This is a genomic window from Streptomyces musisoli (genome assembly GCF_016741855.1).
GTDB lineage: Bacteria > Actinomycetota > Actinomycetes > Streptomycetales > Streptomycetaceae > Streptomyces > Streptomyces musisoli.
Genome location: NZ_JAERRH010000005.1, coordinates 1 through 115343 on the forward strand (window position 1 = coordinate 1; position 115343 = coordinate 115343).

Consider the following 115343-nt stretch of genomic DNA (forward strand, 5'->3'; position numbering starts at 1 on the left):
TCCCGAGGGCGATGAGCCGGCCGGCCAGGTCCGCGAAGGGGCCGTCGGCCGGCTCGTTCTCGGCCATGGTGCGCAGCAGCTCGGCCATCTCCGCGTCGTGGCCGGCGCTGACGGCGGCCAGCGCGGCGAAGTCGTGCACGAGCTGGACCTCCAGCTCGGCGCGCGGGATGCGGCGGCCGTCCAGCCAGATCAGCGCCGTGGACTCGACGAGCGAGATCCACGAGCGGATCACCAGTTCGAGGCGCGGCGATGCCTCGGTCACGCCCAGGTGCGCCAGCATCTGTTCGTAGGCGGCCTGCCGCACGGAGTCGATCAGCGCACGAGTGGCCGATACGTGGTCCTGCGAGCCCGCCCCCTCCGCGGAGACGGCCGGGCCGCCGCGCATCAGCGCCGAGAAACCGGGGCCGTGATCGTCCACGAAGTCGAAGAAGCGGCGCATCACCCGCAGCAGCCGGGCGCCGAGCGGACCCTCGCGCGGCTCGGCGAAACGGCTCGCGAGGTCCTCCGACGCACGCTTCAACGCGGCCTCGTACAGGCTGAGTTTGCCCGGAAAGTAGTGGTAGACGAGCGGGCGTGAGATGCCCGCCGCCGTCGCTATCTCATCGATGGAGACCTCGTCGGGCGAGCGTCGGCTGAACAGGTCGAGGGCGACACCGATCAGCTGCTGCCGACGCTCCTCGACGCCCATCCTGCGGCGAACCCCGATACTCATGCGAACACCTTACCGATCGAATTCGGCCGATCGTGATCACATGTCGAGCACCAGACGGTCGCCCCGGGCCCGGGAGACGCAGATCAGCATCGAGTCGCGCCGCTCCGCGTCCGTCAGCAGCTCGTCCCGGTGTTCGATCTCCCCCTCCAGCACCCGCTGCCGGCAGGTCCCGCAGAATCCCTGCTCGCAGGAGTAGGCGGTGTCCGGCAGTTCGCGGCGTACGGCGGCCAGGACCGTGGAGCCGGCCGGCACCGTCAAGGTCCGCCCGGTGCGGCGCAGTTCCAGCGCGAACTCCGTGTCGCCGTCCGTCCCGGCGCGCGGGGCGAACCGTTCCAGGTGCAGGGTGGCCCCCTCGGGCAGCGCCTCCTGGACCGCCGCCATCAGGCCCTCCGGCCCGCAGCAGTACACGGCCGTGCCCTCGGCCGTGTCCGCGAACAGGGCGGCCAGATCCGGCCGTCCGTCCTCGTCCTCGGCCACCACGGCCAGCCGGTCCCCGGCGAGTTTGCGCACCTCTTCCAGGAACGGCATCGAGGCCCGCGTCCGCCCGCCGTACAGCAGCCGCCACTCGGCGCCGTCCGGCAGGGCCCGCAGCATCGGCAGGATCGGGGTGATGCCGATGCCGCCGGCGACGAAGACGTACGCGGGCGCGTCGGCGAGGGGGAAGCGGTTGCGGGGGCCGCGCACCTCCAGCTCCATGCCCTCGGCGAGTTGCTCGTGCACCTCGCGCGAGCCGCCCCGGCCGTCCGCCGCGAGACGCGTGGCGATGGTGTAGGCGGAGGTGTCCTCGGGGTCCCCGCACAGCGAGTACTGCCGTACGAGCCCGGACGGCAGCACGAGGTCGAGATGGGCGCCCGGCTCCCAGCGCGGCAGGCCGGGGCCTTCCAGGCGGAGCTGCACGACCCCGTCGGCGATCATCTCGTGGGCGGTGACCAGCAGCTTCAGGGCCCGCGAGCGCGGCCGGCCGGAGATCGGCGGGTCCAGGGCGGGCAGCGGCCACAGCGGGGAGCGCCGGACGCGGCGGCGCAGGGCCCGCCGGGTGAGCAGGGCGGCGCCCGTGACGAGGGCGACGGTCCGCAGCTTCGGGGTCACCCCGCCTCCCGCTTCTCGGCGGCGAGCGCGGCGGGGGAGGTGGCCAGGTAGGCCACGGCCTGGGCGGTGGAGCACTCCTGGGAGGGGTGGTAGGAGCGGCCGAGGTAGCGCGGGATGGACCTCAGCATGTCCCCGGTGGCGGGCAGGATGCCCTGCCGGCCGCGCAGATGGAAGTCCTTGAAGGACGCCTTGGGGTCGGTGAGGGTCGGGTCGTTCTCCAGGAAGAAGCGGATCCCGCGCTGCCACAGGAACACCAGTGCAGAGAAGGCCGTCGCCCAGGTGCGCACCCGGCGCCGGTAGCTGCCGTCGACGTGCTGGAACAGGTCGAAGGCCACGGACCGGTGCTCGACCTCCTCGGCGCCGTGCCAGCGCAGCAGGTCCAGCATGGTCGGGTCGGCGCCGCGCCGGTCCAGCTCGGCCGCGCCCAGCACCCAGTCGCCGAGGAACGCGGTGTAGTGCTCGATGGCCGCGATGAGGGCCACGCGCTCCAGCAGCCACCAGCGGCGCGCCCGGCCCGGCGGCAGGGTGCGGTCGCCGAGCAGCTTCTCGAAGAACCAGTCGACCTGGGCGGTGTAGGGAGTCGGGTCGAGACCCTGCTCGCGCAGGTGCGGCAGCACCTCGTCGTGGGCCTGGGAGTGCATGGCCTCCTGGCCGATGAAACCGACGACGTCCGCACGGAGCCGGTCGTCCCGGATCAGCGGCAGCACCTGCTTGTACACGTGCACGAACCACCGCTCGCCGGCGGGCAGCAGCAGGTGCAGCACGTTGATGGTGTGCGTGGTGAACGGGTCGCCGGGCACCCAGTGCAGCGGCGTGTCCTCCCACGAGAAGGACACGTTGCGGGCCTTGAGCGCGATGCGCTCGGACTCCACCGGCCGAGGCTGCGTGTTAGACATGGCGTCAATGTACTGGCGGGTAAGACGCCTGAGAAGCCCTGTGGGGAGCCTTGTTTACGTGGATGTCAACAAGGGCTACCGCAGCCCGCTGATCTTCCGTCCGTCCGCCAGGGTGCCCTCCAGGTCGGCCCGCGCCCCCTGTGCCGCCCTGGCCGCCAGCAAGGGCCCCTGCCCGGACGCGGTGACCCCGCCGGTCGCCCGGATCGAGGCCGTGCCCGCACTGCCCGCCGCCAGCAGATACCAGTTCCCGGCCGCCGACTTCCACAGCACCCCGGCCAGCACCTGGGGATCACGCGCCCCGCAGGCCGGCACGTCCGTGGCCTTGGCGACGGCCGCCCCGGCCGCCCCGCCCGGAGTGCGGAACTGGGCCAGCGTGACCGTGCCGGCACCGCGCCAGGTCTCCGCCCGGGTGCACACCCACGACCCGGAGCCGCTGCCGTCGGGCAGCGGCTGCACGGCGTAGGTCCAGGCGTTGACGCCGCGGACGCCCGCCGAGCGGTCGGCCGCCAGGGAGCAGGCGAACGGCGCCCAGGTGCGCAGCCCCTCCGCGTCGGACGCCTCCCGGGGCGAGCCGGGCCGGCCGGCCGTGAGATGGGCCGGGACCAGCTCGCCGAGGTCGGTGGCGAGCCGGGTGCCGGAGGCGTCGGTCAGCTGGAGCACGGTCCACGAGGTGCAGGTGCCCGGCCGCATGGCGGAGCTGGCCAGCGGCGCGGTGACACCGCCGGCGAGGGTGAGGGGCGTCGCCGCCGAGTCCGGCCTCGCCAGGTCCCGCTGGGCCGCCTTGGTCACCCAGGGGGCGAGCAGGTACCGGACGTTGCCGTCGGAGCGGCCCAGCACCAGCGCGCCCGCCCCGGCGTCCGAGCCGCCGTCGGTCCGGGCGAAGTCCAGGGCCGCCCCCTGCGTGCCGCTCTCCGGCTCGGCGTACCGGGCGATGCGCAGGCCGTCGTAGAGGATCACCACCCGGGCGGCGTCCACCTGCCCCGCGTACAGCAGCTGGGGCGGCCCCGCCGGGCCGCCGGTCTGGGTGCCGGGGGTCGCAGAGACGCGGACCTGTTCCCCGGGGCGGGCCCAGACGGCGAGGGCGCGGCGCAGCAGCGCCTGGTCGCCGGTGAGCGGGCCGCGCGCGGGCCACACGGAGAAGTCGGTGCGGGCCGAGGTCCGCCACGCGGTGGGGGAGACCCGGATCAGCCTGCCGGGGTCGAGGGCGGCCTCGGCGGCCGGGTTCTCGGCGTAGGCGGGCGCGGCGGCGCCGTCGGGGCCCCAGCCGCCGTCCGGCAGGGCGACCAGCGCGCCGCACACCGCGAGCGCGGCGGCCGCCGCGAGGGCGGCCTTGGTGTGCTGGCGGCGGCGCATCAGATCGGTGGGGCGGGCCTGCAACGAGCAGGGGTCGAACTCGGCGGAGGCGAGCAGCCCCGGCTGCGCGGGGACGCTGTTCGCCGAGGCCAGCGCGCCACCGGGGTCGGCCACGCCCGCGGCCCGCAGGAGTTCGCGGATGCCCGTGTCGTGCAGCTTCTCCAGGTCACGCAGGACGTAGGCGGCGCGGGCCGGGCCGGACAGGGCGGACAGCCGCTGGTCCAGGGCGAGTTCGTCGGCGCCGCCCGAGCGCGGGAACAGCCGCAGCCCCCACACCTGGGGCAGTGGCGGCGGCAGCTGGGAGAGCCGGGACAGGCCCTTGCGGGGGCGGGCCGCCTCCAGGGCGGTGCTCAGGACCCGCCCGCGCACGTAGGCGTAGCCGGGGTCGGCGTCCCGGCCCGAGGACTGGGCCGGGACGGCGGGTGCCTGCTTGCGGCCCCGCGGCAGGGCCCGCTGGACGAGGGCGTGTGCGGTCAGCACGCGGCGGCTGCGGCCCAGACCCGGAGGCAGTACCAGGTAGGCGAGCCGGACCAGCCGTGGGTAGTGCTCGACGAGCGCGGCCTCGGCCTGCTCGACGTCCACCGGGCCGGAGGCGGGTGCGTGACGCTGGGCTACATCCTGTGACTGCACGTCCGGGAAAACGAGCCGGCCGGGGGTTGGTCACCGCCGGACGAGTGATTCACGCCTCCGGCACGACCAGGGCGCGCGCGTAGTTGGCCATCGACCGCTGGTAGCGCGGCAGATGCGGGGCCAGCGCGCCGAGCACGAGGGAGAGGCCCTCGCGGTCGCGGCCGAGGCTGGACAGGCACAGCGCGAGGCAGGCCCGGACCGCGTCGTCCAGCTCGTCGGAGGGCGCGTCCAGTTCGGGCGTGAGGAGCGCCACGCCCTCCTCCGCCCGGCCGGTGTTCCGCAGTGAACTCGACAGCTGGATCTTGGTCCGGCGCGCCTTGTACCGGCTCACGTCGCCGAGTCCCCGCTCCAGCGCCGCCTGGTACAGCGGCACGGCCTTGTCCGAGTGCCCGGTCGAGTCCCAGGCGCAGGCCTGCTCGAAGGGGCCCAGCGGGCTGTCGGCAGGCAGCTCGGCGACGAGGGCGTCGATCAGCGCGCGGAACTCGTGCGCGCGCTCTTCCGGATAGTCGTCGAAGGCGGCCCAGGCGGCGGCCACGCGATCTTCCCAACTCTGGTTCACCGGGGCACTCTCGCACACCTGTGCACGTTCGGGCACCGGATTTGAGCGGACCGTGCCCGGCAGCCGTATCCGAAGGAGCTGAGGCATGCTTGGCACACCAGGACCGGAGGAACAGATGAGGTTGACAGGACTGCTGCTCGGCGCCGCGGCCATCCTGACGCTGGCGGGCTGCGGTTCGGGCGGGGACACCGACCCGGTGCCGCCCACCGCGACCGGCAGCCTGGAGCGCCTGGCCGCCGAGGTGAAGTGCAGGCCGAACATGCAGACCGACGCCGACGAGATCCGCCAGGCCATCTGCCGCAACGGCGACGGCAGGTTCATCCTCGCCACCTTCGCCACCGACCGCGGCCAGCGCGAGTGGATCAACGACGCGAAGGAGTACGGCGGCCACTACCTGGTCGGCCGCAAGTGGGTAGCCGTCGGCGAGGACGGGGTGGTCAAGGCGCTGCGCGGCACGCTCGGCGGCGATCTGGAGACCGGCACCGACCATCACGCGCACAGCGGCTGACGCGGCCGTACGCCCGGTTCGGGGGAACGGGGCGTACGTGCGGCTCGTGGGCACGACGAAGGCCGGTGACGGGAGGGGGGATCGTCACCGGCCTTCTGTCCTGCCCCCGTTACCGGGTCATGCGCAGTTCTGACCGCGGTTGATGCAGTTGGCGATCTTGTTGGCCAGACCGTTCTTCGTGACGCTGATGAAGTCGTCGTGGTCCGTGGCCGCCTTGTGCAGCTGCTCCGGGAAGCCGTCGACCGCGTAGGCGTTCTTCACCTGGCCGTTCTGGATGGTCGGCGGGTTGATGTTGTACACCAGCCGCATCGTCAGCTGCGGGATCGCCTTGAACCCGTTCGGGCAGACGCCGCTGCCCGGGTCGGCGAAGGCGACGTGCGTGCGGTGGTTGGCGCTGTCGATGTTCTGCCCGTCCCAGCAGCTCTGGAAGGCGAACGAGCGCACCACCTTGCTGCCCTGCGGGCAGATCGGGTACTGCTGGGTCAGCTGGACCTTGTTCTCGAAGCCGGTGCAGCTCCAGTGCGCGTTGGCGTTGGCGAGACCGTTGGTGGTGGTCTTGGCGTCACCGGTGATGATGCGCAGGAACTGGGGCATCGCGACGACCTTGCTCGCCGGGCTGCCCACGTACTTGATCTCGGCCTGGGCCGGGGTCAGGATCTTGCCGACGTTGCCTTCCTTGCCGCCGCCGTCCTTGTTCTGGTCGAAGTCCTGGGTGCCGTCCTGGATACGGACCACCGGCCAGTAGTACGACGACACGTCGCTCCTGTTCTGGCAGCTGGTGCCGCCCTGCAGGAACGTGTTGTTGCTGGAGAACGCGTTGACCTTCTGGTTGCCGACGTAGTCGTGCAGGTGGTGGGCGCCGTTGGTCACGCCGGGCGCCACGATCACGTTGTCCGTGTTGAAGTTCTTGTTGGCGTTCACCCCGCAGCGCGTGGTGAACGTACCCGTCGACCCGTTGCGCAGCTGGCGCGGCTTGCCCTGGACGTTCGGCGCGACCTTGGTGATGTCCACGAAGTCCGCGGCGACCGGGCCGTTGCCGGCCTGCCCGCCGATGTTGCCCTGCTGGCCGCCGTTCTGCTGCTGGCCGCCGTTCTGCTGCTGACCGCCGTTCTGTTGCTGGCCGCCGTTCTGCTGCTGGCCACCGTTCTGTTGCTGGCCGCCTGCGGTGGTCTGGTTGGCGGTCTGCGTCGTACAGGCGGCGAGCTGCTGGAGCGCGTTGTCGAAGGAGCCGCCGACCCGCTGGATGTCGATCCGGATCCGGTTGATCGTCGCCGCCCGCTTCTCCTTGAGGGGGCCGACGATCGAGTTCTGCACGAAACTCGGGTCCTTGGCCTGCGCGTCCCGCGTGGAGGCGAGCCGGGAGTAGGCCTCGGTGATCTGCTTGTCGAGGTTCGCCAGTTCCGTCGCCACGCCCTGGCGGGCCCGGTAGGGAACGTTCGTCAGCTTCTGGCCGACGTCCGGGCACGAGATGGTCGCGACGCTCGCCGTCGCGGCCTTCGTCTCGTTGCCTCCCCACGTCTGGTTGCTCGACTCGTGCGCCGAGGCATAGAAGTTCGCCCAGATCAGCCCGCCCCCACCGAGCGCTAGGGCCGCCGATGCGGCAATGGCCTTGGTGGCCAGCGGCGTACGGCGTTTTCGTGTGTTGCGTCCCATGGAACTCCTCTGACTTCCTTGCGGGGCAGCATCGAGGCGCCCGACAGGAGTGAAGCGGCGCCCATTCATACGGACGCCGCCCCAGAGGTGTTCACCGGTCTCACAAATTACTCGCAGAATCAAACCAGTTGGCAGGTCAGCGGTCGCGGTCCAGATAGGCGAGCACCGCCAGCACGCGCCGGTTGTCGTCGTCCGACACCTCCAGGCCCAGCTTGGCGAAGATGTTGGAGGTGTGCTTGGCGATCGCCCGTTCCGTCACCACCAGCTGCGCCGCGATGGCCGCGTTGGACCGGCCCTGCGCCATCAGCTCCAGCACCTCCACCTCCCGCGGGGTGAGCCGGCCGAGCGGCCGGTCGCCCGCCGACCGCCGGGACAGCAGCTGCTGGATCACCTGCGGGTCCATCGCCGTACCGCCCGCCGCCACCCGTCGTACGGCGTCGATGAACTGTTCCGCGTCGAACACCCGGTCCTTCAGCAGATAGCCGATCCCGCCCTGGCCGTCCGCGAGCAGCTCGCGCGCGTACAGCTGCTCCACGTGCTGGGAGAGGACCAGCACCGGCAACCCGGGCCGCGCCCGGCGGGCCGCGAGTGCGCACTGGAGGCCCTCGTCGGTGTGCGTGGGCGGCAGACGCACGTCGACCACGGCGACGTCCGGGTTCACCTCCGCCAGCGCACGGGTGAGTTCGGGACCGGACTCGACGGCGGCCGCGATCTCGAAGCCGAACGCCTCCAGCATCCGCACCAGGCCGTCACGCAGCAGGAAGAGGTCTTCGGCTAGGACAACACGCACGGGATCTCCATGGTCACCATGGTGGGGCCGCCGACGGGACTGCCGAGGGCCAGGACGCCGTCGAATGTACCGAGCCGGCGCTCCACCCCGGCGAGTCCCGACCCGGCGCCGATCGCCGCGCCGCCCTGGCCGTTGTCGGTGACCGAGACCCGCAGCCGGCCGTCGGTGTGGTGCACGTCGACCCAGACCCGGTCGGCGCCGGAGTGCTTGACGGCGTTGGTCAGCACCTCGCTGACCGCGAAGTAGGCGGCGGACTCGACGGGCGCGTCCGCGCGGCCGGACAGCTCGACGGTCACCTCCACGGGCAGCGGCAGCCGCAGCGCCAGCGCCCGGACGGCGTCACCGAGTCCGCGTTCGGCGAGGACCGGCGGATGGATGCCCCGCACCAGGTCGCGCAGCTCCTCCAGGGCCTCCGCGGAGTTCCGGCGGGCCTGGGCGATCAGCTTCTTCGCCTGCGCCGGATCCTGTTCGACCAGCATCTCCACGGTGCCGAGGTCCATGCCCATCGCGACCAGCCGGGCCTGGGCGCCGTCGTGCAGGTCCCGCTCGATCCGGCGCAGCTCGGCGGCCGAGGTGTCCACGGCGTCCTGCCGGGTCTCGGTCAGCACCCGGACCCGCTCGGCGAGTTCGGCGTCGCCGCCCAGCACGGCCCGGGTGAGCCGGAAGTGCGCGGTCAGCAGGCGCGGGGCGAAACGCGAGGCGGCGACGAGGACCACGGCGCCGAGCGCTCCGGCGCCGAGGGCGGAGACCTGGCCGGTGACCGGCACGAAGGCGTACCAGTAGACGTCGCCCGGACCGTGCACGTACGCCCGCCACATCCCGGCCGCCAGCATGAATCCCTCGACCGGGAACAGCAGCAGCACGGCCGGGAGCAGCGCGGTGACGAAGCCAGCGGTCATGTCCACCGGCAGCCACAGGGCGTCCCGCCGCACCTGCGGGTCCCGGAGCAGGGCGAAGGTACGTGCCCAGGGGTTGGCGCCGCGGGGGAGCGGCTGGTACACCGCCGGGATCCGGACGCCGCACCACTCGGCCGCGAGCCTCCTGCGGGCATCGGCCAGTGCCCGTACGCCGGTCAGGACGGCCGGGGTCGTGACGAGCCCGATGCCGAGCGGGATGAGCGCGAGCGAGACGAGGGTCAGCGCGAAGAAGGCGATCCCGCAGGGCAGCACCACGAGGGCCAGCACCAGTCCCTGCACGCCGGCCAGCAGCACCGCTTTGGCCCGGTCCCGGAAGTCGTCGCTCTTGGTGTCGGTGTTCATGGGGCCAGTCTCGTCGAGGGCCGTGCGCGCGTCAGTCGTCCGAGGTCGCCTCTTGCGGGGTGGTGCCAGGTACACCGCCGGCCCCGGCCAGCACCTTCGCCTCCTTCTCCGGGGCGAGGCCCTTGGCCGTCCGGTCCGGTCGCATCGGTGCCACGCCGCCGATCCCCGTCAGCCACCGCCAGGTGTCCGCGACGGTCTCGCCCGCCGGCCGGCACACGAGCCCCGCCGCGAGCGCCCGGGACACGTCCGCGCGGTGCAGCGCGTCGTACATCTCGCCGTCCGGCGGCACCCACACCGGCAGTTCGGTCCACGGCTCGACGCCCGCGTCCAGGATCGCCCGCGGGTCCGTCCAGCACAGCTCGGCGTCCCCGCCGGTGGCCCGGACGCACGCCTCCAGCAGTTCCCCCATGGTGGTGTGACCGGGCGGGCCCACCAGGTCGTACGGTCCGCTCAACCCCTGCTCCACCGCGCCGAGGATCCACCCGGCCAGGTCGCGCACGTCGATGAACTGGAGCGCCAGCCCGCGCGGCCCGGGGGCCAGGACCGGGCCGCCCCGGGCGATCCGGGTCAGCCACCAGGGCAGCCGGCCGACGTTCTCGTACGGTCCGAGGACGAGCCCGGCCCGCGCCAGCAGCGAGGCCCCGGTGCCGAAGGACTCGAGGACGGCCAGCTCGCCGCCCCGCTTGTCACGCGGGTAGTCGCTCGCCTCCGCACCGGCGGCCGCGCCCTCGACCAGCGCGCCGTCCTCGGCGGCCCCCGGCGGCGGGGGCCAGGCGTACACGGACCGGCTGGAGACGTACACGTACCGTGCCGCACGGCCTTTCAGCAGCCGGGCCGTGTCCCGCACCGCGCGCGGCGCAGCCGACCAGGTGTCGGCCACGGCGTCCCAGGTGCCCTCGGCGGCCGCCAGGGCGGCGAGGCCGTCGGGGGCGGTGCGGTCGCCGTGCAGCGACCGCACCCCGGGCGGCGGCCGGTGCCGTCCCCGGTGGAAGACGGTCACCTCCCAGCCGCGCCCCAGCGCGGCCTCCACGACGGCCCGCCCCACGAACTCCGTACCGCCCAGCACCAGAAGTCTCATGCCGGTGATCGTGCCCGGTCCGGGGCCCGCGGGGGCGGGGGGTCTGCCGAGGGCAGAACGGTCAGTGGCCGGCCGGTGGGATGTACTTGTAGCCGACCCGGCGCACCGTCTGGATCGCCTGGCGGTGCCGGGCGCCCAGCTTGCGGCGCAGCCGGGCGATGTGCACGTCGACGGTGCGGCCGTCGCCGACATGGCCGTAGCCCCACACCGTGGTGACCAGCTGGTCGCGGGTGTGCACCCGGTGCGGGTGCGCCACCAGGTGGGCGAGCAGCTCGAACTCCAGGTAGGTGAGGTCGAGTTCCTGGCCGTCGACGCTGGCGACGCGGCGCACGTCGTCGATCCGCACGACCGGCTCCGGGCCGGGGCCGGCCTCGGTCTCCGGCCCGTCCGGGACCGCGACCGGCAGGAACGGGGGCCGCTGGTCGGCCGGGACCAGCACCAGGTAGCCGACCATCGGCGGCCGGCCCGGCAGGGTGGGCAGGGTGTGCTGCGGCGCGGGCAGCCAGGTGGCGCCCGGCGGCAGGAGGTCCGCGACGTCCACCACCTCGTCCCGGTCGACGGCGCGCAGCCGGTGCCGGGTGCCGTTGGCGGCGGGGGCGGGGGCGGGCAGGGTGGCGGTTGAGAGGGAACGGGTGGTCGCCATGAGAGGTCAGCTCTTTCGCGCGAGGAGTTCGTCGGGCAGGGCGACGGCCGCGATTCGTGGTCGGGCGCGCCGGAGGACGTACGTCGTTGCGCACTGGCCGAAGGCCGGGGGTACGGCTTTAGAGGGCCTGCGCGTTCATCGCGCGGCAACACACACGGTCGAAGTCGTGGTGCTGGCGGGAAGGCCAGAACGGCTCGAGGTCGTGACGACCCGTCGCGGTGCTCTGCTGGATGCCGGCCATGGGCCCATTGAAGCAGAGGCGTGCGGCGGGCAGGAGTCTTCTCTCACTGCTTGGACGCTTCCCCGGCGTGAAACTGACGTCCCATCCGCCCGGGACCCCGGACTCAAGCCCTGGTCAGGGGCGTGCGGAGGGCAGATCGTGGCCGGAATGCCGTCTCGCCATCCGGACAGGGGTGTTCAGTCGAGCACCGTCGCCGATGCCGGCAGGGCGCGTACGGCGGACCGCAGGACGTCGTCCGGGTGCGGCCCGCCCGTCACGAACAGGTCGTGGGCGGTGCGGCGGGCCGAGCCGGCGACCTCGCGCAGCGGGGCCACGGCGAACCGGGGCAGGAGGCCGATCCCGGTCAGCGCCGCCAGGGCGGGCGGCCGGACCGGGGACCGGAAGCCGTCGGCGAGCGCGCAGGCCAGCCGGGCCAGCCGGTACAACTCCCAGGCCTGCCCACCGCATTCGTCCAGCGCCCACGGCAGCACGTCCGCCTCGCGGTCGCGCCACCGCTCGACGATGTCGTGGGCCAGCGGCACGCCCCGGGTGAGGGCGCGCAGCGCCGCCTCCGGGTCGTCCTCCAGGAGCCGGTCGGTGAACGGGCGGTAGGGGTGCGGCCAGTAGCCGGTCTCGCGCGGGTGCGGGTCGGCCGCGTACGCCGCCGCGCACACGTCCACCGGTCCGGTGGGCAGCGGCAGGCCGGCGGTGCGCAGCAGGTCCTCCGCGGCGGCGAGCCGTATCCGGGGCTCGGGGTCGGTCAGCAGGCCGTGCCGCCAGTCGCCGTCGCCCGCCTCCAGCAGTGCGAGCGCGGTCACCACATGCGCGCGCACCCCCGTGTCGGGCTCCGTGTCGAGCCGGGCGCGCAGCAGCGGGAGCAACGGCAGCGCGTAGCGCCGGCCGAGGCTCGCGACCAGCAGCACCATGGCGTCCCGGATCTCCGCGTCCGGGTCGTGCGCGAAGTGCAGCAGGGCCGGCAGCGCCTCGGCCACGGCACGGCGCGCGGCGGCGCGTTCGGCGGGTTTTCCCGACCCGTCGGCGATGGAGCCGAGCAGCCGGAGCAGCTCCAGCCGGTGGCCCGGCCCGTCGAGCGCGAGCCGGGCGAGGTGGGGTACGGCGGGGGCCGAGGCGTCGTAGACATCGCCCTGGTGGCACAGCGAGGAGACCAGTTCCTCCATGGCCTCCTCGCGTACGCCGGCGTCCTCGGCCGCCATCGCCCGCAGCAGGCCGGGGATGCCGTCGGCCGGCCCGTACGCGTGGCCGAGCCTCCCCCAGTCGGTCTCCATGACAGTGCACGATGCGCAGCGAGGGCGCCCGCCGTCACGGCGGGCGCCCCTCGGGGAAGCTCTGCGGATCAGACCTGGCCGGCCTTCTCCAGCGCGGCGCAGCAGGTGTCCACCAGCAGGCGGGTCACCACGTACGGGTCGACGTTGGCGTTGGGGCGGCGGTCCTCGATGTAGCCCTTGCCGTCCTTCTCGACCTGCCACGGGATGCGGACCGAGGCGCCGCGGTCGGAGACGCCGTAGGAGTACTTGTCCCACGGGGCGGTCTCGTGCAGGCCCGTCAGACGCTCGTCGATGCCGGCGCCGTAGTTCTTGACGTGGTCCAGCGGCTTGGAGCCCTCGCCGAGCGACTCGCACGCGGTGATGATCGCGTCGTAGCCCTCGCGCATGGCCTTGGTGGAGAAGTTGGTGTGCGCGCCCGCGCCGTTCCAGTCGCCCTTGACCGGCTTGGGGTCGAGGGTCGCGGAGACGCCGAAGTCCTCGGCGGTGCGGTACAGCAGCCAGCGGGCCACCCACAGCTGGTCGGAGACCTCCAGCGGGGCCAGCGGGCCCACCTGGAACTCCCATTGGCCGGGCATGACCTCGGCGTTGATGCCGGAGATGCCGAGGCCGGCCTTCAGGCAGTTGTCGAGGTGGGCCTCGACGACGTCGCGGCCGAAGATCTCGTCGGCGCCGACACCGCAGTAGTAGCCGCCCTGCGGGGCCGGGAAGCCGTTCTCGGGGAAGCCGAGCGGACGGGTGCCCTCGAAGAAGGTGTACTCCTGCTCGATGCCGAAGATCGGCTCCTGCGCGGCGAACCGCTCGGCGACCTCGGCCAGCGCGGCACGGGTGTTGGAGCGGTGCGGGGTCATGTCGATGTCGAGGACCTCGCACAGCACGAGGATGTCGTCGCCGCCGCGGATCGGGTCCGGGCAGGTGAAGACGGGCTTGAGCACGCGGTCCGAGGAGTGGCCCTCGGCCTGGTTGGTGGAGGAGCCGTCGAAGCCCCAGATGGGCAGCGTGTCGAGGCCGGCGAAGTCGCCCGTGATGATCTTCGTCTTGGAACGGAGCTTGGCCGTCGGCGCGGTGCCGTCGATCCAGATGTACTCAGCCTTGAAGGTCACGGGCCACATCCTTCGGGGGTGGGTCGGGCGTACTCGTCGTCGCGGGTGCTGCGGCGCTGCGGCACCGGTGCGCCGCTCGATCTGCCCGGCAGCCTGTCAACGAGCCGTTTCCCGGTCATTGCTCGAATGTGAACCCCGTGTTACCTGGGCTTTCTGTGCCGCGAGTCACATTGTGGGGCGTCACCCGGGCGCGGTATGGCCGCCCTCCGCCGCGGCCTCCCGCACGCCGTCGAGGAACTCCCGGATCGCGGCCCGCTGATGGGCGTCGTAGCCGCGCAGCAGCTCCACCGACCGCTCGATCAGCGGACCGAAGAAGGCCCACCCGAGCCCGACGGCCCCGTCCGTCACCTCCACGACGACCTTCCGCCGGTCGCTCGCCGCCCGCACCCGCCGCACATGACCCGCCCGCTCCAGCCGGTCGAGCAACGCCGTCGTGCCCGCGGAGTTGAGCCCGAGCGTGGCCCCGAGCCGTCCGGCGGTCGTCTCCTCGCCCGCCCGCCGCGCGTCCATCAGCGCGATCAGGGCGCGCACGTCCGTCGGGTGCATGCCGTTCTGCTGGGCGAACCGCGAGCTGTGCAGGCCGAGTTCCACGGCGGTGGCGCGCAGCAGGTGGACGAGTTCCAGATCGGGCTGCGCGCGGTCGGGCTGCACGAGGGCCTCCGGGGCTACTATCTCACTGGGCGAATATCTTGCTCAACGAGATAATAAGGGGGCGGTCCGGTGACCGGACACGACGGCGACCTCTTCCGGGTTGCATACGACAAGGTGCTGGCGAAGTGGCCGGCCGACCACGAGGCGCTGACGGTCGCCACGCCCTTCGGCCCGACCCGGGTCAACGCCTGCGGCCCGCGGGACGCCCCCGCGCTGCTCCTGCTGCCGGGCGGCGGCGGGGCGACCTCCGCCTCCTGGTACGCCCAGGCCGCGCAACTGGGCCGGATCCGCCGGGTCTACGCGGTCGACCTCGTCGGCGCCCCGGGGCTGAGCGGCCCGGCCGGCGACCGTCACCCCCGTACGGTCGCCGATCTGGCGGACTGGCTGGACGCCGTCCTGGACGGCCTCGGCGTCACCGAGACCGACGTCGGCGGGCACTCCTACGGCGCCTGGATCGCCCTCCGGTACGCGCTGCGCGCGCCCGGACGGGTACGCCGCCTGTTCCTCCTGGACCCGACCCAGTGCTTCGCCGGGTTCAAGGCGGCGTACCTGCTCCGTGCCCTGCCGATGCTGGTGCGGCCCACGCCCCGCGGGGTCCGCGCCTTCCTGGAGTGGGAGACCGGGGGCGACCCCCTGGACCCCGACTGGCTCCGCCTGCAGGAGGCGGCCGCCGGCTTCCCGTCCCGGAAGCCGGTGACGGGCCCGCGCCCGTCGGCGGACGCGCTGCGCGGCCTGCGGGTGCCGGTCCTGCTGCTCGTGGCCGCGAACAGCAGGACCCATGACCCCACCGAGGTGGCGGCGCGGGCCGCCGGCCTGCTGCCGCGCGTGGAGACCGCCGTCCTGCCGGACGTCTCCCACCACGCGCTGCCGCAGGGGGCACCGGCCGCCCTGGTACGCCACCTCACGGACTTCCTGTCGGATTCCTGAGCCTCACCCCACCTTCTCGATCACCGCGCGCCGGATGAGGAACTTGCCCGGTTCCCGGACCTGTTCGAAGGCGGCGTTGTTGAGCAGGACACAACTGCCGGAGACGGAGGTCACCTTCACCGTGGTCGACTTGTTGTTGTCGAGGTTGGTGACCTTCAGGGTCGTCCCCGCGGGGAACTGGCTGCTGGACGCGGCAGGCGCGCCGCCCTCGCCGGAGAGCGTCACGGTGGAGCCCTTGCACACCTGCTCGCCGGCGGCCTGCTGACCGCCGCCCTGCTGGTCGGCGCCCTGCTGATCGGCCCCGGCCTGCTGGCCGCCTTGCTGGTCGCCTCCGGCCTGCTGGCCCGCGCCCTGCTGACCGCCGCCCTGCCCCGCCTGAGAGTCCTGAGCCGACTCCCCGACGGTGCAACCGGCCGCCTTCTGCTGGACCTTGATCTGCGCGATGACCGCCTCGCGGTTGGCGATCCGGGCCGCCGACTGCGCGTCCGGGTTCGCCTTCTGGCCCTCGATGAACTTCTCATTGTTGCCGAGTGCGGTGGCGAGGCCCTGGCAGGTGGTCGAGTCCGCGGACAGCGTCTTGGCGTTCTGCGGGCTCTGTGCGGCGTTCGAGGTGGACGCCAGGGCGAAGGCCCCGCCGCCCGCCACCGCCGCGGCGCTGACGAGCAGCGCGATCTTCTTCTTCGTGCCGAGAGTTCTCCTGCGTGACATGCGCGCCTCCTGAAGAGGTAGGGGAGCGTACGCCGCTATGTACGAGATACCGAACGGGGTTACTCAGTAGTCGCAGGAGTTGCCGAAGTAAGCTCCGTCACAGACGAGCTGACATGCCATCAGCTCCTGTTGTGGGCGAGGGCCTCGCGCACGGCCTCCTCGCTGCGCGCCACCAGTGCCGTCCCGTCGTCCGCGGTGATGATCGGGCGCTGGATGAGCTTGGGGTGCTCGGCGAGCGCGGTGATCCACCTGTCCCGGGTGCTCTCGTCGCGCGCCCACTCCTTGAGCCCCAGTTCCTCGGCGGCCTCCTCCCCGGTGCGGGTGATGTCCCACGGCTCGAGGTTCAGCCGGTCGAGCACGGCCCTGATCTCGTCCGCGCTCGGCACGTCCTCCAGGTAACGCCGGACGGTGTACTCGGCCCCCTCGGCGTCGAGCAGGCTGATCGCGCTGCGGCACTTGGAACAGGCCGGGTTGATCCAGATCTCCATGCGGAACACGGTACTCGGCATCGCCTCTGTTCGAATTCGCGACACCTCGGCAGCCCCATCCTCATCGACTGTGACGGAGTGCCAATTCCGCATCTCACCTGGGCCTTCACGCATGTCCGCAGACCCCCGATTGTCAGTGCCCGCCGGTAGACTGGAAGCAGTGTTCGAGGATGGGCGCCGGGCCTTCCGGTGTCCGTCCTGACCGCGACAGGAGGATGCCCGTGCCCGCTGCCGCTCTGAAGCCGACGTCGTTGCCGACCCAGTCCACCGCCAAGCGTCCCGTGCTGTTCGACTCGCCCTACGAGCCCGTGGTGAAGCGGCCGCTGCCGGCCGGACGGCCGCGCGAGTGGTACGTCTCGCACAACCGGCGGCTGAAGGCCATGCGCCTCGCCATAGCCCTGCTCGACTCCGGGGTCTACCTGCCGAACCAGGCCGGGAACGAGACGATCCGCGGCGCGGCCGAGCGGATCGGGACGCGGCCCCCGTCCGACACCACCTGCCACATGGTGCGGGCGCTGATGCGTTACTCGCGCTGAGCGAGCCGGGGTGCCGGGTGCCCCGCCGCCCGATGCGGGGCACCCGGCACCGTCACGCCGTCAGCTCCCGCTCCAGCGGCGTCCGGAAGCGCGGGGTGATCCGGGTCGCACCGAGCCGGTCGCACAGCCGTCCGGCCTCCGCCGCGACCTCGGACCCGGCCTCCCGGCGGATGCGCTCCTCCGGGATCCGCCAGACGATCTCGCCGTCCGCGCGCTGGGCCCAGCCGCCCACCACCCGGCCGTTCCACCACACCGTGGGGCCCACGTTGCCGCTGCGGTCGAAGAGCGCGGGACGCAGCGCCGGGTCCAGGTACCAGTCGCGCTGCTGCCAGGCCATGGCCGTCGGGTCCAGGGAGGGCAGCAGCGCCGCCCAGGGTTCCCCGGGGGCCGCCACCGGCGCCGTGTCGCCGTCTGCCACGTACCCCGTGCCCTCGTCCAGGACGACCTCCCGGGCGCCGGCCGCGGACAGCGCCCGGCGGACCTCCGTGACCCGCCAGCCCGTCCACCACTTCAGGTCCGCCTCGGTCGCCGGGCCGCACACCCGCAGCCAGCGGCCGAGCAGCGAGGCCTGGGCCTCGGCCACGTCCAGCTCGGGGTGGGCCGGCGCCGGTGCCCAGCGGAACTGGCTGGACGTCCAGGACCCGAGCGGCCGCCCCCGGACCACCTTGCCCTCCACGCCCAGCACGCGCAGCAGGCGGGTCGAGACCGTGTGGACGCCCTCGTAGCTCTTCCCGGCCGCGTAGACGAACTGCTCGCGCAGGCGCGGCTCGTCCGCCGCAAGCTCCGCCGCCGTCGCCTGGCCGCGCCGGGCCAGCGCGGCCAGCGTCGCCTCCTCCACCTCCGCCAGCCAGGCCGCGTCCGGGGCGCCCGCGCTCGCCATGTCCTTGAGCAGGCTCGCCCGTTCGCGGGCGGCCACCGCCAGGCCCGTCGAGGCGTGGACGACGGCGGTCAGCTCCGTGGGGAACACGAACACCGTGTGCCGCATGCCGTGCATCCGCACCAGCGTGCCGTCCTCGTACAGCGCACGCTCGGTCTCCGGCACCGCCTTCGCGGGGTCGGCCAGCCGGGCGGCCACCGCCAGGTGCACCGTCGCCGGGTCCGTGCCGTGGAGGGCCACCAGGGAGGCCGCGACCTCCTCGGGCGTCGCCGCCCGTGCCGTGCCCGCGAGGCGGTGGCGCAGAGCCAGCCGGGCCCGGCGCTCCGCCGTGTCGATGTGCCGCCGTCCGTCCGTCATACCGGCCCTCCCGTGGCTCACGATGCCTTGCCGGTATGGTCCCCGATGCCACTGACAGCCGGCGTCCGCGCCGGGGGCTGTCCGTCCAGCAGCGCCGCCACGAACGCCCGCCGGTCCTCGGCGTGGTCCTGGAACCACAGGCCCAGGATGTGATCCGCCTCGGGGAGTTCGAAGCGCGTGCACCGGCCGCGGGCCGACAGCGCCTCCTGCACGGCCTCGGTCGCCGCCGGCGGGATGACCGTGTCGGCGCCCGGGACCGCCAGCACCGCCCGGCCCGCGTAGGAGCGGAGGGCCTCCAGGGCGGGGGAGTCCCGCCAGCTGTCCGGGGCGCCGATCAGCTCGGAGAAGCGGCTGTCACCGGTGCCGAACGGCACCTCCCAGGCTTCGGCCGGGTAGACGCCGGGCGCGCACAGGCCCACCGCCGCCACCCGCCGCCCGTAGTGCCGTACCAGGTCCGCGACCGTCTGGCCGCTCATGCTGAAGCCGACCAGCACCAGCGGGTCGCCGGCCGGGGCGTGCGCGTCGAGCACCGCCACCGCCTGCTCGTACCGCCGGCGCAGGCTCGACTCCGCGAGCGTGCCCGTGCTCTCGCCGTGGCCGGAGAAGTCGAAGGCCAGGGCCCGGCAGCCCTGGGCGGCGAAGTCGGTGAGGAACGGCAGCAGCCGCTCCTTGCTGCCGATGCCCGAGCCGTGCAGCAGCAGCGCCGTGGCCCGGCCGGCCGGTCCGGCACTCGCTCCGCTGAGCAGTTCGCCGTCGTACGGGTGAGCAAAACCGGTGAGTTCGTCCATACGGGCCATTCACTCACGGCGGGGCCACGGGCCGGAAAACAGGATGCACCGACGGTCACGCCCTCTCTACGCTGAGCGAACGGAGGCGAAACGGACACACGCCCCTCTTCCCACCCCACTCACCCAACGGAGGTCCGTCATGCGTGGCATTCTCGCGACCGGGACCCTCGTCCTGGTGATCCTCGGAATCGGAAACCATCTCTGGTGGCTCGCCGCCGTCGCGCTGCTGTATCTGTACGCGACGCACGGCCGTGGCGCACCCGGCGCGACACCGCCCGCCGGCCCCGCCGGCGCCCTGCCGGACAGCTACCGGGCGTACCGGGAGCGCCGGGACCGGCAGGCCAGGTGGGAGCGCCGCTACCGCCGCGAGCGGCCCTTCGAGACCCGGCGGCGGCAGCGGGACAAGGCCCGCTGAGCAGAGGCGCCCCCGGCCGTCACAGGCCGGGGGCGCCCCACACCGGGAACCAGCGGCCCAGGTCCTGCTCGATGCGCAGGTCGTCGCCGAGCACCGCCTTCAACTGGAGCTCCAGCGCGGTGTCCCGCCGCTCGGCGGCACCGGACAGCGGGGCGAACGGATAGAAGGTGCCGCGCTTGTAGAGGTACACGAGCGCCAGCCTCCGGCCGCTGCCGTCCGCGAAGGCGGCCAGGGAGCACAGCAGTTGCGGCCCGAAACCGTTGACCTCCAGCGAGCTGTTCACCGCGTGCAGGTCGTTGACCAGCTGCGGCAGCTGGTCGGGGGAGCGCCGCGACACCAGCCAGGAGTAGCCGTAGCCGTCCCGGCGCAGCTCCACCGGCGGGCCGGTGCGGTCGGTGTCCGCGTCCAGCAGTGCCTGCACCTCACGGTGCATCTGTTCGAACGCCGCCCCCTCCACCGTGGCGAAGCACACCGCGCCGCTGCCGGTCGGGGTGAAACCGGCCGCCGCCTCCAGCGTCACCGCCGCCGACGGCAGCGCGAACATCCGGTCGAGATCGGGCGCGACCGGCTTGGTGCGGCCCAGCAGGATGTCCAGCAGCCCCACCGGTCACTCCGCCTTCCCGGGGACGGCGGCCTCGCCCAGCTCCGCCGAGATCCGGCCCAGCTGCTCCAGCCGCTGCTCCAGGCTCGGATGGGTGGAGAAGAAGCGCTCGATGCCGGGCTCCCGGCCGGTGGCCGGGGTGAAGTAGAACGCGTTGAACGCCTGGGCCGTGCGCAGATCCTTGGTCGGGATGCGCGCGATCTCCCCGGAGACCTTGGTGAGCGCCGCCGCCAGCGCCGAGGGCCGGCCGGTCAGATGGGCCGCCGCCCGGTCGGCCGCCAGCTCCCGGTACCGGGACAGCGCCCGGATGAGCACGAAGCTGATCGCGTACACGGCCGCCGAGACGCCCAGTACGGCGGCGAAGACGACGGCGGTGTTCTGGTCCCGGCGGCCTCCGCCGAAGACCTGTGAGTAGAAGGCGAACCGCACGACGAGTCCGGCGATCACCCCGAGGAAGGACGCCACCGTGATCACGGCGACGTCCTTGTGCGCCACGTGCGACAGCTCGTGCGCGAGCACGCCCTCCAGTTCCGCCGGATCCAGCCGCCGCAGCAGACCCGTGGTCACGCAGACCACGGCGTGGTCGGGATTGCGCCCGGTCGCGAACGCGTTCGGCATGTCCATCTCGGACACGGCGATCACCGGCTTGGGCATGTCGGCGATCGCGCACAGCCGGTCGACGACCGCGTGCAGCTCGGGATACTCCGCGCGCTCCACCACCCGGCCGCGCATCGCGAACATGGCGATCCGGTCGGAGAACCAGAACTGTGCCACGAACATCGCCCCGATCAGGACGACGACCAGCAGCCAGGACTTCAGCAGCACGATCAGGGCGGCGACGAAGCCCACGTACAGCAGCCCGAGCAGGAACAGCGTGAGACCCATCCGCATGGTCAGCCGCCGATCGCTCCGGAACCGGCTCTGCATCTCGCATCACCCCGCAGTCAGGCACTCGTCCCGCTGTCCAGTGTGCACCTGCCGCTTCCCATGGAACGGTTCCGAACGGCCCCAGAAGCGGCAAAAGGTCCGGGGCGCGTCTCCCGTGGGCCTCGGCGGATCCTCTCGCGTCACCGGCGGGCCTCGGCGGATCCCTCGCGTCACCGGCGGGCCTCGGCGGATCCCTCGCGTCACCGCGGGCCTCGGCGGATCCTGCGTCACCCGCGGGCCGCGGCGGGCTCCCGTCGTCGCCGGCGGCCCGTTGCGGGTCTCCGCACGCCACCGGTGGGCCGCTCGCGCAGCCGCCGCCCGCGGCCCGCATCTGCGCCTGCCCCGCAGGCCCTGACAGCCCTGGCGTCTCTCGTTCGGATCATGCCGGGCTCGCGCCTGATCCGAACGAAAGATCCTAGTCTAGTAGGGGGACCGCATCTGCGCGTACCCCAGCAGCACTATCACCGCGGCCACGCAGCCGAGCACCACGGCCGTCGACACCCACGACGAGCGGCGCGGGGCGGTCCGCTCCGGGTCGGCGCGGAAGGGCGCCGGGTCGGGCGGGTTCTCCCGCCAGCGGGCGGCGAGCATCCGGGCCCGGGCGGAGGGCTCCTTGTGCTCGGCCGAGTTCGCCCAGGTGTGATCGAACTCGCGCTCCCAGTCGTCCTGTTGCGGCATCCCCGTTCAACCTCTCTCGTCCGACACGATCAGGAGAGATGATCCCCCGACAATAGGAAGTCTGGGAAGCGGGAAAGGTTGCACAGGCTCCGGAGCCGGTCAGCCGGTGCGGCGGAACCGGCCACGGTACTCCGTCGGGGTCGTGCCGAGTTTGCGGCGGAACGCCCGGATGAGGGTGTCGGAGGTGCCGAAGCCGCACGCGGTCGCCACCCGGTCCAGAGTGTCGTCCGAGGTCTCCAGCCGGTTGCGGGCCACCTCGACGCGGGCCGCCTCGATGTAGGCGGCCGGGGTCATGCCGAGCTCCGTCTTGAAGATCCGGGTGAGCTGGCGCTCGCTGACATGGGCGTGCCCGGCCAGGTCGGCCACGGTCAGCGGCTCGCCGATGCGTTCGGTGACGAAGTGGCGCAGCTCGGCCATGCGCCGGGTGGTGGAGACGGGCTCGACGGGCACGCTGAACTGGCTCTGCCCGCTCGGCCGCTTCAGGTACATGACCAGCTGGCGGGCGACCCGCAGGGCGACGGCCTCCCCGTAGTCCTCGGCGACGAGCGCGAGGGACAGGTCCAGGCAGGCGGTGATGCCCGCGCCGGTCCACACCCCGCCGTCCCGGATGAAGATCGGGTCGGCGTCGACCTCGACCTCGGGGTGATCGGCGGCGAGCTGCTGCGCGGTCGACCAGTGGGTGGTGGCACGCTTGCCGTCCAGCAGGCCGGCGGCGGCGAGCAGGTGGGCGCCCACGCAGACGGAGGTGACGCGCCGGGTGCGGGCGGCGAGTGTCCTCACCCGGCCGACGACGGCCGGATCGGTCAGGGCGTGCACCCGGCGCTCCTCGTCGACCTCCACGGAGCCGGGCACCAGCAGGGTGTCGATGGCCCTGCGGGACGCCTCGTCGAAGGTGATGTCCGGCAGGACGCGGACCCCGGCGGCGGTGGTGACCGGGTCCATGGTCTCGGCGGCCAGGGCGACCTCGTACCCGGTGTCGTCCCCGGTCTCCCGCCGGAGCAGGGCGAACACCTCCGGCGGCCCGGTGACATCCAGCAGATCGACCCCGTCGAACAACATGACGACGATGAACCGCCGGACCCCACCCATGCGCTCTCCCCTCCACCGGCACCGCGGAGCCGATACCCCCGCACGTGTCCGAATCTGCAAGTTACCCGAACTCGCAGCCATCCGGAGCGGCTCATGGCGTGGTCGCCGTGCGCCGGCGCACCGGCCGCACCGAGGGACGCCACCGGAGAACGGACTGTCGCCGTCCCGTCACCGCCCCGGCCTCAGGCACCCTGCCGGAGCACTGACGGAGAAAGCCGTCGGCCGGCTCTCCTGGAGGCGGAGAGCCGGCCGACGGCCACGAGACGGTCCGGGGGCGCGGTCACCCGCGCCGGCCCGGGGCGATGTCACACGTCGAAGTACAGCTCGAACTCGTGCGGGTGCGGGCGCAGCTGGAGCGGGGCGATCTCGTTGGTGCGCTTGAAGTCGATCCACGTCTCGATCAGGTCGGACGTGAAGACGTCACCCTGGAGGAGGAACTCGTGGTCGGCCTCGAGCGAGTCGAGGACGGCGTTCAGCGAGGTCGGGACCTGGGCGACGTTCGCGTGCTCCTCGGGAGCCAGCTCGTACAGGTCCTTGTCGATCGGCTCGGCCGGCTCGATCTTGTTCTTGATGCCGTCCAGACCCGCGAGCAGCAGGGCCGAGAAGGCCAGGTACGGGTTGCCGGAGGAGTCCGGGGCGCGGAACTCGACGCGCTTGGCCTTCGGGTTCGAGCCGGTGATCGGGATACGCATCGCGGCGGAGCGGTTGCGCTGCGAGTACACCAGGTTGATCGGCGCCTCGAAGCCCGGCACCAGGCGGTGGTACGAGTTCACCGTCGGGTTGGTGAAGGCGAGCAGCGACGGGGCGTGCTTGAGGATGCCGCCGATGTAGTAACGGGCGGTGTCCGACAGGCCCGCGTAACCGGCCTCGTCGTAGAACAGCGGGTCGCCGTTGCTCCACAGCGACTGGTGCACGTGCATGCCCGAGCCGTTGTCACCGAAGATCGGCTTCGGCATGAAGGTCGCGGTCTTGCCGTTGCGCCAGGCCACGTTCTTCACGATGTACTTGAAGAGCTGGAGGTCGTCCGCGGCGGCGAGCAGGGTGTTGAACTTGTAGTTGATCTCGGCCTGGCCGGCGGTGCCCACCTCGTGGTGCTGGCGCTCGACCTTCAGGCCCTGCTTGTTCAGCTCCAGGGAGATCTCGGCGCGCAGGTCGGCGAAGTGGTCGACCGGCGGGACCGGGAAGTAGCCGCCCTTGTAGCGGACCTTGTACCCGCGGTTGTTCTCCAGGGCGCCGGTGTTCCAGGCACCCGCCTCGGAGTCGATGTGGTAGAAGGACTCGTTCGCGCCCGTCGAGAAGCGGACCGAGTCGAAGACGTAGAACTCGGCCTCGGGACCGAAGTACGCGGTGTCGGCGATACCGGTCGACGCCAGGTACGCCTCCGCCTTCTTCGCCACGTTGCGCGGGTCACGGGAGTACTGCTCGCCCGTGATCGGGTCGTGGATGAAGAAGTTGATGTTGAGCGTCTTGTCCCGGCGGAACGGGTCGATGCGCGCGGTGGACAGGTCGGGGCGCAGAGCCATGTCCGACTCGTGGATGGCCTGGAAACCACGGATCGACGACCCGTCGAAGGCCTGCTCGTCGTCGGGGTCGAACGCCTCGGCGGGCAACGTGAAGTGCTGCATGACGCCCGGAAGGTCGCAGAAACGGACGTCTACGAACTTGACGTCCTCGTCCGCGATGAACTTCTTGGCCTCGTCGGCGTTCTGGAACATCCAGCTCCTCCTACTCCCGACCGTCGACGCCGGGGTGGTAGATCGTTCGTGCGGCCAGTGCGGTGGCACACGCTGGTCTCGACCCTAGGGACGGGTGATTTCTCGGGCGTGACCCGTTTGTTTCGCAGAAGTTAACCGGCCACCTGTCCACGGTAGCCCCGACACACCCCTGCGCGTAGTGCCCGAAACCGGGCGCAGTACCGTGGACGGGTGGACAACAGGCAGGCAATCGGATCGTGGCTCTCCGGGCCCCGCGCGGCCATGGAAGAGGCGGGCGCCGACTTCGGATACCGCGGCGAGCAGCTCGGCCTCCCGGAGGAGGGGCCGAACTCGATCGCCCGGCCGGGGCGCCGGCTCGGTGCACTCGCCGTGGACTGGGGGCTGTGCGTGCTGATCGCATACGGCCTGATCACGCGCGGCTACAGCCCGGCTACGAGCAACTGGGCGCTGGGCGTCTTCTTCGTGCTGAGCGCCCTGACCGTCGGCACGGTCGGCTCCACCCCCGGCAAGCGCCTCTTCGGCATCCGGGTGGTTGCCCTGGAGACCGGCACGGTCAGCCCGGGACGCTCCCTGCTGCGCACGGTCCTGCTGTGCCTCGCGATCCCCGCGCTGGTCTGGGACCGCGACGGCCGCGGCCTGCACGACCGGCTCGCGAAGACGGTCGAAGTCCGCATCTGACGCGTCTGAGGCATCCGACGCGTATGACGCATCCGACGCGTCTGACGCATCCGACGCGGCTACGCGTCCGGCACGGCTACGCGTCCGGCACCTCCACACGTCCGGCACACGCGACGCGTCCGAGGCGTCCGGTACACGGCCCGAAGGCCACCCGCACCGCCCGGCGCGGGTGGCGTTCGGCGTGTCATGCCGCGCTCAGCGCCGGCACAGAACCGCCGCCAGGGCCTCCCGCAGCTCGGCCTCCGGATCCCCTTCCGTACCGGCGGAGCGCCAGGCCACGAACCCGTCCGGCCGTACCAGCACCGCCCCGTCGGCCGTCGTGCCGTGCGCCGCGGCCCACTCGCCGCCGCCTCCGGGCCCGTCCGCGTCGTACGACAGGTCGGCGTCCGCCCCCGTACCGATCCGGTACGCCACGAGCCGTACGCCGTCCGTGTCGGCGATCCGCCGGGCGGCGGCGTGCCAGGCCCTGCCCGCGGCCGAGCCGGCGTCGCTGAGCAGCACCAGCGACCGCTCGTAGAGGTCGATCGTGGACAGCCGTTCGCCCGCCCGGCGCAGCCACAGGTGCGGGGCCCGGCTGCCCGGGTCCCCGGTCAGCCGTACCCCGTCGGGAACGACCGGCTGGGCCGGGTCGGCGTCCAGGACGGCGCCCTCCAGATAGCGGTAGCACAGGACGACGGGGAGGATTCCGCTGCGCGGCCCGGCGCCGACGCCCGGGGTCGGGGCGAAGCCGGGGTGGCTGTGCTCCACGGAACGGGCCGAGGCACGGGCGCTGGTGGCCAGGGCGACGGGCCGGCGCTCGGTGTCGTAGGTCTCCAGCAGGTCGGGGCCGGCCCAGCCGTCGAGGACGGCGGCCAGCTTCCAGGCCAGGTTGTGGGCGTCCTGGATGCCGGTGTTGGAGCCGAAGGCGCCGGTCGGTGACATCTCGTGGGCGGAGTCGCCGGCGAGCAGGACCCGGCCGGCCGTGTACCGCTCGGCGACGCGCTCCGCGGCGCGCCAGGACGCCTTGCCGGTGATCTCGACGTCGAGGTCCGGGACGCCGACCGCCAGGCGGATGTGCCGCTGGAGCCGCTCCTCGGTGAATTCCTCCAGCGTCTCGCCGTGTTCCGGGTGCCAGGGGGCGTGGAAGACCCAGTGCTCCTTGTTGTCGACGGGCAGCAGGGCGCCGTCGGCCTCGGGGTTGGTGAGGTAGCAGCAGATGAAGTGCCGGCCGCCGACGGTCTCGGCGAGCAGCTTGGAGCGGAAGGTGATGCTCACGTTGGCGAAGAGGTCGCCGGGGCCGCTCTGCCCGATGCCGAGCCGGCGCCGGACGGGGCTGCGCGGGCCGTCGCAGGCGACCAGGTAGTCCGCCCGGACGGTGTACAGCTCGTCGGCGTCGCGGTCCCGGACGTACGCCGTCACTCCTTCGGGGTCCTGGGAGAAGGACTCCATCTCATGGAAGTAACGGAGATCGCCGCCGAGCGCGCGGGCCCCCTTCAGGAGTACCGGCTCGAGGTCGTTCTGGCTGCACAGACACCATGCCGTGGGGCTGAACCTCGCCAGTCCGCCACCCGGGTCGATGTGCCGGAACAGCCATTCGCCGGCGTCGCCGACCAGGGTGGGGGTCTGCAGGATGCCGTGGTTGTCCGCGAGGAGCGAGGCCGCCGCCTTGATGTCCGGCTCGATGCCGGCCACCCGGAACAGCTCCATCGTCCGCAGGTTGTTGCCGCGGCCACGCGGGTGGATCGAGGTCCCGGAATGCCGCTCGACGAGCATGTGCGGTACGCCGAGACGGCCCAGGAACAGGGAGAGGGACAGGCCCACCAGGGAGCCGCCCACGACGAGGACGGGCACCCGGTGATCGGCTTTCTGCTGCATCAAGGCTCCAGGGGCAGGGTTCGGGATGTGGGGCGCATTGGTGTTTGTGTGCCCTCTGGGAGGGCTTTCGCGTGCGCAATCACCCACGTGGTTCACGCGAGTCGCGCGCAGCGGGAAAAGCGGCACAGGATCAAGAAGCGCTGACGTCGCGTCATTCGGCCGCCGGCGTTCGCCTCTGCCCTCGTGAAGGAGATGTGCGCAGCATGACCACCATCTCGGAAAAGCTCTCGGACCAGTTGACGCGCCAGTCGAAACGGGTCTCCCAGTCCGTGTTCGACGGCTCCCGCCTCCGGGTCGTCCTGCTCGTGGACGTCTACGACGGCGCCCAGCAGCAGTTCCTGGAGGCCTATGAGCAGCTGTGCAACCAGGTGGCGCAGGTACCCGGCCACGTCAGCGACCAGCTGTGCCAGTCGATCGAGAACCCCTCCCAATGGCTCATCACCAGCGAGTGGGAGAGCGCCCCGCCGTTCCTCACCTGGGTGAACAGCGAGGAGCACGTGCGGATGGTGGAACCGCTGCACAGCTGCGTCCGGGACACCCGGTCGCTGCGCTTCCACATCGTGCGTGAGACGGGTGGCGAGGAGGCCGCCGCGCCGGCGTCGCACCGCCGGCTCCAGGCGTCCCCGCGGATCGGTGACGGCGTGATCCGGCACGCGCTGACCTTCACGGTCAAGCCGGGCAGCGAGCGGGAGGTCGCGCGGATCCTCGCCGACTACGCCTCGCCCCAGGCGCGGGTCGACGACGCCACCCGGCTGTGCCGCACCTCCCTGTTCATGCACGGCAACCGGGTCGTGCGGGCCATCGAGGTACGCGGCGACCTGCTCGCGGCGCTGCGCCACGTCGCCCGGCAGCCCGAGGTCCGGGCCGTCGAGGAGGCCATCAACCCGTACCTGGAGCAGGAGCGGGACCTCAACGACCAGGAGTCGGCACGGGTGTTCTTCACCCGGGCGGCGCTGCCTGCCGTGCACCACGTCACCGCGGAGGAACACACCGAGGGCGAGCGGCAGGCCCTGTACTACCCGGCCCGGCCGGGCGCCGGGATGCGGCTGGCGGAGCTGCTCGCCCAGCAGGACGAGGCGGCGGCGGACGACCCGGACAGCCCGGTCCTGCGCAGCACGATCTTCCACCGCGACGACGTCGTCGTACGGCTGGTCGACGTACGCCCCGGCCAGGGCGGGCACACCGTCCTGCCGGAGCCCGGACGGCAGGCCGCGCTGAGCGCCCTGCTGGACGGCGAGCCCGTCGGCATGGACCTCGTCACCGACCGCCGCTCGCCCGACGCCTGACCGGGCGGGCCCAGCACACCAACGGAGGAACGCCGTGATCAAACCCCTTCCGAAGATCGTCGATCTCAGCGAGGTCGAGCCCAACGTCCGGCGCGGCGGTGATCTGCGCGCCATGCTCACCCCGACGACGGTGGGCGCCACCAGCGGTTTCATGGGCGTGGCCATCATCCGGCCGGGCGACCGCATCGGTGAGCACTACCACCCGTACTCCGAGGAGTTCGTCTACGTCGTCTGCGGGCAGCTGGAGGTGGACCTGGACGGCGAGCCGCACCCGCTGCGGCCCGAGCAGGGGCTGATGATCCCCATCAACATGCGGCACCGCTTCCGCAACGTCGGCAACGTGGAGGCGCGCCTCGTCTTCCACCTGGGGCCGCTGGCCCCGCGGCCGGCCCTCGGGCACGTCGACACGGAGGAGACGGAAGCCGTCGCCGCCGGGCCGGCCGAGCGGGAACAGGTCCGCTCATGACCCGGCGCGTGGCGGTCACCGGCATAGGCATCGTGGCTCCTGGCGGGATCGGCGTACCGGCGTTCTGGGATCTGCTCGCCGAAGGCCGCACCGCGACGCGGGGCATCACGTTCTTCGACCCGGCCGGACTCAGGTCCCGGATCGCGGCCGAATGCGACTTCGACCCCGCCGCGCACGGCCTGGACGCCGAGCAGGTCCAGCGGGCGGACCGGTACATACAGTTCGCCCTGGTGGCCGGGGAGGAGGCGGTCAAGGACTCCGGACTCGACCTGGCCCACGAGAACCCCTGGCGGGTCGGTGTCTCCCTGGGCACCGCCGTCGGCGGCACCACCCGCCTGGAGCACGACTACGTCCTGGTCAGCCACCGAGGGCAGCGCTGGGACGTCGACCACACCGAGGCGGAGCCCCAGCTGCACCGGGCGTTCTCGCCGAGCACCGTGGCCTCCGCGGTGGCGGAACGTTTCGGCGCCCAGGGTCCGGTGCAGACCGTGTCCACCGGCTGCACCTCGGGACTGGACGCCGTCGGGTACGCCTTCCACACCGTCCAGGAAGGCCGGGCGGACATCTGCATCGCGGGCGCCTCGGACTCCCCGATATCCCCGATCACCATGGCCTGCTTCGACGCGATCAAGGCCACGTCGCCGAACAACGACGACCCCGCACACGCCTCCCGGCCCTTCGACAACAACCGTGACGGCTTCGTCATGGGCGAGGGCGGTGCGGTGCTCGTCCTGGAGGAACTGGAGCACGCCCGGGCCCGCGGTGCCCACGTGTACTGCGAGTTCGGCGGCTACGCCACCTTCGGCAACGCCTACCACATGACCGGCCTGACCAAGGAGGGCCTGGAGATGGCGCGGGCCGTCGAGACCGCCCTCGACCAGGCGCGGCTCGACCCGACGGCGATCGACTACGTCAACGCGCACGGCTCCGGCACCCGGCAGAACGACCGGCACGAGACGGCGGCCGTGAAGCGGGCGCTCGGCCACCACGCCTACGACACCCCGATGAGCTCCATCAAATCCATGGTGGGGCACTCCCTCGGGGCGATCGGCGCCATCGAACTGGTCGCCTGTGTGCTGGCCCTGGTCAAGCAGGTCGTACCGCCGACCGCGAACTACGAGATTCCCGACCCCGAGTGCGACCTGGACTACGTCCCGCGCGTGGCCCGCGAACGGAAGCTGACCAGCGTGCTGTCCGTGGGCAGCGGCTTCGGCGGCTTCCAGTCCGCGGTGATCCTGACCCGCCCGAGGGAGTGAGGACACGATGAGCGAACCGAAGGACCGGCACGCGGCCGTCACCGGCATCGGGGTGGTCGCGCCCAACGGCACCAGCACCGACACCTTCTGGAAGGCAACCCAGGAGGGCCTCAGCGTCCTCGACCGCGTCACCCGCGAGGGCTGTGAGCACCTTCCCCTCAAGGTGGCCGGTGAGGTCCGCGCCTTCGACCCGGCGGCGACGATCGAGGAGCGCTTCCTCGTCCAGACCGACCGGTTCACGCACTACGCCATGGCCGCGGCCGACTTCGCGCTGGAGGACGCCCGGCTGGGGCAGGCCAGCATCCCCGACGCGCCGTACTCCATCGGCGTGGTCACCGCCGCCGGCTCCGGCGGCGGCGAGTTCGGCCAGCGCGAACTGCAGCAACTGTGGGGCAAGGGCAGCCGGTTCGTCGGGCCGTACCAGTCCATCGCCTGGTTCTACGCCGCGAGCACCGGCCAGGTGTCCATCCGCCGCGGGTTCAAGGGGCCCTGCTCGGTCGTCGCCTCCGACGAAGCCGGCGGCCTGGACGCCCTCGCGCACGCGGCACGGGCGGTACGGCGCGGCACCGACGTGATCGTGGCCGGCTCCACCGAGGCGCCGCTCGCGCCGTACTCGATGGTCTGCCAGCTCGGTTACGCGGAGCTGAGCCGCGAGCCGGATCCGACCCGGGCCTACCGTCCGTTCACCCAAGGGGCGTGCGGGTTCGTGCCGGGCGAGGGCGGCGCGATGCTCGTCGTGGAGTCGGCCGACGCCGCCCGGGAGCGCGGCGCCGACATCCGGGCCCTCGTGGCGGGCCACGGCGCCACCTTCACCGGCGCCTCCCGCTGGACGGAGTCCCGGGAGGGCCTCGCCCATGCCATCGGGCAGGCCCTGTCGGAGGCCGGCTGCGCCCCCGAGGAGATCGACGTCGTCTTCGCCGACGCCCTCGGGGTGCCGGAGGCGGACCGGGCCGAGGCGCTGGCGCTCGCCGACGCCCTCGGCGAGCACGCCACCCGGGTACCGGTCACCGCCCCGAAGACCGGCATCGGCCGCGGATACTGCGCGGCCCCCGTGCTGGACACCGCGGCGGCCGTGCTGGCGATGGAGCACGGCCTGATCCCGCCGACGCCGAACGTCTTCGACGTCTGCCACGACCTCGACCTCGTGACGGGCAGCGCCCGCGCCGCCGAACCGCGGACGGCACTGGTCCTCAGCCGCGGACTCATGGGGTCGAACTCGGCGCTGGTGCTGCGACGCGGCAACGCCGGGTGAGCCCGGGGGCGCGGCGATGCCGAGGGGCCGGGAACGGTCGTCCCCTCGGCACCGGCAGCGGCGCCCGCAGGCGAACGACAGAAAGAGCTGTGAGCACAGCAAAGGAGGAAAGCAACATGCCACAGATCACCGTGGAAGAACTCGCCGCACTGATGAAGAAGGCCGCCGGGGTCACCGTCAGCCCGCAGCAGCTCATGGAGAAGCCGGAGACCGGCTTCGACGTCCTCGGCGTCGACTCGCTGGGCCTGCTCGGCATCGTCGGCGAGCTGGAGAACACGCACGGCACCCCGATGCCGGTCGACGCGGAGCGCTGCAAGACGCCGCAGCAGTTCCTCAACCTCGTCAACACCACCCTGATGGCAGGAGCCTGAGATGGCAGGACACACCCAGAACGAGATCACCATCGCCGCCCCGCTGGACCTGGTCTGGGACATGACCAACGACCTGGAGCGCTGGCCGCAGCTGTTCAGCGAGTACGCGTCGGTGGAGGTCCTCAAGCGCGAGGGCGAGAAGACCACCTTCCGGCTCACCATGCACCCGGACGAGAACGGCACCGTCTGGAGCTGGGTCTCCGAGCGTGAGCCGGACCGCGCGTCCCTCACCGTCAAGGCACGCCGGGTGGAGACCGGGCCCTTCGACCACATGAACATCCACTGGCGGTACGAGGAGGTGCCCGCCGGCACCCGGATGGTCTGGACCCAGGACTTCGCGATGAAGCCGGACGCCCCCGTCGACGACGAGTGGATGACCGACAACATCAACAAGAACTCCAAGGTCCAGATGGCCCTGATCCGCGAGAAGATCGAAAAGGCGGCGGCCGGCCACCGGCCCGCCCCGGCCCTGGCCGACTGAGCCGGACGACAGGAGACGACCGTGCACCAGGCCCTGATCGTCGCCCGCATGGCCCCGGGCTCCGCCCCCGACATCGCCAAGGTGTTCGCGGAGTCCGACCGGGGAGAGCTGCCGCACCTCGTCGGGGTCGTCCGGCGCAGCCTCTTCCAGTTCGGCGATGTGTACATGCACCTCATCGAGTCCGAGCGCGAGCCCGGACCGGCCATCGCCAAGGTCACCTCGCACCCCGAGTTCCGTGAGGTCAGCGAGCGGCTGACGGCGTACGTCAGCGCGTACGACCCGGAGACCTGGCGGTCCCCGAAGGACGCCATGGCACAGCGCTTCTACCTGTGGGAGCGCGACGCCGGCGCCTGAACCCCCGTCCGGACCACCGGTGCCGGGCCCGCGTCGGACGCGGACCCGGCACCGGTGTGCTGGGGGAGGGGTGCGCTCACCCGGGGACCTTGCAGTCGAACGCGTGCAGGTAGGGGTTGACCGGCTGGACGTCACCGACCTCCAGGCCCGCCGCCCGGAGCCGGCCGGTCATGCTGTCGGTGGTGTGCTTGGCCCCGCCGACGTTCAGGAGCAGCAGCAGGTCCATGGCGGTGCTGAACCGCATCGACGGGGTGTCGTCGACGAGGTTCTCGATCACCACGACCCGGGCGCCGGGCCCGCCCGCCCCGACCACGTTGCGCAGCAGCCGGGCGGTGGACTCGTCGTCCCACTCCAGGATGTTCTTGATGATGTAGACGTCGGCCTCGACCGGGACGGCCTCCCGGATGTCGCCCGGCACGATGCACATCCGGTCGGCCAGGTCCCCGTCCTCGCGCAGCCGCGGCAGGGCGTTCTCCACCACCCGCGGCAGGTCCAGCAGGTAGCCCCGCATCGCCGGGTACTTGTCCAGCAGGCTGGCCACCACGTGCCCCTGCCCGCCGCCGAGGTCCGCGACCGACTTGCTGCCGGACAGGTCCAGCAGCGCGGCGACATCGCGTGCCGACTGCTCGCTGGACGTAGTCATCGCCCGGTTGAAGACGTCGGCCGACTCCGGGGCGTCCTCGTTCAGGTAGTCGAAGAACTCCTTTCCGTACAGCTCCTCGACGACGTTCCGGCCGGTGCGCACCGCGTGGTCGAGCTTCGGCCAGGCGTCCCAGGTCCAGGGCTCGGTGCACCACAGCGAGATGTCCCGCAGGCTGTTCGGGTCGTCCACGCGCAGCAGCCGGGACATCTCGGTGTGGGCGAACGTCCCGTCTGGCCGCTCGGCGAAGACGCCGTAGCAGGACAGGGCGCGCAGCAGCCGGCGCAGCGGCTTCGGCTCGGTGCGCACCGCGGCCGCCAGGCTCTCCACGGTCATGGGGGCGTCCCCGAGCGCGTCGGCGACACCGAGCCGGGCGGCGGCGCGGACGGCGGCGGCGCAGGCCGCCCCGAACACGAGCTCGCGCAGCCGCATCGACGGCAGGGGAGAGGGGGGCGCGCCCGGCTCCACCTGAGCCGAGAGGGCGGGGGATGGTGCGGTCATGTGCCGCCTTCCTTCCTTGCGTGGGCCGGGTACGGCCGTCCGGTCAGCACAGGCCCGCGGGCTTGGAGGCCCGGCAGGCGTTGCCTTCGAAGAAGTTGGCGCTCTTGGTGGATTCCTGGTTGACCAGGTCCGCCGGGGAGTTGTCGGCCAGGCGGTTGTCGGTGATCCGGTTCCGCACGCTCGTGGCGCCCACGAAGCTCTTGAACAGGACGATGCCGCCCGACAGCGGCGACTTGCCGGAGTGGCCGGTGACCGCGTTCATCATCACCAGGGCCTTCTCGGTGCCGGTCAGGACGATGCCGGAGCCCTTGAGGTAGGGCAGCCGGGCGGTCTTCGGGCAGTACTTGTTGTTCCGCTCGACGAGGTTGTAGCCGATGGTCACGGCGCTCGTCTTCGGCTTGTTCTCGTCGCCGACGACGAACACGCCCGCGCAGTTGCCGATGACGTGGTTGCGCAAGACGGAGACGTTGCGCAGCCGGCGGACGGTGACGCCGATCCGGTTGCCCTCCACGTGGTTGCCCGCGACCAGCGTGCCCCTGCTGTTCGTGGCGCCTTCCTCGGCCTGCACGTTGTTGGCGAGGAACAGCCCGGCGTCCCCGTTGCCCCGGGCGGTGTTGCCGCGGAACACCGCCCGGGTGGAGTGCTCGTCGGCGATGCCCCACTGGCCGTTGTCGTCGGCGGTCACCCGCTCCACGGCCAGCCGGTCGGTGCCCATGGACCACACGCCGGTCTTGGGGAAGCCGGTCACCCTCAGGTCGGCGATGGTGACGTCCGCTAGGGCCTTGTTCTTGCCGCCGATCACGCAGATGCCGTTGCCGGCCTGACGGCAGGTGAGCGGGGCCTTCTTCTTGTGCGCCGCCGACGTGGTCTTCATGTGCGGCGTGGACGTGGTCTTCTTGTGCGCCGCGGTGGTGGTCTTCTTGGCGGGCGTGGACTTCTTCTTCTTGGGGGGCCGGAGCACGGTGGCCCGGCCCATGCCGCGCAGGGTCAGTCCGGGCGTCTTCACCGTGACGTTCTCGCGGTAGGTGCCGGCCATCACGAGCACGGTGTCGCCGGGCCGGGCGGCGTTCACCGCCTTCTGGATCGACTCACCCGGCCGCACCACGAGGGTCTGGTGGGCGGCCGACGCCGGGGTGGTGCCGAGGACCGCCCCGGCGAGGGTGGTGGCGCACGCGAGGTACGTAATATGGCGTTTTTTCACACTCCGAAGGCTAGGAGTGCATGAGCTGATTACCGGCCGGATGCTCCGTTCGGCGGCGTGTCAACGGGCCCGGAAACGCCGAAGCGCCCCCGAAGGGGCGCTCGGCCGAGTCGGTGCGTGGGCTCAGCGGCCCCGCTGGCCGCCCTTGGGCAGCCTCATACCCTTGGGCATGGGCCCCTTCGGCAGCGGCATGTTGCTCATCAGGTCGCCCATGGCCCGCAGCCGGTCGTTGGTGGCCGTCACCTGGGGGCCGGCGAGGACGCGGGGGAACTTCAGCAGGGTCGTGCGGAGCTTCTTCAGCTCGACCTGGCCCTCGCCGTTGCCGACGATCACGTCGTGCACCGGCACGTCCGCGACGATACGGTTCATCTTCTTCTTCTCGGCGGCCAGCAGGCTCTTCACCCGGTTCGGGTTGCCCTCGGCGACCAGCACGATGCCGGCCTTGCCGACCGCCCGGTGCACCACGTCCTGGCTGCGGTTCATCGCCACCGCCGGAGTCGTCGTCCAGCCCCGGCCGATGTTGTCCAGCACGGCCGCGGCGGCGCCCGGCTGGCCCTCCATCTGGCCGAAGGCGGCCCGCTCGGCCCGGCGGCCGAACACGATCGCCGTTGCCAGCAGGGCGATCAGCAGGCCGAAGATGCCCAGATAGACCGGGTGGCCGATCAGAAAGCCGATCGCGAGGAAGACACCGAGGGTGCCGATGCCGACGGCCGCGAGTACGAGGCCGATCATCTTGTCGGCCTTGCGGGTCATCTTGTACGTGAGGGCGATCTGCTTCAGTCGCCCTGCGTTCGCGGCGTCCGCCGCGGTTTCCTTCCTCGCCATGCCACGAAGTCTACGTGCCCCCGGGAGCGCGGACGACGGCAGTGCCCGGCGGAGGGGACGTCAGGGCCGGGTGGCGGCCTGTTCGAGGACCCGCTGGGCCTCGACCCGGGCCTTGGCCCGGCGGCGGTCCTCCAGCACGGAGGTCCAGGCGTTGCGGCGGGCGGTGCGCTGGCCGCCGCTCATCAGCAGGGACTCGACGGCGCGGAGGGCGTCGGTGAAGGACGGGATGGCGGTGGCGCGGACGGGCGCGGCCTGCATGATCGAGGTCCCCCCTCGGAGCGGTGGAGATACGGGGCGTGATACCAGAGTCACTGATTGGTGTTACCAGGGCATGTCCGACCGGTCAAACACCGATGACACCTTGGCGCGGAAGGCGGAACGCCGACGCGGCCCTGACGGTCGCCCTCATCAGCGAGGACGGTCAGGACCGCGTCGAGTCGGCCATTACTGGCCAGTAATTGCTTGTGCGCGAATTCACACGCTCGGGGGAGCGGGCGGCTCGGTGGAGCGGGCTGTCTCAGACCGCCTGGACCGCGATGTACGTGCCCCGCTTCTCGACGGCCATCCGGTAGAGCCGCCCGGCGCGGTACGAGGAGCGCACCAGCGGGCCGGACATCACTCCGGAGAAGCCGATCTGCTCGGCCTCCTCCTTCAGCTCCACGAACTCCTGCGGCTTCACCCAGCGCTCCACGGGGTGGTGGCGCACGGAGGGGCGCAGGTACTGGGTGATGGTGACCAGCTCGCAGCCGGCCTCGTGCAGCTGCTTGAGCGCCTCGCTGACCTCCTCGCGGGTCTCGCCCATGCCGAGGATCAGGTTCGACTTGGTCACCAGGCCGAAGTCACGGGCCTCGGTGATGACCTTCAGGGAGCGCTCGTAGCGGAAGCCGGGGCGGATCCGCTTGAAGATCCGCGGCACGGTCTCGACGTTGTGCGCGAAGACCTCCGGCCGGGACTCGAAGACCTCCGCCAGCTGCTCCGGGACCGCGTTGAAGTCGGGGGCCAGCAGCTCCACCTTGGTGCGTCCGGCCTCGCGGTCCGCCGTCTGCGCGTGGATCTGGCGCACGGTCTCGGCGTACAGCCAGGCGCCGCCGTCCTCCAGGTCGTCCCGGGCGACGCCGGTGATGGTGGCGTAGTTCAGGTCCATGGTGACCACGGACTCACCCACCCGGCGCGGTTCGTCGCGGTCGAGCGCCTCGGGCTTGCCGGTGTCGATCTGGCAGAAGTCGCAGCGCCGGGTGCACTGGTCGCCGCCGATGAGGAAGGTCGCCTCGCGGTCCTCCCAGCACTCGTAGATGTTCGGGCAGCCGGCTTCCTGGCAGACCGTGTGCAGGCCCTCGCTCTTCACGAGGTTCTGCATCTTCGTGTACTCGGGACCCATTTTCGCCCGGGTCTTGATCCACTCGGGCTTGCGCTCGATGGGGGTCTGGCTGTTGCGGACCTCCAGGCGCAGCATCTTGCGTCCGTCGGGTGCGACTGCGGACACGACCGGCTCCCTAAGCTTTGATTCCTCGGCGCACACCAGGGTACGCCCGTGCTCTTCGCGCCCTGCCGTCGAGACCAACCTCACGGTCGCAGGACGCATTCCCGGACGGCCGGACGGATCAGGCGGACGCCTTCTCGATCTCCCGCGGCTTCGGCTCGGCGTTCTCGAGGATGTCCGCCAGGTGCTTCTCCATCACCGGCAGGACGTCCTCGATCGTGATGTCCCGGCCCAGCTCGCTCGCGAGGGAGGCGACGCCCGCGTCCCGGATGCCGCACGGGATGATCCGGTCGAACCACTTCATGTCGGGGTTCACGTTGAACGAGAAGCCGTGCATGGTCACGCCCTTGGCCACCCGGATGCCGATCTGGGCGATCTTGCGGTCCTCGCGCCGCTGGCCCGCGTTGGAGGGGGCGTACTCGGGGCCGTTGAGGCGCGGGTCGAACTCCTCGTCGGTCAGCCGGGGGTCGAGGTCCAGGGACAGGCCGCCCAGCGCCGGCCGCTGCTCGACCGGGTCGCCGAGCACCCACACGCCGCTGCGGCCCTCGACCCGGGTGGTCTCCAGGCCGAACTCGGCGCAGGCGCGGATGATCGCCTCCTCCAGCCGCCGTACGTGCGCGACCACGTCCACCGGGCGGGGCAGCTTCTGGATCGGGTAGCCGACCAGCTGACCCGGGCCGTGCCAGGTGATCTTGCCGCCGCGGTCCACGTCGATGACCGGGGTGCCGTCCAGCGGACGCTCGCTGTCCTCGGTGCGCCGGCCCGCCGTGTACACGGGCGGGTGCTCCAGGAGGATCACCGTGTCGGGGACCTCGTCGGCGAACCGGGCCGCGTGCACCCGGCGCTGCTCGTCCCAGGCCTCCTGGTAATCGACGGCATCCGCACCGAACCCCATGCGGACGAACCGCAACTCACTCACGGCAAGCGCCTCCCTCAGCGAACCGGTGTGTCAGGCACGTAACGCGCCCACGCCACTGTACGTCCGACCGGAGTACGTCAGCCCTAGGGGCGTTCCTCACACGATCGGATGAATGCGCAGTGAACTGTGCGATCGTCTGCTCACTCTCCGCTACATTCGCGCCGTTCGTGAGGCCATAAGGGCTGCTCAAAGGCAATCCGGGCACTTCAGAGGCCCGGAAGGCAGGAGACCGCACCGCAGATGACGGACCGACCCGCGCAGCGCACCCCCAACCGCCAGCTCGCCGCGCTCATCGCAGAAGCGGGGTTCTCCAACGCGGGTCTGGCTCGTCGCGTCGACCAGCTCGGCCTGGAGCACGGGCTCGACCTCAGATACGACAAGACATCGGTGACCCGCTGGCTGCGCGGACAGCAGCCGCGGGGGACGACGCCCGCTCTCATCGCCGAGGTGTTCACACGCCGGCTCGGACGCCGGCTCACCGCCCAGGACCTCGGCCTGGACGCCTGCGCGCCGGTGTACGCCGGCCTGGAGTTCGCGGCCACGCCGGAGGAGGCCGTCGACATCGTCAGCGGGCTGTGGCGCAAGGACTCCGGCAGCCACGCCGAACTGCGCAAGATCGCCTTCACGCCGGCGGGGCTGGTCGTGCCCAGCCGGGACTGGCTGATCGGCAAGCCCGACGACCGGGTGGCCCGCGAGCCGGCGCCCCGGGTGCCGCCGCAGGGCCGGCCCGGTGCGGCCAGGCCGCAGCAGGGGGTGCCGGCCGTGGCCCGGGCGCGCGGGCAGGCCGAGCGCGGCCCCGGGCACCGGGTCGGCGGCGGTGACATCGCCGCGTTGCGCTCGGTCGGCGAGCTGTTCCGCACGCTCGACGACCGGTTCGGCGGCGGTCACGCCCGCCAGGCGCTGGTGCGGTACCTGGAGCACGAGTGCGAGCCGATGCTCCGCGGCAGCTACGACGAGCAGACCGGCCGCCGCCTGTTCGGTGCCGCCGCCGACCTGACCCGGCTCGCGGGCTGGACGTCGTACGACATCGCCGCGCACGGACTCGCGCAGCGCTACTTCGTGCAGGCGCTGCGTCTCGCCCAGGCGGCCGGCGACCGGTCGTACGGTTCCTATGTGCTGGTCACCATGAGCCGCCAGGCCGTCTACCTCGGCCACGGCAGGGAGGCCGTGCAGCTGGCGCGGGTCGCCCAGCAGGGCGTCGGCACCGGCGCCCCGCCCGTCGTCCAGGCGCTGCTGCACGCGTCCGAGGCGCGGGCGCACGGTGTGCTCGGCGAGGTGCGGGCGTGCACCGCGGCGCTGGTGCGGGCGGAGCGCGCGCTGGAGGCGGCGCGGCCCGGGGACGACGTGCCGTACTGGGCCGCGTTCTTCGACGAGGCCCAGCTCGCGGACGAGTTCGGGCACTGCCACCGGGATCTCCAGCAGTACCGGGCCGCCGCGCAGCACGCCGAGCGCGCACTCCAGCTGAGGGCGGCGGGCTTCGCCCGCAGCCGCCTGTTCTGCCGGGTCGTCCTCGCCACCGCCCGGCTCGGCCTCGGCGAACTCGACCAGGCGTGCGCGCTGGCGGCGGAAGCCGCCGGCCAGGCCGCGGAGATGCGGTCCGCCCGCGCGGTGGAGTACGTCAGGGACTTCGAACGCCGCCTGGAACCGTACAAGGACGCGGCCCCGGTCCGGGGCTACCGGGAGAAGGTGGCGGCACTGGGCTGAGCCGTGACCCCGGCCGCGACCCGGCACCGCCGGCCGAGGCCGGTGACAGCGCCGGGCCGGGAGCGGCGGCCGGGCCCGTCGCGGCGCCGCCGGTCACGTCCGTCGTGGCCGAACGCCGTCGCGGCGGGAGTTCCGGCGGCGGGGCGGCACCACCACGGCGGCCACGGCGGGTTTGCGGTGGTCGCCGCCTACTGCCGACGAATCTCTGACTCGGGTCACTAGGCCGCTCGGGGCAGGGTCGGGGCCGGGTCGGCGGTGTGCATCGAGCCCGCCGCGCCCAGGTCGGCCAGGATCGCCGACGCCGCACGGTGGGCCGAGTGCAGCGCGCCCTGGACCGTGCTGGTGTCCCGGTGGTCGCCGCAGACGTACAGCCCCGCCAGCAGCCGTACCGGCCGGCGCAGGTCGTGCGGCGGGCGCATCGCCGGGACCGCCTCCGGCGTGTGGTGCACGGCCAGCGTCTCCCAGCGGCGCGTCGAGGTGCCGTAGAGGCGGGAGAGATGGATGCGGACGGCCGTGTCCACGCCCTCGGGCGGCGGGCCCAGCACCGTCGAGGAGATCAGCGCCCGGCCGGCCGGCGCCCTGCTCGGATCCACGCTGCTGAGCACCGCCGTGTGCGCCACCGGCCCACCCCGGTCGGCGTCCAGCAGCAGCGAGGTGCCGGTCGCGAAGACCGCCGTCGCATCGTCGGTGGTGTGGTGGACCACGGTCACCGGATGGAAGTCCGGCACTCTCAGCCCCGGCAGCAGCTCCGCCGCCGCCCGCGCGTCGGTGGCCAGCAGCACCGCCCGGCAGCGGATCTCCCCGTGCTCGGCGGTGGTCACCTTGTTCGTGGACACGGAGGTGACCCGCACCCCGGTGCGCACGGTGCCCGCCGGCAGCCCCCGCGCCAGCAGCTCCGGCAGCATCTCCGCGCCGCCCTCCGGCACGCACAGCCGCCCGCCGGCGAAGGCCCGCAGCGCCAGGTCGGCACACCGGCTGGAGGTGGTCAGCTCCGGATCGCACAGCAGCGCGGCGAGCAGCGGGCGCAGGAAGCCGTCGACGGTGCGCGCCGGCACCCCGCGCTGGGCCAGCGCCTGGGCGGCCGGCATCTCGGGGCGGGCCAGGATGCGTTCGACGGGGGTCGCCGCGATCCGGCCGAGCGCGGCACCCAGCCGGGCCTGGTCCACCGCGCCGCCCACCGGCGCGGCGGCCCGGCCGGGCGTGCCCGCCGCACTCCGGGGTGCGCCCGCCAGAGCGCGCACCACATGGAGTGCGCCCCGTGCGCCCCGTGCGCTCCCACCGGCCGCCGGTGGGAGCGCACGGTGGGCGCGCCCGTCGCGGTGCAGCAGGACGCCCGGCGCGAAGGCGCGCAGGGACAGGGTGTCCAGACCCGGCGTCAGCCGGAGTTCGGGGTAGGACGTGGACAGCAGCTGTCCGATGCGGTCGAGCCGGAAGCCGTCGACCTTCTCGGTCGACATGCGGCCGCCGACGTACGGGGCGGCCTCCAGGACCGCGGTGGTGACTCCTGCGGTGGTCAGCCGATGGGCCGCCGAGAGGCCGGCGATTCCGGCTCCCACGATGACGACGTCCACCTGGTACGCGGGCTCAAGCACGAGGCCCCTCCTGTGGTTGCGCGGCCGGTGGAGACGTCATTCCCCAACTGGCCCCAGGGATACCCGAGTTCAGGTCGAGGTTAGGGCCACGATCGGTCAATAACAGTCGCGCATTGGCAGGGCACGGTCGCATGGAGGTCGCATGCGGTCACTTTCGTTCGCGGGCGTTGTCCTCCGGTTCACTCCGCCGCGCGGATCGCCTCGTCGATACCCGGAAACGCGAACCGGAACCCCGACTCCAGCAACCGCTTCGGCACCACCCGCTGGCTGCCCAGCACATCCCCGGCCAGCTCCCCGAGCGCCGCCCGCAGCACCGGCGCGGGCACCGCGAACGCCGTCGGCCGGTGCAGCTCCCGCCCCATCGCCGCGGTGATCTCACGGTTCGTCAGCGGCTGCGGCGCCGTCAGATTGAACGGCCCGGCCAGCTCCTCCCCGTCCATGAGGTGCCGGATCGCGGCGACCTCGTCGTGCAGCGCGATGTACGACCAGTACTGCCGTCCGTCACCCAGCCGCCCCCCGAGCCCCGCCCGGAACAGCGGGAACAGCCGTCCCCAGGCGCCGCCGCCCCGGGCCACCACCAGCCCCGTGCGCAGGAACACCGTCCGCACCCCCGCCTCCTCCACGGGCGCCGCCGCCTCCTCCCACTCCACGCACAGCCCCGGCAGGAACCCGTCGCCCGGCGGCGCGCCCTCGTCCACCACCCGGTCGCCGGTCTCGCCGTAGAAGCCGATCGCGCTGCCGTTCAGGAACACCCGCGGGGGCCGGGGCAGCGAGACCACCGCCTCGGCGAGCGCCGCCGTGCCCAGCACCCGGCTGTCCCGGATCAGCCGCTTGTACTCCGGTGTCCAGCGGCGGTCTCCCACCCCGGCCCCCGCCAGGTTGACCACCACGTCGCACCCGGCCAGCCCGGACGCGTCGACGTGCTGCCGCGCGGGGTCCCAGCGCACCTCGTCCGGGCCCCGGGGCGTACGGCGCACCAGCCGCACCACCTCGTGCCCGTCCGCGGCCAGGGACCGCACCAGAGCGCTGCCGATGAGACCGGACGCGCCGGCCACCGCGATGCGTGAACGTTCCATGGCCCCAGCATGACCGTACGGCCGCTCGAAAACCCGGTGGACGTCCGCACGTGCCGCCGTAGGGTGATCGCCATGCCCGAGTGCCACATACGCAGCGCCCAGACCGACGACGAGGACGGACTGGCCGTCCTCGACCGGGCCACCTGGTCCACCCTGCACGCGGTGACCCCGCCGCCGCAGCCGCCGTACCAGCCGTTCTTCGACGAGCGCCACTCCCCGGAGCAGTTCCTCGTCGCCGAGGCCGAAGGGCGCCTCCTCGGCTACGTCCGCCTCGCCCCGCCGACCCCGCTCGCCTCCAACGCGCACGTCCTGTCGATCCAGGGCTTCGCCGTCGCCGAGGAGGCGCGCGGGCGGGGCGTCGGGCGCGCGCTGATCCGGGCCGCCGTCGCCGCGGCACGCGGGCGCGGCGCCCGGCGCCTCACCCTGCGCGTGCTCGGGCACAACACCCCGGCCCGCCGGCTGTACGAGTCCGAGGGGTTCGCCGTCGAGGGTGTGCTGCCCGGGGAGTTCCTCGTCGGCGGCGCGTACGTCGACGACGTGTGCATGGGCCGCACCCTGTGAATCCCGCGCACCCCGCGCACCGGCCGGCCCGCGTGGGTGCCTAGGAGCTGACCAGCTCGCCCGTGTCCACCGGCGTCGTCGCCCCCGCCGCGCTCCGGGCGTCGCCCTCCACCTCGGCCGCCGTCAGCACGTACCCCGTCTCGGCGTCCGAGGTGGAGCGGGCGAAGACCACCCCGAACACCCGGCCGCCCGTGGTCAGCAGCGGGCCGCCGGAGTTGCCCGGCCGGACCGTGGACCGGATCGCGTAGATCTCCCGGGTGACCGTACCGTCGTTGTAGATGTTCTGGCCGGTCGCCCGCACCCGGTTCCCGACCGTCGCCGCTTGCAGGTTCAGGCCCCCGTCCTGCGGGTAACCCGCCACCACCGCCGAGTCCCCGCGCACCGCGCTCGTGTCGAACCGCAGCACCGGGGCGCGCAGCTCGGGCACGTACAGCACCGCCACGTCCCGGTCCGGATCGAAGAGCACCACCCGGGCCTCGTACGACCGCCCGACCCCGCCGATGCGCACGCCCGGACGGTCGATGCCGGCCACGACGTGCGCGTTGGTCATCACGTGCCGCGGCGCGTAGACGAACCCGCTGCCCTCGCGGCCCTCGGTGCCCGCGGCGCCCTCGATCTTCACCGTGCTCAGCCTGGCCGCGTTCGTCGCGGCCGGGGTGACGCTGTCACCGGTCGGCCGGGCCACCCGGGCCGTCGACTCGTTCTCGAACGGGTTGAACACCTGCGGGAAGCCCGCCTCGTTCAACGCGGACGTGGCCCGCGCGAACCAGGCCGGCGTGGTCTGCGGCATCGCCTCCTGCACCGCGCCCAGGAGGGTGGAGTTCCGTATGGCCGTCGTCAGGGTCCCGGACGGGGCCGCGGCCAGCACGCTCGCCGCCACCCAGGCCACCACCAGCACCGCGACCGAGTTCGCCGCCGCACCCCCGACCCCGTCCGCCACCCGCAGCGGACCCCGGTCCAGCTCCCCGCGCAGCCGCAGTGCCAGCCGGCCCGCCAGCTCGTGCCCCACCACGGCCGGCACCAGCACCGTCAGCACCGCGAGCACCGTAGCCGCCGCCGAACCCCGGTCCACCTGGCCCGTCACCCAGGGCAGCACCCACACACCGATGATCGCGCCGCCCACGAACCCGGCCAGCGAGACGCATCCGGCCACCAGACCGCGCCGGTATCCGGACACCGCGTAGACGACGATCACCAGCGCAAGCACCAGATCCAGCAGGTCCACGGAGCCGCCTTTCTCTCGGACCCCTCAGTACGGACGGGACCGGTCCGCTGATCACCCGCGCCCGTGCGAGGCGATCATCGAACGGCGGAGCCGGTCACGTACGTGTGTACCCCCGGAAACGGCCCGGACCGGGACGATGGTTCCACCAGGTGGCACAGCGCACATCGCGGGCACGGTACACCGGCCCGAGAGTGGGATCATGCGTGTCGTCCGAAGAGCCCCGAAGGCCGGGGGACCGGGTACCGCACGGACCCGCCGAACGGTCCGTGCGCTGCTCGGCTCCCTGCCGGGTGCCGCAGGGGCCCGCCGAGCGGTCCTCGTGCTGCTCGGGTTCCTGCCGGGTGCCGCGGGGTTGCGCCGAGCGGTCCGTGCGCTGCCCGGGTTGCTGCCGGGTGCGGCAGGGTTGCGCCGAGCGGTCCGTGGGCTGCCCGGGTTGCTGCCGGGTGCCGTAGGGGCCCGCCGAGTGGTCCTCGTGCTGCTCGGCTCCCTGCCCGGGGTGCTGGCCGTGGTCGCGCTGGCGCTGTGCGCCCGCGGCGTCGAGCGGGCCGTCGTGCCCGGCCCCGGCCGGGCCGCCGCGGCCCGGCCGCCGGTCGCCCACCATGCCGCCCGGCCGCGCATCGTGCCGCGCTCCGCCTGGCTCGACGGCACCACGGGGCAGAGTCAGCCGCCGCCGCGCTACGACGACAAGGTGGTCGCCGTCTTCCTCCACCACACGGACTCGCCCAACGGCTACCGGTGCGCCGACGCGCCCCGCATCATCCGCCATCTGTACGCCGGTCAGACGGGTGCCCGCCACTGGGACGACATCGGCTACAACTTCCTCGTCGACCGGTGCGGCACCATCTACGAGGGCCGTGCCGGGGGAGTCGACCGGGCCGTCACCGGCGCCCACGCACAGGGCTTCAACCATCGCACCGCGGGCATCGCCGCGCTCGGCACGTTCACCGCCGGCGTCCCCGTGCCCCGGGCCATGACCGACGCGATCGCCGCCCTGGCCGCCTGGAAACTCGGCCTGGCCGACGCCGACCCGCGCGGCCGTGTCCGGCTGGTCTCCAGCAGCGGCCTCAGCCGTTACCGGGCGGGTGCGACGGCCACCCTGCCCGTGCTCTCGGGCCACCAGGACGGCTTCCGGACCGACTGCCCCGGCGCGGCCCTCGCCGCCCGCCTCCCGGAGATCAGGCAACGGGCCGCCCTCCTACAGGGCCGGACACACGCGCCGGGCCGGACGACGACTGGAAAGCCGTCGGGGACGGGAAAGCCGTCGGCGACGGGAGAGCCGTCGGCCTCGGGAAAGCCGTCGGCGGCAGGGAAGCCTTCGGGGACGCGGAAGCCGTCGGCCTCGGGAAAGCCGTCGGTCGCAGGAGGGCCGTAGGCCGGGCGCGGCCCGCTTTCCGGGCCGCGTGCCCTGCGGTCGTGCACGGGACCGAGCCGGCACAGGCCGCACGGCCGCACAGGGCGCGCGTGCGCAATCCGGTGGCCGGGGTCCGGCGGCCCGGGCCCGGGCCCGGGGTCACTCCCTGAACCGCTCCCACAGCCTGGGATACCGCTGCGCGAGTTCCCGGTCGTTCTCCAGGTCCAGCGGGGTGCCCTCCGGCTCGGCCGGTGCCGGGGCGATGCCCAGGTCGGGCGCGACGGTCCCGGTCAGCTGCTCGTACGCCTCGTCCGCCGCGTACCCCAGCTCCTCGCCGTCGCCGTCGATCTCCTCGTCGAACTCGTCGAGCAGCTCGGCCAGCGCGTCCGGCTCGTGCAGCGCGCCCTCGAAGACCTCCCGGCCCTGGCCGATCAGCCAGCACCGGAAGAAGTCGAACGCGTCGTCGCTGCACCCGTCCAGCAGCAGCCAGGCGGCACCCCACAGGTCCCAGCGGTAGGCGCGGTTGTAGCGGGCCTCGAAGTGACGGGCGAAGTCCAGGACCAGCTCGGGGTCCATCCGGATGAGCCGGTCCACGAGTACTTCGGCCTGCTCCTCGGGATCGCTCTCGGCGGCCTCACGGCTGGCGTCGATCAGCTCCCAGAACTCCGTCTCGTCCATCACGGCACCAGCATCGTGCCTCGGCCGGTGGGGCGCACGCGGAGTACGGCGGATCGCCGTCGGCCGTCCACACGGAGGTACGGCGCGGCGGTCCGGTGCCGTCCGCCGTTGAGCGAGATGTCAGCCGTCCGGGCGGCGGTACAGCGCGGCGGTCCGGGCCGCGTCCGCCGCGAACCGTTCCCGCAGCCGGGCCGGCGCCAGCACCTCGGCCTCCGGCCCGAGCGCCGTCAGCTGGGTGTGCGCGACCTCCTCCGACTCCACGGGCAGCGTCACCGTCACCCAGCCCCCGGTGTCCGGCGGGCCCACGCCGTCCAGCGCCTCCCGCGCGGCGAGCGGATCGACGGCGTACGGCAGCCGGCGCACCCCGTCCGGGGAGAGCCGTACGACGACCTCGGCGCGCAGGATCGACCGGGCGAACCGCTCGGCCTGGTCCGCCCAGAAGCCGGGCAGGTCGAAGTCCGGGGCGCGGTCGAAGCGTTCGCCGAGGGGGTCGACGGTGCCGAACCGGTCGATCCGGTACGTCCTGAAGGCGCCGCTTCCGGCCACCCGCGCGCACAGGTACCAGGTCCCCGCCTTCAGCACGAGCCCGTACGGTTCCAGCCGCCGCTCCACCTCGCGGTCCTCGCGCCGGTAGCGGGCGGTGACACGGCGGTCGTCCCACACCGCCTCGGCGAGCACCGGCAGCAGCGCGGGCGTCTCCGGCTCCCGGAACCAGGCCGGCGCGTCCAGATGGAACCGCTGGGCGGCCGTGTCCGGGGCGTCCCGCAGCGAGGGCAGCAGCGCCGCGGAGACCTTCAGCCGGGCCGCCGACGCCGCGTCCTCCAGCCCCATCTCCCTGAGCGCCCCAGGCACCCCGCTCAGGAACAGCGCCTCCGCCTCGCTCCTGGCCAGGCCGGTGAGCCGGGTCCGGTAGCCGCCGACCAGCCGGTACCCCCCGGCCCGCCCCCGGTCGGCGTACACCGGCACGCCGGCCTCCGACAGCGCCTGCGCGTCCCGCGTCACGGTCCGCTCCGACACCTCCAGCTCCCGCGCCAGCTCCGCGGCGGTCATGGTGGGCCGGGACTGGAGGAGCAGAACCATCTTGATGAGGCGAGCGGCACGCATGCCCTCATGATGCCGGGGGGCACCGACAAGAAAGGGGTACGGCAGCGGCCGTACCCCTTCCCGGAACCCCGGTGACTACAGCCCGTACTTCTCGCGGGCTTCCTTCACCGCCGTGGCCTTCACCTCGCCGCGCCGGGCGAGCTGGGCCAGGGCCGCGACGACGATCGACTCGGCGTCGACGCCGAAGTGGCGGCGGGCGGCCTCACGGGTGTCCGACAGACCGAAGCCGTCGGCGCCCAGCGAGGACCAGTCCTGCTCGACCCACTGCGCGATCTGGTCAGGGACCTGGCGCATGTAGTCGGACACCGCCAGCACCGGGCCCTCGGCGCCCTGGAGCGCCTGGCGGACGAACGGCACGCGCTCCTCGCCGCGCAGCAGCGCCGCGTCGGCCTCCATCGCGTCCCGGCGCAGCTCGGACCAGGAGGTCGCGGACCACACGTCGGCGGCCACGCCCCACTCGTCGGCGAGCAGCCTCTGGGCCTCGAGCGCCCAGTGGATCGCCGTGCCCGAACCCAGCAGCTGGATCCGCGGGGCGTTGGCCGGGGCGGTCACGCCCGCGGACTCCGCCGTGTTGAAGCGGTACAGGCCCTTGACGATGCCCTCGTCGATGCCGAGACCGGCCGGCTTGGCGGGCTGCGGCAGCGGCTCGTTGTAGACCGTCAGGTAGTAGAAGACGTTCTGGTCCTCGCCCGGCTTGGCCTCGCCGTACATCCGGCGCAGACCCTCACGGACGATCACCGCGATCTCGTAGGCGAACGCGGGGTCGTACGTCAGCGCGGCCGGGTTGGTGGCGGCGATGACCGGGGAGTGGCCGTCGGCGTGCTGGAGGCCCTCGCCCGTCAGGGTCGTACGGCCCGCCGTCGCGCCGACGAGGAAGCCGCGGCCCAGCTGGTCGCCGAGCTGCCACATCTGGTCGGCCGTGCGCTGCCAGCCGAACATCGAGTAGAAGATGTAGAACGGGATCATCGCCTCGCCGTGCGTGGCGTACGCGCTGGACGCGGCGATGAAGTCGGCCATCGACCCGGCCTCGGTGATCCCCTCGTTGAGGATCTGGCCGTTCTTGGCCTCCTTGTAGTACATCAGCTGGTCGCGGTCGACCGGCTCGTACGTCTGGCCCTTGGGGGAGTAGATGCCCAGGGACGGGAAGAGGCTCTCCATGCCGAAGGTGCGCGCCTCGTCGGGGACGATCGGCACCCAGCGCTTGCCGGTCTCCTTGTCGCGGACCAGGTCCTTGACCAGGCGGACGAAAGCCATCGTGGTGGCGACGTTCTGCGAGCCGGAGCCCTTGTCGAAGGAGGCGAACGCCTTCTCGGCGGGGGCGGGCAGCGGGGCCAGGGCGTGGGTGCGGCGGGCCGGGGCCGGGCCGCCGAGGGCCGCGCGGCGCTCCTGGAGGTAGCGGACCTCGGGGGAGTCGGGGCCGGGGTGGCCGTAGGGCACCACGCCGTCGGTGAAGTCGCTGTCCTTGATCGGCAGGCCGAGCAGGTCGCGCATCGTCTTGAACTCGTCCACCGTCAGCTTCTTCATCTGGTGGTTGGCGTTCTTCGACGCGAAGCCCTCGCCCAGGGTGTGGCCCTTGACCGTCTGGGCCAGGATCACGGTCGGCGCGCCCTTGTGCTCGACGGCGGCCTTGTACGCGGCGTAGACCTTGCGGGCCTCGTGACCACCGCGGGAGAGGTGGAAGCACTCGAGGATCTTGTCGTCGCTCAGCAGCTTCGCCATCTCGGCGAGCGCCGGGTCCTTGCCGAAGAAGTCCTCGCGGATGTAGGCGGCACCACGGGTCTGGTACGTCTGGATCTGCGCGTCGGGTACCTCGCGCAGGCGGCGTACGAGCGCGCCGGTGGTGTCGAGCTGGAACAGCTCGTCCCAGGCCGTGCCCCACAGCGTCTTGACGACGTTCCAGCCGGCGCCGCGGAACTGGGCCTCCAGCTCCTGCACGATCTTGAAGTTGGCGCGGACCGGGCCGTCGAGGCGCTGGAGGTTGCAGTTGATGACGAAGGTGAGGTTGTCCAGTTCCTCACGCGCGGCGAGTGCGAGGGCCGCCGTCGACTCCGGCTCGTCCATCTCGCCGTCGCCGAGGAACGCCCACACGTGCGAGGCGGAGACGTCCTTGATGCCGCGGTTGGTGAGGTAGCGGTTGAAGCGCGCCTGGTAGATCGCCGACAGCGGGCCGAGGCCCATGGAGACCGTCGGGAACTCCCACAGCCAGGGCAGACGGCGCGGGTGCGGGTACGACGGCAGGCCGTTGCCGCCGGCCTCCTGGCGGAAGTTGTCCAGGTGCGCCTCGTTCAGGCGGCCGTCGAGGAAGGCGCGGGCGTAGATGCCGGGGGAGGCGTGGCCCTGGATGTAGAGCTGGTCGCCGGACCCGTCGGCCTCCTTGCCCTTGAAGAAGTGGTTGAAGCCGGTCTCGTACAGCCAGGCCGCGGAGGCGAAGGTGGCGATGTGGCCGCCGACGCCGTACTTCGAGCCGCGGGTCACCATGGCGGCCGCGTTCCAGCGGTTCCACGCGGTGATCCGGGCCTCCATCTCCGGGTCACCGGGCAGGTCCGGCTCCGCGGAGGTGGGGATGGTGTTGACGTAGTCCGTCTCGAGGAGCTTCGGCAGCGCGATGCCGCCCGCCTCGGCGCTCTCCAGCGTGCGGCGCATCAGGTACGCGGCGCGGTGCGGCCCGGCCTCCCTGGCGACGGCGTCGAGGGAGGCCCGCCATTCGGCGGTCTCCTCGGGGTCGCGGTCGGGGAGCTGGTCGAGCGCGCTCGGCTGGATGGCGTGGGGGTCGGTCATGTCGCCGCCTTCCTCAGTCGAAGGGGGTTCCCTCATCGGTAAGGGTTCGGGGGTGCCCTTTGTCGTTGGCAGGACAGGGCAGCGGACTTCGGTAGGAGTCCGTCGGCGACTGTAACTCCCTGATCGATGATCGATCAAAGGGTTGAGGGCCAAAACCTCTCGATTCCGAGAAAGTCGGCACCGGGTGCCTGGGGGCTAGGCACCCGGTGCCGCATTTTCGATCAGTTTTCGAGCTGTTTTCGCAGGTGAGCGAGGGGGCGCTCGACTGGGTCAGGCGCGCGGCGCGCAGCCGAGGACGTGCGCCTTCACCAGCTCGGCGATCCGGGGGTCCCGGCGCTTGAAGGCCTGCACCAGCTCCTCGTGCTCCTCCGCGTACGACTGCTGGACCGTGCCCAGCCAGCGGATCGACAGCGCCGTGAAGACCTCGATGCCGAGGCCCTCCCAGGTGTGCAGCAGCACCGAGTTGTGGGCGGCGCGGACCAGTTCGCGGTGGAAGCCGACCGTGTGGCGCACCTGGGCCGTGCCGTCCGCGTCGCGGTCGGCCTCGTACAGGGCCGCGACATGGGGCTCCAGCGCCGAGCAGTCCTCCGCGAGGCGTTCCGCCGCCAGCTCGGCCGCGATGGCCTCAAGGCCGGCCCGGACCGGGTAGCTCTCCTCCAGGTCGGCCGCGGACAGGTTGCGGACCCGCACGCCCTTGTTCGGGGCCGACTCGATCAGCCGGAGTGACTCCAGCTCGCGCAGGGCCTCCCGGACCGGGGTCTGGCTGACCTCCAGCTCGGTGGCGATCCGGCGCTCCACGATGCGCTCTCCCGGCTGCCAGCGCCCGCTGACGATTCCCTCCACGATGTGCTCGCGGATCTGCTCGCGCAGCGAGTGGACGACGGGCGCGGTCATGAGGGCTCCTTCGGGAGTGCTGACCTTTAGACAATACGGCGGGTTCGCTCCGCGGGAGGGGCGCGTGGGGGTGCTTATGCGCAGGTGAGACAAGGCTTACACAGCGTGCGGGTGGGCAAACCCGCCCAACAGCTCGGTACGGGCCGTATTCGGGCGGCTGCGGGTCGTTCGTGCTGCTCGCGCCGCCCCCGGGCCCCTGGGCCGCCGCCACCCCGGCCCGGGGGCCGCGGCCACCCCGGGGGCGCAAAGCCGACGCCCCGCCCGGGAGGCCCGGACGGGGCGTCGTCTTCCTGATCGGGGGATCAGAGGCCCAGCTCGACCTCGAACTCGCCCGCCTCCAGGATCGCCTTGACCGCCGTCAGGTAACGGGCCGCGTCGGCGCCGTCGACCAGGCGGTGGTCGTAGGAGAGGGTCAGGTAGGTCATGTCGCGGACGCCGATGACCGTGCCCTCCTCGGTCTCGATGACGGCCGGACGCTTGACCGTGGCACCGATGCCGAGGATCGCGACCTGGCCCGGCGGCACGATGATCGTGTCGAACAGCGCGCCGCGCGAGCCGGTGTTGGAGATGGTGAAGGTCGCGCCGGACAGCTCGTCCGGAGTGATCTTGTTGGCGCGGACCTTGCCGGCCAGCTCCGCCGTGGCCTTGGCGATGCCCGCGATGTTGAGGTCGCCGGCGTGCTTGATGACCGGGGTCATCAGGCCCTTCTCGGAGTCCACCGCGATACCGACGTTCTCGGTGTCGAAGTAGGTGATCGTGCCCTCGGCCTCGTTGATCTTGGCGTTGATGACCGGGTGGGCCTTCAGCGCCTGCGCGGCGGCCTTGACGAAGAACGGCATCGGGGAGAGCTTGACGCCCTCGCGGGCCGCGAAGGAGTCCTTCGCCTTGGCGCGCAGCTTCATCAGGCGGGTGACGTCGACCTCGACGACCGACGACAGCTGGGCCTGCTCGTGCAGCGCCTTGACCATGTTGTCGCCGATGACCTTGCGGATGCGGGGCATCTTGACGGTCTGGCCGCGCAGCGGGGAGACCTCCAGCGCCGGCGCCTTCCTGGCGGCGGCCGGGGCGGCGGCAGCGGCCGGAGCCGGAGCGGCGGCGGCCTTCGCGGCCTCGGCGGCGGCGAGGACGTCCTGCTTGCGGATACGGCCGCCGACGCCGGTGCCCTTGACGCCGGCCAGGTCGACGCCGTTCTCGGCGGCGAGCTTGCGCACCAGCGGGGTCACGTACGCGCCCTCGTCCGTCGCCTGGGTGGCGGTCGGGGAGGTCGGCGCGGTGGCCGGGGTGACCGGGGCGGGAGCCGGGGCCGGGGCGGGAGCCGGGGCTGCGGGCTGGGCCGGAGCCGGGGCGGCAGCGGCGGGCGCGGCCGGAGCGGCGGGGGCCTGGGCGGCCGGGGCGGGAGCCGGGGCAGGCGCCGGCGCCGGGGCGGCGGCGGGGGCCGGGGCGGCCGGAGCCGGAGCGGCGGCCGGGGCGGCACCCGGGGCGCCGATGACGGCGAGCTTGGCGCCGACCTCGGCGGTCTCGTCCTCACCGACCACGATCTCCAGCAGCACGCCGGAGGCGGGCGCCGGGATCTCGGTGTCGACCTTGTCCGTGGAGACCTCGAGCAGCGGCTCGTCGGCCTCGACGGTGTCGCCGACCGACTTCAGCCAGCGGGTGACGGTGCCCTCGGTGACGGACTCACCGAGCGCGGGCAGGACCACGTCCGTGCCCTCGGCGCCACCGGCCGGAGCGGCCTCGGCGGCGGGAGCCGGAGCCGGTGCGGCCGGAGCCTCGGCGACCGGGGCGGGGGCCGGCTCGGCGGCCGGGGCCGGGGCGGCCTCGGCGGCGGGGGCCGGGGCGGCAGCGGGGGCACCCGTGCCGTCGTCGATGACGGCCAGCTCGGCGCCGACCTCGACGGTCTCGTCCTCGGCGACCTTGATGGAGGCCAGGACACCGGAAGCGGGCGAGGGGATCTCGGTGTCGACCTTGTCGGTCGAGACCTCGAGCAGCGGCTCGTCGGCCTCGACGCGCTCGCCCTCGGCCTTCAGCCAGCGGGTGACAGTGCCCTCGGTGACGCTCTCGCCGAGCGCCGGAAGGGTTACGGAAACCGCCATGGTTTCGGTTGCTCCTAACGAATTGCGGAAGTCTGTGTCGTCGCGCCCGAAGACGGAAGGCGTCAGTCGTGCATGTGGAGGGGCTTGCCGGCCAGCGCCAGGTGGGCCTCGCCGAGCGCCTCGTTCTGCGTCGGGTGGGCGTGGATGAGCTGGGCCACCTCGGACGGCAGCGCCTCCCAGTTGTAGATCAGCTGAGCCTCGCCGACCTGCTCGCCCATGCGGTCGCCGACCATGTGGACGCCGACCACGGCGCCGTCCTTGACCTGGACGAGCTTGATCTCGCCCGCGGTCTTCAGGATCCGGCTCTTGCCGTTGCCACCGAGCGGGAACTTGATGGAGACGACCTTGTCCGCGCCGTAGACCTCCTTGGCCTTGGCCTCCGTGATGCCGACGGAGGCGACCTCCGGGTGGCAGTACGTCACCCGCGGGACACCGTCGTAGTCGATCGGAACGACCTTCAGACCGGCCAGACGCTCCGCCACCAGGATGCCCTCGGCGAAGCCGACGTGCGCGAGCTGGAGCGTGGGCACGAGGTCACCGACGGCGGAGATGGTCGGGACGTTGGTGCGCATGTACTCGTCGGTGAGGACGTAGCCGCGGTCCATCGCGACGCCCTGCTCCTCGTAGCCCAGGCCCTGGGAGACCGGGCCGCGGCCGACGGCGACCAGCAGGACCTCGGCCTCGAACTCCTTGCCGTCGGCCAGGGTGACCTTCACGCCGTCCTGGGTGTACTCGGCCTTCTGGAAGAAGGTGCCCAGGTTGAACTTGATGCCGCGCTTGCGGAACGCGCGCTCGAGGAGCTTCGAGGAGTTCTCGTCCTCGACCGGCACGAGGTGCTTCAGACCCTCGATGACCGTGACCTCGGCACCGAAGGACTTCCACGCCGAGGCGAACTCGACGCCGATGACACCGCCGCCCAGGATGATCGCGGACTTCGGCACGCGGTCCATGACGAGGGCGTGGTCGGAGGAGATGATGCGGTTGCCGTCGATCTCCAGGCCGGGCAGCGACTTCGGCACGGAACCGGTCGCCAGCAGGATGTGGCGGCCCTGGATGCGCTGGCCGTTCACGTCCACGGAGGTGGGGGAGGACAGCCGGCCCTCACCCTCGATGTAGGTGACCTTGCGGGAGGCGATGAGTCCCTGAAGACCCTTGTACAGGCCGGCGATCACGTCGTCCTTGTACTTGTGGACGGCCGCCATGTCGATGCCCTCGAAGGTGGCCTTCACACCGAACTGGTCGCTCTCGCGGGCCTGGTCGGCGACCTCGCCGGCGTGCAGCAGGGCCTTCGTGGGGATGCAGCCGTTGTGCAGGCAGGTGCCGCCGACCTTGCCCTTCTCGATCAGGGCGACGTCCAGGCCCAGCTGCGCCCCGCGCAGGGCCGCGGCGTAACCACCGCTACCACCGCCGAGGATCACTAGGTCGAAAACAGTGCTGGCGTCGTTCGCCACGTCACGTTCCTCCATGCATGTGCGCCGTACGCCGGTCTCCGATGACCGGCAGGCGGCTGGTGTCCGGCCGCTTGATGCTTCGGCCCTTCGGTGGGGGCCCTGTCCTGCCGGGCTCCATCTTTGCACTTGTTCGAGGCGGGTGAGACGCGGGGCTGGAGTGTGAGACACCCCACTGGCGGGCCCGCGGAGGGGCGCGGGGCGGTGTCCGATGTGCGGCCGCGCCGCGGGCGCGCGACCGGCCTCGCGGGTTCACCTGCGAGGAGGGCCTGCGGCGGACCCGGAGGGGCGCGGGGGACGGTACGGGCAACCCTCACGCCCCGGACGCCGTCCGGCGGACGGCGTCCGGGGCGGCGGGGACCGTCAGCCCAGGTCGCCCGCGGCGGTCAGCTCGGCCAGCCGGACGAGCGTGCGCACGGCGGACCCGGTGCCGCCCTTCGGCGTGTAACCGAAGGGACCGCCCTCGTTGAACGCCGGGCCGGCGATGTCCAGGTGCGCCCAGGTGATGCCGTCACCCACGAACTCGCGCAGGAACAGACCGGCGACCAGCCCGCCACCCATCCGCTCGCCCATGTTCGCGAGGTCGGCGACGGTGGAGTCCATGCCCTTGCGCAGGTGCTCCGGCAGCGGCATCGGCCAGGCCGGCTCGCCGACCTCCTCCGCCGCCTCGTGCACCGCCGAGCGGAACGCGTCGTCGTTGGCCATGACGCCGAACGTCCGGCTGCCCAGCGCCAGCATCATCGCGCCGGTCAGCGTGGCGACGTCCACGATCGCGTCCGGGTTCTCCTGCGAGGCCGCCCACAGCGCGTCGGCGAGGACCAGCCGGCCCTCGGCGTCGGTGTTGAGCACCTCGACCGTCTTGCCGCTGTACATGCGCAGCACGTCGCCCGGGCGCACGGCGGAGCCGGACGGCATGTTCTCGGCCAGCGCCAGCCAGCCGGTGACGCTGACCTCCAGGCCGAGGCGGGCGGCGGCGACGACCGCGGCGAAGACGGCGGCGGCGCCGCTCATGTCGCACTTCATCGTCTCGTTGTGACCGGCCGGCTTCAGGGAGATGCCGCCCGAGTCGTAGGTGATGCCCTTGCCGACGAAGGCCAGGTGCTTTGCCGCCTTCGGGTGCTTGTACGACAGCTTCACCAGGCGCGGGGTGGCCGCCGAGCCGCCGCCGACGCCGAGGATGCCGCCGTAGCCGCCCTTGACCAGGGCCTTGTCGTCGAGCACCTGCACCTTGATGCCGTGCTCCTTGGCCGCGGCCTGCGCGATGCCGGCGAAGACGGCGGGGGTGAGGTCGTTCGGCGGCATGTTGATCAGGTCGCGGGCGCGGTTCAGCTCCTCGCAGACAGCGACCGCGCGGGCGACCGCGCCCTTGTGGGCGGCGTCGCGCGGCTTGCCGCCGAGCAGCGCGGCCTCGGCCAGCGGCGCCTTGCCGTTCTTGGCCTTGGCGTTCGTGGCCTCCTGGCCGTTGCCCTTGTAGGCGTCGAAGGCGTAGGCGCCGAGCAGGATGCCCTCGCCGATCGCGCCGATGGCGCCGGGGCCGTCCACGGGCAGCGCGAACGCGGCCTTCCTGGCCCCGGTGAGGGCCCGGGCCGCCAGGCCGGCGGCCTTGCGCAGTGCCTCGGCGTCGAACCCGGCGTCCTCGTCCCCGGCGTCGGGCGCGGGGCCGAGGCCCACCGCCACCACGAGCGGGGCCTTGAAGCCGGCGGGCGCGGGCAGCTTCGTCAGCTCGCCCTCGGCACCCGAGGCGCCGAGGGTCTCCAGGATGCCGGCCAGCTTGCCGTCGTACGCCTTGTCCACGGCCTCGGCGCCCGGCGCGACGGCGGGCCCCTGGGCACCCTTGGCGACACCGATCACGATCGCGTCGGCCCGCAGGCCGGGCGCCGCGGCGGTGCTGAGAGTCAGAGCAGTCACGGTGGTGAAATCTCGCTTCCGATGTGAAGTTGCTGTGGCCGATGAGGGGTGGGTCGACCGGGCCCGGGAGCCGACCCTAGGCCCAGGCCTGGGGACACATGGCAACCGGGGCCTTCACCCTGTCGGCGAACACCCGGGACGAGACTACGCGCGTGCGTCTCTTCGCTCATTCCTTCGGGTGTTCACCCGCGTGTGGCTCCGGGGTCACTTCTCCTCCCGGCACTCCCGTGACCCGAGCCGCACTCGTCGGGTTCCGGTGCGGTGCCCACCCACCGGTTCGCATGTTTTTCGCCGAAACCGCCGTGGAGAACCGCGGGCCCTTCGGGGGCGTCGCCGGTTTCGGGTGGTGGGGCGGGTGGGCTGCGGGCCGGCGTTTGGGTGGTGGTGCGTCGGGGCCGGGCGCGCGGTTCCCCGCGCCCCTTCGGGGCGCTCGCCCGGCCCGCTAGTGGCCGAGGGACAGCAGGACGAGGGTGGTGGTTGCGGCTGTTTCCGCGAGCGCGCCGAACACGTCCCCGGTGATCCCGCCGAACCGCCGGACGCAGCGGCGCAGGAGCAGTTCGGCGACGGTGACGGCGGCGGCCACCGCGGCGGCGGTGCGCACGCCGTCGTACCAGCCGAGGCGGGCGGCCACAGCCCCGGCCGCCGCCACCGCCCCGGCCGCCGCCACCACGCCGGCCGCCAGACCCAGCGCGGCGGCTTTCGGGACCACCCCGGCCACCGCCGCCCCCAGCCCCTCCGGGCGGGCGGCCGGCACTCCGGCGCGGGCGGCCAGGGTGAGCGCCAGCCGGGCCGCGACCGCCGAGACCACCGCGGCCACCGCGCCCCGCGCCCAGGAGGCGTCGTAGAGCTGCGCCAGCACGGCCACCTGGGCCAGCAGGACCAGGACGAGGGTGAGCACCCCGAACGGGCCGATGTCCGACTGCTTCATGATCCGCAGCGCGTCCTCGGCGGGCTTGCCGCTGCCCAGCCCGTCGGCGGTGTCGGCGAGTCCGTCGAGATGCAGCCCGCGGGTGAGCGCGGCGGGCACGGCCACCGAGGCGACCGCGGCCGGCAGCGGACCGGAGCCGAGGAGGAGCAGCAGCAGACCGAGCCCGGCCGCCGACCCGCCGACGACCAGTCCGGCCACCGGGGCGCACAGCATTCCGGCGCGCGCGGCCTCCCGGTCCCAGCGGTGCACCGGGACGGGCAGCACGGTGAGCGTGCCGAAGGCGAAGCGGAGACCGTCGAGAGGGGGGGACTTGAGCACCGGCGCAGGTTACCCGGCGGTCCCGGGGCCCCCTCCCGCACCCGGGGATAAGGTGCGCATATGGGGCACTGGTGGGAACGGAACATCGTCGAGCCGGGCAAGCTCCCGCTGCTGCTCGCCCTCGCCGCCTTCGTGCTGGCCTTCGTCGTCACCCGCGTCATCACCCGCCTGATCCGGGCCGGCAAGGGCCCGTTCGGCAACGTCAACGCGGGCGGGCTGCACATCCACCACGTCGTCCCCGGAGTCGTCCTCACCGTCGTCGGCGGCTTCGGCGCGGTCGCCAGCGACCGGCACGGCGTCGGAGCGGCCGTCTCGGCCGTGCTCTTCGGCATCGGCGCCGGCCTCGTCCTGGACGAATTCGCGCTGATCCTGCACCTCGACGACGTCTACTGGAGCGCGGAGGGCCGCAAGAGCGTCGAGGTCGTCGCGCTCACCGCCGCCCTCGTCGGCCTGCTGCTCGCCGGGTTCGCCCCGTTCGGCGTCAACGACCTGACGCAGGAGGAGCTGCAGGACCGCGGCAGGGTCATCGGCACCATCGTCGGGAACTTCGTCTTCGCGCTGATCGCCCTCGGCAAGGGCAAGACCCGCGTCGCGATCTTCGGGGCGATCGTGCCGCTGGTCGCGGTCGTCGGCGCGGTCCGGCTCGCCCGCCCCGGCTCCCCGTGGGCCCGCCGCTTCTACGGCCGCCGCCCCCGCGCCCGCGCCAAGGCCGCCCTGCGCGCCTACCGGCACGACCGCCGCTGGGCCGGGCCGCGCCGTGTCCTTCAGGACTGGATCGGTGGCAAGCCCGACCCCCGCCCGGTGCAGTTGCCCGACCACCGGTGACGGCGGGCGGTGCGCGGCCTGCTCCCGTCCCGGTGCCGCAGCGCCGCCACGAGACACAGCAGCCCCACGGCCATCAGCGCGGCCAGATGCTCCTTGCCCGCCAGGTTCTCCTTCAGCAGCACCTCGACCACCATCGCCAGGGTCACCGCGCTCGCCGTCACATAGGCGCCGTACCGCCAGCCGACGAACACCGCGAGCCCCACGACCGCCGCCGACGGGCCCGTGTCCACCACCTGCGCGTCGGTCCACGGAAGCCCGAACGGGGCATGCGGGCCGAGGGTGATCCCGAGGCGCGCGTACAGGGTCCCGGCGAGCGTGGCGACGTAGGCGATGGCCAGCGTCCGCCACCAGCCCAGGCACAGCTCGGCGATCCCGAACACCAGCAGGATCTGCGCCAGCGCCCCCCACACCGGCAGGTCCAGCGCGGGCACGAACAGCGACAGGGGAGTGCGCAGCAGGGCCGACCACAGCGGGTCCGCGGCCCGTACCGCGCCCAGGTCCTGAACGGGTCCGTAGCCCCACGGCCGGTTCTGCACGTACTGGAGAAGAGCCGTCAGGGCGACCGCCGCGAGCGTCATCGAGATCGCCTGCAGCCCGCGCCGGCGCAGGGGCTCGCGCACGGTGACGTACAGCAGCCCCCACTCGGCTCGGGCCCAGCGCGCGAGCGTTCCCATCAAGCGTTCCTCATCCCCGTACGGTCAACGATGCGTGTCCAGGTGCCTGCGGTGCAGCCACTTGGGCAGTCCCGGCGCCTCCAGGAAGCCCTCCGCGCGGGCCGAGGCGAGGCCGATGCGCGGCAGGTCCGCGCTCTTCTCGAAGAGCAGGAACCGCGGCTCCCAGATGGGCCGGTACTTGGCGTTGGCGCGGTACAGCGACTCGATCTGCCACCAGCGGGAGAAGAAGCTGAGCAGCGACCGCCACAGCCTCAGCACCGGTCCGGCGCCGAGGCGCGCGCCACGTTCGAAGACCGACCTGAACATCGCGAAGTTCAGTGAGACCTGCGTGATCCCGATCTCGCGGGCCCGCCGCAGCAGCTCGATGACCATGAACTCCATCAGCCCGTTGTCGGAGTCCCGGTCGCGCCGCATGAGGTCCAGGGAGAGCCCGTGCGGGCCCCACGGCACGAAGGACAGCAGGGCCCGCAGCCGACCCTCGCCGTCCGTGCACTCCAGCATCACGCACCGGCCGTCCTCGGGGTCCCCGAGCCGGCCGAGCGCCATGCTGAAGCCGCGCTCGGTGGCGCCGTCCCGCCAGTCGTCGGCGCGCTCGACGAGGTACGCCGTCCGGTCCGCCGGGATGTCCTCGTGCCGCCGGATGCGCACCTCGTACCCGGCCCGTTTCACCCGGTTGTACGCCTGCCGGACGGTACGCATCGCCCGCCCCTCCAGCGTGAACTCGGCGACCTCCACGATCGCCTCGTCCCCGAGTTCCAGCGCGTCCAGACCGTGCCGGGCGTACACCGTCCCGGCCTCCTCGCCGGCGCCCATCACCGCCGGGATCCACCCGTGCGCCCGCGCCTCGGCCAGCCAGGGCGCGATCGCACCCGGCCAGGCCTCCGGGTCGCCGAGGGGATCCCCGGACGCCAGGCTCACCCCGCCGACGACGCGGTAGGCGACGGCGGCCTTCCCGGTCGGCGACCACACCACGCTCTTCTCCCGGCGCAGCGCGAAGTAGCCGAGCGAGTCGCGGTCGCCGTGCCGCTCCAGCAGGGCCCGCAGCCGTTTCTCGTCGTCCACGGTGAGCGGGTCGACGGCCCGCCGGGAGCGGAAGGCGGCGTACAGGACGGCGAGGACGAGGGCCGTGCCGAGCACGTTGACGGCCACGTTGACCCAGTTGGGCGGTTCCATGCCCGGGAAGTGGGACTCCTCGGCGGCGACGGAGATCAGCCGCAGGGTGCCGTAGTGCCAGCGCTCCGCGAACGAGGAGCGGGCCGCGTCCGGGGCCTGGTTGGCGACCGTCACCAGCAGCCCGGCCAGCAGGCTCGCGGCCGGCCCGCCGACGACGGCGACCGTGGCGGCGAGCCGGGGGTTGGAGCGGTCGCCCTTGGCGTAGAACTCCCGGCGGCCGACGAGCAGCGCGCCCACGAAGGCGGCCGTCAGCGCCAGGGAGAACCAGTTCTGCCCGTACCGCCGGATCTCCGGGAACGCCATGGCGACCGCGAAGAGGGCCAGGAAGAGGCCGCTCGTCACCAGGTTGAGGATCCACGCGGCCCGCTTCCGGCGCCGCATGGTGATCGCCAGGAAGGCGGTGAAGACGCCGGAGGCGAAGCCGGCCGTCAGCAGGTACGGCGTGAAGAAGTCGTCCTGGTTGTGCCGGCGCACGTCCTGGCCGAGCGAGACCCACACCGCGCTGAGGAAGTTGATGAAGGCGACGGTCCGCAGATACCAGACGGCGAAGGCGGCGGCCCTCCGGGAAGCCCCGGTGGACCGCCGCGCCCGCTCACCCGTCCGCTCGGCCTCGGCTCGCCGCTCCACGGCAATTCGGGCATCTCCCATGGAGAAGGATCATATGGGCGAGTCTCCGACGAACCCCACAATTCCACCCCCACGTCCACCTTCCGCCCCGCCCGCTTCCCCAAGCCCCCGCACACCCCGGCCACTTCTCCGCGCGTTCCCCACGCACCCCGGGCCGCTTCTGCGCCACCCCTCCGCGCGCCGTTCCCGCCGCGACGGTGCTCGGCCGAGGCGGTGGGGTCCGGCGGTGCCGGGGCGGCCGGGACCGGTCACTGCGTCGCCCGGCCCGGTCTTCTCCGCGGGTCTCCCATGCGCCTCGGGCCGCTTCTGCGCGCCGGTGACTCTCCCGCCGCGACGGTGCTCGGCCGAGGCGGTGGGGTCCGGCGGTGCCGGGGCGGCCGGGAGTGGTTACTGCGTCGCCCGGCCGGTCTTCTCCGCGGGTCTCCCGTGCGCCTCGGGCCGCTTCTGCGCGCCGGTGACTCTCCCGCCGCGACGGTGCTCGGCCGAGGCGGTGGGGTCCGGCGGTGCCGGGGCGGCCGGGAGTGGTTACTGTGTCTCCTCTTCCGGGGCCTTTCCGGTCTCCGGGTCCTGCTCGGTCCGCGGCCTTTCCGGCAGCTCCGCCGCCAACGCGGCGGCGGCTTGCACCAGCGGCAGCGCCAGCAGCGCGCCCACGCCCTCGCCGACCTTCACCCCCTGCTCCAGCAGCGGTTCGAGAGCCATCCGGTCCAGCGCCTTCGCCTGCCCCGGCTCCCCGCTGTCGTGCCCGGCCAGCCACCAGTCCGGCGCCCGGAACGCGACCCGCTGGGCGACCAGCGCACACGCGGCGGCCACGACCCCGTCGAGAAGCACCGGCAGCTTCCGCACCGCGCACTGCAACAGGAACCCCGTCATCGCCGCGAGGTCCGCCCCGCCCACGGCAGCGAGCAGCTGAAGCTGGTCCCCGAGCACCGGCCGGGCCCGCCGCAGCGCGTCCCGGACCGCCGCGCACTTGCGCATCCAGGTCAGGTCGTCGATCGCGAGCCCGCCCCGCCCGGTCACCACGGACGCGTCCGTGCCGCACAGCGCGGCGATCAGCACCGCCGCCGGCGTCGTCCCGCCCACGCTGACATCGCCGAGCACCACGAGATCGGTCCCCGAGTCGGCCTCCTCGTCGGCGATGGCGACACCGGCCAGCAGGGCGGCCTCCGCCTCCTCCAGGGTCAGCGCGTCCTCGATGTCGATACGGCCGCTGCCCCGCCGCACCCGGTGCCGTACCACGTCCTTCGGCAAGTCCTCCGGCGCGCAGTCCAGAGCCATGTCCACGACCCGTACGGGCACCTCCAGCCGGCGCGCGAGCACGGACACCGCGCTCTCACCCTCCAGCACCGCCCGCACCAGCTGCTCCCCGCCACCCGCGGGCCGCGCCGAGACACCCAGCCCGGCGACGCCGTGGTCACCGGCGAACAGCACCACCCGCGGCCGTTCGACCGGCCGTACCGGCACCTCGCCCCGCGCGGCGGCCAGCCACTCGCCCAGCTCGTCGAGGCGGCCCAGCGCCCCCTGCGGCACGATCTGGCGCTCCCGCCGGGCTTCGGCGTCACGGCGCACGCCCCCGTCCGGGCGCTCGATCAGATCGGTGAAGTCGTCCAGATTAAGGCTGCTCATTCGCCGAACAGTACCGCCAGCGAACGAACGCTCCCGCGCCACATCGCCACCACACACCCACGACGTCATTGCACCTCAAGTCGGTATCCCATACGTTCCGGTTTGCCGCGGAATGTCGCACAGGGAGCAGCCCATGCCGACCTCGCCCCTCACCCCGCAGATCACCACCCCCCACGACCCGTTCCAGGAGCCGCGCCGCGCGGACTGCCCGTGGTGCGGCTCCCGGAGCCTGCGGACCCGGCTGCGCGCGCCCGATCCGCTGCGCCACCGGGCGGGCACGTTCGTCCTCGACGAGTGCGGCGACTGTGCCCACACCTTCCAGAACCCCCGGCTCACCGCGGAGGGATTCGCCTTCTTCCACCGGGACTTCTACGAGAGACAGCTGGAGGAACTCGTCACGCGCGTCCTCTCCCCGCGTGCGGTCCGCCGCCGGCACCGTGCCACCGCCCGGCGCCTGTCGGCGCTGCGCGAACCGGAGAGCTGGCTGGACGTCGGCACCGGCCACGCCCGCTTCCCCGAGGCGGCGAAGGAGTTCTTCCCGTACACCAGCTTCGACGGGCTGGACCCGACGGCCCGGGTGGAACAGGCGCTGCTGGAGGGCCGCGTGGAGGAGGCGCACCGGGGCTATCTGACGACCCCGGGGACGGCGGCCCGCCTGCGCGCCCGCTACGACGTCGTCTCCATGTTCCACCACCTGGAGCACGCGCCCGACCCGCGCGCCGAACTCGGAGCCGCGCTGACCGTCCTCCGGCCAGGGGGCCACCTGGTCGTCGAAGTCACCGATCCGCGCTGTGCGTTCGCCACGCTCCTCGGCAGGTGGTGGCTCCCGTACGGCCAGCCCCGCCACCTGCACCTGGTGCCGCGGGCCAACCTGCGGGCGGAGCTGGAACGCATGGGCTGCTCGGTCCTCGTGACGGACCGCACGTCACCGCACGTCCCGTACGACCTCACGGCGGCCGTCACCCTGTCCCTGAACCACGCCCATCCGCTCGTCCAGCTGGCGGCGACACCCGTCGGGGACCTGGCCTGGGGCCTGGACCAGGGGTTCGCTCCGCTGCTCCGGCGAACATGCTTCTCCAACGCGTACCGGATCGTGGCACGGAAGAACGCCGGGTAGCCGAGAACCGCCGCCGACCGCGGCCACACCGTGACCGGCCGCGCGGTTCCCGCGCCTTCGGGGCACCGCGATGCCACCGGCCCCACGGCACCGCCACGACGGCACCCACCCGGCACCCGCGCCGGACGACCGCTCGGTCCCGCAGCCCGGGCGGCCACCCGGCACCCGCGCCGGACTGCCACTCGGTCCCGCAGCCCGGGCGGCCACCCGGCACCCGCACCGGACAACCGCTCGGCCCCGGAGCCCGGGCGGCCGGTCAGCCCCGGAGCGTCGACGCCTGTCCGGCGACGACCAGCAGCACGTGCTCGCATTCCGCCGCGAACGCCGCGTTCAGGCGGCCGAGTTCGTCCCGGTACCGGCGGCCGGACGCGGTCGCCGGCACGATCCCCGACCCCACCTCGTTGGAGACGGCCACCACGGTCCGCCGGGTGGCGCGCACCGCGCTCGTCAGCTCCCGCACCCGCTCCCGCAGCGCCTTCTCGCCCGTGCCCGCCCACTCCGCGTCGTCCCACGCCCCGACGGAGTCCATCACGTCCGTCAGCCACAGAGACAGGCAGTCGATCAACAGCGGCGGGCCGTCCTCGGCCAGCAGCGGCACCAGGTCCGTCGTCTCCGTCGTACGCCACGACCCCGGCCGCCGCTCCCGGTGCACGGCCACCCGGGCCGCCCACTCGGTGTCCCCGCCGCGCGTGCCGCCCGTCGCCACGTACAGCACGTCCGGGAACGTCTCCAGCCGCCGCTCGGCCTCCACCGACTTGCCCGAGCGGGCCCCGCCCAGCACCAGCGTCCGGCGCGGCACGTCCGGCACCTCCTCGTACGCCCCGACCACCAGCGTCGTACCGTCCGGCACCGCCCGCGCGCCGGCCGCCGCGAGCCGGCGCCGCAACTCCGGGCCGGGCGGCACGTCGTGGTCGAGGTGGACGGCGAGGACGTCCGTCGTGGGCCCCACCGAGCCGACCGCGCGGAGCCGGGCGAGCGCGTCGGGGCGGCTCACCACGTCCGCCAGCAGCATGTCGTACGACTCCGCCGTCGCCCCCTCCAGGCCGGCCGGCGCCCCGCCCGGCGGCAGATACAGCAGCCGCTGCCCGTCCGGCCCGGTCACCGCGTACCCGGTGCCGCCCGCGTCCATCGCCACGGCCCGCACCCGATGCCCCGTCAGCAGCGCCAACTCCCGGCCGTCCGGCACCCGTCCGGGCTGCGGCAGCCCGGCCGGCACCTCCAGCGCGGGACCGTCGTGCGGATGCGACAGCAGCACCTGCCGTACCCCGCCCAGCGAATGCCCGGCGCGTGCCGCCGCGAATGCCGCGCCCGGCGTCAGGTCGAGCAGCAGCGTGCCGTCCACGAGCACCGCGGTCGCCGCCCGTGCGTCCGGCCCGAGCGCGGTCGCGCAGGCGGCGCAGGGACAGTCGGGGCGAGGCAGTCCCGCGGGGGCACCGGTACCGAGCAGAGTGATTTCCACGGACCGATTTTCGCCTGTCCCGGCAGGTCTTGCGCTTCCGGCTAGGCTGCCAGCAGGTGTCGGATCGAAGGAGGCCCAGATGACGGCATGGACGTGGCGGTTCGAGAAGGCCGACGGGACGGAGGTCCAGCCGGCGGTGCTGCCCGAGGAGTTCACCACGCAGGGGGACGCCGAGTCCTGGATCGGTGAGCACTGGAAGGCACTCCAGGACGGCGGTGCCGACCAGGTGCGGCTGTTCGAGGAGAGCACCGAGATCTACGGCCCGATGAGCCTGCACGCCGACGCGTGACCCGTCCGCAAGCGGGGTGAGGAGGGCCCTCCTCCTCACTGCTCGCCCAACGTCACCTCGACCGTCTTCCCGGTGCCGTTGCGCTGGTAGGTCACCGAGGTCCGCCGGCCGGGCCGGTCCGCCGCCAGCGCCTCGGAGAGCGAGGTGACGGTGGTGACGGGCTCGTCGCCCAGCCTGGTGACGATGTCGCCGGGACGCAGGCCCGCCCGGTCGGCCGCGCCGCCGCCGCGGACGCTCACCACGGCCACCCCGGCCGGCCGGTAGCCGTCGTCCACGACCGTCCGTACGGTGATGCCGAGGGCCGCCCGCCCGGAGTCGACGACCTTGCCCTTCTCGATGATCTGGTCGGCGACCGTCCGCACCATCGACACCGGGATCGCGAACCCGATGCCGGGCGCCGCGCCGCCCCCGAGGCTCGGATCGGCCGCGGCGAGCGTCGGGATGCCGATCACCCGCCCGTCCAGACCCACCAGGGCGCCGCCGCTGTTGCCCGGGTTGATCGCGGCCGACGTCTGCACCATGTTCGCGATCGTCGCGCCCGTGTCTTCCGCGCTCCCGGCTTCGCTCGAGCGGGGGGACCCCCATCCCGTGCTGCCCTCGCTGACGGTCCGTCCGGTCGCCGAGACGATGCCCTGGGTCACGCTGGACGACAGCCCGAGCGGCGACCCCATGGCCAGCACGATGTGGCCGACCTCCACCTTCTCGGAGTCCCCGAACACCGCCGGCCGCAGCCCGTCCGGCATCCTGTCCAGCTTGATCACGGCGAGGTCCTGCTCGGGGTAGGAGTAGACCAGGCTCGCGGTGAGCGGATCCTCGCTGTTGGCCGTGGTCACCTGGAAGGTCTTCTCCGACCCCACGACGTGCGCGTTGGTGACGATGTGCCCCTTGTCGTCGTACACCACCCCGGAGCCCAGGTCGTGGCTCGCCTGGATCTGCACGACCGACGGCAGGACCTCCTTGACGAGCTGCTGGTACCGGCTCTGCAGATCGGTCGCGGTCATCGGCGCGGCCGTCCGGGCGGCCGCCGTCGTGCCCGGCCCGGCCTGGGCCACGGGGGTGGTGCAGCCCGTCGCGAGGGCCGCGCAGCACGCCAGCGCGGCGGCGCCGACGGCCGTCCGGAAGGCACGCGCACGGGAAGCGGAAGCGTCCATGCCCCCGAGTCTCACCGTGCGCTGATCACCCGGCCCGCGCTGTTGCCCCGAACGGGCTCAGCCCCGTACCCCGCACAGATGCAGCAGCGCCGCCACCCGGCGGTAGGGGTCCGTGCGCCCGGCCCGTTCCTCGGCCGCGAGCAGCGTCTCGACGTCGTCCGGGACGGGCGCGGCGTCCGCCACCGTGTCCGTGAAGACCTGGACGCCGTACCAGGCGTGCAGCGGGGCGGCGATGCCGGCGAGCGTGGCGGTGAGGGCCGCGAGCCGGTCGGCGCGGGCGTCCGGGCGGAGCCGTACGGGGATCCCCGCGTCCGAGTCCGTGCGGGGACGCGGGACGTGGGCGGTGGTGTCGAAGGCGGCCAGGGCGCCGGCCCAGTCACCGCCGAGACCCGGGCGCATGGCGAGCGCGTCACCGTTGCGGACGAGGAGGGAGAGCAGACCGCCGGGGGCCAGCATCCGGGCCAGGCCCGCCACCAGCGGGTCGGGCTCCTCGACGTACATCAGGACGCCGTGGCACAGCACCACGTCGAAGCTGCCCGGCAGGAAGTGCACGCCGGTGTCCTGCCCGTCGCTCTGCACCAGGCGCACCCGCTCCCGGATGCCCTCCGGCTCCTGGGCCACGGCCTGGCGGGCGGCGGCGATCATCGCCGTGTCCTGCTCGACCCCGGTCACCTGATGACCGAGCCGGGCCAGCCGCAGCGCCTGCGTGCCCCGGCCCATCCCGACATCGAGCACCCGCAGCCGCCGTCCGACCGGGAACCGTCCGGATATCTGCTCGTCCAGCTGCCGGGTCACCAGCTCCTGGCGGACGACGTCACGCAGCCCGGCCGGCCCGTGCGGCCGCGCGTCGGCCCCGCCCCCGGCGAAAGCGTCAGCGCTCAGGGCCGCTCTCCGCGCTTGACCTGCGGCTTCGGCAGCCGGAGCCGGCGGATCTGCAGGGACCGCATCAGGGCGTAGGCGACCGCGCCGCGGGTGTTCTCGTTCGGGAAGCGCTCGCGCAGCCGCTTCTTCAGACGGAAGCCGCTGACCGCCGCGTCCAGCACGATCAGCACGATCACGATGAGCCACAGCAGCAGCGCGATGCTCTGGATCGCGGGCACCCGCACCACGCTCAGCACCAGGATGACCACGGCGAGCGGCAGGAAGAACTCCGCCACGTTGAACCGCGAGTCGACCCAGTTGCGGGCGAACTTGCGGACCGGGCCCTTGTCACGGGCCGGGAGGTAACGCTCGTCGCCGCTGGCCAGCGCCTGGCGCTGCCGCTCCAGGGCCTGCCGCCGCTCCTCGCGCTGACGCTTCGCGGCCTCCTTGCGGTTCGTCGGGGTGTTGGCGACGCTGCGGCGCTGGGACTGGGCCTCACTGCGCTTGGGCGTGGGCCGACCCTTGGGGGCCTGCGGGTCACGGGGCTGCTTGGAGAGGGTCACCGGCGCCTTGTCGGCGGTCGGGGCCTTCTCTTCCTTGGCACGGCTACGGAACACAAAACCCAAGGGTAAGGGCTGCACCCGCATGGACCCCAGTCCGGTGGGGAACGATCCGGCAACGCCGGACGTCTCCAGGGGGACAGAGGGGACGCACTGAGGGCCTCCGGTGGGATCACCTACTCCTTAGGCCGGAGCGGTACGGTCCGCAGTCGTTCTCGGGGATGAGCGCATCGCCCCGCGAACAGTGCGGTAATGGAGGCAGGGCCCGTACTGTGGGTTCTGTCGCAGGATCTGTGAGCTGGAGTCCGTCAGAAGGGGGCGCGCGAAGCCCATGAGCGGTGTCATGAAGCGTATGGGGATGATCTTCCGCGCGAAGGCGAACAAGGCCCTTGACCGGGCCGAGGACCCGCGCGAGACCCTCGATTACTCCTACCAGAAGCAGCTGGAACTGCTCCAGAAGGTGCGGCGTGGCGTCGCCGACGTGGCGACCAGCCGCAAGCGCCTGGAGCTCCAGCTCAACCAGCTGCAGCAGCAGTCCTCCAAGCTGGAGGACCAGGGCCGCAAGGCGCTCGCCCTCGGCCGTGAGGACCTGGCCCGCGAGGCGCTGTCCCGTCGCGCCGCCCTCCAGCAGCAGGTCACCGATCTCGAGACACAGCACGCGACCCTCCAGGGCGAGGAGGAGAAGCTCACCCTCGCGGCCCAGCGCCTCCAGGCCAAGGTGGACGCCTTCCGTACGAAGAAGGAGACCATCAAGGCCACCTACACCGCCGCCCAGGCCCAGACCCGCATCGGCGAGGCCTTCTCCGGCATCTCCGAGGAGATGGGCGACGTCGGCCTCGCCATCCAGCGCGCCGAGGACAAGACCGCCCAGCTCCAGGCCCGGGCCGGCGCCATCGACGAGCTGCTCGCCTCCGGTGCCCTGGACGACCAGTCCGGCATGCACAAGGACGACATCCAGGCCGAGCTGGACCGGCTCTCCGGTGGTACGGATGTAGAGCTGGAACTTCAGCGCATGAAGGCCGAGCTGGCCGGAGGCTCCCCGCAGCAGGCCATCGAGGGCGGCACCGGTCAGGGGCAGTCCCAGCAGCAGCCGCAGGACACCCCGCGCTTCGACAAGCAGTAGCCCGGCGCCGGGGCCCGAGCCGAGGAGGCCGACGTGATCGTACGGGTCATGGGGGAGGGCCAGGTGAGGCTGGACGACACCCACCTCGCCGAGCTGAACAAGCTGGACGACGAACTCCTGGCGGAGATGGAGAGCGGCGACGGCGAGGGCTTCCGCCGCACGCTCACCGCCCTCCTGGACGCCGTCCACCGGCTGGGCACCCCGCTGCCGGACGACTCGCTGGAACCCTCGGAGCTGATCCTGCCGTCGCCCGACGCGACGCTGGAGGAGATCCGGGAACTGCTGAGCGACGACGGACTGATCCCGGGCTGACCCCCGCGCCGGCCAGCTCATGGCGAACCAGCCGACCAGCCGGCCGGCTCAGGATGGACCAGCCCGGTCGTTTCAGGGTGAACCAGCCGATCGCCGGTCAGGGTGGCCAGCCCGGGCGTCTCAGGGTGAACCAGCCGATCAGCCGGTCGTCTCAGGGGGGACCAGCCCGGTCGGCTCAGGGACGGACCAGCCCGGTCGGCCCGGGGGTGGGCCAGCCGGTCAGCTCAGGGTGAACCAGGTGGTACGGGACTTCTGCCACTCCGGGTGCGCGAGGTCCTTGGCCTTGGTGCCGTCGCCGTACAGATCGGCGGCTCCGTCGTCGGTGATCAGCTGCACCCGGGCGCCGGGAGCGGTCAGGTCGGGCACGGACACCACGGACTCCCAGCCGCCCGCGTCCGCCGTCGGCAGGTCCAGCACCTTCACGGGCCGGTGCCCGGCGACCCCGTCCCAGGAGTACAGGGCGTACGGGGCGCTGTTGTCCTCGGCCGCCCAGGACCCGGCCAGGATCAGGTACTGCCCCTGGGCGTTCCGGCGCAGGTCCCGGACGGACAGCCCGCCGAGGTCCAGCTCGACCGGAGTGCCGAAGGCCGCCTTCGAGCCGCGCGCCACCTGGTCCATGTTCGTGACCGGCACGAGCAGCGCCTTCCCGCCGTTCTGCGGCGGCACCAGCGGGGCACGGAAACCGACGTAGGCGGTGGTGACCGAGCCGGGCGCGAACTCGAGCCCCTCGACGTTGAAGCCGTCGATCTGCTTCGGGGCCTGCCCGGCGGCCGTCGCGTCGGCGAAGCCGTACCGGTCGCCGTTCGCCTCGTCCCAGGCCACCAGGTCGTCGCGCAGCCGGTGCCCGGCGGTGCCGAAGGTCAGCTGGGTGGCGGCGCCCGACCCGGAGACGGTCGTGGTGAACACGGTGTTGCGGTCCGCCCGGTACTCGCCGTCCTTGTTGTTGCCCAGCGAGCCCGTCCAGTAGACCGTGTTCCCGACGCGGGCCGCGCCCTCGATGTCCACCTCCTTGTCGGCGCCGAGCGCGCCGCCCAGGTCCCAGCTGCGCACCGGCGCACCGGAGGCCGCACCGTCGTACAGGCGCAGGGTGTTGTCCTCGTCGTTGGCGACGACGACGTGACCGCCGCCGACGTCGACGGCCGCGGAGGCGTCCGAGGCGCCGGTCAGATAGCGGGCGTCGGCACTGTGCTGGACGGCCGGGGAAGCCGCGTAGTGCAGGGTCGTGGTGGCGGTCTTGCCACCGAGGCCGGTCACCTTCAGCGTGAGGTCGGTGTAGCCCTGGGCGTGCGCGGTGACGGCGACGGTACGGCTGGTGCCGCTGCCGGTGACGTGCACGTCGGTGGTGGCGGCCACGCTGCTCCTGGTGCTCCCGCTCGCGGTGACCGTCAGCGCGGAGGCGTCCGCTCCGCTCTGGGCGACGGTCACGGTGACGGTGGGATCGCCGGTGCTGTCGACGGCACCGGAGAGGTAGGCGGCCGAGAGCTTGATCGTGGGGGTGCCGTAGGAGGCGGCGTGTGCGGGGAACGAGGCCGCCGACAGGAGGGTGAGAGCGGCGACGGGCCTAAGCGGTGAGTGGCGGCGCATGGGGTGCCTTTCGTCGACGGGAGGATGTCGAGGAGGAGGCTGGGCACGTCCGGCCAACGGCGCGTGACGGCAGGCGGTCGGCCGGCCGACGGGCGCCTGACAGCCGGCGCACGCCCAGGAGCCGACGCGCGGCCCCACGACCGGGGCGCACACGTTCGGGCGACCACACCCCATTCTCCCCGCCCCCAACTCCCCGCGCGCCTCGGGAAAACGGGGGTGTGCGGCTGTGTGTGGGGCCGACGACTGGGGTCGGCCGACTGCGGGCTGGTCGTGGCTGGTCGCGCAGTTCCCCGCGCCCCTGGGGGCTGGGGTGCCGTGGGCTGTCGGGGTGCGTGGGTGGGGGATCGACGTCGATCACGCGGCTGCGGGCTGGTCGTGGCTGGTCGCGCAGTTCCCCGCGCCCCTGGGGGGCTGGGGTGCCGTGGGCTGTTGGGGTGCTGTGGGCGGGGGATCGACGTCGTCACGCAGCTGCGGGCAGTCGTGCCGCTGGGGCGGCACGGGTGGGCGCAGCGGCACCCCGCCGGCGCGGGCAAGCCACCCCGCCTCCGGCCCGCACCCCGCTCACCTCTCGCCCACCCCCTGTTCCAGCCCGGTCCTGGTCTCGCTCACCTCTCGCCCACCCCCTGTTTAAGCCCGGTCCTGGTCTCGCTCACCTCTCGCGCAGCCCCTGTGCCAGTCCGGTCCCGGTCTCGCTCACCTTTTGCGCAGCCCTGTTCCGGCCCGCCCGGCCCGCCCGGTCCTCGCGCTCGCAGCAGGCGTCTTGCTGTCGGCCCGCTTCCGAACCGTACTGTTCCTACCGTGAGCACTCTCGAGCGCGCCCGGTGCCGCCTCAGGGCCCATCCGCTGGCGCTGGACGCGGCCCTGGCGGCGGGCGTGCTGGTCTGCATGGTCGCCGGTTCCTTCGTCGTGCCCCGCGGCGAGCACGGCGTCACCTGGGGCGTCCGCACCCCCGCCGTCCTCAGCCTCCTCCTCATGGTGGTCGGCGCGGCCGCCCTCGTCTTCCGCCGCCGCGCTCCCCGCACGGTCCTCGCCGTCGCCGGCACGGTCTCCCTGATCGAGCTGGTCACCGGCAACCCGCGCGCCCCGGTCGCGATGTCCGCCGTCGTCGCCCTCTACACCGTCGCCGCGACCACCGACCGCCCCACCACCTGGCGCCTCGGCCTGCTCACCATGACCGTGCTGACGGCCGCCGCCATGCTCGCCGGACCGCTGCCCTGGTACGCCCAGGAAAACCTCGGCGTCCTCGCCTGGACCGGCATCGGCGCCACCGCGGGCGACGCCGTACGCAGCCGCCGCGCGGTCGTCCAGGCCATCAGGGACCGCGCCGAACGCGCCGAACGCACCCGCGAGGAGGAGGCCCGCCGCCGGGTCGCCGAGGAGCGGCTGCGCATCGCCCGCGATCTGCACGACGTCGTCGCCCACCACATCGCCCTGGTGAACGTGCAGGCCGGCGTCGCCGCCCACGTCATGGACAAGCGCCCCGACCAGGCCAAGGAGGCCCTCGCGCACGTCCGCGAGGCCAGCCGCAGCGCGCTGAACGAGCTGCGCGCCACGGTCGGCCTGCTCCGCCAGTCCGGCGACCCCGAGGCACCCACCGAGCCCGCCCCGGGCCTGAGCCGCCTCGAGGACCTGGCCGACACCTTCCGCAGCGCCGGCCTGCCGGTGGCCGTCGCCCGAGCCGACCAGGGCACCGAACTGCCCGCCGCCGTCGACCTGGCCGCCTACCGGATCGTCCAGGAGGCCCTGACCAATGTGCAGAAGCACGCGGGTCCCGAGGCCGAGGCCGAGGTGAGCGTCGTACGCGCCGGACCGAACATCGAGGTCACCGTCCTCGACGACGGCCCGGGGACGACCGGCGCGCCCGAGGCCGGCGGCGGGCACGGACTGCTCGGGATGCGCGAGCGGGTCAGCGCCCTCGGCGGCACCCTGACCACCGGACCCCGCTACGGCGGCGGCTTCCGCGTCCATGCGATCCTGCCGGTCAAGACGACGACGGCCCAGGGGGAACCCGTATGACGATCCGTGTCCTGCTCGCCGACGACCAGGCACTGCTGCGCAGCGCGTTCCGGGTCCTGGTCGACTCCGAGCCCGACATGGAGGTGGTGGGGGAGGCCTCCGACGGTGCGGAAGCGGTCCGGCTGGCCGGGGAGCACCTCCCCGACGTCGTCCTCATGGACATCCGGATGCCCGGCACCGACGGCCTCGCCGCCACCCGCCTGATCAGCGCCGACCCGGCCCTCGCGCAGGTCCGCGTGGTCATCCTGACCACCTTCGAGGTGGACGACTACGTCGTCCAGGCGCTGCGCGCCGGCGCCTCCGGCTTCCTCGGCAAGGGCAGCGAGCCGGAGGAGCTGCTGAACGCCATCCGGGTCGCGGCGGGCGGCGAGGCCCTGCTGTCCCCCACCGCCACCAAAGGACTCATCGCCCGCTTCCTCGCCGGCGGCGACGACGGCGACGGCCCCGACCCCGCCCGTTCCGAGCGGCTCGGCGCGCTCACCGGCAGGGAGCGGGAGGTCCTCGTCCAGGTCGCCGGAGGCCACTCCAACGACGAGATCGCCGAGCGTCTGGCGGTCAGCCCGCTGACGGTGAAGACGCACGTCAACCGGGCCATGGCCAAGCTGGGCGCGCGGGACCGGGCGCAGCTCGTCGTGATCGCGTACGAGTCGGGGCTGGTACGCCCGAGGATGGAGTGACCTCCACCCGCGTGTACTGCGCGGGGAGTAGGGGCCGGATAAGGAAATGGACCTGGGGGCTACGAACCGGCCTTCCGGCATGGCCCAGGGTGGTGGAGTGGGCGCTCACCTGCGTCCCAGCCGCTTCTGCCGCTCACCGAAGAGAGACCCTGATCCATGTCCTGGCTGTCGAGATTCAGCCTCCGGCAACGGGCCCTGGTAGGCCTGATGTCGCTCATCGCGCTCGTCTTCGGGCTGATCGCGATACCCCAGATCAAGCAGCAGCTGCTGCCCACCATCAACCTGCCCATGGTGTCGGTGATCGCGCCGTACCAGGGCGCCTCGCCCGACGTGGTCGAGAAGCAGGTCGTCGAGCCGATCGAGGAGAACCTCGAGGCCGTCGACGGTGTCACCGCAGTCACCTCCACGGCCGCCGAGGGCAACGCCGTGATCATGGCGTCCTTCGACTACGACAACGACACCAAGCAGATCGTCTCCGACGTGCAGCAGGCCGTGAACCGGGCCCGCAACCAGCTCCCGGACGACGTGGACCCGCAGGTCATCTCCGGGTCCACGGACGACATGCCGACCGTCGTCCTCGCCGTCACCTCCGACAAGGACCAGCAGGCCCTCGCCGACCAGCTCGACACGACGGTCGTGCCGGCCCTGAAGGACATCGACGGCGTCGGCCGCGTCCAGGTCATGGGCGTGCGTGACCTCCAGGTCACCGTCACCCCCGACGACGCGAAGCTCGCGAGGGCGGGTCTCACCCCGGCGGCGCTCGGCCAGGCCCTCCAGGCGGGCGGCGCGACCGTCCCGGCCGGTTCCTTCGACGAGGACGGCGCGAACCGCACCGTCCAGGTCGGCGGCGGCTTCACCTCCCTGCGGCAGATCGAGGACCTGATGGTCACCGGCGAGGGCGGGGCGAAGCCCGTGCGCCTCGGTGCCGTGGCCGCCGTCGAGCAGCAGCCGGCCCCGGCGGACTCCATCACCCGCACCGACGGCCGGCCCAGCCTCGCCGTCAACGTGACGATGGACCACGACGGCAGCGCCGTCTCCATCTCCGACGCGGTCAAGGACAAGCTGCCGGGCCTGCGGGGTGACCTCGGTTCCGGCGCGAAGCTCACGGTCGTCAGCGACCAGGGCCCGGCCGTGTCCAAGTCCATCAAGGGCCTGACCACGGAGGGCGCGCTCGGCCTGCTCTTCGCGGTCCTGATCATCCTGGTCTTCCTCGCGTCGGTCCGTTCGACCCTCGTCACGGCGGTATCCATCCCGCTGTCCGTGGTCCTCGCGCTGATCGTGCTGTGGACGCGCGGCCTGTCGCTCAACATGCTCACGCTCGGCGCGCTGACCATCGCCATCGGCCGGGTCGTGGACGACTCGATCGTGGTGCTGGAGAACATCAAGCGGCACCTCGGCTACGGCGAGGAGCGCAGGGAGGCGATCCTCACGGCGGTGCGCGAGGTGGCCGGCGCGGTCACCTCCTCCACCCTCACCACGGTCGCCGTGTTCCTGCCGATCGGCCTGGTCGGCGGCATGGTGGGCGCCCTGTTCGGCTCGTTCAGCATCACGGTGACGGCGGCCCTGCTGGCCTCCCTCCTCGTCTCGCTGACGGTCGTGCCGGTCCTGTCGTACTGGTTCCTGCGCGCCCCGAAGGGCACCCCCGACGACGCGGCGGAGGCCCGCCGCAAGGCCGAGGAGAAGGAGGCGAACAGCCGCCTCCAGCGCGCCTACGTGCCCGTCCTGCGGTTCGCCACCCGGCGCCGCCTCACCAGCGTGCTGATCGCGGTCGTGGTCCTCGTCCTCACGTTCGGCATGGGCGGCCTGCTGAAGACCAACTTCTTCGACCAGGGCGAGCAGGAGGTCCTCACGGTCAAGCAGAAGCTGAGGCCCGGCACCAGCCTGGCCGCCACCGACGCCCAGGCGAAGAAGGTCGAGAAGCTGCTGGCCTCCACCGACGGCGTGAAGGACTACCAGGTCACCGTCGGCTCCTCCGGCTTCATGGCGGCCTTCGGCGGCGGCACCGACACCAACCAGGCGTCGTACCAGGTGATGCTGACGGACTCGGCCTCGTACGACGACGTGCAGCAGCACATCGAGGACGGCCTGGCGAAGCTGAAGGGCATCGGTACGACCACCGTGTCGGCCGGTGACGGCTTCGGCAGCCAGGACCTGAGCGTGGTCGTCAAGGCGTCCGACGCGCGGGTGCTGCGGACGGCTGCGGAGCAGGTCCGCTCCGCGGTCGCCGGCCTCGACCACGTCACCGACGTCAGCAGCGACATGTCGCAGAGCGTGCCGCGGATCTCGGTGAAGGCGAACGCCAAGGCGGCGGCCGACGGGTTCGACGAGCAGAAGCTGGGCGCCGCGGTGGCGCAGGCCGTGCACGGTACGACGGCGGCCAAGGCGGTCCTCGACGACGCCGAGCGGGACGTCGTCGTGCGGTCGGCGAAGCCCGCGACCACGCTGGCCCAGCTGAAGAACCTGCGCCTCGGCCCGGTGAGGCTCGGCGAGATCGCCACGGTGAAGCTGGTGGACGGCCCGGTCTCGATGACCCGGATCGACGGCCGGCGTGCCGCGACCATCACGGCCCGGCCGACGGGTGACAACACCGGCGCGATCAGCGGCAAGCTCCAGTCGAAGATCAAGGCGCTGAAGCTCCCGGCGGGCGCCACGGCCGAGATCGGCGGTGTCAGCTCGGACCAGGACGACGCGTTCAAGAGCCTGGGCCTGGCCATGCTGGCGGCCATCGCGATCGTCTTCATGCTGCTGGTGGCGACCTTCCGGTCGCTGGCCCAGCCGCTGATCCTGCTGGTCTCCATACCCTTCGCGGCGACGGGCGCGATCGGCCTGCTGGTCGCCACCGGCACCCCGATGGGCGTGCCCGCGATGATCGGCATGCTGATGCTGATCGGCATCGTGGTGACCAACGCGATCGTGCTGATCGACCTGATCAACCAGTACCGCGGACAGGGCTACGGCGTGGTCGAGGCCGTGATCGAGGGTGGCCGGCACCGGCTCCGCCCGATCCTGATGACGGCGCTGGCGACCATCTTCGCCCTGCTCCCGATGGCCCTGGGCGTCACCGGCGAGGGCGGCTTCATCGCCCAGCCGCTGGCCGTGGTCGTCATCGGCGGTCTGATCAGCTCGACCCTGCTGACCCTGCTGCTCGTCCCGACGCTCTACGCGATGCTGGAGCTCCGCAAGGAGCGCCGCGCGAAGAAGCGGGCGGCGAAGCGGGACCGCAAGGAAACCCCGAAGCCGGAACCCGTGGGGGTGTAGACCACAGGGCAGGCACGGTCCACCGGGCCCGGTGGACCGTGCCCAGTGGACCGGGCCCGGTGCGGGCCGCCGGGCCTGGTGCGAGCCACCGGGCCCGGGACCCTTAGGGGTGTAGACCACGGGGCGGGCACGGTCCACCGGGCCGGTGCGAGCCACCGGGCCGGTGCGGGCCGATGCGGTCGCCCCGCGGACCGGCCCGCCCCCCGGCAGAGACCCGCACGACCGCACCACACCACCGAGGCCCGCCCGCACAGAGTGCGGGCGGGCCTCGGTGGTGTCCCGGCCGGCTTTCGGCCTGCCGCTACGGCAGCGCCAGCATCCGCTCCAGCGCCAGCTTGGCGAACGCCTCCGTCTCCTTGTCGACCTCGATGCGGTTGACCAGGTTGCCCTCGGCCAGGGACTCCAGGGTCCAGACCAGGTGGGGCAGGTCGATGCGGTTCATCGTCGAGCAGAAGCAGACCGTCTTGTCGAGGAAGACGATCTCCTTGCCCTCGGGGGCGAAACGGTTCGCCAGGCGGCGGACCAGGTTCAGCTCGGTGCCGATGGCCCACTTCGAACCGGCCGGGGCGGCTTCGAGGGCCTTGATGATGTACTCGGTCGAGCCCACGTAGTCCGCCGCGGCCACGACCTCGTGCTTGCACTCGGGGTGGACCAGGACGTTCACGCCCGGGATGCGCTCGCGGACGTCGTTCACCGAGTCCAGGCTGAAGCGGCCGTGGACCGAGCAGTGGCCCCGCCACAGGATCATCTTCGCGGCGCGCAGCTCGTCCGCCGTCAGGCCGCCGTTCGGCTTGTGCGGGTTGTAGACCACGCAGTCGTCCAGGGACATGCCCATGTCGCGGACGGCGGTGTTGCGGCCCAGGTGCTGGTCCGGCAGGAAGAGGACCTTCTCACCCTGCTCGAAGGCCCAGTCGAGGGCGCGCTTGGCGTTGGACGAGGTGCAGATGGTGCCCCCGTGCTTACCGGTGAACGCCTTGATGTCGGCCGAGGAGTTCATGTACGAGACCGGCACGACCTGCTCGGCGATCCCGGCCTCCGTCAGGACGTCCCAGCACTCGGCGACCTGCTCGGCCGTCGCCATGTCGGCCATGGAGCAGCCGGCGGCGAGGTCGGGCAGGACGACCTTCTGGTCGTCGGACGTCAGGATGTCCGCCGACTCGGCCATGAAGTGCACACCGCAGAAGACGATGTACTCGGCCTCCGGGCGCGCGGCTGCGTCCCGGGCCAGCTTGAAGGAGTCGCCCGTGACGTCGGCGAACTGGATGACCTCGTCGCGCTGGTAGTGGTGGCCGAGCACGAAGACCTTGTCGCCGAGCTTCTCCTTGGCCGCGCGGGCGCGCTCGACCAGATCGGGGTCGGAGGGCGACGGCAGGTCACCGGGGCACTCGACGCCCCGCTCGCTCTTCGGGTCGGCCTCACGGCCGAGCAGCAGCAGCGCGAGCGGAGTCGGCTGTACGTCGAGATCCGGGGTCTGGGCGGTGGTCACGTCACGCACCCTTTCTACTTTTCGTCTAACTGACGCTATCTATCATAACCGCTTCACGTCACTTTGACGATGGCCATAGCGTCGATGTGACGTGAATCCCGCCCGGGCCCGCTCCGGGTCGCTGTCCGCCCGACGGGGCATGTGCGAGCATGAGAAAGAAGAAAAAAGCGACAACGCGAATGCCCGGCCCGGAATGAATCCGCGGAAGCGCCGGTTGCACTCGTCGGCAAGCAGTCTCCGTACAACCCGGGAGAGATGTAGATGTCCGTATCGGACGAGACCAGCACCGCCACCGACGGCATCATCCTGAGTGACGCCGCCGCGGCCAAGGTGAAGGCCCTGCTCGACCAGGAAGGCCGCGACGACCTGGCGCTGCGCGTCGCCGTTCAGCCCGGTGGCTGCTCCGGCCTGCGTTACCAGCTCTTCTTCGACGAGCGCTCGCTCGACGGTGACGTCGTCAAGGACTTCGGTGGCGTCAAGGTCGTCACCGACCGCATGAGCGCTCCGTACCTGGGCGGCGCGTCCATCGACTTCGTCGACACGATCGAGAAGCAGGGCTTCACGATCGACAACCCGAACGCGACCGGCTCCTGCGCCTGCGGCGACTCCTTCAGCTGACGGGCTCGGCCGGCGGACCGACGGTCCGGCGGCCCCCACGGTTCGACGAAGGCGGCGGCCCCCACAGCCGGGGCCGCCGCCTTCATGCGTCCGGCGGGAAACCGCCGCGAGCGTGTCCGGCGGGAACGGGCACGGCCGCGCTGACGTGGCCGGAAGCAATCGCGGCCGCGCGGGCGTGGCCGGCGGGAATCAACGCGGCTGCGCGGACGGCGCCGGCGCCGGCGGGAATCAGCGCGGCTGCGCGGACGCGTCCGGCCGCAGCGAGCCCGCCTTCGCCTTCGGGACCGCCTTGCCGTCCGTGCCCACCACCTTCCGCCCGTCCAGCGGCGCGTCCAGCCGCACGGTCTTCACGTACTCCCTGGCGATCAGCACGCACACCTTGTCCGGCCAGGGCGTCTCGGTGACCGTCACCGTCACCCGGTCGCCGCTCTCCCGTGCCGACGTCCGGTAGTCGGCGCACACCCCGCCGAAGAAGCTCAGGTTCAGCGTCCGTCCCTCGGCCGTGTAGGCCGACACCATCACGCTCCGGCTCTTCCCGGGGGCCTTGGAGGGCCGCGACGCCGACGGCGCGGAAGCCGACGGCGCGGAAGCCGACGGCGCGGACGCCGAGGCCAGATAGGCCGGGTCGACCGCCGGATACGTCACCGTGAACCCGTCGGCCGCCCCGGACCCCCGCACCTGGAACAGCCAGGACGGCACCAGCGTCTGCCGTCCGCCGACGGCGTGCGCGGCCAGTCCGAACACCGCCTTGTCGACCGTGACCGTCTGCCCGGCCGGCTTCGGCGCCCCCGTGGACGCGCCGCACGGCTGCTCCAGCCGGTCCTTCAACGGCACCGGGCTGGCACACCCGCCGATACCCATCCGGTGGTCGCCCTTCGTGCCCTTCGCCGCCCCGTTCATCAGCTCCAGCGTCTTCGCGGCGCCCAGCACGGGATACGTGTCGCTCTTCACCGGCGTGCCCAACAACCCGTGCCCGCCCATCAGTTCACCCTTGCGGTCGACCGTCAGACCGGTCGTCCAGCCGTACGTGGGCAGCCCCCCGACCACCGGATCGGCGTTGACCACCCGCTGGGCGCCCATGACCTGGCTCGCGTCGATCTTCGCGTCGTCCAGCCCCGCCGCCTTCAGCACCGGTGCCGCCGCCCGCTCCGCCTCGGCCACGCTCACCGGTGCGCCGGCCGGTGCACCCGGGTCCTGCGTGCAGACGGTCACCTTGCGGCAGTTGTCGGTGCCGGGCGCGTACCGGGAGTACGTCCAGCTGCCCGGCGCGTCCCGGCTCACCTGGAGACTCGGTCCGAAGCCGTCCTTGCCGCCGACCCGCCAGCTTCGCCCCTCGGCCACCGGCGCCCCGTCCAGACCGAGCGCCTTCGCCAGCCGGACCACCTGCTCCCGGCCCACCTCGGCGGCCGGCTCGTACACCGACGCCGAGCCCGGGCCGTCCGGCAGCTCGCCCGCCGCCACGTACCGGGCACCGTAGGGATCCGGCTCACCGGGCGCGATACCGCCGGTGCCGTCGTCCCCCCAGCCGTCCAGCACCAGCGGCGGGGGAGTGGCGTCCCCGCGGGAGGCGGCCGGACCGCCCGTACGGCCGCCCGTGTCGCTGCTCGCGGCGAGGTACGCGCCACCGCCGCCGACCACCAGGACGGCCGCGGCGACGGACACGACGACGGCGGGCGACCGCCGCCGTCCGTCCCGGCCGCCCGCGTCCCCCGCCGTACGCTCTTCGGATGCCTCCGGGACGTCCGCGTTCCCGGAGTTCTCAGGCCGCTCGGTGTTCACCGCATCGCTCCTCGCTGGATCGTGTCCCGCATCCCCTGCGCGGGGGACGCCGATGGGACGCGGGAGGGGAGCGCGCGGTTCCCGGGGAACGCGCCCGGCGCGCCTCAGTCGCCGTAGTCCGACATCGCGTCCAGCAGCCTGGCCGACCGCGTCGGCACGGTCACCCCGTGGATACGGGACGGTGACACCGGCCGGGACGCGGCATGCTCCGGGGCCGCCCAGTGCGGAGCCATCCGTGCGCAGTCGCCGCGCAGGGAGGCGAGACCGCCGTCGAGGTCGGCAGGGGCGGAGGGGGTGGCCCTGAGATTCGTCATGACCGCACCGTAGGCACGGCGAAGCCTGCGAAGAAAGATCTACTATCGGGTAGTTTTGCCAGCTTCAGTGGCGGCCCCCGAGCGGGTAGCGTGAACTGTCAATCCCGCCTCCCGCAGGAGAATCCCCGTCGTGCGCATTGCAGTCACCGGCTCCATCGCCACCGACCACCTCATGACCTTCCCCGGCCGTTTCGCCGACCAGTTCGTCGCGGACCAGCTGCACACGGTTTCGCTCTCCTTCCTGGTCGACAACCTCGACGTCCGCCGCGGCGGCGTCGCCGCCAACATCGCCTTCGGCATGGGCCAGCTCGGCACCGCGCCGATCCTGGTCGGCGCCGCCGGCTTCGACTTCGACGAATACCGGGCCTGGCTCGACCGGCACGGTGTGGACACCGACTCGGTCCGCATCTCCGAGACCCTGCACACCGCCCGCTTCGTGTGCACCACCGACGCCGACCACAACCAGATCGGCTCCTTCTACACGGGCGCGATGAGCGAGGCCCGGCTGATCGAGCTGAAGACCGTCGCCGACCGTGTCGGCGGCCTCGACCTGGTCCTCATCGGCGCCGACGACCCGGAGGCGATGCTCCGCCACACGGAGGAGTGCCGCTCCCGGAACATCCCCTTCGCCGCCGACTTCTCCCAGCAGATCGCCCGGATGGAGGGCGAGGAGATCCGGATACTGCTGGACGGGGCGACGTACCTCTTCTCCAACGAGTACGAGAAGGGCCTGATCGAGTCCAAGACCGGCTGGACCGGCGAGGAGATCCTGGCCAAGGTCGGCCACCGGGTCACCACGCTCGGCTCGCGGGGCGTGCGCATCGAGCGGGCCGGTGAGGACCCGATCGAGGTCGGCTGCCCGGAGGAGGAGCGCAAGGCCGACCCCACGGGTGTCGGCGACGCCTTCCGCGCGGGGTTCCTGTCCGGGCTGGCCTGGGGTGTCCCGCTGGAGCGCGCGGCGCAGGTGGGCTGCATGCTGGCGACGCTCGTCATCGAGACCGTGGGTACGCAGGAGTACCAGCTGCGGCGGGGGCACTTCATGGAGCGGTTCGTGAAGGCGTACGGGGACGAGGCCGGGCAGGAAGTCCAGACCCACCTCCGCTGAGGGGGGCTGCGCCCTGGCCTGAGCCGTTGTCGGGTGCGGGGGGCTGCGCCTTGCCTGAGCCGTTGTCGGGTGCGGGTGCGTGGGGGCTGGTCGCGCAGTTCCCCGCGCCCCTTCGGGGCTGCGCCCCGCGCCCCTTCGGGGGCTGGGCCCCCTGGTCCGCTGCCGTTGTCGGGTGCGGGTGCGTGGGGGCTGGTCGCGCCCGCGCGGCGGAGCCGCATATCGGCCCAGCCCCGTGCCCCTTCGGGGCTGCGCCCCGCGCCCCTTCGGGGGCTGCGCCCCGCCCCCTCAGCTCACCCGGCGTACCAAGTACGCCGTGCCGGCTTCTGTCGGTTCTTCTCCGATGTACTGCTGGCCCCGCATCTCGCACCATGCCGGGATGTCCAGGCGGGCCGCCTCGTCGTCGGAGAGGACCCGTACGATGCCGTCCACCGGGACCTGTCCGATCACCTTGGCCAGCTCGATGACGGGGATCGGGCAGCGCTTGCCCAGGGAGTCGACCAGCAGTTCCCCGGGGCCCGTCCCGGTGGCCGGCGCCGCCGGCGCCCCGAGCTTCTCCCGCACCCCGGCCACCGCCCCCGGCAGCACCTCCAGGAACCGTTCCACGTCCGCCTCCGCCGTGCCCGGGGGCAGGGACACCCGTACGTTCCCCTCGCTCAGCACCCCCATCGCCTTCAGTACATGGCTGGGCGTCAGCGTGCTGCTCGTGCAGGAGGAGCCGGAGGAGACCGAGAAGCCCGCCCGGTCCAGCTCGTGCAGCAGCGCCTCACCGTCGACGTAGAGGCAGGAGAACGTGACGATCCCGGGCAGCCGGTGCTCGGCGTCGCCGACCACCTCCACGTCCGGCACCAGCTCCGGCACCCGCGCCCGGATCCGCTCCGTCAGTTCCCGCAGCCGTACCGCCTCCTGGGCCGCCTCGGCCCGTACCGCGCGCAGCGAGGCCACGGCCGCCACGATCCCCGGGATGTTCTCGAAACCGGGCGCCCGGCCCGACTCCCGCTCGTCCACCGGCCCTTGGGCGGCGAACCGCACCCCCTTGCGGACGACGAGCAGCCCGACACCGGACGGCCCGCCCCACTTGTGCGCGCTGGCCGTCAGCAGCGACCAGTCGCCCCCGACCGGTTCCCAGCCCAGCGTCTGCGCCGCGTCCACCAGCAGCGGCACCCCGGCCGCCCGGCACACCCCGGCCACCTCGGCCACCGGCTGCACGGTGCCGACCTCGTGGTTGGCCGACTGCAGGCACGCCAGCGCGGTGTCGGGGCGGAGGGCCGCGGCGAAGGACGACGGGTCGACGGCCCCGGCCCGGTTCACCGGCACCCGGCCGACGGAGCCGCCCTCCGCCTCGAACACTTCCGCCGAATGGAGTACGGAGGAGTGTTCGACCGCGGACACGATCAGGTGGCGTCCGACCCGGCGCCGACCGGCCAACGCCCCCGCGACGCCCACGTGTACGGCTCGCGTGCCGGACGAGGTGAACACCACCTCGTCGGCCCGGCACCCCACGGCCTCGGCGGCCGCCTCCCGGGCGGCGTCGAGCAGCATCCGGGCCCTGCGCCCCTCCCGGTACAGGCGTGCGGGATCGGCCCAACCCTCGTCCAGGGAGGCCGTCAGGGCCTGACGGGCCACGGGGTGCAGAGGGGCGGCGGACGCGGCGTCGAAGTAGGACACACAGCTACGGTAGAGCCTGCCGAGGGGCAGTCGGCCGCAGGGGCGCGCAGCCGTGCTGACATGCGGCTTCGCCCCTGGCCGCGAGCAACCACACCGCACCTGGGGCCGCAACCCAAACCGCTACAACCCGAGCTATTAGACGCCCAATCCCACCCCGTCGGAGTGAGACGCGGCGCGTATGCCCCCCTCCCCGCGAACCCCCGGAAGGCGTCGGCTAGGGTTTGGTCCGCATAAACATCCAAACCCCTGCCCGACGCAGGGCGGCGACCGACCAGCGAGAAGGCCGCAGCCGACCGCGCGGGCGAGACTCTCGGGAAGGCGCTACGTGAGTCCCAACGGCTCCGACCGCTCGCCGCGGCGCCCGATGCGGCGGAAGCTGCTGCAGGCACTGACCGCGGGCCTGGTCCTGGCGACCGCCACCGGTTGCACATACAAGGACTTCCCCCGCCTTGGCATGCCCACCCCGACCACGGAAGAGGCTCCGCGGATCCTCTCCCTGTGGCAGGGCTCCTGGGCTGCCGCGCTGGCCACCGGCGTGCTGGTGTGGGGCCTGATTCTGTGGAGCACGATCTTCCACCGGCGTAGCCGCACCAAGGTCGAGGTTCCTCCGCAGACCCGGTACAACATGCCGATCGAGGCCCTGTACACGGTGGTCCCGATCATCATCATCTCGGTGCTCTTCTACTTCACGGCACGGGACGAGTCGAAGCTGCTCAGCCTCACCGACAAGAAGCCCGACGTCACGGTCAACGTGGTCGGCTTCCAGTGGAGCTGGGGCTTCAACTACATCGAGAACGTCCCCGGTTCCACCGGCAATGCCAAGACCGACAAGAACCTGGACGCCATTCCGGACCGGTTCAAGAAGGAATTCCCGGCGAACGCCGGCGGCGTCTACGACGTCGGCACGCCCGGCACGCGGAACCCGCAGACGGGCAACCCCGGTCCGACGCTCTGGCTCCCCAAGGGCAAGACGGTCCGCTTCGTCCTGACCTCGCGTGACGTCATCCACTCCTTCTGGGTGGTGCCGTTCCTCATGAAGCAGGACGTCATCCCGGGCCACACCAACGCCTTCCAGGTGACCCCCAACAAGGAGGGCACCTTCCTCGGCAAGTGCGCCGAGCTCTGCGGCGTCGACCACTCCCGGATGCTGTTCAACGTGAAGGTCGTCTCCCCCGAGCGGTACGAGCAGCACCTCAAGGACCTCGCCAAGAAGGGGCAGACCGGTTACATTCCCGCCGGCATCGCGCAGACGAGCCACGAGAAGAACCGGGAGACGAACAACCTGTGAGCATCCTCAACGAACCCCAGGGTGCCGCGGCAGCTGAAGGCTACGCCGACGAGCTGCCGGTCAGGCGCAAGCAGCCCGGCAATGTCGTGGTGAAGTGGCTGACGACCACCGACCACAAGACGATCGGCACGCTGTATCTGGTCACCTCGTTCGCGTTCTTCCTGATCGGCGGCGTGATGGCGCTGCTGATGCGCGCCGAGCTGGCCCGGCCGGGCCTCCAGTTCATGTCGAACGAGCAGTTCAACCAGGCGTTCACGATGCACGGCACGATCATGCTGCTGATGTTCGCGACGCCGCTGTTCGCCGGTTTCGCCAACTGGATCATGCCGCTCCAGATCGGCGCGCCCGACGTGGCGTTCCCGCGGCTGAACATGTTCGCCTACTGGCTCTACCTGTTCGGCTCGACGATCGCGGTGGGCGGCTTCCTCACCCCGGACGGCGCGGCCGACTTCGGCTGGTTCGCCTACTCCCCGCTGTCGGACGCGGTCCGTTCGCCGGGCATCGGCGCCGACATGTGGATCATGGGTCTGGCCTTCTCCGGCTTCGGCACCATCCTCGGCTCGGTCAACTTCATCACCACGATCATCTGCATGCGTGCCCCGGGCATGACCATGTTCCGCATGCCGATCTTCGTGTGGAACGTGCTGCTGACCGCCGTGCTGGTCCTGCTGGCCTTCCCGGTCCTCGCGGCCGCGCTGTTCGCCCTGGAGGCGGACCGCAAGTTCGGTGCCCACGTCTTCGACGCCGCCAACGGCGGAGCCTTGCTGTGGCAACACCTCTTCTGGTTCTTCGGCCATCCAGAGGTGTACATCATCGCGCTGCCGTTCTTCGGCATCATCAGCGAAGTGATCCCGGTGTTCTCCCGCAAGCCGATGTTCGGCTACATGGGCCTGATCGCCGCGACCGTCGCGATCGCCGGCCTGTCCGTGACGGTGTGGGCCCACCACATGTACGTCACCGGTGGTGTGCTGCTGCCGTTCTTCTCCTTCATGACCTTCCTGATCGCCGTACCGACCGGTGTGAAGTTCTTCAACTGGATCGGCACGATGTGGAAGGGCTCGCTGTCCTTCGAGACGCCGATGCTCTGGGCGGTCGGCTTCCTGATCACCTTCACGTTCGGTGGTCTGACCGGTGTCATCCTGGCCTCGCCGCCGATGGACTTCCACGTCTCCGACTCGTACTTCGTGGTGGCGCACTTCCACTACGTGGTCTTCGGAACGGTCGTCTTCGCGATGTTCTCCGGCTTCCACTTCTGGTGGCCGAAGATGACGGGCAAGATGCTCGACGAGCGCCTCGGCAAGATCACCTTCTGGACGCTGTTCGTCGGCTTCCACGGCACGTTCCTCGTCCAGCACTGGCTGGGTGCCGAGGGCATGCCGCGCCGGTACGCCGACTACCTGGCGGCCGACGGCTTCACCGCCCTGAACACGATCTCGACGATCAGCTCCTTCCTGCTCGGCCTGTCGATCCTGCCGTTCCTCTACAACGTGTGGAAGACGGCCAAGTACGGCAAGCCGGTCGGCGTCGACGACCCGTGGGGCTACGGCCGCTCGCTCGAGTGGGCGACCTCCTGCCCGCCGCCCCGGCACAACTTCCTCACCCTGCCGCGGATCCGCAGCGAATCCCCGGCGTTCGACCTGCACCACCCTGAGATCGCCGCGCTCGAGCAGCTCGAGCACGCCGGTCACGGCACCGCCGTCGCGGGCAGCAAGGAGGCCGGCAAGTGAAGATCCAGGGTCGGATGTTCATCTGGCTGAGCGTCTTCATCCTGATCATGGCCATCGTGTATGGCGTGTGGTCGAAGGAGCCTGCCGGTACCACCGCGCTCTTCCTGGCCTTCGGCCTGAGCGTCATGATCGGCTTCTACCTGGGCTTCACCGCCCGGCGGGTCGACGCGGGCGCCCAGGACGACAAGGAGGCCGACGTCGCGGACGACGCGGGCGAGCTGGGCTTCTTCAGCCCGCACAGCTGGCAGCCGCTCATGCTGGGATTCGGCGGCGCGATCGCCTTCCTCAGCATCGCGATCGGCTGGTGGCTGATCTACTTCTCCGCGCCGTTCATCGTGGTCGGCCTGTTCGGCTGGGTGTTCGAGTACTACCACGGCGAGAACCGCACCCAGTAGGGCGCGCGCCGTACGCACCGGGAGCCCGGACCTTCCTGACGGAGGGTCCGGGCTCCCGGCCTTTTCCGGCGGCCCGGGGCGGCTCCGTCCTTCACCGGAACGGCGTTCGCCCGAAAGGATCACTCACCGCGCCGGTAATGTCTTCATCTCATAGCGTGATCATATGAACCACACTGCGCGGACCCGCACCGTCGTCAGCTGCACCCTGCTGGTGACCGCCCTCGGTGCGGGCGTCACCGCTTGCGGTTCGGACGGCAACCCCCTGTCGGCCAGGCCGTACGACGCAGCGGACCTGATCTCCTTCAACGGCCCCACCGAGGGGAAGCGGGCCGACCCGGACAAGCCCCTGGAGGTCACCGCGAACAGCGGTGAGGGCCGCATCACGGACGTCACCGCCCAGGACTCCACAGGGCGTCATGTGACGGGCGAACTCGCCGCCGACGGCAGCCGCTGGCACAGCACCTCCCCGCTGGCCGCCAATGCCCATTACACGGTCACGGTGAGCACCGAGGACGAGGACGGCGCACCCGGCCGCATGGTCCTCACCTTCGACACCAGCAAGCCCACCAGCAGGAAACGCCTGGGCGTCACGTTCGGGCCGGGCACGGGCACGTACGGCGTCGGCCAGCCCGTCACGGCCCAACTCGACCAGGAGATCAAGGACAAGGCGCAGCGCGCCGTCGTGGAGCGTGCCCTGAGGGTGGACTCCGTGCCGGCCGTGCAGGGCTCCTGGTACTGGGTGAGCAACAAGGAACTCCACTACCGCCCCAAGGACTACTGGCCCGCCCACGCCACGATCCAGGTGCACAGCAACCTGGACGGCCTCAGGATCAACGACCGGCTGTGGGGCGGGAAGTCCAAGGCGCTCAGGCTCACCATCGGCGACCGGGTCGAGGTCGTCACGGACGCCGCCGCGCACCAGCTCACGTACTTCAAGAACGGCCGGCAGGTCGAGCAGATCCCGGTCACCACCGGCAAGGCCGGCTTCGAGACCCGCAACGGTGTCAAGGTCGTACTGGAGAAGCAGTACTTCGTACGGATGCGCGGCACCACCGTCGGCATCGCCGAGGGCAGTTCCGACTCCTACGACCTGCCGGTGTACTACGCCACCCGGGTCACCTGGTCCGGCGAGTACGTCCACGCGGCGCCCTGGTCCGTCGGCTCCCAGGGGTACGAGAACGTCAGCCACGGCTGCACCGGGATGAGCACGTCCAACGCCGAGTGGTTCTTCGACAACATCCGGGCCGGCGACATCGTCAAGGTCGTCAACTCCAACGGCGACCCCATGGAGCCCTTCGGCAACGGCTTCGGCGACTGGAACGTCGACTGGACGAAGTGGCGCACGGGCAGCGCCCTGACCGGCGGCACCCCGGACGGCCCGGCGCCCGGGAACGCGGTACGCCTCCAGCCGACGGCCGTGTGACCCACGTGAAGGGGCGCGGGCGGCCGCGCGAGGAGCCGCGTCGAACCGGCAGCCGCGCACGACCCGCGCGCCCCTCCCCGCTAGGCGCTCAGCAGCCTCTTGCGGCGCAGCAGAGAGGCCAGGGCGGAGGCGAACTCCACCGGGTCCACCGGCAGCGTCACGGCGGCGTCGGCGCGGCTCCACGTGGCCAGCCACGCGTCCTGCGGCCGGCCCATCAGGAGCAGCACGGGCGGGCAGTTGAACACCTCGTCCTTGATCTGCCGGCACACCCCCATGCCGCCCATCGGCACGGCCTCACCGTCCAGCACGCAGACGTCGATGCCCCCCTTGTCCAGCTCCCGCAGCACCGCCTCGGGAGTCGCGCACTCCAGGAACTCCACCAGGGGGACGTCCGGAGCGGGCCGGCGCCCGGCGGCCAGCCGCACTTGCTCGCGGGTGTTGGAGTCGTCGCTGTAGACCAGCACCGTGGCGGTCGGCTGCATTGTTCCTCCGGGACGTCGGCGTCGTACGGACGGGACGGACAGGGCCGTTTGGGCGGATGTTACTCCCATGAACACCACGTCAGCACCGGTTCGGCGGGCGGCAACACTCCGAACGGCACCCCCCGGAGTGAGCGCGAGATAAGCGACCGACATAATGTCGGTCGTGGCGACAGCAACGACAGTAGAAACCGGGCACGCGCACCCGTCGGTCAACCGGCCGAACCTCACCAGCGTCGGAACCATCATCTGGCTGAGTTCCGAGCTGATGTTCTTCGCGGCCCTCTTCGCGATGTACTTCACCCTCCGGTCGGTGACCGGACCGGCTCACTGGAAGGAGATGGCGGAGGCGCTCAATGTGCCCTTCTCCGCCACGAACACCACGATCCTGGTGCTCTCCTCCCTCACCTGCCAGCTCGGCGTCTTCGCGGCCGAGCGCGGCGACGTGAAGAAGCTCCGTGGCTGGTTCATCCTCACCTTCATCATGGGTGCGATCTTCATCGGCGGTCAGATCTACGAGTACACGGAGCTGGTGAAGAAGGACGGCATCTCGCTGTCCTCCGACCCGTACGGCTCGGTGTTCTACCTGACCACCGGCTTCCACGGCCTGCACGTGACGGGCGGTCTCATCGCCTTCCTGCTGGTCCTCGGCCGTACCTACATGGCCAAGAGGTTCACGCACGAGCAGGCGACCGCCGCCATCGTCGTGTCCTACTACTGGCACTTCGTCGATGTCGTCTGGATCGGCCTCTTCGCCACGATCTACCTGATCAAGTAGCCGGGACCGCTCCCGCACATCCAGAAGCACCGACGCAGAAGATCCTGACACCGGGGTAATCCGTGAAAAAGCTCTCCGCACGACGACGCCATCCGCTGGCGGCGGTCGTCGTCCTACTCCTCGCGCTGGCGGCCACTGGGGGGCTGTACGCCGCGTTCGCGCCCGCGGGCAAGGCGCAGGCCGATGAAACCTCCCAGTCCCTGACCATCAAGGAGGGCAAGAAGCTCTACCAGGTCGGCTGCGCCAGCTGCCACGGCACCGGTGGCCAGGGCTCCTCCGACGGCCCGAGCCTCGTCGGCGTGGGTGCCGCCGCCGTCGACTTCCAGGTCGGCACCGGCCGTATGCCCGCCGCCACCTCGCAGGGCGCCCAGGTCCCGCGCAAGAAGATCATCTACACGCAGGCCCAGATCGACCAGCTCGCCGCGTACGTCGCGTCGCTGGGTGCCGGTCCGAGCGTGCCCACCAAGCAGCAGTACGGTCCGGAAGGCGCGGACATCGCCAAGGGCGGCGAGCTGTTCCGCACCAACTGCGCGCAGTGCCACAACTTCACCGGCAAGGGCGGCGCCCTGACCAAGGGCAAGTACGCACCGAGCCTTGAGGGTGTCGCTCCGAAGCACATCTACGAGGCCATGCAGACGGGCCCGCAGAACATGCCGTCCTTCCCCGACACCACGATGTCGGAGAAGAACAAGAAGGACATCATCGCGTACCTGAACGCGGTCGACGGCAGCAAGACGGAGAACCCCGGCGGCCTGGAGCTGGGCGGCCTCGGGCCGGTCAGTGAGGGCCTGTTCGCCTGGATCTTCGGTCTCGGCGCGCTGATCGCGGTCGCCGTCTGGGTCGCCGCTCGGACCGCAAAGGCCAAGAAGTCATGAGTAGCCAAGACATTCCAGAAGAGAACCTGCCCGCAGAGCAGGACCACGCCCACGGCGCGGTAGGGATCGCGGACGAGGAGAACCCGTTCGCCGACCCGGGGCTGCCGCCGCACGAGCACCGGATCCAGGACGTCGACGAGCGGGCCGCCAGGCGGTCCGAGCGCATGGTCGCCCTGCTGTTCACGGTGTCGATGCTGGCCACCATCGCCTTCATCGTCGCGTACCTGGTGATCCCGAACGACAAGTCGATCTTCGTCTTCCCGATCGGGCACCTCAGCGCGATGAACTTCACGCTGGGTATCACCCTCGGCGTGGCGCTGTTCTGCATCGGCGCGGGCGCGGTCCACTGGGCCCGCACCCTGATGTCCGATGTGGAGGTCGCCGACGACCGTCACCCGATCGAGGCCTCTCCCGAGGTCCGGGCGAAGGTCCACGCGGACTTCCGCGAGGGTGCCAAGGAGTCGGCGCTCGGCCGCCGCAAGCTGATCCGCAACACCATGTTCGGTGCGCTGGCCCTGGTGCCGCTCTCCGGTGTCATGCTGCTCGGCGGTCTCGGCCCGGCGCCGGGCACCAAGCTCCGCCACACGATGTGGACCAAGGGCAAGCGCCTGGTCAACATGAACACGAACGAGCCGCTGCGTCCCGAGGACGTCGCGGTGGGTTCGCTGACCTTCGCCATGCCCGACGGCCTGGAGGAGCACGACGAGGAATTCCAGACGGAGATCGCCAAGGCCGCGCTGATGATCGTCCGGCTCCAGCCGGACAACATCAAGGACAAGCGCGAGCTCGACTGGTCGCACCAGGGCATCGTCGCCTTCTCGAAGATCTGCACCCACGTCGGCTGCCCGATCTCGCTGTACGAGCAGCAGACGCACCACGTGCTGTGCCCGTGCCACCAGTCCACCTTCGACCTCTCCGACGGCGCCCGAGTGATCTTCGGCCCCGCCGGCCACGCCCTGCCGCAGCTGCGCATCGGCGTGGACAGTGAGGGTTACCTCCAGGCGCTCGGCGACTTCGAGGAGCCCGTCGGTCCTGCATTCTGGGAGCGCGGATGAGTACTTCAGAGAACGAGACCTCCCGCTCCCGCGGGAAGGCCCCGGCCGGCGAGCGGATCGCCGACTGGGCCGACGGCCGGCTCGGGATCTACTCCCTGGCCAAGGCCAACATGCGCAAGATCTTCCCCGACCACTGGTCGTTCATGTTGGGCGAAGTGTGCATGTACAGCTTCATCATCATCATCCTGACGGGTGTCTATCTGACGCTGTTCTTCCACCCGTCGATGAACGAGGTGGAGTACCACGGCAGCTACGTCCCGCTCCAGGGACAGCTGATGTCCGAGGCGTTCAGCTCGACCCTGCACATCTCCTTCGACGTGCGCGGTGGTCTGCTGATCCGGCAGATCCACCACTGGGCCGCGCTGATCTTCCTCGCCGGCATGTTCGTGCACATGATGCGCGTGTTCTTCACCGGCGCGTTCCGCAAGCCGCGTGAGATCAACTGGCTGTTCGGCTTCCTGCTGTTCGTCCTCGGCATGTTCACCGGCTTCACCGGTTACTCGCTCCCGGACGACCTGCTCTCCGGCACCGGTGTCCGCTTCATGGAGGGCGCGATCCTGTCCGTGCCGATCATCGGCACGTACCTGTCGTTCTTCCTGTTCGGCGGAGAGTTCCCCGGCCACGACTTCGTCGCCCGGTTCTACTCGATCCACATCCTGCTGCTGCCGGGCATCATGCTCGGCCTGATGGTGGCGCACCTGATCCTGGTCTTCTACCACAAGCACACGCAGTTCGCGGGTCCCGGAAAGAGCGAGAAGAACGTCGTCGGCATGCCGCTGCTGCCGGTGTACATGGCGAAGGCCGGAGGCTTCTTCTTCCTGGTCTTCGGTGTCATCGCGGCCATCGCGGCGGTCGCCCAGATCAACCCGATCTGGGCCATGGGCCCCTACCGTCCGGACCAGGTGTCCACCGGCGCCCAGCCCGACTGGTACATGGGCTTCGCCGAGGGTCTGATCCGCTTCATGCCGGGCTGGGAGATCAACTTCTGGGGTCACACGCTCGTCCTGGGCGTGTTCATCCCGCTGGTGCTCTTCCCGCTGGTCCTGGCCGTGATCGCGGTCTACCCGTTCATCGAGTCCTGGGTCACCGGCGACAAGCGCGAGCACCACATCCTGGACCGCCCGCGCAACGCCCCGACCCGTACCGCGTTCGGTGTCGCCTGGGTGACGATCTACATGATCACCCTGGTCGGCGGCGGCAACGACCTGTGGGCCACGCACTTCCACCTGTCGATCAACGCCGTCACCTGGTTCGTGCGGATCTTCTTCTTCGCCGGCCCGGTCATCGCGTTCATCCTGACCAAGCGGATCTGCCTGGGTCTCCAGCGCCGGGACCACGACAAGGTGCTGCACGGTCGCGAGACGGGCATCATCAAGCGGCTGCCGCACGGTGAGTTCATCGAGGTGCACGAGCCGCTCAGCCAGGAGCAGCTGCACACCCTCACGGCCCACCACCAGTACGAGCCGGCCGAGATCGGCCCGACGGTCGACGAGAACGGTGTCGAGCGCAAGGTGCCGGCCTCGGAGAAGCTGCGGGCCAAGCTGTCCAACGCCTACTACGGCGAGGACAGCCAGATCCCGAAGCCGACCGTCGAGGAATACAAGGAGATCACGAGCGGCCACGGCCACCACTGATCCCCGCGTCGCCACGCCACGCCGAAGGGCCCCGTCCGCACCCCGGACGGGGCCCTTCGCCATGCCCCGGGCTGGATAGGGTGGTGTACGACGTTTCAGGACTGTCTACGAGGAGCGGCTGATGAGCGCTGTGACCCCCGCTGGAGGCGACACCGCGGCGGGCCGCTCCTGGCCCGTCCTGCTGAACGGTCTGCTGGACGGCCGCAATCTGTCCGCCGACGACACCGCCTGGGCGATGGACCTGATCATGCGCGGGGAGGCGACCGACGCGCAGATCGCCGGTTTCATGGTGGCGCTGCGGGCCAAGGGCGAGACGGTCGAGGAGATCACCGGGCTCGTGCGGACGATGTACGCCCACGCGAACGTGATCGAGGTGCCCGGCCCGGCCGTCGACATCGTCGGCACCGGCGGCGACGGCGCCAAGACGGTGAACATCTCCACCATGTCCTCGATCGTCGTCGCGGGCACGGGCGCGAAGGTCGTCAAGCACGGCAACCGTGCCGCGTCCTCCGCCTCCGGCTCCTCCGACGTGCTGGAGAAGCTCGGGATCAACCTGAACCTGACCCCGCGGCGGGTCGCCGAGGTCGCCGAGGAAGCCGGCATCACCATCTGCTTCGCGGTGCGGTTCCACCCGTCCCTGCGTCATGTCGCCGCGGCGCGCTCCCAGTTGGGCATCCGGACCACCTTCAACGTGCTCGGTCCGCTGACCAACCCGGCCCAGGTGCGGTCGCAGGCCGTCGGTGTGGCCGACCCCCGCATGGCGCCGATCGTGGCCGGCGTGCTCGCCGAGCGCGGCAACTCCTCACTGGTCTTCCGGGGCGACGACGGCCTGGACGAGCTGACCGTCACCGCCACCTCCCGGGTGTGGGTGGTCCGCGACGGCAAGGCGACGGAGGAGACCTTCGACCCGCGGGACGTCGGCATCGACCTCGTGCCCGTGGAAGCCCTGCGCGGCGCCGACGCGTCCTACAACGCCGAGGTCGCGCGCCGGCTGCTCGACGGCGAGCAGGGGGCCGTACGGGACGCCGTCCTGCTGAACTCGGCGGCGGCGCTGGTAGCGCTCCGGCCGACGGACGCGCCGCTCGCGGAGCAGATCCGCGCGGGCATGGTGAAGGCCGCGGAGTCGATCGACTCGGGCGCGGCCAAGCGCACGCTGGAGCGCTGGGTGGCCGCCAGCAACGCGTGAGCGTACCGGGAGCCGTCCCGCGATCCGGACACGGGTTGCGGGACGGCGATCACTTCACGTACGTTCCTGTACCAGGTCATGAGTGACAGTCATGAGGCCCCGGCCGACTGTCCGGCAACCCTCCGTCCGTGGCGGGGTGCCCCGGGTGAAGACCAGGCCGTGCACAGCAAGGTGCCCGGCAAGCGCGGATCCCTCGCGAACCCAGGGATCCTGGTCGTCGAGGAGTCTCCCGTGAGCAAGCGAATGCGATAGGGCCGCAGAGCCCCGCCTCCGCACACCCTTTTTCTCTTCTTCGCTTTCCTGTCACGGGAGTTCCGCCATGTCTGTCTTCACCGCTGCCACCGACCAGTCCGTTTGCACCCCTCTGCCCGTTCTGGGGGGAGATGTCACCGTCCCGCTGGTCACCGGCGGCGAGGTCACCTACGCGGCCCTCGACTACGCCGCCAGCGCCCCGGCCCTCCAGCGCGTCTGGGACGACGTCGCCGCGTACGCCCCGTACTACGGCAGCGTCCACCGCGGTGCCGGCTACCTCTCCCAGCTCTCCACCGACCTGTTCGAGAACGCCCGCAGGACGGTCGCCGGCTTCCTCGGCTGCCGCGCCGACGACCAGGTGATCTTCACCCGGTCCACCACCGACTCCCTCAACCTGCTGGCCCGCGCCCTCCCCGCCGACTGCCAGGTGTTCGTCTTCGAGACCGAGCACCACGCCTCCCTGCTGCCCTGGCAGGACGCCCGCGTGACCTACCTCGACGCCCCGCGCACCCCGCGGCAGGCCGTGCAGATCCTGGAGCGGGCCCTCGCCGACCGCACTGTGTCGACCGAAGGGGGCTACGGCCCGGCCCTGGTGTGCGTCACCGGCGCCTCCAACGTCACCGGCGAGCTGTGGCCGGTACGCGAACTGGCCGCCGCCGCACACGCGCACGGCGCCCGGATCGTCCTGGACGCCGCCCAGCTCGCCCCCCACCACCCCGTGAACATCCGTGATCTGGACGTCGACTGGGTCGCCTTCTCCGGCCACAAGCTGTACGCCCCCTTCGGCTCCGGTGTCCTCGCGGGCCGCGCCGACTGGCTCCGGGCGGCCGAGCCGTACCTCGCGGGCGGCGGCGCCAGCCGCAAGGTCACCCGGCGGCAGGACGGCGGCGTGGACGTGGAGTGGCACGAGAGCGCCGCCCGCCACGAGGCCGGCTCCCCGAACGTCATCGGCGCCTACTCCATCGCGTCGGCCTGCAAGGCGCTCACCGAGGCCGGCTGGGACACCCTGGTCGCCCGTGAGCAGCACCTGATCGCCAAGGTGCGCGCGGGCCTGGCCGAGGTGCCGGAGGTGCGCGTCCTGTCCCTCTTCGGGGACGACGCCCCGCGCGTCGGCGTCATCTCCTTCGTCGTCGAGGGCTGGAACAGCTCCCACTTCGCCGCCGCGCTCTCCGCCGAGTACGGCATCGGCGTCCGCGACGGCCTGTTCTGCGCCCACCCGCTGGTGCGCACCCTGCTCGGGACCGACCCGCAGAGCCAGGGCGAGTGCGGCGCCCCCGAGGCGGCTCCGGGGGAGAAGTCCCTCAACGCCATTCGGGTGAGCTTCGGCGCGGGCACCCCGGACGAGCACGTCGAGCGTTTCGTGACCGCGGTCGCCGAACTGGTCCGGGACGGCGCCAAGTGGCGGTACCGCACGGAGGAGGGCCGCTGCGTGCCGGCGGTGTGAGCGGCACGCGCCCCGGCGGCGGCCCGCTCCGGCGGCGCGCGCTGCGGCGGCACGCGGCCGGCACGGGGCCGTGCCGAGGTACGGCTTTGCCGCGTGGGCGCGGAGGACCGGCGCGGAGCCGAACGCGCCCTGTCCGCGCACGCGGCGGACGATCGGGCGGCGGCGGCCGGCCCGGCGGCGCCCCCTAGACTCCCTCTGGCAGCAGCTAGACCGGGGGGAGCACGGAGTGCAGCCGTTGCGCGCAACCGACCCGCGCCACATCGGCCCGTACGAAGTCACGCACAGACTCGGCGCGGGCGGCATGGGCGAGGTCTACCTCGCCCGGTCCCGCACCGGACTGCGCCTCGCGGTGAAGGTGGTGCGGGCCGAGCACGCCGAGGACCGCACCTTCCGCGCCCGCTTCCGCCACGAGGTCCGCGCCGCGCAGACCGTCGGCGGCGCCGGCACGTACACCGCGCGGGTCGTGGACGCCGACACCGAGGCCGAACGGCCGTGGATGGCGACGGAGTTCGTGCCCGGCCCCAATCTGCGGGACGCCGTGCTGGACCACGGCGCGCTGCCCGAGGCGGCGGTGCGGATCCTCGGCGCCGCGCTCGGCGAGGCGCTGGCCGCCATCCACGCCAAGGGCCTTGTCCACCGTGACCTGAAGCCGTCGAACATCCTGCTGGGGCCGGACGGTCCCCGGGTCATCGACTTCGGGATCGTCCGGGCCCTGGAGGCCACCGCGCTGACCCGCACCGGGGCGGTCGTCGGCTCGGTCGGCTACGTCTCCCCGGAGCAGATCCGCAACGGCGGCCAGGTCGGCCCGCCGAGCGACGTCTTCTCCCTCGGCGCGGTCCTCGCCTACGCGGCGGCCGGCCGGGAGCCGTTCGGCGAGGGCCAGGACTCGGTGGTCCTGCTGCGCATCCTCACCCGTGACTTCGACCTGTCCGGCGTGCCGGAGGGGGTACGGCCGCTGGTGACGGCCTGCCTGCACGAGGACCCGCTGGAGCGCCCGGAACCGGCGGACGTGGTGGCCGGCACCGGACTCACCCCGGACACCCTGCGCGCCGGCCTCCGCCCGGGCTGGTACGGTCCCGCGGCGCGGCCGCGCCCGGCCCCCGACGACCGCCCCAGCGGCGTGGAGTACCTGGCGCCCGCCGTCGAACCCGTCACCTCGGTCACCACGGACGCCCCCGCGCGCCCCACCGACCCCACGGGCTCCATCCGCCCCGCCGACCCCACCGGCCCCGTCCGCCGGGCCGGCCCCGTCGCCCCCGGCCGCCGCCGGCTGCTGAAGGCCCTCGCCGGCGGATCCGTCGCCGCGGCCGGCGCGGGCGTCGGCGGCTGGCTGTGGCAGCGGGGGACCGGTGCCGAGGGCATGACCGGCACCTACCGGCCGCCCGGCGGGGCGGACCCGGACATGGCGAAGACCCCCGCCGCCCGGTCCGCCGTGCTGCGCTGGCAGTACGACCTCGGTGGCATCGGCGGTCTGGACGGCCCCTGCTGCGCGCTCTCCCCGGACGGTTCCGTCGTCTACGCCGGCACCTCCGGCGGTGTCCTGCACGCGATCTCCCGGAACGGCTCCAAGCGCTGGAAGGTCCGGCTCGGCGACGACGTCTCCACTCCCGTGGTCACCCGGGACGCGGTCTACTGCGTGGTGGGCTACGGCGACGAGCGCCGGCTGACCGCCGTGAGCCCGTCCGGCAGCCCGCTGTGGACTCGCGGCCTCGGCCGGCGGGCGTACGCCGTCCCGGTGCCGCTCGGCTCGGACGTGCTCGTCACCGTCGGCGGCACGGACGCGGGCGGGCTGCGCCGCTACGGTCCCGACGGCGGCGTGAAGTGGACCGCGCAGACCCCGGCCGGCCCCACCGGCACGCCCCTCGTCTCGGGCGGTGAGATCTACACGGGCAGCTTCGGCGACACCCTGCTGGCACTGGACGCGCGGGACGGGTCGCGGAAGTGGCAGGTGTCCGCGGGCACCGATGTCAGGGCCGTCGCCCTCGCGGGCACCACCCTGTTCGCGGAGGCTCCCGCCCTGCTCCAGGGCTTCCGTGTCGCGGACGGCCGGCGGCTGTGGCGCCGGGAGGCCGATTCCGCGGGCATGACCGCGGGCGGCCGTGCGCTGGCCGTCGGCACCGAGTCGGGGACCGTGTACGCCGTCCGGGCGGCCGACGGCTCCCGGGCCTGGACGCACGGCCTCGCGGGCGACCCCCGTGCGGTGGTGGCCGGCGGCACCGTGTACGCCCGTGCGGCCGACCGGGTCTGGGCCCTGGACCTGAACGGCCGGCAGCGCTGGAGCGCGAGCCTGGGCCGGGACGCGGGCGACGACCAGCACCTCCCGGTCGTGCGCGGCAGCCGCCTCTACGTGCCCTCGGGCACCGGCGTCGCCGCGGTGGACGTGAGCGGCTAGGGGTCTGCCTCCCTCGGGTGGGGCCGTACCGGACGGGACCGGAGTGAGACCGGATCGGACCGGGCCGGATCAGCGTGCCGGGGCCCGCGAGCCCGGCGTGATCGGAGGGGAGAGGCCCTAGTTGTCGAGGCCGATCGCGAACGCGGCCTCCAGGTCGTGCTGCGAGTACGTCCGGAACGCCACGTGGGTGTCGGTGCCCTCCACGCCGGGGATCTTGCTGATGCGGCCCGGGATGACCTCGGCGAGGTCCTCGTGCTCCCGGACCCGGACCATGGCGATGAGGTCGTAGGTGCCGGTGACCGAGAAGACCTCGCTGACGCTGTCCAGCGCGGCGATCTGCTCCGCGATCTCGGGGATCCGGTCCACGCTGGTCTTGATCAGAACGATCGCGGTGATCACGGCTGTTTCTCTCCCTCGGTGACCGGAGCTGGGGCGGCCTTCACTCTAGCCCTCCCGTCTCCCGCCACCGCCCTGCCGAGGCCGCCCCGGCAGTCCTTCCTTCCGCCGTAGCGCACGCACGCGTAGCCGAAGCCCAGCCCGAACCCCACCAGGTGCGCCAGATAGGCCACCCCGGGCCCGTCGGAGGCACGCCCCGCCGCCAGCCACTGCAGGGCCGCCCAGAACGGCAGCACCACCCATGCGGGGAAGCGCAGCGGCAGGAAGAACAGGAACGGCAGAAGACTGGTCACGCGCGCGCGGGGGAACAGGTAGAGGAACGCTCCGAGGACCGCCGAGATGGCTCCGGAGGCGCCGACCAGCGACTGCTCGGAGGCGGCGTTGGCCGCCGCGTAGCCGAGCAGGGCGAGACAGCCGCAGCCGACGTAGAACAGGGTGAACTCCAACCGGCCCATCCGTTCCTCGGTCATCGCCCCGAAGACGAAGAGGAAGAGCATGTTGCCGAGCAGGTGCACCCAGCTGCCGTGCACGAACAGGGCGGTGGCCGGGGTGAGCACGGCACCGGCCGGTCCGTCGAAGAGCTGGGCCGGGACCACGCCCCAGTGCCGGAAGTACGCACGCTGGGCCGCGAGCAGCGCGTCCCCCGAGCCGTATCCGGGGACCAGCCCGGAGGCGGGGCCGAGGGCGAAGAGCAGACAGCACAGGGCGATGAGGCCGTACGTCACGGGCGCCGAGGTGCCCCGGACCGCCCTGAGTGTCCTGCCGGCCGCCGTGCTCCAGGTGCTGATCATGACTACAGAGCATGACGTAAAGGGACGCAAGCTGACAGACCGCCTCGCCGCCGCGGACGGACGGGCGGCGAGTACCCGCCAGGCCGTAGGGTTACGAGCCACACGCGTCGGGTAGCGACGCGGACCGACACGAGAAGGAAGCGAACAGTCACCATGACGGTTCCCCTGCCGACGGCCACGACCCGCTGGCGCTGCACCTTGTGCGGCAACCTGACCCGGTTCGACGTGACCCGCTCGTCGAAGGTCGTCGAGTACGTCCACCTCGACCTGGCCGGGCAGCCGACGGTGGAGGAGCGCGAGGTGGTCAGTGAGACCATCGAGTCGGTGCGGTGCCGCTGGTGCAACGCGGTGGACCAGGTGGAACTCGTGGACAGGCCGGGCGCCGACTCCTGAGCGGAGCGGCCCCGGAGAGGCTCTTTCCGGTATTGGGGTGTGTGACGGATGGTGGAGACCGCAGGCGGGGGGCCGGGCGACGGCACCGCCGAGGTGCTTGACCGTCCGCTGCCCGACGGCGTGCGCCGGCGGGTCGTGCAGATCGTCTCCGACGGCTTCGGTGGGCTCACCGTGGCGGAACTGCCCGCCCAGTTGCGGCAGTACGCCCGGTTCGCACCCAATCGCCGGGCGAAGTTCGCCGGCAACGCGATGGCGGCTGCCCTGGAGAGCGATCCGCTGTTCCGGCAGCGGATCGGGGAGAAGTTCAGAGAGGCGCAGCCGGAACTCACCGGCGCCCTCGACTCCGGTTCCCCGCCCCCGGCCGCGGACCCGCTCGATGTGGCGGCTGCGGCCTATGTGCTGCGCCCGGCGGGCTGGGTGAAGCTGGTCGCCGCGGCCGGCGAGGAGGCTCAGCGCGCTGACGCCGAGCGGGCCGACGAGGAGAGCCGGGCCGAGCTGGAGCGGCTGCGCGCGGAGCTGGCGCAGGCCCGTGAGCACACCCGCGCCGAGACCGAACGGCTGCGCGTGGAGCTGGAGTCGGCGAAGAAGGAAGCGGAATCGCTTCACCGCAAGCTGCGCTCGGCGCTCAGCGACGTGAAGCGCGGGGACGCCGCGCTGCGCAAGGCGCAGGGGGAGATCGACGCCGTGCGCGCCGAGGCGCAGGCGCAGGTGTCGGCGGCGGAGAGCGAGTCCCGGCGGCTCAAGGCCCGGCTGGGCGAGGCCGAGGCCGCGCTGGAGGCCACCCGCCGGGCGGCCCGGGAGGGCCGCAGCGTGGAGGACATGCGGGTGCGGCTGCTGCTCGACACCCTGCTGGACGCGACCCAGGGGCTGCGGCGCGAACTCGCCCTGCCGCCGGTGTCGGTGCGTCCGGCCGAGACCGTGGACGCGGTCGAACCGGGACGAATGACCCCGAAGGACATCGCGGCGCGCGCCCTGTCGGAGAACGATCCGGCAATTCTCGACCAGCTTCTCGCACTGCCGCAGGCCCATCTGGTCGTCGACGGCTACAACGTGACCAAGACCGGTTATCCGCAGATGCCGCTGGAGAAGCAGCGACTGAGGCTGCTGGGCCAGCTCTCGGCGCTCGCCGCGCAGACCGGGGCCGAGGTGACGTGTGTCTTCGACGGCGCCGAACTGGCCGCGCCGGTGCTGCTCGCGCCGCCGCGCGGGGTGCGGGTGCTGTTCTCCAAGCCGGGTGTCACGGCGGACGAGCTGATCCGCCAACTGGTGCGCGCGGAGCCGCCGGGGCGTCCGGTCATCGTCGCCTCCACCGACCGGGAGGTCGCCGACGGGGTCGCCAAGGCGGGTGCCCGACCTGTGGCCTCTGCGGTGCTTCTGAAGCGACTGTCCTGAAGGTCCAACGGGCGTAACCAATGCCCGAATTGGCCGTATCGTCGCGCAACGTAGCGTCAGTCGCGCATCACTGCATGTGAGTTCTGTGCAAAGAATGCATTGCGTGACGGGATTTTTCTCTGTGAGGATTTGAACTGATCACAGCTAGGTCACTAGGGTCTGGGCTCGAACCTCCGAACGGGTGATCACTCACAAGAAGGAGTTCGTCCTCCGTGGCGTCCCACCGTCGACCCAAGCAGCCGAGCCGCACGCGCGTGACCGTGCTCACCACCGCTGCCGCAGCTGCCGTCGCGCTCAGCGCCAATGCCGCCAACGCCGCGCCGAGCGAGAAGCTCAGCAAGAGCGAGGTCAAGGCGAAGGTGGACAAGCTCTACGAGCAGGCGGAGCAGGCGACCGAGAAGTACAACGGCGCCAAGGAGAAGCAGCAGAAGCTGCAGAAGGAAATCTCCACCATCCAGGACAACGTCGCCCGCGGCCAGGAGGAGCTCAACAAGCTGCGCGACGGCCTGGGTTCGCTGGCCACCGCCCAGTACCGCTCGGGCGGCATCGACTCCTCGGTGCAGCTGTTCCTGTCCTCCGACCCGGACGACTTCCTCGACAAGGCCTCCACGCTCGACCAGTTGAGCAGCCAGCAGGTCGACGCGCTGAAGAAGATCCAGGACAAACAGCGCGAACTCGCCCAGGAGCGGGCAGAGGCCACCGAGAAGCTCAAGGACCTCTCGGCCACCCGCACCGAACTGGGCAACAAGAAGAAGGAAGTCCAGGGCAAGCTCGCCGAGGCGCAGCGGCTCCTGAACACCCTGACGGCCAAGGAGAAGGAGCAGCTCGCCCAGGAGCAGCAGCGCGCCAACCGCTCCTCCACCGACCGGGTGGACCTCGGCGACACCCCGCCCGCCTCGGGCCGTGCCGCGGCCGCGTTCTCCGCCGCCCAGAGCAAGATCGGCACGCCTTACGTCTACGGCGCCTCCGGCCCGTCCTCCTTCGACTGCTCGGGCCTGACCTCCTGGGCCTACGCCCAGGCCGGCGTCTCCATACCGCGCACCTCCGAGGCGCAGGCCGGCATCGGAACCCGGATCGGCTCGGCCAGCCAGCTCCAGGTCGGCGACCTGGTCTTCTTCTACGGCGACCTGCACCACGTGGGCCTGTACGCCGGCAACGGCCAGGTGCTGCACGCCCCGCACACCGGTGCCGTGGTCCGCTACGAGTCCATCAACAACATGCCGTTCCAGTTCGGCGTCCGGGTCTGACACACCCGTACCACCCGGACACGATGGCGCCCGAACGGGCGAATCGCCGGAACCGAAACTGACTCCACGCCCCGCCGGTGACCTGCGTCAGCGGCGGGGCGTCACTGTGTGTTGACTCCGGGGTCTTTGGCCCGCACCCGTCCGCACGGCTACTGTCTGCCGCGTTTCCCCGGCGCCGGGGCCTCCCCGTCCCCGGCGCCGGGGAACGGTCTGTGTCCGCCAGCAGAAGGACTGCCGTGGGGTCCCATCGTCGCCTTGCACCGTCCGGATTCGACCGGGGCGCCGCCGCTGCCCTGTGCATGCTCTCGGCCGCGGCCGCCGCTCTCGGCGCCGTACCGGCGCAGGCGGCTCCGGACGCCGACACCCGTACCGAGGTGGACCGCCTGTACGTGGAGGCCGAGAAGGCGACCCAGGCGTACGACAAGGCCGACGAGCGCGCCGGCGAGCTGCGCCGGGAGGTGCGCACCGCCCAGGACCACATCGCCCGGCAGCAGCTGCGCGTCAACGACCTGCGCGACCAGCTCGGTTCGCTGGCCGGCGCCCAGTACCGCGCGGGCGGCATCGATCCGGCGGTCGCCCTGCTCTTCTCCGCCGACCCCGACGACTACCTGGACAAGGCGGCCACGCTCGACCGCATCGGCGCCCGGCAGGCGGGCCGGCTCAGGGAGTTGCAGTCCGCGATGCGCGAACTCGCCCAGGAGCGCGCGGAGGCGGCGGACAAGCTCGCCGAGCTGGAGAAGAGCCGCAAGGCCGTGGCCGCCCACAAGCGGACCGTGGAACGCAAACTCGCCCGGGCCCGGCAGCTGATCAACGCCCTGCCCGACGCCGAACGCGCCGCCTACGACCGGGCCTCCCGCGGTGGCCGCACGGCCCTGCCCGACCCGGCCGGCGCTGCCGCCGACGGCCGCGCCGCCGCGGCCCTGGCCGCCGCCCGCGCCGCCCTCGGCCGCCCCTATGTGTGGGGCGCCAACGGCCCCTCCGGCTTCGACTGTTCGGGCCTGATGCAGTGGGCGTACGCGCACGCCGGCGTCCATCTGCCGCGCACCTCGCAGGAGCAGCGGTTCGCCGGCCGGCAGGTCCCGCTCTCCCAGGCCCGCCCCGGCGACCTGGTCGTCTACCGGTCCGACGCCAGCCATGTGGCGATGTACGCCGGTCACGGCCAGGTCATCCACGCGCCCTACCCCGGCGCTCCGGTGCGCTACGACCCGGTCGGGATGATGCCGGTCTCCTCGGTCACCCGGCCCTGACCGCGCCGCTCGCCGTACGATCGGGAAGTGGCTGGTCGCAGACGGGCGTGGAGCATCGGGGCCGTAGGGCTCGGTCTGCTGCTGCCGCTCGCCGGCTGCGGCGGCGGCGGAACGGCCGGCGACCCGGCCCGGGCCGAGGTGCAGCACGTGCTCGACCGGCGCTCGGCGGCCCTGCTCGGCCACGACGAGACGGCCTACGGCGCCACCGGCACCCGCACCGAGTACACCCGGCTGCGCGCCCTCCCGCTGGCCTCCTGGAGCTACAAGGTGACCGCTCTGCGGCGCACCGCCTCCGGTGCCACCGCCGACGCCGACCTGCGCTACCGCGTCGCCGGCTACGACCGGGCCCCCGTCGACGCCCGCCGCACCCTCACCCTCGGCCGGACCGCCGACGGCCGCTGGTACGTCACCGCCGACCGGCCCGCGCGGAAGGCCGGGCAGCAGCTGTGGGACCAGGGCGCGGTGACCGCCGCCCGGGGCGCGCACAGCCTGGTGCTCGGCACCGGCGGGTCCGCCGCCGGCCTGAAGGAGTTCGCCCGGCTGGCCGACCACGCGGTCCCGGCCGTCTCCGGGGTGTGGGGCACGCGGTGGAGCCGCCGGGTCGTCGTCCTCGTGCCGCGGACCCTGGCGGGCATGGCGGCCCTGCTCGGCTCGCCCGCCGCCGAGTACCGGGGCATCGCGGCCGTCACCACCGGCGAGGCGGGCGCCTCCGGCCGGGCGCCCGCGGACCGGGTGGTGGTCAACCCGGAGGCCTACGCCGTGCTCGGTGACATCGGCAAGCAGGTCGTCCTCACCCACGAGACCACCCATGTCGCCACGCGGGCGAACACCACCGCCGCCACCCCGCTGTGGCTCTCCGAGGGCTACGCCGACTGGATCGGCTATCTCGGCACCGGCCGGACCGCGCGGGAGGCCGCCCCGGAACTCGGCCGGGCGGTGCGCGACGGTGAGCCGCCCGAGGCGCTCCCCACCGACGCGGACTTCGGCTTCACCAGCGAACCCACGAAGCTGGCGCGGGCGTACGAGAGCGGCTGGCTGGCCTGCCGGATGATCGCCGACCAGTGGGGCCCGGCCCGGCTCGGCGCCTTCTACCGGGCCGTCGGCGCCCACGGGAAGCGGGCGGGCGCGGTCGAGACGGCGCTGGAGAAGGTGCTCGGCACGACACCGCGGGAGTTCACCGAGCGCTGGCGGGACTACGTCACGGCACAGCTCGACTGAGCGGCGGGGCCCCGTGACGACGTAGCCCGACCGGGCTGCGGGACCCCGTGACGACGTAGCCCGACCGGGCTGCGGGACCCCGTCACGGTGCGGCTCGGCCGAGTGCGTCGATGGCCTCCCGCAGCCATGTCCGTTCCGCCTCCCCGGTGGCCCGGGCGACCCGGAGCATGCCCTCCCGGAACAGGTCCCCGGCCCCCTCCGCGCGCACCGGCGCGCCCTCCCGGTAGAAGAAGCTCGCCGGCGTCAGGAGGAAGTCCAGCCGGCGGCGCAGTACGGCGGCCTGCTCGGCGGGGTCGTCCAGGTGGCGCAGGAAGGCCAGGACCGTGTTGAAGCGGACCTGGTCGGTGATCTCCGCCTGCTTGGGGGCGCGCAGCCGCGCCATCAGCTCCGCGCGGCCCTTCCCGGTGAGGGACAGCACCCGGCGCGGAGCGGCGCTCGCGCCCTCCTCGGTGTGCTGGTCCAGCAGACCGGCGGCGACGAGCCGGTTGATGGCCGGGTACAGGGCGCCGTCACTGACGGGGCGGACATGCCCGCTCAGCGCCTTGATGCGCTCCTTCAGCTCGTAGCCGTGCAGGGGTTCCTCGGCGAGGAAGCCCAGGATCGACAACTCCAGCACGCGGTCTCCTCCTTGCGGCGGGCGAGGGGAACATGCTAGCTCTTATCGAGCTACCTCGATTCGAGGTAGCTCGATAAGAGGGGGATCTCGTGAACGCCCACCGCGGACAGCTCGTCTCGCTCGCCCGCCCCGTCTACTTCTCGCTCCTCGCCTCGGTCGCCTCCGGGATCATCAACACCGTCTGGGTCTCCCGCTGCGGCGGCGCCGCCGTGGCCGCCGTCGCCGTCGCGACCAACACCGAGAACGTGCTGCTCGGCGTCGCGCTGGTGTTCGCCTCGGGTACGACGGTGCTGGTGGCGCATGCCCGGGGAGCCCGCGACCCGGCCGCCGTGCGGGCCGCCGTACGCGGGGGCCGGGCGCTGTGCGCCGTGGTCACCCCCGTGGTCGCGGTGGGCGGCTTCCTGCTGCGCGAACCGCTGGCCGCCCTGGTGCTCGGCGGCGGCGACGAGGGGGCACGGCGCCTGGCCGCGGCCTACTTCGCGATCTCCCTGCCCGGCATGGCCGTCTTCTTCGCCCAGCAGCTCGTCGACGGCATCCTCAAGGGCATCGGCGACACCCGCACCCCGATGCGGCTCGCCCTGCTGGCCAACGGGCTGATCCTGCTCTGCGACCCGTTCCTGATCCACCGCTGCGGTGTCCAGGGCGCCGCGCTCTCCACCGTGCTGTGCCGCGGCGTGGCCCTGGCCGTGGGGCTGCGCGTCCTCGGCCGCCGCGCACCCCTGCGCGCGGCGGCCGGGACCCGCCCCGCGGAAGGCGTCCGCACCGCCCTGCGCCGCACCCTTGCCACCGGGCTGCCCATGTCCGCCGACTTCACCGTGCGGCAGGGCTCGGCCCTGGTCCTGGTGGCGATCGTCGCCCGGCTCGGGGTGACGGCGGTGGCCGGGTACTCGATCGCCTACAAGGTGCTGTACGTCGCCACGATGGCCTTCTACTCGGTGCGCCAGGCCGCGGCCATCCACACCGCGCACACCCGCGGCGCGGGACTGGACGCGCGCCGGGACATCGGCCGCCAGGCGGTGCTCCTGTCCGGCACGCTCGGCCTGCTGTCCGCCGTGCTGTTCGCCGCGGCCGCCCCCTGGATCACGGCCGCCTTCGGCGCCGGCCCCGAGGTCGCCGGCCAGGGCGTGCTGTTCCTCCGCTGCATCGGCCCCTACCTGCTGCTGATGGCCTGCTTCATCGCGCTCGGCGGGGTCTTCGAGGGCGGCGGCGAAGCGCCCGCGCTGCTCCGGGTCACCCTGCTCGGCACGGTCGTCCAGCTGCCGCTGGCGTACGGCCTCACCGGCCTCGGCCTGCCCGGCGTCTGCCTGGCGCTGGCCCTCGCGATGGCCGTGCAGTGCGCGGCGGCCGTCGCGGTGCTGCCCCGGAGGGCCCGGCGTCAGGAGGAGACCGGGGTCTCCTCGGCCCGGGTGGCCTGAGGCGGGAAGGGAGCGGCCCCGGCCGGGGCGACCGTCGCGCGCCACAGCCGGCGGGCCGCCGTGACCGTGGCCGCGACGAGCAGGCCGTTGCGCAGCGCCAGCAGGGTGATGCCGTACCAGTCGCTCAGCACCACGTGCGAGAAACCGAGCGGGAACTCCAGGACCGTCACGAAGGACGCGAGCAGGATCAGCACCGCGGGCGCCCCCATGCGGCTCGCCCGGTGCGACAGGCAGACGGCCGCCAGGCCGACCAGCCACACCAGGTACTGCGGGCTGATCACCCGGCTGGTCACCGTGAACAGCAGCACCGCCGTGAGAGCCGCGTCGGCGAGGACGTACGGGGCCGGGCGGCCCGCGCGCAGCCGCCACAGCAGCAGCCAGCCGAACGCGGCCCCGGTCAGCACCAGCGCCGCCGTGCTGACCTGGGCCACCCACGGGCCCAGGAACTCGATCGAGCCGTAGTTCAGCAGCACCTGGCCGTCCCAGCCGAAGTGCCGGGCCACATGGAAGACCAGGGCGCCCAGCGACTCCACCTCGGTGCCCCGGTCCCGCTGGAAGGTCAGGAACGCGAAGGCGCCCGGCATGGTCACCGTGAACAGCAGCGCGACGCCCGCCGCGGTCGTCGCCGCCGCGGCCCAGGCCCGCCGTCGCACGGCACCGACCAGCAGCAGCGCCGGCCACACCTTCAGCAGCGCCCCGAGCGCGGTCAGCGCGCCCATCGCCCGCGGGTGCCTGACCCCGGCCAGCAGCGCCGCCACGGCCACCGCGGTCACCATCACGTCGTAGCGGGCGTACACGGTCGGCCCGAGCAGCGGCACGCCCGCCACCCAGACCCAGGCCCCGCGCGACGACCGTCCCGGACCGCGGCCGGCGTACCGCAGCAGGGCCAGCACGACCAGGTCGGCCACGCAGGCCAGCACGAAGAAGGCGTGCGCGTACGACAGGAAGGGCAGCACGGCGGGGGAGAGGATCGCGAGGGCGGCGGCGGGCGGGTACTGCCAGGTCACGTCGTCCAGAGGAAACGTTCCTTGCCGTAGCGCCTCGTACCAGCCGCGGTAGATCACCGACACGTCCGAGGTGACGTCCGGGCCCGGGAAGGCGTACACCCGGAAAACGAACAGCAGCAGCACCACGCGGGTGACGCCCCAGGTCGCGAGCAGCCATGCCGACGACCGCCCGGTGCCCTTCGTGTCCACGTGATCCCCTGCCGTCCGATTTCCGTGCCCGTTCGAATCCGCTTCGAGCGACCATGATGTCCTGCGACCCTGTGCGCCTGCCACAGGCCCGGCCGCGCCCGGCCGGGGGAGGGCCCATTCGGTAGGGTCGGCGGCGATGCACAAGACCCTGATCGTCACCAACGACTTCCCGCCCCGGCCGGGCGGCATCCAGGCCTTCCTGCACAACATGGCCCTCCGCCTGGACCCCGGCCGGCTGGTCGTCTACGCCTCCACCTGGAAGCGCGGCCGGGAGGGCGCCGAGGCCACCGCCGCCTTCGACGCCGAGCAGCCCTTCACCGTCGTGCGCGACCGTACGACCATGCTGCTGCCCACCCCGGGGGCCACCCGGCGGGCGGCCGGGCTGCTGCGTGAGCACGGCTGCACCTCGGTGTGGTTCGGCGCGGCGGCCCCGCTCGGCCTGATGGCGCCCGCGCTGCGCCGGGCCGGCGCGCAGCGGCTGGTGGCCACCACCCACGGGCACGAGGCCGGCTGGGCCCAGCTGCCCGCCGCCCGGCAGCTGCTGCGCCGGATCGGCGAGTCCACGGACACGATCACCTACCTGGGCGAGTACACCCGCTCCCGGATCGCCGGCGCCCTGACCCCGGACGCGGCCGGCCGGATGGTGCAGCTGCCGCCCGGGGTCGACGAGAAGACCTTCCACCCCGGCTCCGGCGGCGACGAGGTCCGCGCGCGGCTCGGCCTCACCGACCGGCCGGTCGTGGTCTGCGTCTCCCGGCTGGTGCCGCGCAAGGGCCAGGACACCCTGATCCGGGCCATGCCCCGCATCCTCGCCGCCGAGCCGGACGCCGTGCTGCTGATCGTCGGCGGCGGCCCCTACGAGCAGGACCTGCGCCGCCTGGCCCGGGAGACGGGCGTCGAGGCGTCCGTCCGCTTCACCGGTGCCGTGCCCTGGTCCGAGCTGCCCGCGCACTACGGCGCCGGGGACGTCTTCGCCATGCCCTGCCGCACCCGCCGCGGCGGCCTGGACGTGGAGGGTCTCGGCATCGTCTACCTGGAGGCGTCCGCCACCGGCCTGCCGGTCGTCGCGGGCGACTCCGGCGGCGCGCCGGACGCGGTGCTCGACGGGGACACCGGCTGGGTGGTCCGGGGCGGCGAGCCGGCCGAGGCCGCCGAACGCATCGTCGCCCTCCTCGGCGACGCCGGGCTGCGCCGCCGCATGGGGGAGCGGGGCCGGCAGTGGGTCGAGGAGAAGTGGCGCTGGGACCTGCTGGCGGACGGGCTGAAGGCACTGCTGTAGCGCGGCGCCCCGGAAGGGGACCGGGGCCTTGCCGGCGTGCGGCCCCGGCGCGTGGGCGCGCCGGGTCGCGCGCGGTCTGAATCGCCGGCGACGATTCCGCGGCACCCCTCTAGGCGGAACCGAAAAATCCGCACATGCTGCGCAACATGACAGCAAAACTGATGCAACGTCAGCTGACAAGACGTCACATACTCGGAATGGCCGCCCTCCAGACGGCGGCCACCCTCGGCTTCACCCGCGTCGGCCTCCAGTCGGCCCGTGCGGCCGAGCCCGACGCGGCCGAGTCCGCCCCGGCGATCGTGGTCGGCTCCGGCTACGGCGGTGCCGTCGCCGCCCTCCGCCTCGGCCAGGCCGGCATCCGCACCCTCCTCCTGGAGATGGGCCGGCTGTGGAACACCGCCGGCCCCGACGGCAAGGTGTTCTGCTCCACCACCGCCCCCGACCAGCGCTCCATGTGGTTCCGCACCCGCACCGAGGCCCCGCTGGCGAGCTTCCTCTGGCTGGACCTGGTCAACAAGGACATCAGCCCCTATCCCGGCGTCCTCGACCGGGTGCACTACGACAACATGTCCGTCTACGTCGGCCGCGGGGTCGGCGGCGGCTCCCTCGTCAACGGCGGCATGGCGGTCACGCCCCTGAAGTCCTACTTCACCGAGCAGTTCCCGACCGTGGACGCCGACGAGATGTACGGCACCTACTACCCGCGCGCCCGCGCCATGCTGGGCGTCAACACGATCGACCCGGCCTGGTTCGAGTCCACCGACTGGTACCGGTTCACCCGCACGTCACGGAAGGCCGCCGGCAACGCGGGCCTGAAGACCACCTTCGTGCCCAACGTCTACGACTTCGGCCACATGCGGCAGGAGGCCGCCGGCACCGCCCCGAAGTCCGCCCTCGCGGGCGAGGTCATCTACGGCAACAACCAGGGCAAGCGCAGCCTCGACAAGACCTACCTGGCCGCCGCCCTCGGCACGGGCAACGTCACCGTCCACACCCTGGAGAAGGTGAGGTCCGTCAGCCGGGCGGGCGACGGCTCGTACGTCCTGACCGCCGACCGGATCGACACCACCGGCGCGGTCGTCGAGACCAAGGAGTACAGCTGCACCTACCTCTTCCTCGGCGGCGGCAGCCTCGGCACCACGGAACTCCTCGTCCGGGCCCGGGACACCGGGACCCTGCCCGACCTGGACCCCGCCGTGGGCGCGGGCTGGGGCACCAACGGCAACACCATGCTCGGCCGCGCCAACCACGTCTGGGACACCGTCGGCGCCGACGAGGCCACCATGCCGGTGATGGGCATCGACGACTGGGCCAACGCCGACAACCCGGTCTTCGCCGAGATCGCCCCCCTGCCCATGGGGTTCGAGCACTGGATCAGCCTCTACCTGGCGATCACCAAGAACCCCGAACGGGCCTCCTTCACCTACGACTCCGCCTCCGGCGCGGTGAAGCTCGGCTGGACCGCCGCACAGAGCGCGGTGTCGGTGCGCATGGCCAAGAAACTGTTCGACCGGATCAACCTGGCCAACGCGACCATCTACCGCTACGACCTGTTCGGCTCCAGGAGCAAGGTCTTCGCCGACGACTTCACGTACCACCCCCTCGGCGGGTGCGTCCTCGGGAAGGCGACCGACGACTACGGCCGGGTGAAGGGCTACCGGCGGCTCTACGTCACCGACGGCTCGCTCGTGCCCGGCAACATCGGGGTCAACCCCTTCGTCACCATCACGGCCCTCGCCGAACGCACCATGGCGCGGGTCCTCGTCGAGGACACCGCGCCATGAGGCACCGCCGGGGTCACTTGGCGTAGATCGCCTCGATCTCGTCCGCGTAGTCCTTCGCCACCACGTTCCGCTTGAGCTTCAGCGACGGGGTGAGGTGGCCCGACTCCTCCGTGAACTGGGAGGACAGAATGCGGAACTTCCGCACCGATTCCGCCTTCGACACCGCGGCGTTGCCGTCGTCGACGGCCGCCTGGATCGCCATGTGCAGATCCGGGTCGTCACGCAGCGACGCCGCGGTGGAGCCCGCCGGCTTGCCGTGCTCGGAGGCCCACCGGCCCAGGAACTCCTCGTCGACGGTGACCAGCGCGCCCACGAACGGCCGCCCGTCGCCCACCACCATGCACTCCGCGACCAGCGCGTGTGCCCGGATCCGGTCCTCGATCACCGCCGGGGCGACGTTCTTGCCGCCCGCCGTGACGATGATCTCCTTCTTCCGGCCGGTGATCCTCAGGTAGCCGTCCTCGTCGAGGGTGCCGATGTCACCGGTGTGGAACCAGCCGTCGGCCAGCGCCTCGGCGGTCGCGCCCGGGTTGTTCCAGTACTCCCTGAACAGGTGCTCGCCGTGCAGCAGCACCTCGCCGTCGTCCGCGATCCGCACCACCGAACCGGGCAGCGGCTGCCCGACCGTGCCGATCTTCTGCCGGTCCCACGGGTTGAACGCGGTCGCCGCACAGGACTCCGTCAGGCCGTAGCCCTCCAGCACCGTGAAGCCGATGCCGCGGAAGAAGTGGCCGAGCCGCTCGCCCAGCGGGGCACCGCCGGAGATGGCGTACTCGCCGCGGCCGCCTAGGACCGCGCGCAGCTTGCTGTAGACCAGCCTGTCGAAGACCTTGTGCTTGACCTTCAGACCGAACGCCGGGCCCGACGGGCTGTCCAGCGCCTTGCTGTAGGCGATCGCCGTGTCCGCCGCCTTGTCGAAGATCCCGCCCTTGCCCTCCGCCTGCGCCTTGGCGCGCGCCGAGTTGTAGACCTTCTCGAAGACCCGCGGCACACCGAGGATCAGCGTCGGCCGGAACGCGGCCAGTTCGTCCGTCAGGTTCTTGATGTCCGGGACACAGCCCAGCTTGATCGGCGCCATCATCGGCGCGATCTGCACCAGCCGCCCGAAGACGTGCGCGAGCGGGAGGAACAGCAGCACCGAGCACTCACCGGTGCGGAACAGCGGGCGCAGCCGCTCCACGATGTTGCCGCACTCGGCGAAGAAGCTGCGGTGGGTGAGCACACAGCCCTTGGGGCGTCCGGTGGTGCCGCTCGTGTACACGATGGTCGCCGGATCGTCGGCCTTGGCGAGCGAACTGCGCTCCTCCACCGCCTCGTCCGACACGTCCTGTCCGAGCCGCCCCAGCTCCGCCACGCCCCCGGCCTCGATCTGCCAGACGTGCTTCAGCGCGGGCAGCGACTCGCGCACCGCCTCCACGGCCGCCGCGTGGGTGTCCAGTTCCACGACGCACGCGGTCGCGCCCGAGTCGGACAGGATCCACTGCACCTGCTCCGGCGAGCTGGTCTCGTACACCGGCACGGTGATCGCGCCCGCGCTCCAGATCGCGAAGTCGAACAGCGTCCACTCGTACCGCGTCCGGGACATCAGGCCCACGCGGTCGCCCGGCTGCACCCCGGAGGCGATGAGCCCCTTGGCGGCGGCGCGGACCTCGGCCAGGAACTCCCGGGCTGTCACGTCCTGCCAGGCACCCCCCGACTTGCGGGCGATGACGGCGACGTCGGGGTGCTGCGCGGCGTTTCTGCGGACGATGTCGGTCAGGTTGCCGTCCGCAGGGACCTCGTACAAAGCCGGAAGGCTGAACTCGCGCAAGACTGCTGCTCCTCATAGGGCGCCGGCGCCACGACGTTGTGCGATGCGACGGTGCGGTCCAAGGCTCGGGCAAGTGCTCGGGCGTTTCAGTGGTTGAAATCCAGAGCACGACTGGACTGCCCGGACGTTACCCGCCGGTATGGCGTCTAGGACAGGGGGCCCGGCGAGATGTTCGCTGCGTCACACACGTGGGCTTTCCTTCGCGCACAGTAGTCCACGGCCGAACCGACCGGCCAGTAACCGCAGGCCCGGCCGGCACTGTTCACCTGGACCGCACACGCCTACGCTTGATCGCCATGGCATCCACACGCTCAGGCAGCCGGCGCACCCGGGTCCACGTGGTCAGCGACGTGCACGGCAACGCCCGTGACCTGGCCCGGGCCGGCGAAGGCGCCGACGCGCTGGTCTGCCTGGGCGACCTCGTGCTCTTCCTCGACTACGCCGACCACTCGCGCGGGATCTTCCCGGACCTCTTCGGCAAGGAGAACGCCGACCGCCTCGTCGAGCTGCGCACCGCCCGCCGGTTCGTCGAGGCCCGCGAGTTCGGCGCCCGGCTGTGGTCCGGGATCGGCATCGACCGGGCCGCGGCCATCGAGAAGGCGGTGCGCAAGCAGTACGCCGAGCTGTTCGCCGTGTTCCCCACCCCGACGTACGCCACCTACGGCAACGTCGACATGCCGGCGCTGTGGCCGGAGTACGCCCACTCCGGCACCACGGTCCTCGACGGCCAGCGGGTGGAGATCGGCGGGTGGACCTTCGGCTTCGTCGGCGGCGGCCTGCGCACCCCGATGCGCACGCCGTACGAGATCGGCGACGAGGAGTACGCGGCGAAGATCGAGGCCGTCGGCGAGGTCGACGTGCTGTGCACCCACATCCCGCCGGAAGTTCCCGAACTGGTCTACGACACCGTGGCCCGCCGTTTCGAGCGGGGCAGCCGGGCCCTGCTGGACGCCATCCGCCGCACCCGGCCGCGCTACGCGCTGTTCGGACACGTGCACCAGCCGCTGGCGCGCCGGATGCGGATCGGCGTCACCGAGTGTGTGAACGTGGGGCACTTCGCCGGCACCGGCACCCCCTGGGCGCTCGAATGGTGAGGCCCCGGAGACGGGGTGAAGTCGGCAGGTCGGCGGCGCGGTAGCCTTCACGCTGCACACACGTGCGCAGCCCGGCGCACACAGTCCTCTCAACACGGCCGCATCCGGAGGAGCCACGGCGATGGCGGAACACACCAGTTCGAGCATCACGATCGAGGCGGCTCCGGCCGACGTCATGGCGGTGATCGCCGACTTCGGGCGCTACCCGGACTGGACCGGCGAGGTGAAGGAGGCGGAGGTCCTCGCCACCGACGAGCAGGGCCGCGCCGAGCAGGTCCGCCTCGTCATGGACGCCGGCGCCATCAAGGACGACCAGACCCTCGCCTACACCTGGACCGGCGGGCACGAGGTCTCCTGGACCCTGGTGAAGTCCCAGATGCTCCGCTCCCTCGACGGCTCCTACCTCCTCGAGCCGGCCGGCCAGGGCGCGACGGAGGTCACCTACTCCCTCACGGTCGACGTCAAGATCCCCATGCTCGGCATGAT

The 115343-nt window shown here is 72.3% G+C and carries 104 protein-coding genes, 1 pseudogene and 1 riboswitch (1 of these 106 running past the window's edge); of the genes and pseudogenes, 46 read left to right on the top strand and 59 right to left on the bottom strand.

What is annotated here, in order from left to right; translation table 11 throughout:
* The 5 genes from JK361_RS15290 to JK361_RS15310 form a co-directional block, all read right to left on the bottom strand.
* Positions 1-712 (bottom strand): TetR/AcrR family transcriptional regulator (locus tag JK361_RS15290; RefSeq protein WP_201817674.1); only part of this gene is annotated, 712 nt, incomplete at its 3' end.
* A 36-nt stretch (positions 713-748) separates the two neighbouring features.
* A complete protein-coding gene (locus JK361_RS15295) occupies positions 749-1801 on the bottom strand; it encodes a PDR/VanB family oxidoreductase (RefSeq protein WP_201817676.1) in 1053 nt (350 codons plus the stop codon).
* Positions 1798-2697: a metal-dependent hydrolase gene (locus JK361_RS15300; protein ID WP_201817677.1), complete on the bottom strand. Its 900-nt coding sequence runs from the start codon at positions 2695-2697 to the stop codon at positions 1798-1800. Before JK361_RS15300 ends, JK361_RS15295 begins: the two co-directional genes overlap by 4 nt.
* A 75-nt stretch (positions 2698-2772) precedes the next feature.
* Positions 2773-4680, bottom strand: a complete 1908-nt coding sequence (locus JK361_RS15305; protein ID WP_201817678.1) for an amino acid adenylation domain-containing protein — start codon at positions 4678-4680, stop codon at positions 2773-2775.
* A 49-nt stretch (positions 4681-4729) separates the two neighbouring features.
* Entirely contained in the window at positions 4730-5257 is a 528-nt protein-coding gene (locus JK361_RS15310) for a tetratricopeptide repeat protein (protein ID WP_201817679.1), read from the bottom strand.
* 97 nt (positions 5258-5354) lie between these two features.
* Here JK361_RS15310 and JK361_RS15315 point away from each other — a divergent pair, with 97 nt between their 5' ends.
* Complete coding sequence (locus tag JK361_RS15315) at positions 5355-5747, top strand: hypothetical protein (RefSeq protein WP_201817681.1); 393 nt, start codon at positions 5355-5357, stop codon at positions 5745-5747.
* A 117-nt stretch (positions 5748-5864) separates the two neighbouring features.
* On the opposite strand, the gene JK361_RS15320 is transcribed toward JK361_RS15315, so the two are convergent.
* From JK361_RS15320 to JK361_RS15355, 9 genes are all read right to left on the bottom strand, one after another.
* On the bottom strand, positions 5865-7400 hold the full coding sequence (locus tag JK361_RS15320) for a DUF1996 domain-containing protein (protein ID WP_201817683.1): 1536 nt from the start codon (positions 7398-7400) through the stop codon (positions 5865-5867).
* 136 nt (positions 7401-7536) lie between these two features.
* On the bottom strand, positions 7537-8190 hold the full coding sequence (locus tag JK361_RS15325; protein ID WP_201817685.1) for a LuxR C-terminal-related transcriptional regulator: 654 nt from the start codon (positions 8188-8190) through the stop codon (positions 7537-7539).
* Positions 8175-9449: a sensor histidine kinase gene (locus tag JK361_RS15330; RefSeq protein ID WP_201817687.1), complete on the bottom strand. Its 1275-nt coding sequence runs from the start codon at positions 9447-9449 to the stop codon at positions 8175-8177. The genes JK361_RS15325 and JK361_RS15330 overlap by 16 nt, the downstream gene beginning before the upstream one ends.
* 31 nt (positions 9450-9480) lie before the next feature.
* Positions 9481-10527 (bottom strand): NAD-dependent epimerase/dehydratase family protein, encoded by a 1047-nt coding sequence (locus JK361_RS15335; protein WP_201817690.1) that lies wholly within the window; start codon positions 10525-10527, stop codon positions 9481-9483.
* Between the two features lie 61 nt (positions 10528-10588).
* The gene (locus JK361_RS15340) at positions 10589-11170 is read right to left on the bottom strand and encodes a winged helix-turn-helix domain-containing protein (protein WP_201817693.1); all 582 of its coding nucleotides are present in this window, start codon (positions 11168-11170) and stop codon (positions 10589-10591) included.
* 118 nt (positions 11171-11288) lie between these two features.
* The gene (locus tag JK361_RS42055) at positions 11289-11411 is read right to left on the bottom strand and encodes a hypothetical protein (RefSeq protein ID WP_262418638.1); all 123 of its coding nucleotides are present in this window, start codon (positions 11409-11411) and stop codon (positions 11289-11291) included.
* Between the two features lie 176 nt (positions 11412-11587).
* Positions 11588-12676, bottom strand: coding sequence for a hypothetical protein (locus tag JK361_RS15345; protein WP_201817696.1), 1089 nt, complete (start codon positions 12674-12676; stop codon positions 11588-11590).
* Between the two features lie 68 nt (positions 12677-12744).
* A complete protein-coding gene (gene glnII, locus JK361_RS15350) occupies positions 12745-13776 on the bottom strand; it encodes a glutamine synthetase (protein ID WP_201817699.1) in 1032 nt (343 codons plus the stop codon).
* Positions 13777-13956: 180 nt separating this feature from the next.
* Complete coding sequence (locus JK361_RS15355) at positions 13957-14427, bottom strand: MarR family winged helix-turn-helix transcriptional regulator (protein ID WP_201817713.1); 471 nt, start codon at positions 14425-14427, stop codon at positions 13957-13959.
* 69 nt (positions 14428-14496) lie between these two features.
* Between JK361_RS15355 and JK361_RS15360 the strand changes: the two genes are divergently transcribed.
* Complete coding sequence (locus tag JK361_RS15360) at positions 14497-15354, top strand: alpha/beta fold hydrolase (RefSeq protein WP_201817718.1); 858 nt, start codon at positions 14497-14499, stop codon at positions 15352-15354.
* A 3-nt stretch (positions 15355-15357) separates the two neighbouring features.
* On the opposite strand, the gene JK361_RS15365 is transcribed toward JK361_RS15360, so the two are convergent.
* Positions 15358-16062, bottom strand: a complete 705-nt coding sequence (locus JK361_RS15365) for an SCO2207 family protein (RefSeq protein ID WP_201817721.1) — start codon at positions 16060-16062, stop codon at positions 15358-15360.
* A gap of 119 nt (positions 16063-16181) precedes the next feature.
* On the bottom strand, positions 16182-16550 hold the full coding sequence (locus tag JK361_RS15370) for an arsenate reductase family protein (protein WP_201817723.1): 369 nt from the start codon (positions 16548-16550) through the stop codon (positions 16182-16184).
* A gap of 221 nt (positions 16551-16771) precedes the next feature.
* Between JK361_RS15370 and JK361_RS15375 the strand changes: the two genes are divergently transcribed.
* Positions 16772-17086, top strand: coding sequence for a hypothetical protein (locus JK361_RS15375; protein ID WP_201817726.1), 315 nt, complete (start codon positions 16772-16774; stop codon positions 17084-17086).
* Between the two features lie 52 nt (positions 17087-17138).
* On the opposite strand, the gene JK361_RS15380 is transcribed toward JK361_RS15375, so the two are convergent.
* Both JK361_RS15380 and JK361_RS15385 read right to left on the bottom strand, forming a co-directional pair.
* Positions 17139-18320: a winged helix DNA-binding domain-containing protein gene (locus JK361_RS15380; protein WP_201817729.1), complete on the bottom strand. Its 1182-nt coding sequence runs from the start codon at positions 18318-18320 to the stop codon at positions 17139-17141.
* 17 nt (positions 18321-18337) lie between these two features.
* Positions 18338-19108 (bottom strand): alpha/beta hydrolase, encoded by a 771-nt coding sequence (locus tag JK361_RS15385; RefSeq protein ID WP_236053051.1) that lies wholly within the window; start codon positions 19106-19108, stop codon positions 18338-18340.
* Positions 19109-19247: 139 nt separating this feature from the next.
* On the opposite strand from JK361_RS15385, the gene JK361_RS15390 reads away from it, so the two are divergent.
* Positions 19248-19523 (top strand): hypothetical protein, encoded by a 276-nt coding sequence (locus tag JK361_RS15390; protein ID WP_201817734.1) that lies wholly within the window; start codon positions 19248-19250, stop codon positions 19521-19523.
* A gap of 19 nt (positions 19524-19542) precedes the next feature.
* Here the strand turns inward: JK361_RS15390 and pspAB are convergent, their stop codons facing one another.
* The 5 genes from pspAB to glnA form a co-directional block, all read right to left on the bottom strand.
* Positions 19543-20127 (bottom strand): PspA-associated protein PspAB, encoded by a 585-nt coding sequence (pspAB, locus tag JK361_RS15395; protein ID WP_201817738.1) that lies wholly within the window; start codon positions 20125-20127, stop codon positions 19543-19545.
* Positions 20128-20130: 3 nt separating this feature from the next.
* Positions 20131-21051, bottom strand: coding sequence for a zinc metalloprotease HtpX (gene htpX / locus JK361_RS15400; protein WP_201817741.1), 921 nt, complete (start codon positions 21049-21051; stop codon positions 20131-20133).
* Between the two features lie 420 nt (positions 21052-21471).
* The gene (locus JK361_RS15405) at positions 21472-21729 is read right to left on the bottom strand and encodes an SCO2583/SCO2584 N-terminal domain-containing protein (RefSeq protein WP_201817743.1); all 258 of its coding nucleotides are present in this window, start codon (positions 21727-21729) and stop codon (positions 21472-21474) included.
* A gap of 99 nt (positions 21730-21828) precedes the next feature.
* Positions 21829-22818, bottom strand: coding sequence for a GlxA family transcriptional regulator (locus JK361_RS15410; protein WP_201817751.1), 990 nt, complete (start codon positions 22816-22818; stop codon positions 21829-21831).
* Between the two features lie 305 nt (positions 22819-23123).
* A complete protein-coding gene (gene glnA / locus JK361_RS15415) occupies positions 23124-24533 on the bottom strand; it encodes a type I glutamate--ammonia ligase (protein WP_201817755.1) in 1410 nt (469 codons plus the stop codon).
* Between the two features lie 210 nt (positions 24534-24743).
* Here glnA and JK361_RS15420 point away from each other — a divergent pair, with 210 nt between their 5' ends.
* Positions 24744-25211: an RDD family protein gene (locus JK361_RS15420; protein WP_201817758.1), complete on the top strand. Its 468-nt coding sequence runs from the start codon at positions 24744-24746 to the stop codon at positions 25209-25211.
* A 195-nt stretch (positions 25212-25406) separates the two neighbouring features.
* Here the strand turns inward: JK361_RS15420 and JK361_RS15425 are convergent, their stop codons facing one another.
* Entirely contained in the window at positions 25407-27065 is a 1659-nt protein-coding gene (locus JK361_RS15425) for an FAD-dependent oxidoreductase (RefSeq protein ID WP_201817760.1), read from the bottom strand.
* Between the two features lie 203 nt (positions 27066-27268).
* On the opposite strand from JK361_RS15425, the gene JK361_RS15430 reads away from it, so the two are divergent.
* The 7 genes from JK361_RS15430 to JK361_RS15460 all read left to right on the top strand — a co-directional run bounded on the left by JK361_RS15430 (position 27269) and on the right by JK361_RS15460 (position 32531).
* Positions 27269-28351, top strand: a complete 1083-nt coding sequence (locus tag JK361_RS15430) for a SchA/CurD-like domain-containing protein (RefSeq protein WP_201817762.1) — start codon at positions 27269-27271, stop codon at positions 28349-28351.
* 34 nt (positions 28352-28385) lie between these two features.
* Positions 28386-28817, top strand: a complete 432-nt coding sequence (locus JK361_RS15435) for a cupin domain-containing protein (protein ID WP_201817764.1) — start codon at positions 28386-28388, stop codon at positions 28815-28817.
* Positions 28814-30073: a beta-ketoacyl-[acyl-carrier-protein] synthase family protein gene (locus tag JK361_RS15440; protein ID WP_201817767.1), complete on the top strand. Its 1260-nt coding sequence runs from the start codon at positions 28814-28816 to the stop codon at positions 30071-30073. Before JK361_RS15435 ends, JK361_RS15440 begins: the two co-directional genes overlap by 4 nt.
* A 7-nt stretch (positions 30074-30080) precedes the next feature.
* The gene (locus JK361_RS15445) at positions 30081-31325 is read left to right on the top strand and encodes a ketosynthase chain-length factor (RefSeq protein WP_201817769.1); all 1245 of its coding nucleotides are present in this window, start codon (positions 30081-30083) and stop codon (positions 31323-31325) included.
* Positions 31326-31441: 116 nt separating this feature from the next.
* On the top strand, positions 31442-31696 hold the full coding sequence (locus tag JK361_RS15450; RefSeq protein WP_201817771.1) for an acyl carrier protein: 255 nt from the start codon (positions 31442-31444) through the stop codon (positions 31694-31696).
* A 1-nt stretch (position 31697) separates the two neighbouring features.
* On the top strand, positions 31698-32177 hold the full coding sequence (locus JK361_RS15455) for an SRPBCC family protein (RefSeq protein ID WP_201817773.1): 480 nt from the start codon (positions 31698-31700) through the stop codon (positions 32175-32177).
* 21 nt (positions 32178-32198) lie between these two features.
* Positions 32199-32531 (top strand): TcmI family type II polyketide cyclase, encoded by a 333-nt coding sequence (locus JK361_RS15460; protein WP_201817775.1) that lies wholly within the window; start codon positions 32199-32201, stop codon positions 32529-32531.
* Between the two features lie 76 nt (positions 32532-32607).
* Here the strand turns inward: JK361_RS15460 and JK361_RS15465 are convergent, their stop codons facing one another.
* The 6 genes from JK361_RS15465 to lipB form a co-directional block, all read right to left on the bottom strand.
* Entirely contained in the window at positions 32608-33672 is a 1065-nt protein-coding gene (locus tag JK361_RS15465) for a methyltransferase (protein WP_372448715.1), read from the bottom strand.
* Positions 33673-33715: 43 nt separating this feature from the next.
* Positions 33716-34873 (bottom strand): right-handed parallel beta-helix repeat-containing protein, encoded by a 1158-nt coding sequence (locus tag JK361_RS15470; protein WP_201817777.1) that lies wholly within the window; start codon positions 34871-34873, stop codon positions 33716-33718.
* Positions 34874-34996: 123 nt separating this feature from the next.
* Positions 34997-35698 carry a DUF4191 domain-containing protein gene (locus tag JK361_RS15475; RefSeq protein ID WP_201817779.1) on the bottom strand — a complete coding sequence of 234 codons (702 nt, stop codon included), beginning with the start codon at positions 35696-35698 and terminating at the stop codon, positions 34997-34999.
* A 60-nt stretch (positions 35699-35758) separates the two neighbouring features.
* Positions 35759-35956, bottom strand: coding sequence for an SCO2195 family GlnR-regulated protein (locus JK361_RS15480; protein ID WP_201817782.1), 198 nt, complete (start codon positions 35954-35956; stop codon positions 35759-35761).
* A gap of 259 nt (positions 35957-36215) precedes the next feature.
* The gene (gene lipA / locus JK361_RS15485) at positions 36216-37181 is read right to left on the bottom strand and encodes a lipoyl synthase (RefSeq protein WP_201817785.1); all 966 of its coding nucleotides are present in this window, start codon (positions 37179-37181) and stop codon (positions 36216-36218) included.
* A gap of 118 nt (positions 37182-37299) precedes the next feature.
* Entirely contained in the window at positions 37300-38097 is a 798-nt protein-coding gene (gene lipB / locus JK361_RS15490; protein ID WP_201817787.1) for a lipoyl(octanoyl) transferase LipB, read from the bottom strand.
* 240 nt (positions 38098-38337) lie between these two features.
* Here lipB and JK361_RS15495 point away from each other — a divergent pair, with 240 nt between their 5' ends.
* Positions 38338-39801 carry an NsdA family TPR-like regulatory protein gene (locus JK361_RS15495; RefSeq protein ID WP_201817790.1) on the top strand — a complete coding sequence of 488 codons (1464 nt, stop codon included), beginning with the start codon at positions 38338-38340 and terminating at the stop codon, positions 39799-39801.
* Between the two features lie 218 nt (positions 39802-40019).
* On the opposite strand, the gene JK361_RS15500 is transcribed toward JK361_RS15495, so the two are convergent.
* Positions 40020-41393: an NAD(P)/FAD-dependent oxidoreductase gene (locus JK361_RS15500; protein WP_201817792.1), complete on the bottom strand. Its 1374-nt coding sequence runs from the start codon at positions 41391-41393 to the stop codon at positions 40020-40022.
* A 179-nt stretch (positions 41394-41572) separates the two neighbouring features.
* Positions 41573-42469: a TIGR01777 family oxidoreductase gene (locus JK361_RS15505; protein WP_201817794.1), complete on the bottom strand. Its 897-nt coding sequence runs from the start codon at positions 42467-42469 to the stop codon at positions 41573-41575.
* Between the two features lie 72 nt (positions 42470-42541).
* Here JK361_RS15505 and JK361_RS15510 point away from each other — a divergent pair, with 72 nt between their 5' ends.
* Positions 42542-43030: a GNAT family N-acetyltransferase gene (locus JK361_RS15510; RefSeq protein WP_201818882.1), complete on the top strand. Its 489-nt coding sequence runs from the start codon at positions 42542-42544 to the stop codon at positions 43028-43030.
* Between the two features lie 40 nt (positions 43031-43070).
* On the opposite strand, the gene JK361_RS15515 is transcribed toward JK361_RS15510, so the two are convergent.
* On the bottom strand, positions 43071-44255 hold the full coding sequence (locus JK361_RS15515) for a MarP family serine protease (protein WP_201817801.1): 1185 nt from the start codon (positions 44253-44255) through the stop codon (positions 43071-43073).
* A gap of 472 nt (positions 44256-44727) precedes the next feature.
* On the opposite strand from JK361_RS15515, the pseudogene JK361_RS15520 reads away from it, so the two are divergent.
* A pseudogene (locus JK361_RS15520) lies at positions 44728-45462 on the top strand (peptidoglycan recognition protein family protein); the annotation flags it as partial.
* 303 nt (positions 45463-45765) lie between these two features.
* Here the strand turns inward: JK361_RS15520 and JK361_RS15525 are convergent.
* From JK361_RS15525 to JK361_RS15560, 8 genes are all read right to left on the bottom strand, one after another.
* Positions 45766-46284 carry a DUF4240 domain-containing protein gene (locus tag JK361_RS15525; RefSeq protein ID WP_201817814.1) on the bottom strand — a complete coding sequence of 173 codons (519 nt, stop codon included), beginning with the start codon at positions 46282-46284 and terminating at the stop codon, positions 45766-45768.
* 120 nt (positions 46285-46404) lie between these two features.
* Positions 46405-47388, bottom strand: a complete 984-nt coding sequence (locus JK361_RS15530; protein ID WP_201817826.1) for a helix-turn-helix transcriptional regulator — start codon at positions 47386-47388, stop codon at positions 46405-46407.
* 75 nt (positions 47389-47463) lie between these two features.
* Positions 47464-50166 carry a pyruvate dehydrogenase (acetyl-transferring), homodimeric type gene (gene aceE, locus JK361_RS15535; protein WP_201817828.1) on the bottom strand — a complete coding sequence of 901 codons (2703 nt, stop codon included), beginning with the start codon at positions 50164-50166 and terminating at the stop codon, positions 47464-47466.
* Between the two features lie 270 nt (positions 50167-50436).
* The gene (locus JK361_RS15540; protein ID WP_201817830.1) at positions 50437-51060 is read right to left on the bottom strand and encodes a GntR family transcriptional regulator; all 624 of its coding nucleotides are present in this window, start codon (positions 51058-51060) and stop codon (positions 50437-50439) included.
* Positions 51061-51362: 302 nt separating this feature from the next.
* Positions 51363-53153 carry a 2-oxoglutarate dehydrogenase, E2 component, dihydrolipoamide succinyltransferase gene (sucB, locus tag JK361_RS15545; protein ID WP_201817832.1) on the bottom strand — a complete coding sequence of 597 codons (1791 nt, stop codon included), beginning with the start codon at positions 53151-53153 and terminating at the stop codon, positions 51363-51365.
* 62 nt (positions 53154-53215) lie between these two features.
* Entirely contained in the window at positions 53216-54604 is a 1389-nt protein-coding gene (gene lpdA, locus JK361_RS15550; protein ID WP_201817834.1) for a dihydrolipoyl dehydrogenase, read from the bottom strand.
* Between the two features lie 360 nt (positions 54605-54964).
* The gene (locus JK361_RS15555; RefSeq protein WP_201817836.1) at positions 54965-56509 is read right to left on the bottom strand and encodes a leucyl aminopeptidase; all 1545 of its coding nucleotides are present in this window, start codon (positions 56507-56509) and stop codon (positions 54965-54967) included.
* Between the two features lie 442 nt (positions 56510-56951).
* Positions 56952-57755, bottom strand: a complete 804-nt coding sequence (locus tag JK361_RS15560) for an adenosylcobinamide-GDP ribazoletransferase (RefSeq protein ID WP_201817839.1) — start codon at positions 57753-57755, stop codon at positions 56952-56954.
* A gap of 60 nt (positions 57756-57815) precedes the next feature.
* Between JK361_RS15560 and JK361_RS15565 the strand changes: the two genes are divergently transcribed.
* Positions 57816-58580, top strand: coding sequence for a hypothetical protein (locus JK361_RS15565; RefSeq protein WP_201817842.1), 765 nt, complete (start codon positions 57816-57818; stop codon positions 58578-58580).
* On the opposite strand, the gene JK361_RS15570 is transcribed toward JK361_RS15565, so the two are convergent.
* From JK361_RS15570 to cobT, 3 genes are all read right to left on the bottom strand, one after another.
* Positions 58520-59254: a hypothetical protein gene (locus JK361_RS15570; RefSeq protein WP_201817845.1), complete on the bottom strand. Its 735-nt coding sequence runs from the start codon at positions 59252-59254 to the stop codon at positions 58520-58522. The two genes, JK361_RS15565 and JK361_RS15570, sit on opposite strands and share 61 nt — an antisense overlap.
* 24 nt (positions 59255-59278) lie before the next feature.
* A complete protein-coding gene (locus tag JK361_RS15575; protein ID WP_236053053.1) occupies positions 59279-61075 on the bottom strand; it encodes a phosphatidylglycerol lysyltransferase domain-containing protein in 1797 nt (598 codons plus the stop codon).
* Positions 61076-61579: 504 nt separating this feature from the next.
* On the bottom strand, positions 61580-62677 hold the full coding sequence (gene cobT / locus JK361_RS15580; RefSeq protein WP_201817848.1) for a nicotinate-nucleotide--dimethylbenzimidazole phosphoribosyltransferase: 1098 nt from the start codon (positions 62675-62677) through the stop codon (positions 61580-61582).
* Between the two features lie 133 nt (positions 62678-62810).
* On the opposite strand from cobT, the gene JK361_RS15585 reads away from it, so the two are divergent.
* On the top strand, positions 62811-63794 hold the full coding sequence (locus JK361_RS15585; RefSeq protein WP_201817851.1) for a class I SAM-dependent methyltransferase: 984 nt from the start codon (positions 62811-62813) through the stop codon (positions 63792-63794).
* 256 nt (positions 63795-64050) lie between these two features.
* Here JK361_RS15585 and JK361_RS15590 read toward each other — a convergent pair whose 3' ends face one another.
* Positions 64051-65253 (bottom strand): bifunctional adenosylcobinamide kinase/adenosylcobinamide-phosphate guanylyltransferase, encoded by a 1203-nt coding sequence (locus JK361_RS15590; protein ID WP_201817855.1) that lies wholly within the window; start codon positions 65251-65253, stop codon positions 64051-64053.
* Positions 65254-65332: 79 nt separating this feature from the next.
* Here JK361_RS15590 and JK361_RS15595 point away from each other — a divergent pair, with 79 nt between their 5' ends.
* Positions 65333-65542, top strand: a complete 210-nt coding sequence (locus JK361_RS15595; protein ID WP_201817858.1) for a hypothetical protein — start codon at positions 65333-65335, stop codon at positions 65540-65542.
* 35 nt (positions 65543-65577) lie between these two features.
* On the opposite strand, the gene JK361_RS15600 is transcribed toward JK361_RS15595, so the two are convergent.
* The 3 genes from JK361_RS15600 to JK361_RS15610 all read right to left on the bottom strand — a co-directional run bounded on the left by JK361_RS15600 (position 65578) and on the right by JK361_RS15610 (position 68201).
* Complete coding sequence (locus JK361_RS15600; RefSeq protein ID WP_201817861.1) at positions 65578-66693, bottom strand: S1C family serine protease; 1116 nt, start codon at positions 66691-66693, stop codon at positions 65578-65580.
* A 57-nt stretch (positions 66694-66750) separates the two neighbouring features.
* The gene (locus JK361_RS15605) at positions 66751-67488 is read right to left on the bottom strand and encodes a methyltransferase domain-containing protein (RefSeq protein ID WP_201817864.1); all 738 of its coding nucleotides are present in this window, start codon (positions 67486-67488) and stop codon (positions 66751-66753) included.
* Between the two features lie 83 nt (positions 67489-67571).
* A complete protein-coding gene (locus tag JK361_RS15610; protein WP_201817867.1) occupies positions 67572-68201 on the bottom strand; it encodes a DUF3043 domain-containing protein in 630 nt (209 codons plus the stop codon).
* Between the two features lie 256 nt (positions 68202-68457).
* Here JK361_RS15610 and JK361_RS15615 point away from each other — a divergent pair, with 256 nt between their 5' ends.
* Entirely contained in the window at positions 68458-69237 is a 780-nt protein-coding gene (locus tag JK361_RS15615) for a PspA/IM30 family protein (RefSeq protein WP_078611732.1), read from the top strand.
* A 33-nt stretch (positions 69238-69270) separates the two neighbouring features.
* On the top strand, positions 69271-69549 hold the full coding sequence (gene pspAA, locus JK361_RS15620; protein ID WP_201817869.1) for a PspA-associated protein PspAA: 279 nt from the start codon (positions 69271-69273) through the stop codon (positions 69547-69549).
* A gap of 219 nt (positions 69550-69768) precedes the next feature.
* Here the strand turns inward: pspAA and JK361_RS15625 are convergent, their stop codons facing one another.
* Positions 69769-71133: a hypothetical protein gene (locus tag JK361_RS15625; protein ID WP_201817871.1), complete on the bottom strand. Its 1365-nt coding sequence runs from the start codon at positions 71131-71133 to the stop codon at positions 69769-69771.
* 798 nt (positions 71134-71931) lie between these two features.
* Between JK361_RS15625 and JK361_RS15630 the strand changes: the two genes are divergently transcribed.
* The 3 genes from JK361_RS15630 (at position 71932) to JK361_RS15640 (ending at position 77084) form a co-directional block, all read left to right on the top strand.
* Positions 71932-73149 carry a sensor histidine kinase gene (locus tag JK361_RS15630; RefSeq protein WP_201817873.1) on the top strand — a complete coding sequence of 406 codons (1218 nt, stop codon included), beginning with the start codon at positions 71932-71934 and terminating at the stop codon, positions 73147-73149.
* A complete protein-coding gene (locus tag JK361_RS15635; protein ID WP_201817875.1) occupies positions 73146-73826 on the top strand; it encodes a response regulator in 681 nt (226 codons plus the stop codon). The genes JK361_RS15630 and JK361_RS15635 overlap by 4 nt, the downstream gene beginning before the upstream one ends.
* Before the next feature lie 156 nt (positions 73827-73982).
* The gene (locus JK361_RS15640; protein ID WP_201817877.1) at positions 73983-77084 is read left to right on the top strand and encodes an efflux RND transporter permease subunit; all 3102 of its coding nucleotides are present in this window, start codon (positions 73983-73985) and stop codon (positions 77082-77084) included.
* Positions 77085-77385: 301 nt separating this feature from the next.
* Here the strand turns inward: JK361_RS15640 and nadA are convergent, their stop codons facing one another.
* Positions 77386-78570 (bottom strand): quinolinate synthase NadA, encoded by a 1185-nt coding sequence (gene nadA / locus JK361_RS15645; protein ID WP_201817880.1) that lies wholly within the window; start codon positions 78568-78570, stop codon positions 77386-77388.
* Between the two features lie 261 nt (positions 78571-78831).
* Here nadA and JK361_RS15650 point away from each other — a divergent pair, with 261 nt between their 5' ends.
* Positions 78832-79188, top strand: coding sequence for an iron-sulfur cluster assembly accessory protein (locus tag JK361_RS15650; RefSeq protein WP_030951236.1), 357 nt, complete (start codon positions 78832-78834; stop codon positions 79186-79188).
* Positions 79189-79416: 228 nt separating this feature from the next.
* On the opposite strand, the gene JK361_RS15655 is transcribed toward JK361_RS15650, so the two are convergent.
* Together JK361_RS15655 and JK361_RS15660 are read right to left on the bottom strand one after the other, a co-directional pair.
* A complete protein-coding gene (locus JK361_RS15655; RefSeq protein ID WP_201817882.1) occupies positions 79417-80967 on the bottom strand; it encodes a hypothetical protein in 1551 nt (516 codons plus the stop codon).
* A 104-nt stretch (positions 80968-81071) separates the two neighbouring features.
* On the bottom strand, positions 81072-81281 hold the full coding sequence (locus JK361_RS15660; protein ID WP_201817884.1) for a hypothetical protein: 210 nt from the start codon (positions 81279-81281) through the stop codon (positions 81072-81074).
* A gap of 130 nt (positions 81282-81411) precedes the next feature.
* Between JK361_RS15660 and JK361_RS15665 the strand changes: the two genes are divergently transcribed.
* Positions 81412-82386, top strand: coding sequence for a carbohydrate kinase family protein (locus JK361_RS15665; RefSeq protein WP_201817887.1), 975 nt, complete (start codon positions 81412-81414; stop codon positions 82384-82386).
* A 285-nt stretch (positions 82387-82671) separates the two neighbouring features.
* Here the strand turns inward: JK361_RS15665 and JK361_RS15670 are convergent, their stop codons facing one another.
* Positions 82672-84051, bottom strand: coding sequence for a cysteine desulfurase/sulfurtransferase TusA family protein (locus tag JK361_RS15670; protein WP_201817890.1), 1380 nt, complete (start codon positions 84049-84051; stop codon positions 82672-82674).
* 325 nt (positions 84052-84376) lie between these two features.
* On the opposite strand from JK361_RS15670, the gene ctaC reads away from it, so the two are divergent.
* The 4 genes from ctaC to JK361_RS15690 all read left to right on the top strand — a co-directional run bounded on the left by ctaC (position 84377) and on the right by JK361_RS15690 (position 88884).
* A complete protein-coding gene (ctaC, locus tag JK361_RS15675) occupies positions 84377-85339 on the top strand; it encodes an aa3-type cytochrome oxidase subunit II (RefSeq protein ID WP_201817894.1) in 963 nt (320 codons plus the stop codon).
* Positions 85336-87066: an aa3-type cytochrome oxidase subunit I gene (gene ctaD / locus JK361_RS15680; RefSeq protein ID WP_201817908.1), complete on the top strand. Its 1731-nt coding sequence runs from the start codon at positions 85336-85338 to the stop codon at positions 87064-87066. Before ctaC ends, ctaD begins: the two co-directional genes overlap by 4 nt.
* Positions 87063-87461, top strand: a complete 399-nt coding sequence (locus tag JK361_RS15685; RefSeq protein ID WP_184973324.1) for a cytochrome c oxidase subunit 4 — start codon at positions 87063-87065, stop codon at positions 87459-87461. The genes ctaD and JK361_RS15685 overlap by 4 nt, the downstream gene beginning before the upstream one ends.
* Before the next feature lie 163 nt (positions 87462-87624).
* On the top strand, positions 87625-88884 hold the full coding sequence (locus tag JK361_RS15690; protein WP_201817910.1) for a L,D-transpeptidase: 1260 nt from the start codon (positions 87625-87627) through the stop codon (positions 88882-88884).
* 80 nt (positions 88885-88964) lie between these two features.
* Here JK361_RS15690 and JK361_RS15695 read toward each other — a convergent pair whose 3' ends face one another.
* Positions 88965-89366, bottom strand: coding sequence for a response regulator (locus JK361_RS15695; protein WP_201817914.1), 402 nt, complete (start codon positions 89364-89366; stop codon positions 88965-88967).
* A 154-nt stretch (positions 89367-89520) separates the two neighbouring features.
* On the opposite strand from JK361_RS15695, the gene ctaE reads away from it, so the two are divergent.
* The 7 genes from ctaE (at position 89521) to JK361_RS15730 (ending at position 98979) form a co-directional block, all read left to right on the top strand.
* Entirely contained in the window at positions 89521-90141 is a 621-nt protein-coding gene (gene ctaE, locus JK361_RS15700) for an aa3-type cytochrome oxidase subunit III (protein WP_014672235.1), read from the top strand.
* A gap of 62 nt (positions 90142-90203) precedes the next feature.
* Positions 90204-91016 (top strand): cytochrome bc1 complex diheme cytochrome c subunit, encoded by an 813-nt coding sequence (gene qcrC, locus JK361_RS15705; RefSeq protein WP_201817917.1) that lies wholly within the window; start codon positions 90204-90206, stop codon positions 91014-91016.
* Positions 91013-92071: a cytochrome bc1 complex Rieske iron-sulfur subunit gene (gene qcrA / locus JK361_RS15710; protein WP_201817920.1), complete on the top strand. Its 1059-nt coding sequence runs from the start codon at positions 91013-91015 to the stop codon at positions 92069-92071. Before qcrC ends, qcrA begins: the two co-directional genes overlap by 4 nt.
* Positions 92068-93705 (top strand): cytochrome bc1 complex cytochrome b subunit, encoded by a 1638-nt coding sequence (qcrB, locus tag JK361_RS15715; RefSeq protein ID WP_201817923.1) that lies wholly within the window; start codon positions 92068-92070, stop codon positions 93703-93705. Before qcrA ends, qcrB begins: the two co-directional genes overlap by 4 nt.
* Positions 93706-93826: 121 nt before the next feature.
* Positions 93827-94891, top strand: coding sequence for an anthranilate phosphoribosyltransferase (gene trpD, locus JK361_RS15720; protein ID WP_201817926.1), 1065 nt, complete (start codon positions 93827-93829; stop codon positions 94889-94891).
* Positions 94892-94965: 74 nt separating this feature from the next.
* Positions 94966-95082, top strand: a riboswitch (SAM riboswitch).
* A gap of 128 nt (positions 95083-95210) precedes the next feature.
* A complete protein-coding gene (locus JK361_RS15725) occupies positions 95211-96587 on the top strand; it encodes an aminotransferase class V-fold PLP-dependent enzyme (RefSeq protein WP_201817929.1) in 1377 nt (458 codons plus the stop codon).
* 226 nt (positions 96588-96813) lie between these two features.
* Complete coding sequence (locus JK361_RS15730) at positions 96814-98979, top strand: serine/threonine-protein kinase (RefSeq protein WP_201817932.1); 2166 nt, start codon at positions 96814-96816, stop codon at positions 98977-98979.
* 117 nt (positions 98980-99096) lie between these two features.
* Here JK361_RS15730 and JK361_RS15735 read toward each other — a convergent pair whose 3' ends face one another.
* Together JK361_RS15735 and JK361_RS15740 are read right to left on the bottom strand one after the other, a co-directional pair.
* On the bottom strand, positions 99097-99378 hold the full coding sequence (locus tag JK361_RS15735; RefSeq protein WP_019522004.1) for an Lrp/AsnC family transcriptional regulator: 282 nt from the start codon (positions 99376-99378) through the stop codon (positions 99097-99099).
* Positions 99375-100166, bottom strand: a complete 792-nt coding sequence (locus tag JK361_RS15740; protein WP_201817934.1) for a rhomboid family intramembrane serine protease — start codon at positions 100164-100166, stop codon at positions 99375-99377. The genes JK361_RS15735 and JK361_RS15740 overlap by 4 nt, the downstream gene beginning before the upstream one ends.
* A 153-nt stretch (positions 100167-100319) precedes the next feature.
* On the opposite strand from JK361_RS15740, the gene JK361_RS15745 reads away from it, so the two are divergent.
* The 5 genes from JK361_RS15745 (at position 100320) to JK361_RS15765 (ending at position 105663) form a co-directional block, all read left to right on the top strand.
* A complete protein-coding gene (locus tag JK361_RS15745; RefSeq protein ID WP_201817936.1) occupies positions 100320-100559 on the top strand; it encodes a hypothetical protein in 240 nt (79 codons plus the stop codon).
* A 48-nt stretch (positions 100560-100607) separates the two neighbouring features.
* Positions 100608-101951, top strand: a complete 1344-nt coding sequence (locus JK361_RS15750) for an NYN domain-containing protein (RefSeq protein WP_201817946.1) — start codon at positions 100608-100610, stop codon at positions 101949-101951.
* Positions 101952-102163: 212 nt separating this feature from the next.
* Positions 102164-103198, top strand: coding sequence for a C40 family peptidase (locus JK361_RS15755; protein WP_201817948.1), 1035 nt, complete (start codon positions 102164-102166; stop codon positions 103196-103198).
* A 236-nt stretch (positions 103199-103434) separates the two neighbouring features.
* Positions 103435-104445 (top strand): C40 family peptidase, encoded by a 1011-nt coding sequence (locus tag JK361_RS15760; RefSeq protein ID WP_201817950.1) that lies wholly within the window; start codon positions 103435-103437, stop codon positions 104443-104445.
* Between the two features lie 27 nt (positions 104446-104472).
* A complete protein-coding gene (locus tag JK361_RS15765; protein WP_201817953.1) occupies positions 104473-105663 on the top strand; it encodes a hypothetical protein in 1191 nt (396 codons plus the stop codon).
* Positions 105664-105745: 82 nt separating this feature from the next.
* On the opposite strand, the gene JK361_RS15770 is transcribed toward JK361_RS15765, so the two are convergent.
* Positions 105746-106279: a PadR family transcriptional regulator gene (locus tag JK361_RS15770; protein WP_201817956.1), complete on the bottom strand. Its 534-nt coding sequence runs from the start codon at positions 106277-106279 to the stop codon at positions 105746-105748.
* Positions 106280-106368: 89 nt separating this feature from the next.
* Here JK361_RS15770 and JK361_RS15775 point away from each other — a divergent pair, with 89 nt between their 5' ends.
* On the top strand, positions 106369-107694 hold the full coding sequence (locus JK361_RS15775) for an MATE family efflux transporter (protein ID WP_201817959.1): 1326 nt from the start codon (positions 106369-106371) through the stop codon (positions 107692-107694).
* On the opposite strand, the gene JK361_RS15780 is transcribed toward JK361_RS15775, so the two are convergent.
* Positions 107655-108890 (bottom strand): glycosyltransferase 87 family protein, encoded by a 1236-nt coding sequence (locus JK361_RS15780; protein ID WP_201817967.1) that lies wholly within the window; start codon positions 108888-108890, stop codon positions 107655-107657. The two genes, JK361_RS15775 and JK361_RS15780, sit on opposite strands and share 40 nt — an antisense overlap.
* Before the next feature lie 136 nt (positions 108891-109026).
* Here JK361_RS15780 and JK361_RS15785 point away from each other — a divergent pair, with 136 nt between their 5' ends.
* Both JK361_RS15785 and JK361_RS15790 read left to right on the top strand, forming a co-directional pair.
* Positions 109027-110169, top strand: a complete 1143-nt coding sequence (locus JK361_RS15785) for a glycosyltransferase family 4 protein (protein WP_201817969.1) — start codon at positions 109027-109029, stop codon at positions 110167-110169.
* 161 nt (positions 110170-110330) lie between these two features.
* Entirely contained in the window at positions 110331-111953 is a 1623-nt protein-coding gene (locus JK361_RS15790) for a GMC oxidoreductase (RefSeq protein WP_504739907.1), read from the top strand.
* Between the two features lie 13 nt (positions 111954-111966).
* Here the strand turns inward: JK361_RS15790 and JK361_RS15795 are convergent, their stop codons facing one another.
* Complete coding sequence (locus tag JK361_RS15795) at positions 111967-113763, bottom strand: AMP-dependent synthetase/ligase (RefSeq protein WP_201817983.1); 1797 nt, start codon at positions 113761-113763, stop codon at positions 111967-111969.
* A 296-nt stretch (positions 113764-114059) separates the two neighbouring features.
* Between JK361_RS15795 and JK361_RS15800 the strand changes: the two genes are divergently transcribed.
* Together JK361_RS15800 and JK361_RS15805 are read left to right on the top strand one after the other, a co-directional pair.
* Positions 114060-114857 (top strand): metallophosphoesterase family protein, encoded by a 798-nt coding sequence (locus JK361_RS15800; RefSeq protein ID WP_201817986.1) that lies wholly within the window; start codon positions 114060-114062, stop codon positions 114855-114857.
* Positions 114858-114978: 121 nt separating this feature from the next.
* A protein-coding gene (locus JK361_RS15805) for an SRPBCC family protein (RefSeq protein ID WP_201817988.1) crosses the window boundary here: on the top strand, positions 114979-115343 show its 5' portion. Its footprint extends 79 nt past the window's final position; only the first 365 of its 444 coding nucleotides appear in the window; the start codon lies at positions 114979-114981; the stop codon falls past the right edge of the window.

Coding starts and splice junctions, on each gene's coding strand:
- JK361_RS15300 (WP_201817677.1), bottom strand. CDS start 2,697: ATGTCTAACACGCAGCCTCGGCCGGTGGAGTCCGAGCGCATCGCGCTC.
- JK361_RS15315 (WP_201817681.1), top strand. CDS start 5,355: ATGAGGTTGACAGGACTGCTGCTCGGCGCCGCGGCCATCCTGACGCTG.
- JK361_RS15320 (WP_201817683.1), bottom strand. CDS start 7,400: ATGGGACGCAACACACGAAAACGCCGTACGCCGCTGGCCACCAAGGCC.
- JK361_RS15330 (WP_201817687.1), bottom strand. CDS start 9,449: ATGAACACCGACACCAAGAGCGACGACTTCCGGGACCGGGCCAAAGCG.
- JK361_RS15335 (WP_201817690.1), bottom strand. CDS start 10,527: ATGAGACTTCTGGTGCTGGGCGGTACGGAGTTCGTGGGGCGGGCCGTC.
- JK361_RS15340 (WP_201817693.1), bottom strand. CDS start 11,170: ATGGCGACCACCCGTTCCCTCTCAACCGCCACCCTGCCCGCCCCCGCC.
- JK361_RS42055 (WP_262418638.1), bottom strand. CDS start 11,411: ATGGCCGGCATCCAGCAGAGCACCGCGACGGGTCGTCACGACCTCGAG.
- JK361_RS15345 (WP_201817696.1), bottom strand. CDS start 12,676: ATGGAGACCGACTGGGGGAGGCTCGGCCACGCGTACGGGCCGGCCGAC.
- JK361_RS15365 (WP_201817721.1), bottom strand. CDS start 16,062: ATGTCACGCAGGAGAACTCTCGGCACGAAGAAGAAGATCGCGCTGCTC.
- JK361_RS15370 (WP_201817723.1), bottom strand. CDS start 16,550: ATGGAGATCTGGATCAACCCGGCCTGTTCCAAGTGCCGCAGCGCGATC.
- JK361_RS15380 (WP_201817729.1), bottom strand. CDS start 18,320: ATGACGGACGGACGGCGGCACATCGACACGGCGGAGCGCCGGGCCCGG.
- JK361_RS15385 (WP_236053051.1), bottom strand. CDS start 19,108: ATGGACGAACTCACCGGTTTTGCTCACCCGTACGACGGCGAACTGCTC.
- JK361_RS15390 (WP_201817734.1), top strand. CDS start 19,248: ATGCGTGGCATTCTCGCGACCGGGACCCTCGTCCTGGTGATCCTCGGA.
- htpX (WP_201817741.1), bottom strand. CDS start 21,051: ATGCAGAGCCGGTTCCGGAGCGATCGGCGGCTGACCATGCGGATGGGT.
- JK361_RS15405 (WP_201817743.1), bottom strand. CDS start 21,729: ATGCCGCAACAGGACGACTGGGAGCGCGAGTTCGATCACACCTGGGCG.
- JK361_RS15410 (WP_201817751.1), bottom strand. CDS start 22,818: ATGGGTGGGGTCCGGCGGTTCATCGTCGTCATGTTGTTCGACGGGGTC.
- glnA (WP_201817755.1), bottom strand. CDS start 24,533: ATGTTCCAGAACGCCGACGAGGCCAAGAAGTTCATCGCGGACGAGGAC.
- JK361_RS15425 (WP_201817760.1), bottom strand. CDS start 27,065: ATGCAGCAGAAAGCCGATCACCGGGTGCCCGTCCTCGTCGTGGGCGGC.
- JK361_RS15430 (WP_201817762.1), top strand. CDS start 27,269: ATGACCACCATCTCGGAAAAGCTCTCGGACCAGTTGACGCGCCAGTCG.
- JK361_RS15440 (WP_201817767.1), top strand. CDS start 28,814: ATGACCCGGCGCGTGGCGGTCACCGGCATAGGCATCGTGGCTCCTGGC.
- JK361_RS15445 (WP_201817769.1), top strand. CDS start 30,081: ATGAGCGAACCGAAGGACCGGCACGCGGCCGTCACCGGCATCGGGGTG.
- JK361_RS15450 (WP_201817771.1), top strand. CDS start 31,442: ATGCCACAGATCACCGTGGAAGAACTCGCCGCACTGATGAAGAAGGCC.
- JK361_RS15455 (WP_201817773.1), top strand. CDS start 31,698: ATGGCAGGACACACCCAGAACGAGATCACCATCGCCGCCCCGCTGGAC.
- JK361_RS15465 (WP_372448715.1), bottom strand. CDS start 33,672: ATGACCGCACCATCCCCCGCCCTCTCGGCTCAGGTGGAGCCGGGCGCG.
- JK361_RS15475 (WP_201817779.1), bottom strand. CDS start 35,698: ATGGCGAGGAAGGAAACCGCGGCGGACGCCGCGAACGCAGGGCGACTG.
- JK361_RS15480 (WP_201817782.1), bottom strand. CDS start 35,956: ATGCAGGCCGCGCCCGTCCGCGCCACCGCCATCCCGTCCTTCACCGAC.
- JK361_RS15495 (WP_201817790.1), top strand. CDS start 38,338: ATGACGGACCGACCCGCGCAGCGCACCCCCAACCGCCAGCTCGCCGCG.
- JK361_RS15505 (WP_201817794.1), bottom strand. CDS start 42,469: ATGGAACGTTCACGCATCGCGGTGGCCGGCGCGTCCGGTCTCATCGGC.
- JK361_RS15510 (WP_201818882.1), top strand. CDS start 42,542: ATGCCCGAGTGCCACATACGCAGCGCCCAGACCGACGACGAGGACGGA.
- JK361_RS15525 (WP_201817814.1), bottom strand. CDS start 46,284: ATGGACGAGACGGAGTTCTGGGAGCTGATCGACGCCAGCCGTGAGGCC.
- JK361_RS15530 (WP_201817826.1), bottom strand. CDS start 47,388: ATGCGTGCCGCTCGCCTCATCAAGATGGTTCTGCTCCTCCAGTCCCGG.
- aceE (WP_201817828.1), bottom strand. CDS start 50,166: ATGACCGACCCCCACGCCATCCAGCCGAGCGCGCTCGACCAGCTCCCC.
- JK361_RS15540 (WP_201817830.1), bottom strand. CDS start 51,060: ATGACCGCGCCCGTCGTCCACTCGCTGCGCGAGCAGATCCGCGAGCAC.
- sucB (WP_201817832.1), bottom strand. CDS start 53,153: ATGGCGGTTTCCGTAACCCTTCCGGCGCTCGGCGAGAGCGTCACCGAG.
- JK361_RS15565 (WP_201817842.1), top strand. CDS start 57,816: ATGGGGCACTGGTGGGAACGGAACATCGTCGAGCCGGGCAAGCTCCCG.
- JK361_RS15570 (WP_201817845.1), bottom strand. CDS start 59,254: ATGGGAACGCTCGCGCGCTGGGCCCGAGCCGAGTGGGGGCTGCTGTAC.
- JK361_RS15575 (WP_236053053.1), bottom strand. CDS start 61,075: ATGGGAGATGCCCGAATTGCCGTGGAGCGGCGAGCCGAGGCCGAGCGG.
- cobT (WP_201817848.1), bottom strand. CDS start 62,677: ATGAGCAGCCTTAATCTGGACGACTTCACCGATCTGATCGAGCGCCCG.
- JK361_RS15585 (WP_201817851.1), top strand. CDS start 62,811: ATGCCGACCTCGCCCCTCACCCCGCAGATCACCACCCCCCACGACCCG.
- JK361_RS15595 (WP_201817858.1), top strand. CDS start 65,333: ATGACGGCATGGACGTGGCGGTTCGAGAAGGCCGACGGGACGGAGGTC.
- JK361_RS15600 (WP_201817861.1), bottom strand. CDS start 66,693: ATGGACGCTTCCGCTTCCCGTGCGCGTGCCTTCCGGACGGCCGTCGGC.
- JK361_RS15610 (WP_201817867.1), bottom strand. CDS start 68,201: ATGCGGGTGCAGCCCTTACCCTTGGGTTTTGTGTTCCGTAGCCGTGCC.
- JK361_RS15615 (WP_078611732.1), top strand. CDS start 68,458: ATGAAGCGTATGGGGATGATCTTCCGCGCGAAGGCGAACAAGGCCCTT.
- JK361_RS15625 (WP_201817871.1), bottom strand. CDS start 71,133: ATGCGCCGCCACTCACCGCTTAGGCCCGTCGCCGCTCTCACCCTCCTG.
- JK361_RS15635 (WP_201817875.1), top strand. CDS start 73,146: ATGACGATCCGTGTCCTGCTCGCCGACGACCAGGCACTGCTGCGCAGC.
- JK361_RS15640 (WP_201817877.1), top strand. CDS start 73,983: ATGTCCTGGCTGTCGAGATTCAGCCTCCGGCAACGGGCCCTGGTAGGC.
- JK361_RS15650 (WP_030951236.1), top strand. CDS start 78,832: ATGTCCGTATCGGACGAGACCAGCACCGCCACCGACGGCATCATCCTG.
- JK361_RS15660 (WP_201817884.1), bottom strand. CDS start 81,281: ATGACGAATCTCAGGGCCACCCCCTCCGCCCCTGCCGACCTCGACGGC.
- JK361_RS15690 (WP_201817910.1), top strand. CDS start 87,625: ATGAACCACACTGCGCGGACCCGCACCGTCGTCAGCTGCACCCTGCTG.
- JK361_RS15695 (WP_201817914.1), bottom strand. CDS start 89,366: ATGCAGCCGACCGCCACGGTGCTGGTCTACAGCGACGACTCCAACACC.
- ctaE (WP_014672235.1), top strand. CDS start 89,521: ATGTCGGTCGTGGCGACAGCAACGACAGTAGAAACCGGGCACGCGCAC.
- qcrA (WP_201817920.1), top strand. CDS start 91,013: ATGAGTAGCCAAGACATTCCAGAAGAGAACCTGCCCGCAGAGCAGGAC.
- qcrB (WP_201817923.1), top strand. CDS start 92,068: ATGAGTACTTCAGAGAACGAGACCTCCCGCTCCCGCGGGAAGGCCCCG.
- trpD (WP_201817926.1), top strand. CDS start 93,827: ATGAGCGCTGTGACCCCCGCTGGAGGCGACACCGCGGCGGGCCGCTCC.
- JK361_RS15725 (WP_201817929.1), top strand. CDS start 95,211: ATGTCTGTCTTCACCGCTGCCACCGACCAGTCCGTTTGCACCCCTCTG.
- JK361_RS15740 (WP_201817934.1), bottom strand. CDS start 100,166: ATGATCAGCACCTGGAGCACGGCGGCCGGCAGGACACTCAGGGCGGTC.
- JK361_RS15745 (WP_201817936.1), top strand. CDS start 100,320: ATGACGGTTCCCCTGCCGACGGCCACGACCCGCTGGCGCTGCACCTTG.
- JK361_RS15750 (WP_201817946.1), top strand. CDS start 100,608: ATGGTGGAGACCGCAGGCGGGGGGCCGGGCGACGGCACCGCCGAGGTG.
- JK361_RS15785 (WP_201817969.1), top strand. CDS start 109,027: ATGCACAAGACCCTGATCGTCACCAACGACTTCCCGCCCCGGCCGGGC.
- JK361_RS15790 (WP_504739907.1), top strand. CDS start 110,331: ATGCAACGTCAGCTGACAAGACGTCACATACTCGGAATGGCCGCCCTC.
- JK361_RS15800 (WP_201817986.1), top strand. CDS start 114,060: ATGGCATCCACACGCTCAGGCAGCCGGCGCACCCGGGTCCACGTGGTC.